Source organism: Mesorhizobium prunaredense (assembly GCF_900156895.1).
Lineage (GTDB): Bacteria > Pseudomonadota > Alphaproteobacteria > Rhizobiales > Rhizobiaceae > Mesorhizobium > Mesorhizobium prunaredense.
Genome location: NZ_FTPD01000034.1, coordinates 135103 through 246339 on the forward strand (window position 1 = coordinate 135103; position 111237 = coordinate 246339).

Consider the following 111237-nt stretch of genomic DNA (forward strand, 5'->3'; position numbering starts at 1 on the left):
CCGCCGCTCGCCGACCGATTTGGCATCCCTGTGGCGATCTGGGCGTGAGGCGAGCGCCATCGCACCCCCTCTCCCCCGTTTCGTGGTTGGGAATAGGTTTATGTCGAAGTCGGTGATCCTTCGCGCCCCCTCTGTCCCTCCGACGTGTCGATCGTTCGCAGCCAGCCATCGCGATTCAGCATTGCTCGCGACCGGCTTTTGCCGCTAGAGCCTTCCTGACCTAAAAGAGCTGCCGCCTAACCCGGAAAGGCTCCAGACATCACCGATGCCTCATCTCCCTGACCATCTGCTCACCGGCTACCGCAATTTCATGAACGGCCGCTATCTCGCCGAAAGCGGACGCTATCGCTCGCTTGCTCGCGAGGGCCAGGCCCCCGAAACGATGATCATTGCTTGCTGCGACTCGCGCGCGGCTCCCGAGGCGATCTTTGACGCAGGCCCCGGCGAACTGTTCGTGCTGCGCAATGTCGGCAATCTGGTGCCGCCCTATGCGCCCGACGACCAGTTCCACTCGACCTCGGCGGCGCTTGAGTTCGCCGTGCAAAGCCTCAAGGTGAAGAACATCGTGGTGATGGGCCATGGCCGCTGCGGCGGCATCCGCGCGGCACTCGACAGTACGGCCGCGCCCTTGTCGCCCGGCGACTTCATCGGCAAGTGGATGAGCCTGATCGCGCCGGCGGCCGAGACCGTGTCGTCCAGCACCTTCATGACGGCGACCGAGCGGCAGACCGCGCTCGAGCGCATTTCGATCCGCTATTCAATCGCCAATCTCAGGACCTTTCCCTGCGTCTCGATCCTGGAAGGCAAGGGACGGCTGTCGCTGCACGGCGCCTGGTTCGACATCTCGACCGGCGAGCTCTGGGTGATGAACAAGGACACCGGTGACTTCGAGCGGCCGGAGATGACGTAGGAGGGTTGCATGGCATGCCGTTCGATCGCTTTGGCCGCAGCGGCGCTGCTGTTTTCAGTCATATCCGCCCGCGCCGACGACGGCGCGCTCATCGGCCGTTGGTATGCGGCGCTGCTGGTCGCCGATCGCACGGAACTGTCGGACCTGCTTGCCGACGACGTCCGGATAAAACTCGACGATCTCGGTGTCGTCCAGACCAAGCAGGAATTCATCGCCTCCATCGACGACTGGGAGGGCGCAGTCGCCGGGGCTGAAATCCGGCATCGCATCGAGAAGACCGAAAGCGGCGTCACCACGGTGATCGCCTGTTATGATTTCCCCAACAACGACGTGCTGATGCAGGAAACCTTCGCGATCGCCGAAAACCGCATCACCGCCAGTTCGCAGGCGGCGATCGCCGAAAACTGCGACAGCTACTGACCAGCCGCGATATTGCGTGCGGCAAGCCGGCGCCTTACATCGGTGACGCTCCGCCTCATCCCGCACTTAGCGAAAGCCCCTCACTTAGCGAAAGATTGCCCATGCCGTCCACGAAAGCCGTCGACCTCGCCGCCCATCCGCTGACCACCTGGCAAGGGCCGCTCGGCCTGCCCGATTTCTCCCGCATCGGCGACGGCGATTTTTCCGAGGTTTTCGATGCGGCATTGACGGCGCACGAGGCCGAGATCGAGGCGATATCAGGCAATGCCGAGACCCCGACCATCGAGAATACGCTTGCGGCACTCGAGCTCGGCGGCGAAGCGCTCGACCATGTCTCGTCGATCTTCTGGTGCCGGGTCGGCGCCCACACCAACGAGGCGATCCAGGCGCTGGAGCGCGACATCTCGCCAAAGATGTCGCGGCATTTCTCGGCGATCTCGATGAACGAGCGGCTGTTTGCCCGCATCGACGATCTCTACCAGCGCCGCCACGCGCTGAAGCTCGATGCCGAAACGCTGCGGGTGCTGGAAAAGACCTGGAAAAATTTCGTCCGTTCCGGCGCCAAGCTCGACGCCGAGGGCAAGAAACGGCTGGCGGCGATCAATGAGGAGCTGTCGTCGCTCGGCACGAATTTCGGCCAGAACCTGCTTGCCGACGAGCGCGACTGGGCGCTGTTCCTCGACGCGGCCGACCTTGCCGGCCTGCCGGAATTCCTGAAAAGCGCGATGGCCGAGGCCGCCGAGATGCGCGGCCAGAAGGGCCGCTATGCCGTCACCCTGTCGCGCTCGATCTACGAGCCGTTCTCGACCTTCTCCGAGCGCCGTGACCTGCGCGAGATCGCCTTCCGCGCCTTCACCATGCGCGGCCAGAACGGCGGCGCCACCGACAACACCGCCGTGGTGCGCGATATGCTGCGTCTGCGAGCCGAAAAGGCGAAGCTGCTCGGCTACGCTTCCTACGCCGCGCTGAAGCTCGACGACACCATGGCAAAGACGCCGGAGGCGGTGCATAAGCTGCTCGACCCGGTCTGGGAAAAGGCGGTGGAAAAGGCCGCAAGCGATCAGATCGAATTGCAGCGGCTGGCGGCCGAGGCCGGCAGCAACGAAGAATTCGCCGCCTGGGACTGGCGCTTCTATCAGGAGAAACTGCGCGCCGAGAAATTCGCCTTCGACGAGGCCGAGCTGAAGCCCTATCTGCAGCTCGACCGCATCATCGACGCCTGTTTCGACGTGGCGACAAAATTGTTCGGCATCAGCTTCGAGGAGAAGCAAGGCATTGCCACCTGGCACCCGGACGCGCGCGTTTTCGTCGTCAGGAGTGCCGACGGCAGCGAGCGCGGGCTGTTCCTGGCCGACTATTTCGCGCGGCCCTCAAAGCGCTCCGGCGCCTGGATGAGCGCGCTGAAATCCGGCTACAAGCTTGGCGATGGCTCCAAGCCGGTCATCTACAACATCATGAATTTCGCCAAGCCGCCGGAGGGCGAGGCAGCACTTTTGTCGGTCGATGAGGCCAAAACCCTGTTCCACGAATTCGGTCATGCGCTGCATGGCATGCTGACCGAAGTCACCTGGCCATCGGTCGCGGGCACCTCGGTCAGCCGCGATTTCGTCGAACTGCCCTCGCAGCTCTACGAGCACTGGCTGACGGTGCCGACGGTGCTGGAAAAGCATGCGCTGCACGTGAAGACCGGCAAACCGATGCCGAAGGCGCTGGTCGACAAGATGCTGGCGGCGCGCACCTTCGGCGCCGGCTTCGCCACTGTCGAGTTCACTGCCTCAGCACTGGTCGACATGGCCTACCACGCGCGGTCGGATGCGCCGGACGAGCCGCTTCGTTTCGAAGCCGAAACGCTCGAGAAGCTCAACATGCCCGACACCATCGCCATGCGCCACCGCACCCCGCATTTCGGCCACATCTTTGCCGGCGACGGCTATTCGGCCGGCTACTATTCCTACATGTGGTCGGAGGTGCTCGACGCCGACGCCTTCGCCGCCTTCGAGGAGACGGGCGACCCGTTCAATCCGGCGCTGGCCGAGCGGCTCAGAAAAAACATCTATGCCGCCGGCGGTTCGAAAGACCCGGAAGAACTCTACACCGCCTTCCGCGGCAAGATGCCGTCGCCCGAAGCGATGATGATCAAGCGCGGGCTGGTCTAGAGCGAGGGCCAACGGACCAAATCGCCAACCTCGGCGGACCGACGAAGTCTGATCAAAGCACCCCGCAGCAGGCCACCTTAACGCGGCGCGCTTGGGCCGCCACCCAACGCCTCGATGCATCTCGCCAGCGCCGCCGGATCGCCTGATATGCGCAGCGTCTTCAGCCGGGCCGTGCCGCCGGCGACGACCGAGACGGCCGATCGCGGCACTTCGAGCGCCTTGGCGACTAGCCGTTCGAGCGCTTGATTGGCGGCGCCGTTTTCCGGCACGGCGCGGACGCGCGCCTTCAGGTGGCTTCGCCCGTCTGCCGAGATCTCGATGCCTTCGAGCCTGTCCATCGCCGCTTTCGGCGTCAGCCGGACGAACAGGTCGACGCCGTCGTTACGCGGGCGAAACGGCCCGGTCATGGAACCGCCGTCAGACGACCAGCGGCGCCACCGTGGTGAGCAGGAACTGCCGCAGGAAGAACAGGATCAGAAGCAGGATGATCGGCGAAATGTCGATCCCGCCGAGGTCGGGCAAGAAGCGGCGGATAGGCCGCAGAGCCGGCTCGGTCAGCCGGAAGAGCATGTTGCTGACGCTATCGACGAACTGGTTGCGCGAGTTGACGACGTTGAAGGCGTAGAGCCATGAGAAAATCGCCGAAGCGATGATGATCCACCAATAAATGTCAAGCGCCAGGACAATGGTCTGAATGAGGGCTATCATGCCGGTCTCCGATTGTTGCCGACATGTAGCCATTGCAGGCGAACGCGGCAAGAGCCAGCTTCCGCGGCACGCTCGGCCGGGTGACTGGCCCCGCGCGGTTTTTGGGCAAAACGCAGTCTTGACAGGAAACCGCAGCGCCCGATAAATGCGCCCATTCCGCTGGACGGGGCTGTAGCTCAGCTGGGAGAGCGCGTCGTTCGCAATGACGAGGTCAGGAGTTCGATCCTCCTCAGCTCCACCAGCGGAAATTTACCCCAGTAAAATCAATAAGATAGCTGTACCGCGCACCCCGAACGCGCTCTGGCGGCTTTGAGCTTGGGGCTTTAAACCTGACCATCAAGCCATTCCCGCAGATCGGGGTCTTCGTGACCTTCAGGGATAGGCGGTCTCGTTCTGACGTACCAGATCACGCCAAATCCAACTGCCGCCCACGCGCCAGCAACCACGAATGTGATGATGTCCGTCACTTCAAACCCCTAAGCCCAACCCACATTTAGCTCGACCGAAATCGCCCCACAAGAGCTAAATCAGGGCGTTGCCGGAGTGGGCTGGCGCCCCGCCTGGGAGAGTCATGCTGTTGTCAGATGCCCAAATCAGCCGCATCTTTGCAGCGGCCCAACGCCAGTCTGCATTTTCTCAATGGCATGGTCGGCGCCTCGCAGGCCTCGCTCGGCCGCATCGACAATGGCCTCGACATCGCTTCGAGCGCATGGTTGATCTGCTGGCGTCCATATCTGTGAAAATGGAAACTCCGGGAGGAGGAATGGAGCTTCGGTTGGAAGGCAAGGTGGTGCTGGTCACCGGTGCGACGCAAGGCATCGGCCGGGCGATCGCCGAGACGCTGGCGCGTTCCGGTGCCGGCGGCCTGCTGGTCACCGGCCGCGAGCCGGCGCGTGGCAACGAAGTGGCGACGTCGCTCTCCCGGGCCGGCGCGCCAACCGCATTCGTCGCCGCCGATCTGGCGGATACCACGGCGCCGGCGCGGCTGGTTGACGAATGTATCAGTCGCTTCGGCCGTATCGACGCGCTGGTCAACGCCGCCGGCCTGACCAATCGCGCCTCGTTCCTCGATGCCGATTTTGACGACTGGGCGGCGCTGTTCGCCGTCAACGCGCGGGCGCCGTTCTTCCTCATGCAGGCGGCCATCACGCAGATGCGCAAGCAGGGTCAGGGCGGCGCCATCGTCAACATCCTGTCGATCAACGCGCATTGCGGCTCGCCGGAACTCGCCGTCTATTCGGCCACCAAGGGCGCACTCGCGACGCTGACCCGCAACGCCGCCAACGCGCACCGTTTCGACCGCATCCGCGTCAACGGCATCAATGTCGGCTGGACCGACACGCCGGCCGAACGCATCATGCAGGCCGAGACGCTGGGGCATGGCCCGGGCTGGATCGACGCCGCCAACGCGTCGCAGCCTTTCGGGCGCCTGCTGGCGGCTGACGAGGTCGCCAACCTCGCTGTCTTCCTGCTCTCCGACGCCTCCGGGCCGATGACCGGCGCGCTGATCGACCAGGAGCAATGGGTCGTAGGGGCGAACCGGTGACAGCTTCCGCATCGCCCCACACGGTTGAAGCGGCCCGCACAATCGGCATAGTAGGTCGCCACGACCACGAGAGGGCAACATGAAGCTCGGACTGCTCACCGCACCGTTTGCCGATACCCCGCTCGGCGAGGTCGCCGACTGGGCAAGTTCTGCCGGCTTCGAGGCGCTCGAGATCGCCTGCTGGCCGAAATCCTCAGGCGCTGCCCGGCGCTATGCCGGCACCAGCCATATCGACGCCGCCGCGACCTTGGCCTCGCAGGCCAAGGAAATCGCCGCCGCACTGGCGGAAGAGAACCTGTCGATCTCGGGCCTCGGCTTTTATCCCAATCCGCTGCATCCCGATGCCGCCCACCGCAAGGCCGTCATCGATCATTTGAAGAAGGTGATCGTGCTGGCGAGCCATATGGGCGTGCCGCTGGTCAACACCTTCTGCGGCGGCGACGCTGCAAAAACCATCGACGCCAACTGGCAAGAGGCACTCAAACTGTGGCCTGATATCATCGCCCATGCGCGCGACAACGGCGTCAAGCTGGCGTTCGAAAACTGCCCGATGATCTTCAGCTATGACGAGTGGCCGGGCGGCCACAACATCGCCTATTCGCCTTATATCTGGCGCCGCATCCTCGAGGCCTGGGGCGGCGATGTCGGCATGAATTTCGACCCGTCGCACCTGGTCTGGCAGATGATCGACCAGGCCCGCTTCATCAGGGAGTTTGGTCCGTACATGCTGCATGTTCATGCCAAGGACCTGATGATCGATCATGATGGACTTTACGAGCGCGGTATCCTCTCGGCCGGCATGGGCTGGCAGGTGCCGCGCATGCCGGGGCTTGGCGATGTCGACTGGAATGTGATCTTCTCCGGCCTCTATCGCGTCGGTTACGACGGAGCCATCATCATCGAACACGAGGACCGACGCTTTGAGGGCAGCGACGACGAGGTCAAGCGCGGCTTTCTGCTCGCCCGCGACGTGCTGCGCCCCTTCGTGAAATGAGGCCCCTTTTCGAACTGAACTGAAAAGTCCCTTTTTCGTACTGAACTGAAAACAATGTGGAGGACGACTGAAATGAAAAAATTTTTGGCAATGGTCCCGCTGCTTGCCGGCGCGGCGTTTCTGGCTTCGGTGGGCGTCTCGTCGGCTGAAGCCAAATACACGATCGGCGTCTCCAACACGGTGCAGGGCAATGGCTGGCGCGAGGAGATGATCTGCGCCATCAAGGCGCAGGCGCTCGCCTCCGGCGAGGTCACCAAGCTCAACATCGCCCATCGCAACACCGACGCCGCCGGCCAGCTCGAGGACATCCGCAACCTGATCAGCGCCAAGGTCAACGCCATCGTCGTCAACCCGGCCGATCCCGCCGGCATCAAGTCAGCGCTCGAGGAAGCCACCAAGGCCGGCATCGTCGTCGTCGCCGTCGACCAGGCGGTCACCGAGCCTTCGGCCTACATCATCTCCAACAACCAGGAGCAGTACGCCTATCTCGGCGCCAAATGGCTGTTCCAGCAGATCGGCGGCAAGGGCGACGTCGTCTACATGCGCGGCGCTGCCGGCGCCTCGGCCGACAGCGACCGCGACAAGGGTTTCAAGAAGGCGCTTGCCGAATTCCCCGACGTCAAGGTCGTGCATGAGGTCTTCACCGGCTGGCAGCAGGACCAGGGCAAGCAGCAGATCCTCGATTTCATCGCCACCGGAGCGCCGTTCAACGGCATCTGGACCTCGGGCATCGACAATGTGATCGTCGATGCACTGGTCGAGTCGCAGACGCCGCTGGTGCCGGTGGTCGGCGCCGACAATGCCGGCTTCGTCGGCCAGCTGAACTCGGTCGAGGGCCTTGTCGGCGCGGCGGTGACCAACCCCGGTTCGATCGGCGGTGCCGGCGTGACCCTGGCTGTGCAGATCCTGAACGGCAAGAAGCCGGCGGAGCAGACCGTGCTGGTCGAGCCGCAGCTGTGGGAGAACGCCACCGAAGAGGGCAAGGCCAAGCTGAAAAGCGTAGCCGATCCGTCGCTGAGCCCGGAATGGCCGGTCTCGATCTCCATTCCGGAGTGGACCACCTACACCAAGGAGCAGATCATCGCCTGCAAGGGCCCGGGCGAGTAAAGATGGCTTCGAGCCGTAGCGCGAGGACGGCGAACTGCCGTCCTCGCGCTACAAAGAGTTGATAGACTGGCGCTCTACGGCGCCCCCCTCTGTCCTGCCGGACATTTCCCCCACGAGGGGGGAGATCAGCCGTCACCGATGCTTTGGCCAATCTTCGGCGTTGAAAGAAGAGAGCCGGCGTCAAAGCTGCCAATCTCCCCCCTTGTGGGGGAGATGTCCGGCAGGACAGAGGGGGGCGCCGTAGAGCGCCAGCAAGAGAGTTTCTGAATCGAGAGCAACGCGATTTGACCACCAGCCCCCTCCTGGACGCCACCGGCGTCGTGAAAACCTACGGCGCCGTGGTGGCGTTGCGCAATGCGTCGCTGTCGGTTCTGCCGGGCGAGGTGCACGCCCTGATGGGCGCCAATGGCGCCGGCAAATCGACGCTGGTCAAAATCCTGACCGGCGCCATCCGCGCCGATGCCGGGCATATCCTGATCCGCGGCGAAGCCCGCGACGTGCGCTCGCCTGCCGATGCGCGCCGCGCCGGCCTGCTTCCCGTCTACCAGGAACCGTCGCTGATCCCCGATCTCGACGTCGCCTCCAACCTTCGCCTGACCGACACGCCGGTCGAGCCGTTCCGCGCCTGGGTGCGCGAACTCGGCATTCCCGACCTCGACATCCGCGACACCGCGCGCGACATCCCGCTGGCCGTGCTGCGCGTGCTCGATCTGGCGCGCGCGCTGGCGGTCGAGCCCGACGTTCTGCTGCTCGACGAGATGACCGCGGCACTGCCGGCGAACCTTGCCGAAAAGGTGCTTGAGGTCATTCGCCGCCAGGGCGACAGCGGTCGTTCGGTGATCTTCATTTCCCACCGTTTCGTCGAGATATCGGCGCTTTGCGACCGCGCCACTGTGCTTCGCGACGGAGAGACCGTCGGCGTCGTCGACATCGAGCCGGGCGTCGAGGAGCGCATCGTCGAGATGATGCTCGGCGCCAAGGTCGAGAAGACGCGCGTGGCGGCGTGCCAGGCGAGCCAGGCCGCTTCGCCTGGGGATAGCCGTCCGCGCCTCGGCGTGGCGAACCTTCGTGTCGGCAGCAAGCTCAACGACGTGTCGTTCGATCTGGTGAACGGCGAAGTCGCGGGCGTGATCGCGCTCGAGGGGCAAGGCCAGGACGAGCTGTTCGCTGCGCTTGCCGGCTCCATCCGGCCGTCCGGCGGCACCATCGAAGTCGACGGGAAGCCGGTGAAATTCGCTCATCCGGCGGATGCGATCCGCGCCGGCATTGCCTATGTGCCCGGCGACCGCACCGAAGCGCTGACCATGCAGCGCTCGGTGCGCGAAAACATCGCGCTCCCGTTCAGCGCCGCCTTGCGCAACTGGGGACCGATCAACATGGCACAGGAACGCTCGACGGTCGTCAGCGCGATCGAGCGTCTGCAGATCGACACCCGTGCCCAGCGCGAGGTACAGCGCCTGTCCGGCGGCAACCAGCAGAAGGTGACGATCGCCCGCTGGATCGCCGCCGAGGCACAGACCATCCTCTGCTTCGACCCGACGCGCGGTATCGATGTCGGCACCAAGCAGGAGATTTACAAGCTGCTGCGCGAACTCGCCGACCAGGGCAAGTCGGTGCTGTTCTATACATCCGAGCTCGAGGAGGTGCAGCGTGTCTGCGATCGCGTCATCGTCATCTTTGGGGGACGCGTCGTCGATGTCTTCCCCGTCGAACTCGCCGACGAGCCGGCACTGATGCGCGCCGCCTATGGCTTGCCGCGCGGCGCCAAGGCTGACGTCGGCATTCTTGCCGATATCCACTCGAGCCCGGTGGCGAAACCTTGACCCGCCTCGTCCGCCGTCAGGGCTGGGTCGCCGGCCTGCTCGTCCTGTTCGTGGTCCTGTTGGTGATCACCAGGCTCATCCAGCCGGGCTATGGCAGCGGCGATTTCGGCTCGCTGGTGCGCGCGGTGCTGCCTTACGCCTTTGCCGTCGCCGCCCAGACGATTGTCGTCATCGCCGGCGGCATCGATCTTTCCGTCGGCGCCATGATGGCGCTGACCAGCGTCACCGCCGCCTCGATGATGGACGGCGCCAGCGAGGAATACGCGCTTTTCGTCGTGCCGTTCGTGCTGGCGATGGGGCTGGTGCTGGGCGCCGTCAACGGCATGCTGATCGTCGTCACCCGCGTGCCCGATATCGTCGTCACGCTGGCCACCCTCTTCGTCCTGCAGGGCGCGGCGCTGCTGGTCCTCGGTGCGCCCGGCGGCGCGGTGGCTGAATGGCTAAGGGCGACCATCGTCGGCACCGTCTCGATCCCGGGCTTGCCAGAACTCTCTGCCTGGATACCGAAGGCGCTGGTGCTGCTGGTCGTCTGCCTTTGCATCATCTGGATACCGCTCAAACGCTCAAAACTCGGCCTGTCAATCTATGCCATCGGCAGCAGCGAGCTCGCCGCGTTTCGCAGCGGCGTGCCGGTCGCGCGCACCAGGATCATCGCCTATGCCCTGTCGGGGCTTTTCGCTGCCATGGGCGGGCTGGCGCTGACCATGAGCACAGGCATCGGCGCCCCCATTCCCGGCCCCTATCTTCTGGCCAGCGTGGCGGCGGTCGTGCTCGGCGGCGTCGCACTAGGCGGCGGCAAGGGCGGATTGCTCGGCCCGATCGTCGCCGTCTTCGTGCTGCGGCTGGTGCGCACCGACCTGACGCTGCTCGCCATCGATCCCAACGTCACCGCAATCATCGAGGGCGCCATCATGGTCGCCGTCGTCATGTTCGGCGCCTTCATCACCATGCGGAGCCGGCAATCATGAGCAATGACGAGAGGCTGGTTTACGGAGTCGGCGATCCACGGCGCCCCCCTCTGTCCTGCCGGACATCTCCCCCACTTGGGGGGAGATCGGCCGTCGCCACGCTTTTCGCCAACTGTCGGCATTCCAAGAATGAACGAGGCGCCGAAACTGCCAATCTCCCCACCCGTGGGGGAGATGTCCGGCAGGACAGAGGGGGGCGCCGTAGAACACCATCCTCTCCCGGCATCGCGCCACCCCAATCGCGAGCAATCCCATGAGCACGACCGCGATCCAACCCGTCCCCTTCGGCCGCCGCCTCAAGCGCTTCATGGCCGACCGGCCGCTGATCCCGCTGATCATCCTGCTGGTCATCCTGGTGCTGGTGCTGCAGATCCTGCGCCCCGGCATCGTCAACGAGCGCTGGCTCGCCAACACCGTCAAGTTCGCCATCCCGCTGGCAATCCTGGCCGGTTGCCAGACGATGACCATGCTGACCGGCGGCATCGACCTGTCGGTCGGAACCGTGGCGACGATGAGCGCCTTCATCATGGCGACGCAGGTCGTCAATCATGACCCGGCGGTGGCGATCCTCATCGCCTTGGTGCCGGCGGTGCTGATCGGCCTGGTCAACGGCATCGGCGTTGGCGTGTTTCGCGTGCACCCACTGATCATGACGCTCGGCACCAGCCTGATCGGCACCGGCTGCCTGCAGGTCTATCAGCGTACCGTCATCGCGTCGGGCGCCAAGATTCCGCCCTTCCTGGCCTGGCTGGGCACCGGCCTCACCTATGGCGTGCCCAACGCGCTGCTGCTGTTCGTGCCCATCGCGGTCCTCATCGTCTTCACCTTGAACCGCACCGGCTTTGGCCGCCTGCTTTACGCAGTCGGCGACAATGAAGGCGCAGCACGCCTGTCCGGCGTCCGCTACTGGCAGGTAATCACCGCGCTCTACGTCATCTCCAGCGTGCTCGCCGGCATCACCGGGCTGCTCTATATCGGCCTGATCAAGGCGCCGTCGCTGTCGCTCGCCGAGCCGCTGGTGCTGCCTTCGGTGGCCGCCGCGGTGATCGGCGGCACCTCGATCTTCGGCGGCCGCGGCGGCTACACCGGCACCATCATCGGGGCGCTGATCCTCACCGTGCTGACGACGCTGCTGACTATCCTGCAAATGCCGGAAGGCGCGCGGCGGATATTGTTTGGGCTGATCGTGCTGTTCGTGACGGCGGCGTATTTGCGGATTATTGAGGATCGGTAGGGGGCCGCGCTGAGGCGAATGGCTGCGGGGTGGAAAGGGGACGTCGAAGCCCTCGCCGCTTCCGGACCTCGGATTATGACTTAGCCCGCGTGGTCTCTCATGGACGGCCCCGGCAAGCAGCACCTCTGACGGTGGACAGTAAATCCGTTACTGCTCCTTCTTGAACAGGTCCTGGAAGATCAGCTGGCCCCAAGTGCGGCCGCGTGCGTGCACCAGCGCGCCATCCTCGTTGAGTTTTCCCAGCTTGATGGGTGCGAACCCGAGTTGTTTGGCCAAATCCGCCACGGGAGCGATCGCGTCCTCGTCGTCGCTCGACAGAAAGACGACCCGATGGCCCCCCTCGACTATCGGATTGGCAGCCAGGGTGGCCGCAAGCAGGTGATTGAAACCTTTCACGAACTTAGCGCCGGTGAACGACTTCGCAACGAAGGCGGAGGACGGGAGGCCGTCCAACTTCTCAAGGGGAACTAACGCGTTCATCGCGTCGATGACCGTCTTGCCTTTCCAGCTCGGCAGGGCCTTCGCAACCTCGCGATGTTCCCCGAACGGGACCGCCAAGATGATTGTGTCGGCCTCGAGTGCATCCCGCAGCGACTTGGCGACGACCGTGGGTCCAATCGCCCGAGCCTGCGGCGCCAACGCCTCGGGCGGCCGGCGGCTAGCGACGGTCACGTCGATGTTTTTACGGGCGAAGGCGTGGGCGAGGGCCTGGCCTATCTTACCGAATCCTACAATCGCATAGCGCATAATACTTCTCCAATCCGTGTTAAAACTAAAGTTCGCGAAGCGAACGTTGGCTAGGTTGCTCGCCCAATCGATCACGTTCTGTGTGCACGCCTGGGAACGAGCAGCGTCAGCGCTCTAGGCTCCGCGCCTGGTGATCCCGCGATTGGAGGGCCAACCGCGGGACGGCGTCGGGGTCAGACCTGCGACATGCCCCCGTCGACAACGAGATCGATGGCCGTCGTGAAACGACTGTCGTCCGAGGCGAGATAGAGGACCGCAGCCGCGATCTCCTTAGAAAGCCCGAAGCGTCCCAACGGAACCAGCGAGACGAAGAAGTCCGTCAACTCCTGAGAAATTTGGGCGAAGGCCGCCGTGTCACCGATCGCTCCCGGACTAATGCTGTTCACCCGGATCTTTCGGTCCTTCAGGTCGTTCGTCCAGCTTCGCGCGAACGACCTGACCGCCGCCTTGGCAGCCGCGTACAAGCTTGCCCCAGCATATCCCTTGAGGTGCGCGTTCGAGGCGTTGAGGATGATCGAGCCGCCCTCGCGCATCAGGGGTAGCGCCTTTTGGACGGTGAACAGCGTACCGCGGACGTTGAGATTGAGCGTATCGTCGACCAACTGGTCTGAGATCAACCCTATCGGCTTGTCGACTTCTCCGCCGCCGGCGCTGGCGAAGACGATGTCGATGTGGCCCTTTACGGATTTCACCTTCTCGTAGAGCCGGTCGAGGTCCGCCAGGTTGGCCGAGTCGGCGCGCACGCCGGTCACGTTGCGGCCAATCGCCTTCACCGCCTCGTCGAGGACCTCCTGCCGCCGGCCGGTGATGAACACATGGGCCCCTTCTTCGACGAATAGTTTCGCCGTCTCAAGCGCCATACCGGAGGTACCACCCGTGATGACTGCAACCTTACCTTCAAGCTTTCCCATACCTTCTCCTGTCGTGGCGTCGGGACAGCATCTGGCCCCGAGACCCTCGAAATGGGTCCGCCGGCATCAGTTGTTGAGTGCGGAAGCGCGCACATCGGTGGTGCAAAATCGATCCGGCTGGACGACTGGCGCCAGCCGCGACGATCGGTGTCCGCCGTTCGGAATTGGGCCGCGCTCGCGACATAGGCTATGATGACCGCCCGTACTGCTGTTCGATGTGTTAGATACGGGCTTTGGAAGGCGCACCCCGCGGTGCGGGATTGCACCATGATCGACTGGGACGACGTTCGCTACTTTCTTGCCGTCGCGCGTGGGGCTCGGTCCGAGCCGCCGCCGAGCGCCTCGGCGTGAACCACACCACAGTGCTGCGGCGCATTGCCCAACTGGAGGAGCGGCTGGGGGTGCAGATGTTCGAGAAGCTGCCCTCGGGCTACCGCCTGACGGCTGCGGGCGAGGAGGTCCTCGAGTTCGCGGACCAGATGGAAGCGTCGTCGCACCAGCTAGAGACGCGCGTCTTCGGGCGCGACCAGAGCGTGCGCGGGCGTCTGCGGGTGACGCTGGCGCCGACCCTCGCGACGCACTTACTCATGCCCGACTTCGCGGAGTTTGCGCTTCTGCATCCGGACATCGAGATGGAAATCTTGTCGTCCGGCGAGCTGGCAAATCTGACCAACCGAGAGGCCGATGTCGCGATCCGCGTCGTTTACGATCGCAAGACCCTGCCGCTTAATCTCCATGCCCTGAAGGGGCCGGACTTGTTCGGCGGCGTCTACATGTCCCACGATCGGCTAGCCGCGTGGCGTGCGGGCGCGCCTGATCCCATCCGGTGGATCGTCATAAGCCTTCATGGCATCCCGGATTGGGCAAGCGAGGGTGAGGTTCGCACCACGGGGGTTCCATTCAGGACCACGGACGGCGAGGCGCAGATCATTGCTGTACGGCAAGGGCTCGGGATCACGACACTGCCGTGCTTCGTCGGAGATGCCGATCCCCTACTGGTGAGGGTACCGGGCACCGACCTGCACATGTACGGAACGGTCTGGCTTCTCACACAGGGGGAGACACGCAAGACGAAGCGCGTGCGGCTCTTCACGGAGTTCGTGTCCCGCAGGCTCGCCGCGTACGCTCCGCTTCTCGCGGGGCTGTCTGTATCGGGCGACTGATGCGCAGCAGGTCGCCGGCGACGCTTGCAGTGGACAAGTGCCTGCAAGCGGACATGCCCGGAACCTCGAAGCGCTTTGGTTGATGCGCCGGCTGGCCCCGGACTACCGCACCATTGCCGCGTTCCGGCACGACAATCCGGAGGCGATCATGACGCTGTTCCCAGCGCCTCATCATCGAGCTTGGTATCGGACAGAATCCGCTTAAGCCGTGCGTCCTCGTCCTCCAGCGCCTTCAGGTGTCTAGCCTCGGAGACATCCACCCCGCCGAAGGGCCTCTACACTGGCGCTTTATCCCAAGTCGCCCCCGAAAGCCGTCGTTCCGTACCGGCCTCAATGTAGCCGTTCAACACGCATCATTGGAACGTCTGCTCCTGGCGCTACCTGTGCATTCCGGGAACGAGAAATTCGAAGGCTGGCCACTGACATCCACTGAGCGACTCGTGGCCGGAAAGCCGCATTAGATGCAGTGTCGAACCTTACGAATGTCGCACGGTTTTGGCGGTCGCCTAAGCGCGGAAAGCAGGGCGGCAGGTGGCACAAACCGCCGAAACCTCCGGCGGAAGTCCGTCACCCGAAATCATAGCCACCACGGCCTTGGCCGCAGGGATACCCTACGCCGCCTGAACGATCTCGACCAGTTCAACGTCGAACACCAGATCCTTTCCGGCCAACGGATGATTGCCGTCGAGCTTGACGCTGGCGTCGTCGACGCCGACGACCGTCACCTGCATGGGGCGCCCTTCGGGGGTTCTGGCCTGCAATCGAGTACCGATATCGACGTTGATGTTGTCCGGCACCCTGGCGCGGTCGACGGTCATGACCGCTTCCGGGCGGTGGGGACCATAGGCGGCGTCGGCGGGAACGGTGACAGTGCTTTTCGCGCCGACCTCCATGCCCTCGACATGGGTCTCAAGGCCGGGGATCACTTGCCCTTCACCGAGCTTGAATTGCAGCGGTTCGCTGCCGGAAGAATCGAATTGAGTGCCGTCGGCTAGACGTCCAGTATAATTGATGCGCACGGTGTCGCCATTCTTGGCCTGTGTCATGGCAGTCATCCTTTGGGAGTTTTTGAGGGACCGGCCAGAGTTCACGGTCCCGTTTTCGATCATCCACGCACTAAGGTGCGCGGCGCGAAACTCTAAAACTAGGGGCTTGGCTGCCGATGTAAACCCACAATGCCGATTGAGCCACCTTCGTAAAGACAGGTCGCGGAGGTGGACTGGGATCTGTTCGCCAAGGATCTGGGGCGCGCATTTTTCGAGCATGTCGTGGCGACAGAGATTGCGAAGACTCTGATCGGCCACCCACCCCGGCGGCTCTTGGCGCTTTGCTGATGCTGAGCGACGTCAGTTTTCGCCCAAATCGCATCAGCCTTCACACAGCCAAACTGCCCTGCTCCGCCTCCTCGGCGTTGGGGTCGCCCGGTGCCGTCGCCCAGGCCAGTTCGACCAGGGCGCGGCGCAGCGAGTGCGAGCCGTAGGCGCGGGCGATGGCTGCGTCGCTCGGGCAGGGCCAGCCCTCCTTCGCTCCTAGCTGGCCCAGGCGTAGAAGACGGCGAACAGCAGAAGCCACACCGCATCGACAAAATGCCAGTACCAGGATGCCGCCGTCGTGATGAAGCCGGCGCCGCCGGCTGAGCGCGCGCGGATCACCCGATATGCGGCGATCGACAGCAACAAGATGCCGATAACGACGTGCAGGCCGTGGAAGCCAGTCGTAAGGAAGAAGATCGAGGGATAGACACCGTCGCGGAATCCCACCGAGGCGAGGCTGAATTCCCGAAGCTGAAGGCCGACGAACACGCCGCCGAGCGCGATCGCCACGGTAAGCCCGATAGCCGAAAGCTGCCATCGCTCTTTCAGAAGCCAGTCATGCGCCGCTGCGACGCAGACCCCCGACGCGACGAGGATCACTGTGTTGAGAAGCGGGCCGCCCCAAGGGTCGTCGGGGCGCATCGGCGTAGGTGGCCATGAGCTGAACCCCGCGATCTCCGGATAGATCGCGTATCGTAGGTAGACGGCGAACAAGGCGGCGAAGAACGCTACCTCGGACGCGATTAAGGCGATGATCGCGATCCTCGGACCAAAGGTGTTTTGCGGACCAATCGCACGCTCACCACTCGTCGCCCGCGACCACGCTGTCAGAGCGATGAACAATGGCAGAAGCCCCGCCGCGATCACGAGCGGACCGAGTACCGCGATGCTGCCGGCCAGCGTGCCGAACAGCGACGGGTGGAAGAGCGCGAGACCGGCGCACGCTAGCAGGAACAGCGAGACAGCAATCGCGACAGGCCATCGGCCATCCGTGCCGCCGACCTCGGTGACAGTCTTGCTCACGCGCCTGCCTCCGCGCCCGCCGTGCCACGCGGACGCGCCATCTCGGGATCGTCATCCCATTCATGCGTGAAAGCCGGACCCCAAACGTCGCGCGGGGCCGACGCGCCACGCCGCAGCGAGACCGCAAGCATCACCAGGAACAGCAGCGTGGAGGCGAGCGCGAGCACAGCGCCGAGCGACGCAATCATATTCCAGCCCAAGAAACCGTCCGGATAATCCGCGATGCGCCGTGGCATTCCTGCCAGTCCGAGGAAATGCATCGGGAAAAACAGAACGTTGGTGCCGATGAAGAAGCACCAGAAATGCCACCGTCCAACCCACTCCGGGAACATGCGTCCGGTCATGCGCGGGAACCAGTAATAGAAGCCGGCGAAGATCGCATAGGTCGCGCCGAGGCTCAGCACATAGTGGAAATGCGCGACGACGTAGTAGGTGTTGTGCAGCACTTGATCCGCGCCGGCATTGGCAAGCACGATCCCCGTCGTGCCGCCGACCGTGAACATGATGATGAAGCCCAGCGCCCACAGCATCGGCACGGTGAGGCGGATCGACCCGCCCCACATAGTGGCAATCCAGGCGAACACCTTGATGCCGGTCGGCACCGCGATCACCATCGAGGCCAGCGTGAAGAAGGCACGCGGCGCGAAGCCGACACCGACGGTGAACATATGGTGCGCCCAGACGATGAAACCCAGCGCCGCAATTGATGCCATCGCCAGCACCATGCCGGGATAACCGAAAATCGGGCGACCTGAGAACCGCGAGACGATCTGGCTGATGATGCCGAAGGCTGGCAGGATCATGATGTAGACCTCCGGATGGCCGAAGAACCAGAAGAGGTTCATGAACAGCATCGGGTCTCCGCCGCCGGCTGGATCGAAAAAGGCGCCGCCGAAATTGCGGTCGGCAAGCAGCATCGCCAGCGCGGCCGCCAGCACCGGCATGGCGAGAAGCAGCATGAGCGACGAAATCAGGATCGACCACACGAACAGCGGCATGCCGAACAGCGGCAAGCGATCCTCGCGCATGTTAAGGATGGTAGTGACGAAATTGATCGCGCTGATCACAGAAGAAATGCCGGCCAAGTGCAGCGCGAGGATCGTCATGTCGACCGACGGTCCGGGCTGGCCGTCTATGCCCGACAGCGGCGGATAGAGGCTCCAGCCGGTACCCGTTCCGTCGCCGACCAGCAGCGACCCGATCAGCATGATCAAGGACAGCGGCAGCAACCAGAAGCCGAGACTGTTCAGTCCCGGAAAGGCCATGTCGCGCGCACCGATCATCAGCGGGACGAACCAGTTGCCGAAGCCGCCGATCAACGCCGGCATCACCATGTAGAAGATCATGATTAGGCCATGCGCGGTGATCAGCGCGTTCCAGGACTGGCCGTTGACGACATAGTCCATGCCCGGTTGCGCCAGTTCGAGCCGCATGTAGCCCGAGATCGCGCCGCCCAGCGTCCCCGCCATGATCGCGAATCCGAGATAAAGCGTGCCGATCGCCTTATGGTCGGTGGTGAACAGCCAGGCCGCAATCGACCGGCACTCGGGCCTATGTTCGGTGGCGCTCATTTCGCCACCTGCGCTGATATAGTCGCGGCGCTGACGACCGGATATCGCGTTGCAGCGTCCCGCACCCAGGCGTCGAAATCAGGCTGCGCCATGGCCTCGATCGCGATCGGCATGAAGGAATGGTTCAGACCGCAGATCTGGTTGCACTGCCCGTAATAGACACCCGGCTTCTCGACGCGTGTCCAGGTTTCGTTGAGGCGCCCGGGCATGGCGTAAATCTGTAGGCCCAGTGCCGGCATGAAGAAGGAGTGCACGACGTCCGACGATGTCACCTGTATGTGCACGACAGCGCCGACCGGGACAACCATGCGATTGTCGACCGCTAGCAGACGCGGTTCACCGGCCGGAACGGAGGCCGGCGGCAACATGATGGAATCGTATGCGAAGCCGCCATTGTCGGGATAGGAATAACGCCAGAACCACTGATGGCCGCTGGCCTTTATCGTCAACTGTGCGTCGGGAATATCGCTCTCATAGGCGAGCAACTGGAGCGACGGCGCGGCGATCGCGCCCAGCACCAGCACCGGCGCGATCGTCCAGCCGAATTCCAGCCAGGGCATGCGCGTGACTTTTGACGCCGTGGGGTGCCGGCTCGCCCGGAAGCGCAAGAGCGCGAAACCGATCAGCATGGCGACGAGCGCGACGATGCAGACGCCGATCAGCAATATGTGGTCGTGCAGCGCAACGATCCGCTCCTTCGTCTCCGAGGCCGAGACGCCGAAACTTGTCTGCCAGTTCGCCGGCGCCTGCGCCAAGCCGTGCCGTGCGTCGAGCATCATTGCGGAGACAAAACCGAGGAAAACAGTGCCCCGCCCGCGCATGACATTTACGCCTTCAGCACGGAGATGAGATGCGCGCCGAGGCGCGCACTTAGCGCCGCAATGGTGAGCGTGGGCGCATTCGCCGTGATGGACGGGAAGACGGACGAGCCGACGATGTAGAGGTTTGGATGGTCGTGGCTCTTCAGGTCCCTGTCGACGACCGAGGTGAGCGGGTCATCTCCCATGCGTGTCGTGCCGCCCATGATCGCGCTGTCGGCGATCGGGCCGAGCTGCTTGATCTGCGTGGCGCCGAGTGCAGCCATGAGCTTGTTCTGCACATCGCGCGCGACCGCCAGCCCGCGCGCCGTGTAGTCGTCAGACTTGAAGGCGATGTTCGGCCGCGGAATGCCGATCCCGTCCATCTGATCGCTCAGCGTCACGCGATTGTCCGGATTGGGAAGCATTTCGGCAGAGCTGCCAATGATCAGCTCCCGCGCGACGTGCGAACGGACTGCCGCCTTCAGCGCATCGCCGCGCAGGCCCTGTTTGATGAAGGTCGTCGCAGCCTGGAACGGACCGACCGCCCGCGCCCAGCCCTCATTGGAAGGCGAGATGCCGATGGCCGCACGCTCGTTGCGGAAATCGCCGTCCCGAAGCTCGGCAATGCCACCGGTCGAGACCGGTCCGCGATAGGTGAACACGGGATCCTTGGTCAGTCCCTGAATGCCGACATCGATCTGCGACAGCAGATTGCGGCCGACCTGGTCGGAACTGTTCGCCACGCCCGTCGGCGCATTGTCTCCCGTCGAAAGCAGTAGCAGCTTTGGCGTCTCAATGGTATGCGCCGCGATGACCACAATTTTTCCGGTCGCGCTGCCCTCGCTGCGATTCGGGCGACGGTAACGCACTTCGGCAATGCGTTTGTCCGGACCGACGACTAGCTCGTGCACCACGGCCTGCGGCTCGACATGCGCGCTGGCGCGCTCCGCGATGGCGAGATGATGCGTCGCGTCGTACTTCGCCTGGATGGGGCAGATCGGCACGCAGCTCGCATTGCCGCAGCATTGCGGGCGGCCATCCCGCCACACCGAATTGCGCGCCTGTGGAAATGGCAACACCGAGTAGCCGAGCGCCTTGGCAGCGATGCCGACCTGCTTGTCGGCATAGGTCATGGGGATCGGTGGCATCGGAAACGATTTTGAGCGCGGCGCGCCGAAATCGGCGGTGTCGTCGCCCGCGACGCCGATCTCTTCCTCGGCGGCCTGATACCACGGCTCCATGTCGCCATAGGCGATAGGCCAATCGACGCCGACGCCGAACTTCGAGTGCATCTTGAAATCGTTTGGCCGGAACCGCGCGGCGAGCCCGCCCCAGTGCCACGTGGTGCCGCCGACGATCCTCGCCTGCTGTCCCCTAAAGGTGTCCGGCCCAGCCTCGACATAGTAGGCGGAGAAGTCGGATTCTTCCGGCTGCGGCGCATAGGGCTGGTCGGGGTAAGGCGAGTTCTGGCCCTTCGCGGACGAGTACTGGAATCGTGTCACAGCGGTGCCGCGATCGACGCGCGGTCCCGCCTCGAGGAACAGCACGCTGAAGCCTGCTTTCGCGATAGCCGCGCCGGCAAGCGCCGCGGCTACGCCTGAACCGACAAACACGACATCGGCGGACGCCGGCGCGGTCATTCGGAAAACCGTCCGGGCGGCGGTGCGTTCGCCCACGCGCCAAAATTCGTGTCGCATCGCGTCGGCGGCTTGGTGTAACCGCAGGCATGCCAGACGAACGCATCGAGATAGGTAAGGACGCGTTCTTCCGAGCCGTGCATGGTGCTACCCGTATACCAGGCTTGGATGAGCGATTCCGACAGCGGTTTCAGCCCCGCCGACGCAATCGCGCTGTCCCATTCTGTCTCGGGCTGTTCCGTCACGATCGCATGCAGTTTTCCGAGATCGGCGGCGTCAGCGGAGAATGCCTGCAGGAACAATTCCGGCAGCGTGGCGTCGCTCGGCGACATGCCCGTCAGTATGCCTGTCAATTCGCGAAACGCGCCGGGGTCGATCGCGCTGCTCAAGGCGACCTGGCTACGGGCCGCGGCGGGCAATCCGAAGAATGCGGCGAGCGTCGAGACGGCAATGAGAAGCTCGCGTCGCCGCACTGTTGCCGGCGCAGAATGATGCGGCGCCGGCTCACCTACCTGCTTGGGCAGACGCGCATCGTCACTGCCAGCCATCGGTACCCTCAAGGCGAGCCTCTGCTGAAACAACGAGGCCGCACGCTTATCTGAAGCTACGGCTCAATCTGAGCTTGGTCAATCGACCCTTTCAAGCTCAGAACAGGCGAGCCAGAGAGCTCGACATTTGAGATCAAAAGCGCCGCTTGGGCCTGACCTTGCACGCGGCGACCTATCCATGCGGTGGTCGTCCTCAGGAGGGGATAGCTAAGCCGTCGGCCGGAAATAGCCGATGTCGAGCTTGCCTTGCCACCAAACATGCGGTCCGTCAGGCCCCTCCACACGTTAACCATCGCGCACGTTCCCCCTGATCAGCGCGAAAATCAGCGTGGAGCGATCTCTGCGACGAGATCGTTCGTCGTCTTGACCCCCGCCATGAAGCCGGCGGCATTGAATTCGTTCATGACGAAGAAAGCGCCGACGCCGCGTGTCGGTGCAATCGCAACATAGAGAAACATCCCTTGCAGGCCGCCGCTCTTCTGGAGGATGAGCGGGCGATGCTCGTCGGGGAGCATGATGACCCATCCGAGACCCATGGCGTCCATAGGGCCGCCGTCATCCAGCCCCACCACCGACGCGAGCCCGTCCCGGTACAAAAAAGCCGCGTGGTTCAAAAGGCGGAACTCGGCGTCGGCCGCGGAAGGCTTGTTGTCGACATGCCAGTTCATCCAGCGCAGCAGGTCGTCCGCGGTCGAGTACAATCCACCAGCGCACTCCATGGCTGTGCTCGTCGGCACGATTGGCATGGCGCTGCCGTCGAAGTCATGGCCCTGCATCAGGCGCGGCTCGTCCTCCGGTCTTGGATTGAAAACCGTGTCTTTCATGCCGAGAGGATCGAGGACGCGCTCTCGAACGACCTCGGCATAGGGCTTTCCCGAGACATTCGCGAGCGCCGCTCCAAGGAGGTCGTATCCGAAGTTCGAATAGAGAAAGGCGGTGCCCGGCGCGAACAGCAGCGGATTGTCCTTGAGGGCGGCAATCTGCGCCTCTTTGGTGTTCGTCGAGAAGGGGTCGGAGGGGGGCGCCTCGGCCACTGGCACCTCCCGCGGAAGGCCGGAAGCTTGCGCGACGAGATCGATCAGGCGGAGGGCGCGGCCATCCTTCTCAGGGAGCGTGACGTCCCAGCCAAGGCGATCCTGCAGCCGGTCGGTAAGCTGTACCTTACCGTCGATCGCCAGCGAGGAAAGCACACTGCCGCAGAACACTTTGCTCACGGACGCAATGCGGAACATTGTATCGCCGTCGGGCACTTTTTCACTCCCGTCGGCAATCTTGCCGAAACCGGCCAAGGCCGTCTCGCCGTTGCGCACGGCGCCGAAGATCAGGCCAGGCACCTTGGTGGAGAGATACAGGATCGTACCGTTGAACTGCACCGCTTCCGTCAGCAGCTTGTCCTCGGCATGTCCATAAGAGGGAACGGTTGCGATTGCCGTCAAAGCGATGGCCATAAGTCGGCGCGATCGAGACAAACGCATTGCCAAATCCTTTGATAAAGCTGCAGAATAAAATCTTCGTAAAACGGGCCGCCGCGTAGTATCTTACCATCTCTCCAGAAGCAGGAGATGTCAACAGAACGAACCGAAGGGGTAATCGGCTGCGGTAGCGTAGGTTCGGCGGCTATTTGCGCTACAGTCCTGCCGTATTTCTTGTCCTTCTTCAGTTGATCGTGGCTGATCTCTTCATTGGCAAACTGACCCGCTGGTAATTTATAAAATATGTAAAGCGCCGTCGGTATGAGGGAGTGCTGTAGCGTCGAACAACTTATAATAGCGGATCTGCGTCGCGCCAATCGTGGTCGTATGATGAAGACCGGCTGGCTTGCCGGTCACACAAACACGATAGGGTTTTTCTCGCGCCGTGCCATGCGGATCAATTCCGATAGTCCATCGGCAAATTCCCGAACCCATGCGTCGGTGCTGGATTCGAGCAGCCGCAATTCGCGCTCGAGCTCGACAAAGCTCGGCTCCCCGATGACGTCTCCGACACTGCAGGCTGAAAAAAGGACAATCCGTTCCAAGGCCGAGCCTTCGCCGAGAAGGCCGGCAATCGCCTCTCCAAGCGCGGCGACGTGGGCGATGTTTCCGACACGCCAGTCGCACACCGTGACAGCGTCCCAGGTGAGATTTACGCCCTCGGGATGAATCACCTCGCATTCGCCCGTTGTCGGTTCCCGCTGAAAGCGATAGCCGGGGAATTCCCGCTCCATGGTCGAAGCGCTTTTGAAAACTGCCACGTCGAGACCCATTCCGATCCTCCGGCTAGCCCACCAAAACAGGCGCGCAGCACTACTCCGGCAGCTCCACCAGCCGCGTGGTCGGTCACGATTCCTTGCGGGTGCTGCCGCCGCGAATCGATCATAAATGGCCTCGCGCCATCAGGCGAAACACATCTAGTTTAGCGCCCACCAAGAAAACACTTGGCGTAAGCGGACTTAGCGAATCGCCAAGATCAGCATAGCGTACAGCGCAGCCAATGCACCGAGCAGCGTGGCGCCAGTCTCAGACAGCCAGCCTCCCCTGCTCCAACTCCTCGGCATTGGGATCCCCCGGTGCCGTCGCCCAGGCCAGCTCCACCAGCGTCACGACCCGCCGGCCGAGACCGTCAAGCTGGCAGACGATCAGCCCCTGCTCCTCGATATAGGTCAGCAGGCGCCGTGCGCGGCGCAGCGAGTGCGAGCCATAGGCGCGGGCAATCGCCGCGTCGCTAGGGCAGGGCCAGCCCTCCTTCGCCGCGCGGGCGATCATCATGAACACACCCTGCATATCCTCGGGCAGAAGCGAGGCGCGCGCCGAGACATCCTGCCAGGCGTCATCGCCTGCCATGTCGGAGCCGAGGCCGGCACGGGCGCGCGTCAGCATGCGACGGAATTCGGGCAGGTCCGGCATCACCGCGGCGAGGCCCTCGATCCGGCAGCGGACCACGAACTCCTGATAGAGCACGCCGTTGACCCGGAACCCCGCATCGGGCTGCGCCAGCACGGCGCGCAAGACACGGTCGACGCGCTCACGCCGCTCCGCCAAATCCTCGGCGCTGATCGGCTGCTCCACTGGTTCGGGTCGGATTTCCAGTGCCGCCGATTTTGCCGCCATCAGCTGATCGAGCAGGTCCGGCGACGACCGGCGCTGCGGCCGGACAGTTTCCGGCGGCGGGGCTGCCAGGATGATCGCGCGGGCGTCCTCAAGGGCTGCTTCCGGCAGCGGCATCAGCCGCGGGGTGCCGTTGCGCGGACTTGTATCGGTGGGGCCGATGCGCAAGCCCAGCGGGCGGCGCGACAGCGCCGGGCCCAGCGCCATGAATTGCCCGCGCTCCAGGTCGCGAAAAGCCTCCGCCTGCCGCCGCTCCATGCCTAAAAGGTCGGCGGCGCGCGCCATGTCGATATCGAGAAAGGTCCGGCCCATGAGGAAATTGGAAGCCTCGGCGGCGACGTTCTTGGCAAGCTTGGCCAGTCGCTGGGTAGCGATGATCCCGGCAAGCCCGCGTTTGCGGCCTCGGCACATGAGGTTCGTCATGGCGCCAAGCGAGAGCTTGCGCGCCTCGTCCGAAACCTCGCCGGCCACTGCCGGCGCGAACAGCTGCGCCTCGTCGACTATCACCAGCATCGGGTACCAGTGGTCGCGGGCGACCTCAAAAAGCCCGCCGAGAAAGGCGGCGGCGCGCCGCATCTGGTTCTCGGCGTCGAGCCCCTCGAGATTGAGCACCGTGGAGACGCGATGGATGCGCGCCCGCTCGCCGGCGCTCTGCAGGCCGCGCTCGGTATGCTCCTCGGCATCGATCACCAAATGGCCGAAACGGTCGCCCAGCGAGACGAAGTCGCCTTCGGGGTCGATGATGGTCTGCTGCACCCAGGGCGCACTATGCTCCAGCAGCCGGCGCAGCAGATGCGATTTGCCGGAGCCCGAATTGCCTTGCACCAAAAGGCGCGTCGCCAGCAGCTCCTCAAGATCCAGTGCCGCCGGGGCGCCTGCGGTCGTGTGGCCCATCTCGATCGCAACGGTCATGTCTCGACTCTCCTTGGGGAGAGGGCTTATCAACCGCATCACAGCCCGTCGAGCGCCGATGGCCGGCGGCTCGCTGTTGCGCACAACTGGACGCTGCGCGCGGTGTCAGTTCGCTGATGTAAGCATCACGGGCGCAAGAGGCTGCCGCTTGATCAGGATGATTGCCGAGAAAGCCAGTATGCCGAGCATGCCGACCGCAGCGGTCAGCCAGAGCGATGGCTGGACGCCGATGCCTGCCATCGCTATGGCAAGGGCAAACGGTGCAAGTGCTGAAGAAAACTGACGCGCGGCCGTCACCCAGCCGAGCCGGGTGCCGTAGCGCTCCCGTCCGAACAGTTCCAGCGGCAAAGTGCCGCCGACAATGCTGGCGAGGCCCGAGCCCAATCCAAACAGGATGACGAAGGCGATGGCTCCAGGCAGCGATGGTGTCGTCTCCAGCAGGGCGACAAGGCCGAGCGGCAGCAAGGTCGCGCCGATGACAGCGAGCCAGGTCTGTGCCAGCCGGCCGCCGAACAGCATGTTGATCAACCGGCTTGCCACCTGCGACGGGCCAAACAGCGTCGTGACGACAAGCCCGGCGGAGCCGAGCCCGAGCGCCGTCGTCAGCGGCACCATGTGAACGAGGATCGAGGACAGCACGAACCCCTCGATCGCAAAGCCGCCCAGCATGAGCAGAAACACTCTGCTGCGGTCGCGCGCGGTGAAGGCAACCGGCCGACCGACCGAGTCGATGGCCGCAGGCGTCGCCGAAGCGTTTTTGTCCACCCGACGCGACAGCCGCGCCAGCCAGGCATGGATGGGAAGGCAGACAGCGACATTGATGACGGCAAAGACCAGATAGACCTCGCGCCAGCTCAGGTATTCGTGCAGTGCCGCCGTCAGCGGCCAGAACAGGGTGGAGGCGAAGCCGGCGATCAGCGTCAGATGGGTGATGCTGCGCTGCGCCCTCGCGCCGCCGATCTGGACGATCGCGACGAAAGCGGCGCTGTAGAGCACGAAGGCGGACGCCAGCTCCATCGCCATCAGCGCCAAAACGAAGCTCACCCGGCCGGGGGCTATCGCGCAAGCGACAAGCGCTGCCGCGGCCGCAGCCGAGCCAAAGGTCATCACCCGGCCGGCGCCGAAACGATCGGCCCAGCGCCCGGCTGTGGGTGCAAACAGGCCACCGACCAGCAGCGACGCCGACAGGGCGCCGAAAACCCATTGTTCCGGCCAGGCGAGCTCAAGCGCGATGGACGGCACCAGGATGCTAAAACTGTAATAGAGCGTGCCGTAGCCGATGATCTGCGTCAGCCCCAACGCCCAGAGTGCGGCAGCCGGGATTTTCCGGTCGCTCATTGAGCGGCGATCTCGAGATCGTCGCTGCGCATCGCTGCGATCGCTTGCGTGCTGCCGCAGCCGCAGCCCGACTTGCCGCTCGCCTTTGCCTTGGCGTCGTCGACGCAACAGGCGTCTACAGCAGCCGGCGCCGGTCCGCCGCAGCAACCCTGTGACGACGCGCCTGAAAGTGATACCGGCACCGTGCAGACGCCGGTTTTGGGCAACACCAGCTGCACGGCATCGGCGGCAGCCATGTCGCCGGCGAGCGCCGCGGCGACCGAACGGACCTGCTCATAGCCGGTCAGCAGCAAAAACGTCGGCGCCCGGCCATAGCTTTTGACGCCGACCGTGTAGAAATCGGGCTCGGGGTGGCTGAGCTCGCGATGACCATGCGGCGGGACATCGCCGCAGGAGTGCTCGTTGGGATCGATGAGCGGCCCGAGCGCCTTGACGCCTTCGAGCCACGGATCGAGGTCCAGCCGAAGCTCGCGTGTCAAGGTGAGATCGGGGCGCTGCCCCGTCGCGGCGATGATCCTGTCGACGGGTCCGAGCGTGCGCAACCCATCCATTGCCTGGCCTTCGACCACGAGCCGGCCGTCGACCTCGCGAATGGCAACAATGGCAAAGCCGGTCACCAACCGCACACGGCCGCTCTCGGCGAGCTGCCGAACATCGGAGCCAAGCTCGCCGCGCACCGGCAGGGCGTCGGCATCCCCGCCGCCGTAGATGCGGACAAGGTCGGTGCTGCGCGTCACCCATAGTGCCGAGGTGCCCGGCTCGGTTTGCGCAAGCTCCGCCAGTTCCAGCAAGGCGTTGGCGGCGGAATGGCCGGCGCCGACCACCAATGTCGTGCGGCCTGCATAGAGATGACGGTCGCGGCCGAGAACATTTGGGATGCCGTAGGCGATGCGATCGCCAAATTCCATCTCACCTGCGGCCGGCAAGCCGCCCGCGCCGAGCGGGTTCGGCGTCTGCCAGGTGCCGGATGCATCGATCACGGCACGGGCGCTGTCCCGGCGCGTGCCTTTCGCCGTTTCGACCAGAAGCATGAACGGCCGCGTCTCCCGCGCCTTGCTCAGAACCTTGTCGGCTCCCCAGCGGGAAATGGCGACAACACGGGCATTGGTCTCGATCGACGGCGCCAGTTCGGAAAGCTTTGCCAGCGGCGCGAGATAGTGGTCGACGATCTCATCGGCGGTGGGGAACGCCTCGGGCTCCGGCATTTGCCAGCCATGGCTCTCGAGAAGTTCTCGGGCGACCGCATCGACGCAATAGCGCCATGGCGTGAAAACCCGGACGTGACCCCAATCCAGAAGGTTCGAGGCGACCGCCGATCCGACCTCGTAGACCTTGACCGAAAGGCCGCGGCTGACAAGTTGGGCGGCAGCTGCCAGGCCGACAGGTCCGCCGCCGATGATGGCGACCGGGAGATCTTTTTCAAAAACCATGGCACACCTTCTATTTTTCTGGGACTATGGAAATACCAGTCAAAAAAGAGTTACGCAGCCGTCTCGCCGACAGCCGGGCCGCATGCGGCATCGGCACAACATTCATCGGCAAGAAAGCCGAGGAGATCGTTCATGACAGGGTAATTCGCACGGCAGATCAGCGTCGTTGCCTGGCGTTCCTGGGTGACCAGGCCGGTCAGGATAAGCCGGTGCAGATGATGCGACAGCGTCGACGCAGCGATGCCGAGGGCCTCCTGCAGATAACCGACCGGTCGCCCGGCATCACCTGCCCTCACCAGCGTGCGATAGAGCTTGAGCCGCGTCGGATTGCCGAGCGCCTCGAGCTGCTTTGCTGCTTGTTCGAGTTTCATGGCAAATAAGGTAGCTTTCGCCGGCGTATGCCGTCAAGCACTATTTCCAAGATTCTAGAAATACCAGATTGCCGTCAGACGATGCGTCGCCCCGATGCATCGATGACGACTTCGCCGTCTTCCTTGGTGAGCGGACCGATTTCCGGATTGGGCAGGATGTCGAGAACCGCTTCGGACGGCCGAGCAAGCATGGTGCCAATCGGCGTCACCACGATCGGCCGGTTCATCAGGATCGGATGCGCCAGCATGAAATCGACGATCTCGTAGTCGGTCCATTTGGGGTCGCCGAGATTGAGCTCGGCGTAAGGCGTACCCTTCTCGCGCAGCAATTGGCGCGGCGTCATCCCCATCGCCTTGATCAACTCGACCAGCCGTTCGCGCGACGGCGGGTTTTTCAGATATTCGGTCACATCAGGCTCTTCGCCGGACTGCCGGATGATGGCGAGTGTGTTGCGCGAGGTGCCGCAGTCGGGGTTGTGATGGTGATGGTCATTTCGCGGCCCTCATCTGTCTGATTGGTTTAGGCTCGGTGAGCAGCCAGCCTGCCAAGGCCATGGCAAGCAGCGCACCCAGGAGTTCAGCGACGACAAACCCCGGCAGGTCTATCGGCCGGATGCCCGCGAATGTGTTGGAAACCGCCCGCGCAATGGCGACCGCCGGATTGGCAAACGAGGTCGAGGCCGTGAACCAGTAGGCCGCGGTGATGTAGAGGCCGACCAGCCAGGGAATCGCATCCGAACGGAAGCGAAGTCCGGCCAGAATGGTAAAGACCAGACCGAAGGCGGCCACCAACTCCGCAATCCATTGTCCGTTTCCGGTCCGCACGGTTTGGGAGATCTGTAGAAGAGGCAGTTCGAACATGGCGTGCGCCAGCAACGTCCCGGCGACGCCGCCGACAATCTGGGCGATGACATAGGCCAACGCCGCGGTCGCATCGATTTCGCGCCTGAGCGCGAAGACCAGCGTCACCGCCGGATTGAAATGTGCCCCGGAAATCGGCCCGAGTATGGTGATCAGCACCACCAGGATCGCTCCAGTCGGCAGCGTGTTGCCAAGCAGGGAAACAGCGACATCATCCGTCAGACGATCCGCCATGATGCCGGACCCGACGACCGTCGCGACCAGCATTGCCGTGCCGAACGCTTCCGCGACGATGCGACGGGACAGGTCAGCCGCCATGAGGTTAGCCGGCCTTCGGCAGATCGCGGCCGATTTCATCCAGCCGTTTCTGTAGCGCGAGCTTGTCGATGGTGTTCATCGGCAGGCTGACGAAGATCGAGATCCGGTTGTTGAGCATGCGATAGGCTTCGGCAAAGGCCAGATGCTTTTCGGCGTCCGTGCCGTCCACGGCGGCCGGGTCGGGCACGCCCCAATGTGCGGTCATCGGCTGTCCCGGCCAGACCGGGCAGGATTCATTGGCCGCGTTGTCGCAGACGGTGAAAACGAAATTCATCTCCGGGGCGCCGGCAGCCGCGAATTCCTGCCAGTCTTTTGAGCGGGCGAAGGACGTGTCGTGGTTGAGGGTTTTCAACAGCTGGAGCGCGTAGGGATGGACCTCTCCCTTCGGGTGCGATCCGGCCGAATAGGCCCTGAACTTGCCGGCGCCGCCACGGTTCAAGATCGCTTCGGCAAGGATCGACCGCGCCGAATTGCCGGTGCAGAGGAAAAGCACGTTGTACGGGTCATTCATGGGGTGGTCCTCCCTTCTAGCAGTTGCAAGTCACGGCCTGAATGACCGGCTGACAGAGTTCTGGCGCGCCGTTGCAGCAATCCTCCATGAGATAGGCAAGCAGATCGCGAAAACCGGTCATGTCGGCGACGTAGCGGATCGTCCGGCCGTCACGCTCAGCGCGGACCAGGCCGGCATGGTCGAGGACCTTCAGATGCGCCGACATGGTGTTCTGCACTGCACCGAGGCGCGCGGCGATCTCGCCGGCAGGCACACCGTCTGCGCCCGCCCGCACCAGCAGGCGAAACACTTCGAGCCTGGTGTCCTGGCCAAGCGCTGCCAATGCGAGAAGGGCGGTGTTCTTATCCATATATCCTGGAATCCGGAATTATGGATGTATATGGCCGACATGTGACAGACGGATGACGGAGGCAAAAGGCTGGCAACCGCGTCCGGATTGCAGATATATTTTCCGAACCACCACGGCTTCGTCATCCAGCGCGGAGCAGGAGCGAAGCGACGTCGCGAAGACCCTGGGATCCCTATGTGGACGGCGCCCTTAGTCGAAGAATGCAGCGGCTCAGAATATAAGCGCTCTGTAGCGATCCTTCGCGCCCCCCTCTGTCCTGCCGGACATCTTCCCCACTTGGGGGGAGATCGGCAGCTTCGCGGATAGCGTCCATTTTGCAAGGTTGGCGGTTGGCGAAATCAGTGATGAAGGCCAATCTCCCTCCTTGTGGGGGAGATGTCCGGCAGGACAGAGGGGGGCGCGAAGGATCACCACGCTTCAAGACGGCCCGCCCAACCGCGGCGGCGGCAATCCGTCGTCGAAGGGGAGCGAGCGTGCTTCCGAAGGCAGCATGATCGGGATGCCGTCACGCACCGGATAGGCAAGCCGTGCGACCCTCGAGATGAGCTCGCTGCGCTCCGGATCCCAGGCAAGCGGACCCCTGGTCAGCGGGCAGGCCAGTAATTCCAGCAGCTTGGGGTCGACATTGGCCTTCTTTCCATCACGCCCATCCACCATTTTTGTCAGTCCTCTCGTTCGTCCTCAGTCTTCGTGCCTCGACGCTGCCCCTCACCTGCCTGCCGGCATCCTCTCCACGTATAGTGACGGGGAGAGGGACACTCTCATCGATGGTTTCGCCAATCACCCGCGTTGCAGAATGCCCGCCAAGGCTGCCGACAGCCCCTTCTCCCCGTCCCTATACGGGGAGAAGCGCCCGGCAAGGCGATGAGGGGCGGCGCCGACTTCCGCAATTGGCTTCTGTTTTCCACCCACCTACTGCAAACTCGAGCCGAAATCCTCGTTCTCGCGTGCCAGCGCCATTTCGGTGATGGCGATCAGCCTTTCGGCGCGTGTCTTCAGGTCCGCCGCTTCGAGCAGCGCCTGTTTCTCGGCCGGCCCGTAGGGCGCCATCATCGACAGCGCATTGACCAGCATGGCGTTTCGGCGCGGCTGACGCTTTCCCAGTCGGCTTCAAGATCGTTGGCCTGCAGATAGGCGCGAAATGCCTTGAGCAGCGCCGGCCGGTCGATCTCGGCCTCGGCAATTTCGGGCACGACTTCCTTGAGCGGCGGCTGGTCGACCCGTTCCGCCAGGGTCGGCGGGGTCGGCTCGACTGTGTCGACCGGAGCGACTTCCGACGGCTCGGTGACCGGCTCTGCCTGCTCGACGGGCGGTTCGGGCGGAGGCTCCGTTTCGGCTACCGGCTCCTCGGCCGGATCCGGCTGATCGGGCGCGATCTCATTCGATACCGGGGCCGGCTCGGCCGGCGTGAGCGCCATCGGCGACAGCTCGATCACCTGCGCCTGCGGCGGCCCGCCATCGGGCTCGGCCGGGCGCCAGCTCTGCATCGCATAGCCGATCGCGGCATGCGCCACCAGGACCAGCGCAGCCGCGCCCGCCCACCAGGCGATCTCGCGCGCGCCGAAGCGCCGCTGATCGGCCATCGGCAGGGCGGCCGACGGCGACATTATTGGCCCGTCCCGACTTGCGGTACCGCGGCATCGCCGGGCGCCGCCTCAAGGCCGACCAGCGCGATCTTCAGATAGCCGGCGCCGCGCAAAAGGTTCATCACCTCCATCAGTTCGCCATAGCCGACCGCCTTGTCGGCGCGCAGGAAGATGCGCGTCTGCCTGTCGCCTTTTGTCCTGCCGACCAGCGCGCCGGCGAAGGCTGCGCGCGGCACGCTGTCGTTGCCGATCGCCAGGCTGAGATCGTTCTTCAGCGTCAGAAACAGCGGCGTCTCCGGTCGAGGCGCAGGCGTTGCGGTCGAGCCCGGCAGGTCGACATTGACATCCACCGTCGCCAGAGGCGCCGCGACCATGAAGATGATCAGCAGGACCAGGATCACGTCGATGAACGGCGTGACGTTGATCTCGTGGTTTTCCTCGAGATCGCCGTCGATGTGCTCTCGAATTCTAGCCGCCATGGCGTCGCTCCGTGTTCATTCCGCGGCCATCTGCTTTGCCGGCGCGACGGTGCGGAAATCCAGATCCCGGCTGACCAGCCGCTCGACCCCTGCCGACGCGTCGGCGAGGATCTGCCTGTAGCCGGCTATCGATCGAGCGAAGATGTTGTAGATGACCACCGCCGGGACCGCCGCGACGAGGCCCATCGCGGTGGCCAGCAAGGCTTCCGCAATGCCCGGGGCAACGACGGCGAGATTGGTGGTCTGCGCCTGCGAGATGCCGATGAAGGCGTTCATGATACCCCAGACCGTGCCGAACAGGCCGACGAAGGGCGCGGTCGAGCCGATCGTCGCCAAGACGCCGGTGCCGCGCGACATGCGCCGCGCCGCCGCCGCCTCGATGCGCGACAGGCGCGACGTCACCCGCTCCTTCAGCCCGTCGCCGGACACATGCTCGAGCGAGCCGGCCGAAAGTGCGGTCTCTTCTTCGGCTGCCCGCACCAGCAGGGCGCCAGGACCGCTATTGTGGCCAAGCGCGCGCCCGGCCTGGTTCAGCGTCGCGGCATTGCCGATCGCCTGTGCGGCGCGGCGGGCGCGCAGCTTGCCGCCAAGGATCTCAAGTGATTTGGCCAGCCATATCGTCCAGGTGACGAAGGACGCAAAAGCCAGCCCGATCATCACCGCTTTCACGACGGCGTCGGCTGCGATGAACATGCCCCATGGCGACAGATCGTGCGGCAGGGTGAGGGAGGTTGCCGTCGAAGGGCCAGTCTCGGTAGGCGTGGTCTCGGTGGGCGTGGTCACAGCTGGCTGCGTCGCCGGTGGCACGGCCGCGTCCGGCGCAGCCTGCCCAGGCACTGGCGCCGGCGCCTCGATCGCCGGGGTCGCGCCCGGTTGCTCCTGGGCGGCTGCGCCCGGTTGCTCCTGGGCGGCTGCGCCGCCGGCCGACAGGACGACGGATGCGAGCAACGCCGCGAACAAACCATGTCTGGACAAGGGCTTCTTCCTTATTCTCACAGTGGCCTCATTGCACATAGCCGATGGGCTGGCCGGTGACGGGGTGCGCAAACACGCCCATCTCGACACCGAAACTCCCTTTGAGCACGTCGCCCTGCATGATCTGGTCCGGCGTGCCGCGCGTCAGCAGCCTGCCGTCCTTCAGCGCCATCAATTCGTCGCCGACGCCACGATCTGGCCTCTCTTTGGCTTCGCGCGCGCATTTCCATAGTCGGTTCGGCAATCCGGTTTTAGGTGCCGCTGTCCGGTTGACTATGAAACATGACATACTTGTCAACAATGAAGATGACTTTTTGAGTCAACAATGTCGTGACGCGCCGGATTTGCGTCGAAATTCGAAGAAAGTGGAGCGTGCCGGGATGGTGCTGTTTGGTCGCGGAAGAATTCGAGATGAAATGACTGCGCGCCGAAACCTGCTGATCGCGGCGATGTCGCTGCCTGTGCTGCTTGGCAGCGGCCACGCCGTGATCCGGAAGTCAGAACGCAATTCACGAAACCGGTTTAGTAAAGCGGTTTACAAACTTAGTTTCCCGTGCTGAACTCTCGGCTGTTGGGAAAGTCGGTGTGACAAACGACGGACTTGTCGCCCCCGACGTCGAATGGGATTGTCGCCTTGCCAGGCGGATCTTCGTGTGAGGGCCGCTGACGTTTGCGCTGCTGAAGGAATGTGGCCGAGCCGCCGATGAAAAAGCCCGCTGCATCGACGATCAGGAATGTGGCGCACGCGGCCGGCGTCTCGGTCACCACCGTGTCACGTCACCTGAACGGCCGTATCAAGCTGCCTGCGGAAACCAGCGAGCGCATCAGGGCGGCCGTGGCGAAGCTGGAGTATCGCCCGAACGCTATTGCGCGACGGCTGAGCAAGGGCCGCAGCGAAACCATCGGCCTGATCGTTTCCGACATCTCCTACCCATTTTTCGCCGCCATCGCGAGTTCGGCGGAAGAGGAAGCGAGCCGTCTCGGCTACAGCCTGGTGATGTTCAACAGCCGCAACATCGCGGCCAAGGAACTGGCCTTCCTGTCACGCATCGACGACGCGCAGGTGGACGGCATCCTGCTGATGACCAACCATCCGGACGATGGCGCGCTGGTCGAGAAGATCAATGCCTGCAGCAATGTCGTCCTGGTCGACGAGGACGTTCCGGGCGCCGTGGCACCGCGCCTGTTTGCCGATAACCGTCTCGGCGCCCAGCTTGCCACCGACCATCTTCTGGCGCACGGGCACGAGGCGATCGCCTTCGTCGGCGGTCCGCCGGCGCTGCTCAGCAGCAAGGAACGGTTCGGGGCCTTCAAGGACAGTCTTGGACGTAGCGGCCTGAGGATGAATCCCGATCACGTCTTCTTCGGCGACTACGACGAACAGTCAGGCCTGCGCGCCATCCTGCAGTTCGCCACCCTCGACAATCCGCCGACCGCCATCTTCGCCTCCGCCGACATGCTGGCGCTGGGGATTTTGCAAGGATGCCGCAGGCTCGGCATCACCGTGCCGGCCGATCTGTCGCTGGTCGGTTTCGACGACATCCGCAATGTCGATCTTCTCGATCCGCCGCTGACGGCCATCCACCAGTCCGCCGAGGAATTCGGGCGCCGGGCGGTCGGCTTGCTGATCGACCACATCAACGGCGCCGAGATTCCGGACGCAGCGCCGGTCGCGGTGAAGCTTGTCGTGCGCCACTCCGTGGCCGCGCCGCGCACAAGACAGTGGGAACCGGCTGGAAACGCCTCATCAGAAAACCGAACGCCGATAAGAGCGTAACCTTGAGAAAGACGGATCAACTCCGCGAAAGCCTGTCATCGACATCAACAATGGGAGCATGAAAATGACAATCTCGCATTTTGCACAAGACGCGGCGCAGATCGCGCTGGAGAAGTTCAACCGCGGTGAGATCGATCGCCGCTCTTTCCTCTTTGCGCTCAGCGGCCTCGGACTTGCGGCCGCGTTCAAGCCCGGCGCTGCCTTGGCCGACGCCTCCGAAATCGTCGTCTGCAACTGGGGCGGTGCCGCGGTGGATGCCTTCGCCAAGGCCTATGGCGACCCCTTCACCAAAAAGAGCGGCATGAAGGTGGTGATCGATGGGGCGGGGCCTGCGGTCGGCACCATCCGGGCCATGGTCGAGTCCGGCAAGGTCATCTGGGACGCCACCGACGGCGGCATGATCGACTCGCTGACGCTGGGCAAGGGCAATCTGGTCGAGAAGATCGACTACACGATCGTCGACAAGTCGCAGGTGCCGGAGAATTTCGCCGGCGAGTTCGGCGTCTCGAACTATGTCTATTCGAACGTGCTCGCCTATGACGCCGAGGCCACCAAGGGGGTCGCGCCGACCGGTTGGGCCGACTTCTTCGACACGGCGAAATTCCCGGGCAAGCGCACCATGTGCAAATGGATCCAGGGCCAGCTCGAATTCGTCCTCATGGCGGACGGCGTCGCGCCCGCCGACCTCTATCCGCTCGATGTCGACCGGGCGTTCAAGAAGCTCAAGCCGATGCTCGCCGACATCATCTTCTGGGAGGGCGGCGCGCAGACCCAGCAATTGTTCCGCGAAGGCGAAGTCGTGATGGGCAATATCTGGCACACCCGCGCCAACCTGCTCAACAAGGAGACGCCCGACAAGTTCAAGTGGATCTGGGAGCAGAACATCCTCTCGGCAAGCGCCTGGTCGGTTCCCAAGGGCAATCCAGCCGGCAAGAAAGTGTTCGAATTCATCAATTCGACGCTCGATCCGGCCGGCCAGCTTGTGCTGCTGCAACTGATGGGCAATGGGCCTTCCAACCCCAAGACCCTGGCTTTGATCACGCCGGCAGACGCGTTGGTGAACCCGACGACAAAGGAGAACGCTGCCTCGCAGATCATGCTCAATCCCACCTATTACGCGGAACATGAGACCGAGCTCCAGAACAAATATCTGGATTTCATCTCGAGCTGACGGAGACGAGCCGACACAGGGAAGGGCTGCCGCCAGCAAAGCGGCGGCGGCCCGAATCCGATGCGAAATTTCAAGACAACAGCTCTGTTGCTGACGGTTCCCGCCAGCCTGGTGGCGATCGGGCTCTATGCGGCGCCGATCCTGCAGGTTCTGGCGTTGAGCCTGACCGAGCCGAAGCTCGGCTTCGCCAACTACCAGAGCCTGTTCGCCAACGCGGCGGTCGGCCGCGTCGTCATGACGACGCTCAAAGTGTCTGTGATGACGACGGTGCTGACCGTGCTGGCGAGCTACATCGTCGCCTTCGCCATCATCCATATGTCGGCCGGCTGGCGCCGCATCTCGCTCTTCCTGGTGCTGGTGCCGTTCTGGATATCGGTACTGGTCAGGGCGTTTTCCTGGATCACCATCCTGCGCCGCCGCGGCGTCCTCAACAGCGCCTTGATGGAGGCCGGCGTCATCTCGACGCCGCTCGACCTTGTCTACAATCTGCTCGGCGTCACCATCGGCATGGTGCATTACATGATGCCGTTCGCCATCCTGCTGCTCTATGCCAACCTGTCCGACATCGACCGCCGCATCATGCAGGCGGCGCGCTCGCTGGGCGCGCGCCCAGCCACGATCTTCTGGCGCGTCTGGCTGCCGCTCAGCCTGCCCGGCATCGCGCTGGCGACTTTGTTCGTCTTCGTCTTCTCGCTCGGCTTCCTGGTCACGCCTGCTCTGCTCGGCGCCGGCAAAACCTTGATGATCGCCGAATACATCTCGGTGCAGATATCGAGCACCTCGCGCTGGGATCTGGCGACATCGCTGTCGACGATGCTGCTTCTCGTGGTTGGCATCATAGTCTTTGCCGCCATGCGCAGCCCGGCACTGCGCGCCGCTTTCGTTGCGAGGCCGCAGCAATGAGGCTCCGGCGCATCATCGAGGTCGGCCTGCCGCGCTTTGTGGCCTGGTGCCTGCTCGGCTTCCTGTTCGTTCCGATCCTGGTGGTGATACCGGTCGCGCTCACCGACCGCGATTATTTGTCCCTGCCGCAGGATGGCATCTCGATGGAGCATTTCGCCGCACTGGCCGACTGGAGCAAGGGCTGGCTGCCCAGCATGCTGACCAGCGCCGGCATCGCACTCGCCTGCGCCGCGATCGCGACGGCGCTCGGCGTCGCCTTCGCCGTCGGCGCCTGGGCGGCGGGCGGCTGGTGGCCGTCCTTCATGCGCATACTCCTGTTGTCGCCGATGATCGTTCCGCCGATCATCTACGCTGTCGGCATGGTCAAGCTGTGGGCCCGCTTGTCGCTGCTCGACAGCTACACCGGCGTCGTCCTGGTGCATGTCGTGCTGGCCTTGCCGCTGACCGTGCTGGCGATCGGAGCGTCGCTGTCCAATCTCGACCAGAGGCTGGTGCAGGCGGCCAGGAGCCTCGGCGCCAGGCCGATGACGGTCTTCGGCAAGGTGATCTTGCCGAACATCGTTCCGGGCGTTGCCGCCGGCGCGCTGCTGGCCTTCGTCGCCTCCTGGGACGAGATCACGGTGACGCTTTTCATCACCGGACGCGCTGTCGTCACGCTGCCGCGCCGCATCTGGACAAGCATCCAGGATGCGGTCGATCCGGCGCTGGCGGCAATCGCCACCGTCCTGCTCGTCGTCACTGTTGTGGCGCTGGTAGCACGCGCGCTGATCGAACGCCGGCAACGGCAACAGAAACTCTAATGCATGTCGCCCAAAAGTGCGCAGCGGTTTTGGGATGACGACAAGCATCAAGATAAAGACTTCAACACCCCGAGTGTCGGGACCAATCGAAAGGAAAGGAAAATCCATGAGCACCGCGATGAGCGACAACGAGTACAGGGAGAACAAGTTCTTCAGCATCTTCGGCTCCGTTCCGGAACCGGGCTTCGACACGGCTGAGGAACAGATCCCGGTATGGGGCCGCCATTGGGGCTGCTCGAACGATGTCGGCCGTCTGCGCGCCGTCCTGATGCACCGGCCCGACGACGAATTGTCCGTCGTCGAGAACAAGCCGATGCCTGAGGTCGGCGGTTTCGGCGATCCGGAAAAGGGCTGGTACTGGATGGGCCGGACGATGCCCGACCTGCCCGCCATGCAGCGCGCCCATGATGAATTCACCAACCTGCTGCGGTCGGAAGGCGTCGACGTCATTCTCGTCGACAAGGCCGCTCCCGGGGCGATGAAGCAGATTTACACGCGCGACAGCGTCATCGGCATACCGGGCGGCGCCATCGTTACCCGTCTGGCGCGGCGGGTGCGCCGTGGCGAGGAACTGCCGGTGACCCGGGCGCTGGCCAAGGCCGGATGCCCGATCCTCGGCACCATCCACGGCACGGCCGTCTTCGAAGGCGGCGGCTTTGCCTTCATCGATGCCAAGACCGCCGTCTGCACGGTCTCGATCGCCTGCAACCCGGAAGGGGTGCGGCAGGTCGAAAGCATTCTCGCCGGCCTAGGCGTGACGCTGATCAAGGTACCGATGCCGGGATACCGTATTCACATCGACGGCGCTTTCATTATGGTCGACGTCGAGACGGCGATCGTCAATGTCAATGAACTGCCCTACCCGTTCATCGAATATCTGGAGAAGCGCGGCATCAAGATGATCGAACTGCCTCCCGAAGACAGCGCCATGTCGCTCAACTGTCTGGCCGTCGCGCCCGGACGCGTGATCATGCATGGCAGCCGCTCGAAGCGCCTGGCCGACAGGCTCGATGCCGCGGGGATCACCGTGCTGACCTGCAATTACGAGACGGTCGAGCTTGGCGGCGGCGGCCTGCATTGCTCGACGGCGCCGCTGATCAGGGACCCGATCTGACATGGTCCTGACCTGACATGGCCCGAAACTGATATGGCATTGCTGGTTATCGACGATCTGGCGAAGACCTATGACAAGGTCACTGCCTTGACCGGGATCAACCTCTCGGTCGAGGCGGGAGAGTTCGTCACCTTGCTCGGACCCTCGGGGTCCGGCAAGACCACCTTGCTGATGTCGCTGGCCGGCTTCACCACGCCGAGCAAGGGCACGATCCGCCTCGACGGCAAGGACATCACCCATGTCGATCCGGAGGACCGCAATTTCGGCTTCGTCTTCCAGGGTTATGCGCTGTTCCCGCATCTGAGCGTCGCCAACAACATCGCCTTCTCGCTGCGCGTCCGCAAATGGGAGAAGGCGAGGATCGCCGCGCGGGTGGCCGAGATGCTGTCGCTCGTCGGCCTCGACAATCTGGCCGAGCGCAAGCCGCGCGAATTGTCCGGCGGCCAGCAGCAGCGCGTCGCCATCGCCCGAGCGCTCGCCTTCGGGCCGCGCATCCTGCTTCTCGACGAGCCGCTTTCGGCCCTCGACCGCATGCTGCGCGAAACGATGCAGAAGGAGCTGAGGCGGCTGCATCGCGAAACCGGGGTGACATTCGTCTACGTCACCCATGACCAGGAGGAGGCGATTGCGATGTCCGACCGCATCGCGGTGTTCAACCACGGCCGGATCATCGAAATCGGACCACCGCGCGGCCTCTACAAGAAACCGTCGACGCGCTTCGTCGCCGGTTTTCTCGGCGAGAACAATTTCCTGTCCGGCCAGCGTGCCGACGATGACGAGACGATGGTCGAAGCGTTCGGCACGCGCTTTGGCTCTACCTACGTCAAGGGCCGCCGCGAGCGGCCCGGCGACAGCTTGACCGTGTGGGTGCGCCCCGAGGACATCCGCATCGGGCAGGCGACGGGCGACGAAATCGGCTTTCGCGCGACGGTCGTCGAGAACTCCTTTGTCGGCGCGCTCGAGCGCATCCTGCTCAGGACGGCGACCGGCGAAGAGATGGTTGCGACGCTGCGTTCGGAAGTAGCAGTCGCGGCCGGACAGGTCGTCGACTGCCGGATAGATCCCTCCGCCATCGGCGTTCTGCCCAACGAAGAGAGCCACCCATGATCAAGGCGACACCTTTCGATTTCCCCTATGATGGCAGGCTGGTGCCTGGAAACACCGCGCTCATCGTCATCGACCTGCAGGAGGACTTCCTGTCGACGACAGGCTATTTCGCCAGGCAGGGCTACGATCCAAGCCCGCTGCGGGCCATCCTGCCGACGGTGAACCGCCTGATCGCGGCCGCACGTGCCGCCGGGCTCACCATTATCCATACACGGCAGGGTTATCGGGGCGATATGGCCGACATGACGCCCTACGAGAAATGGCGTCGCAAGCGGGCCGGCCTCGAGGGAACCGACATCCTCCTGCGTTCGAGCCCCGGCTTCCAGATCGTTCCGGAGATCGACGTCGCGCCACAGGACATCATCGTCGACAAGACCTGCAACGGTGCCTTCACCTACACGGATTTCGAGCATGTGCTGCGCGCCCAAGGCATCACGCATCTCCTGTTCTCGGGATGCACGACGGATGTCTGCGTGCACACGACCTTGCGCGAAGCCTGCGACCGAAATTTCCAGTGCCTGACGATCTCCGACGCCTGCGCCAGCGGCGACCAGAGGGCGCATGAGGCCGCGCTCCACATGGTAACGGTCGAGAACGGCATCTTCGGCGCGCTGACCGACTCAGGCGCCGTCATCGCGGCGATGTCGCAACTCTCCGGCGAGGCGCACTGAAATGCCACCTCATGAGACTGCCGACACGCCGGCCGCAACCACGACCAGCCGGCTTTACATCTCCCTGATGCGATTGACGGACAAGGGCCTGGCCGAGCTGGCCGGCAGCCCGGAGCGCCGGAAAATCAGCGAGGAGCGGGTTGCAGCACTCGGCGGCAGATCCATCGCCTTCTATGCCACGCTCGGCGCCTATGACTTCGTCCAGGTTTTCGAAATGCCCGATAACGAGGCCATGATGCAATATGTGCTCACGGCCCGGCGCGATGGCTTCGTCGAGCCTCTCATCCTGCCGGCATTCGACCCGCAAATCTTCGGCGCTATTGTCGAACGGGTCTTGAAATGACGAGCGCTCTCAGCCGGCGCGCACTTCCCCTGTCACGCGAGACGGAAACGCGCCGGGCTGAGGGACATCGGCCTCGCGGCGGGCCAGAGTGTGGCGCAGCAGCGCGATCGTTTCACGGCCCGCCATTGCGATCTCGCCTGGCCTGTCGATACCGACGATCATGAACTCCTCTATACCCAAGGCCGCATAAGGGAGTAGCGACACCGCGTTCTGCGCCGGCGGCCCAGCAATTTCGACCGCCTTCCGGCAGGAAGCGTTGCCGGCCGAACGGATCCGGACGGGAAGCGCGAAGCGCAGCTTGCCGGCCCGGCCGTGTTCGGCGGCGGCATTGCGCACCCGCTCCATCAGTTGCCGGATCTCGTCGAGCGAACCCGGCGTCAGCTCGAAGACATCGGCATGCCGCCCGGCGACCCTGAGCGCCGTTCCGGACCTTCCGCCCATGCGGACGCTCACGCCGGCGCTAAGCGGCCCCTTGCGCGGCACATAGCCGCCGCTGACGCTGTAGAAGGCGCCTTCATGGTCGAACGGCCTGTCGTTCGACCACAACCGTTTCAGCAGCACCAGATATTCATCGACGCGCTGCCAGACGACCGCATGACCGACCGGACGCGTTTCGGCATCGTCGTCGTTCAGCGGCTCGCTGAGCATCCTGAGCGACAGCCGACCGCCGCTTTTCGCGTCGAGGGCCGCCAATTGCCGAGCCGCCACCGTCGGCTCGATCACACCAGCCCAATGCGTGAGAACGATCTCGAGCGAAGACGTGCGGTCCAGCGCCCGGGCGGCAATATCCATATTGGTCAGCAGCCCGGCCGGATCGTCGACGACGATTTTCTGGAAACCGATGTCCTCGATCAGCGACAGCCTTGTCGCGGTTTCCGCGAAATCGTAGAAAAACGGCGCGGTTGGGTCGGCCGGGTGAGTTTTACCGGGAACATGCGTGAACTCGATCGGCATTGCCATCTCCTCCATCACGTTGGGGCAAGGGGCGCGCGAAAGCGCACCGGCATGCGGTTCATTCAACTCCGATATTGCGAAACGGCAGATCACTATCCCTGTAAGTCAGGACCCGATGACTCGCTGGCTCAATGATCAGGGAATAAGACCCAGAACGACTGCCCCGGTGAACACGAACGCAAGGGCAAAGACGAGATAGGCAAAGGCTCCCGCATAGGCCGGCCGCCAAGTCTGCTCAGAACCGAGTGCTTGGCCTTTGCGGGCAGTCCGGGCGTTCTGGAAATAGGACATGTCGACCTCCGTCTCGGCGGTTAATCTATAAAATCAGTAGACTTTGTCGAGTGCTATTTTCCAGCGATCCTTGGAATTTTTTTCTCAAACCGGATCACAATTTGGTTTGTTTGCTGCTTAGCGCGGCACTTCCGAGGCCGATCGGCCCGATGCCAAAACGCCTGGCTCATGCGGGCGGAGGGGCGGGAATGGGCCAGCGGCCGCTTATTTGGCGGGCGGCCTGTAAGCTTCCAGACCGAACAGCATCAGCACGATCGACACCAGGAAGAACCCAACCGCCACGCCGAGCGCGATCCGGGCGTAGAGTTTATAAACGTCGCCCATGATGGTGCCGAACACCCGTCGCGCCGAGGCATCGGCTGGGCGCGATTTCTCGTCGAGGTAGAGCCAGACTTCCGTGTGCTTGGGATTCTTGCCGGCTGCGGTCGTGGCTTTCCACATCAGCGCCAGAACCATGGTCAGCGTGAGGAACGCGCCGGAGCGAAATGCAGACACCGGGTTAAAGGAGAAGCCAACCATGACGCAGCCGATGGCAAGCGAGCCGAACATGACGGCGCGCCCAATGCACCCCACAGCAACCCGCCTGATCTCGTCCATCGGCGCCTCGGCAACAAACTCGCCGACAATGTGCGAGCGCTGCGACCGTATCAAATCACTTTAAGGCGAATGTGCCGCCAGGACGGGTATACCTCTGGGGATTCAGCATCGTCGTGCAGGCGCGCAACTCCCCGCGCAACTTTGCGAACGCAACAGCCTGAAATACGGCCATCGACGCGGCCCGCCGGCGCGCTCTATGTTTGCATGGCAAGCCGGATCGAACCTTTCCGGCATCGACAAGCGCTGTCTCAGACAGCTGTCTCGGCAAGACATCCGGCAGAGGAAGGCTATCGGCCATGCCGAAGGAGACGAAATTGAAGCCGGCGAGCGGCGCCACACTGCTGATAGCAATTGCGGCTGTCGCCGTCGACACCGAAACAACCGGGCCCGACGCCACCAAAGCACGCGTGGTCCAGATTGGCGCGATCGGTATCGCGCATGGCAAGGTCGTCCGGGAAACTCAACTCGATCTGCTCATCGATCCCAGTGAAGCAATCCCGTCCGAGGCTTCGCTCGTCCACGGCATCACCGATGCCGATGTTGACGGAGCCGGCAGCTTCCCGGATGCATGGGCGCAATTCCAGGAGTTCGTCGGCGACCGCATCCTCGTCGGCCACTCGATCGGCTTCGACCTGGCGGTATTGGAGCGCGAATGCCGACGCGCCCGTTTGCCCTGGAAAAAGCCTCGGGCGCTGTGCGTCCGGCTTCTTGCAACAATAGCGAATCCCAATCTGGCAGACTATTCACTGGAAACGATCGCCGGATGGCTTCGCCTGGGGATAGAAGGCCGCCATTCGGCTCTGGGCGATGCGATTGCGGCCGGAGACATCTTTGCCACTCTGATTCCGGAGTTGCGCAAGCGCAACATCCGAACACTTGGAGAGGCCGAGGTCGCCTGCCTTGCCCTTTCGGACGCTCTCGAAGCCGGCCATCGCGCCGGCTGGGCCGAGCCGGTGTCGCGACCCCAGGCTCCGGCGTTTCAGCCGGTTGATCCCTATGCCTATCGCCACCGCGTCGGCAGCCTGATGAGCAGCCCGCCAGTGGTGGTGAAGTCGACCGAACCGACAAGGCAGGTCATCGACCTCATGGTCAAGCGCAAGATCAGCTCGGTCCTCGTGTCCGAGTGCGGAACGCCGGATCAAGCGATCGAGGCGTATGGCATCGTTACCGAGCGTGACCTGCTGCGCCGCATATCGTCAGACGCCGAGCGGGCTTTTGACATGCCGGTCGGAACCTTGCAACGCGACCGCTGATAAGCATCCGCGCCGCCGCTTTTGCGTATCGGGCGATCGGCCGCATGGATCGGCTGAAAGTCCGCCACCTCGCCGTCCGCGACGACGACGGCATGCTGGTCGGCGTGCTTTCGGCGCGCGACCTGCTGAGGCTTCGCGCCGCCGCTGCCATCGATCTCGACGACACGATCGAACATGCCAGGGACGCCGCCGAACTGGCGGCCAGCTGGTCGATGCTGGCGGGCGTGGTACGATCGCTCCTCGGCGAAGCAATCGACCCGCGCGTGGTGGCGGAAATCATCAGCGACGAACTTTGCTCGCTTACCCGCCGCGCCGCGGTGCTTGCCGAACAGCAGATGCAGATCGAAGGTCACGGCCCGCCGCCCTGCGCCTACGCCGTGCTCGTGCTCGGCTCAGGCGGCCGTGGCGAAAGCCTGATGGCCCCCGACCAGGACAACGCCATCGTCTTTGCAGATGGCGAGCCGGATGGGCCCGAAGACAGCTGGTTCAAGAATCTCGGCGCCAGGCTCGCCGACATGCTCGACATCTCAGGCGTGCCGTATTGCAAAGGCGGTGTAATGGCCGCGAATGCCGCATTCCGCGGAAGCCTCGGCACCTGGAAGCGGCGCGTCGAGGATTGGGTTCGCCGCCTGCGGCCTCAGGACCTGCTCAACGTCGATATCGTCTACGACCTTCGACCGGTGCATGGCGACACCACGCTGGCCGCGCAGTTCATCGAATATGCGTATGACCGTGCCCACGCCGAGCCGGTGTTCGCGAAGCTGCTCGGCGAGCAGATGACGACCGGCAATCCCTTTACGGTCTTTGGCGGCTTTCAGCTTGAAAATGGCCGGCTGGACATCAAGAAGCATGGTCTCTTTGCAATCGTCGCAACCGCACGCACGCTTGCAATTCGCCACGGCATCCGCGAGCGGAGCACGCGTGCCCGGCTCGAGCAACTGATCGCGCTGGATATTGGCGGCGAGCCCGACATGAAGGCGATGCTGGCCGGCCACGCCATGCTGGTCGGCCTGCTGCTCGCTCAGCAGACGCGTGACATCTACGCCGGTATACCGGTATCCAACCGCGTCGAGATCAATGCCCTGGCGCGCGAGCAGCAGGCGCAGCTCAAGAGCCTCATCAAGCGCCTTCAGTCGGCACCCGACCTGGTGCGGGACCTGATGTTCACATCGCCGGCGACGCTCGGACAGTAAACTCAGCTGCGCGCGGCGCCAAGCAGTTGGTCGACGAGGGCGCTGCGGTCGGCCTGCACCAGGAAATCCTCATGCGCGCGCAGCAGATTCATTCTCAGGAAGTTGAAGATATAGTCGTAATCGTTGGTCAGCAGATTGGGGTGGATCGGGACCATCTCGAAAACCGTTCGCGCCAGCGGCTCGGGGATCTCGCGCACCGGGCGCGGCGGGCCGATCTGGGTGGCGGCGAGGCGCTGACGTGTGAGTTCGGCGGCGTCCTCCCAGAAAGTGGTGGGCGAGCCCTCCGGAACGGCATATTTGGAGAAGCTTGCCAAAGCGACTTTTTCCAGCGCCGCTGGCAGGCCTCGCTGGCGCAAGCCGGCGGGTTCGCGCAGCGCACCCTCCACCATTTCCGCCATCATGGCGTAGCACGCAGGGTAGGCGCGCCAGCGTGAATGGTTGAGCGCCGCCTGGAACTCCTTCTCGCTGAACAGCTTCTGCCAGTAGACCCCTGCCCTGACCCGGCAGAACTCGACGATGCTTTTCTGGGCCAGGAAGGCGGCGCGCGAATCCATGAAGTCAGCCAGTTCGTCGACGCTGACGATCGGCTGCGGCTTGCGCAGGAACTCGGGCAACAGGTCGTTCAGCAGGCCCATGGCGCTCTCCCTTCGGTTTTGTTCCCAACCGATGTTGACCGTGTAACCTCCGCCACGCCGCACCGCCAGTCCTCTTGGCGATTCTCCAGTCCTCTCACCGATTCTAAAGTCGTATGAACAGACGCGACAAGAAGTGTTACTCCTACAAAGTTACGGTCGGCTGATTCTATACCTGGCCGCAACATGTGCCGGAGGGCTTCCGCGTCAGCGGAAGAGGCAAGCTTTAAACGGCGCCTTGCGGTCGAGACGGTTCGCAAGCTGCCAACCAAGGGAGGGTTCAAGCTATGGCGACGCCAGACCGCGTAAGTTATTGGAACAAGACCAAGAGCCTCATGTTCGTCATGCTGGGCCTGTGGGTGTTCTTCGGTTACGTCATCCACATGTTCGTGGAGCAACTCAACAGCATCGTCATTTTTGGTTTTCCGCTCGGCTTCTACATGGCCGCTCAGGGTTCGCTCATCGCCTTCGTCGTCATGCTGTTCTGGTTCGCACGGCGCCAGAACGCGATCGACGAAGAGCATGGCGTCCATGAAGATTGATCGGGGGAACGTCAATGGCTAATACGACATCTACCACCGCAGGCGGAGGCGACTTCACCTCCAATCTCGGCCGCATCTACGGCATCTACACCGGCGGCTTCATAGCCTTCATCATTCTGATGGCTGTCTTGAGCGCCATGGGCGTCGAAAATGTTGTAATCGGCTACCTGTTCATGGGCTTTACCATTGTCATCTACGCGGTGATCGGCGTCCTGAGCCGCACCATGCACGTCGGCGAATACTACGTCGCCGGGCGTCGCGTACCGGCGCTCTACAACGGCATGGCGACCGGCGCCGACTGGATGTCGGCGGCTTCCTTCATCGGCATGGCCGGCTCGCTCTATCTGCTCGGCTATGATGGTCTCGGCTTCGTGCTCGGCTGGACCGGCGGCTACGTGCTCGTGGCCATCCTCGTTGCGCCCTATCTGCGCAAGTTCGGCGCCTACACGGTTCCCGACTTCCTGTCGGCGCGCTACGGCGGCAATCTTGCCCGCTTCATCGGCGTGATCGTTCTGTTCTCCTGCTCGTTTACCTATGTAGTCGCGCAGATTTTCGGCACCGGGCTGATCTCGGCGCGCTTCCTTGGCATCGATTTCAACGTAGCGGTCTATGTCGGCCTCGCCGGCATTCTCGTCTGCTCGATGCTCGGCGGCATGCGCGCCGTCACCTGGACGCAGGTCGCCCAGTACATCGTGCTGATCATCGCCTACCTGATCCCCGCCATCTGGATGTCGACGGTGAAAACCGGCATTCCTATCCCGCAATTGATGCAGGGCCAGGCGCTGGCGAACATCACCGCGCTTGAGACGGCTCAGGGCATCACCTTGCATCACATCACGCCATTCGCGCATGGCGGCTACGATGCCAAGAACTTCTTCCTGCTCATCCTCTGCCTGATGGTCGGAACGGCGTCACTGCCGCATGTCCTGATGCGCTACTTTACCACCCCGTCGGTGCGTGAAGCGCGTGTCTCGGTGGCCTGGTCGCTACTGTTCATCTTCATCCTCTACTTCACGGCGCCTGCCTATGCGGCGTTCGCCAAGTGGACGATGCTCGACCTGGTGGCGTCGGGCCTGACGCCTGAAAACATCGGCGAGAAAGCCGGATGGATGATGCGCTGGGCCGCAGCCGACAATACGCTCGTGCAGATCTGCGGCAAGGCGGCGACAGACACTGCGGCGATCGTCGCTGCCTGCGCCGAAAAGGGCGTGACGGCACTTTCGTTTGCCGACATCAACCTCAACGCCGACATGATCGTGCTGGCCACGCCGGAAATGGCCGGCATGCCCTACGTCATCTCGGGCCTCGTCGCCGCCGGCGGCCTTGCCGCCGCGCTATCGACGGCGGACGGCCTGCTGCTGGCCATCGCCAACGCGCTCAGCCACGACATCTACTACAAGATGATCGACCAGAATGCGCCGACGTCGCGGCGCCTGATCGTGTCCCGCATCTTGCTGGTTCTGGTGGCGGTGCTGGCCGCCTACGTCGCGTCAACCAAGCCGTCCGACATCCTGTCGATGGTGTCATGGGCGTTCTCGCTTGCCGCCGGCGGGCTGTTCCCGGCGCTGGTGCTCGGCGTCTGGTGGAAGCGCGCCAACTCGGCGGGCGCTGTCGCCGGCATGATCGCAGGCTTCGGCATCACCCTGTTCTATCTGGTGATGACCCAGTACGGCGCCGATTTCGACAAGGCTACGCCGAACATGGAACTGTGGTGGGGGGTGAAGAACATCTCGTCGGCGACTTTCGGACTGCCGGTGGGCTTCGCCGTGATGATCATCGTCAGCCTTCTCACCAGGGCGCCGTCCCAGGCTATGCAGGATTTCATCGAGGAAATCCGTGTGCCGCGCGGCAAGCAGATGATGGAAGAAAAGATCGCCTGATCTCGTATAGCGATCGGCGCTCGAGGCGGGGTCCGGCGACGGACCCCGCTTTCATTTCCGGGACGCCGCTGGCATAACGCGGCGGCGCCGCTCCTTGGAAAATCCACATGAATGATTTCTGGGCCTACTGGTATTTCCACATACCGAATTTCATTCTTGCCGCGGTGATGTACACGCTGATGGGGCGTCTCCTGCTCGGCCTCTTCGTGCCCGAAAGCTGGGACAACTACATCTGGCGCTTCTTCAAGTCGGTCACGGACCCGTTCCTGCGGATCGTGCGGACCATCACGCCATCGATCCTGACCCAGCCGGTGGTGATCGTCTTCAGCGTGCTCTGGCTCATGGCCTTGCGCATCGGCTATCTCGTCTTGCTGATCAATTTCGGCATTGCTCCGATGGCTTCACAAGGGGGTTGAGGCAATGGACAGAAACGCTCTTGTGCCGGTCATGGCGGTCGCCATCGTCAACGGTATCTTTTCGCCATGGGTGCTGATGGTCTTCCTGCTCTATCCGATCTGGTATCCGGGCTGGGCGCCGCCTTTAAGCCAGATCGTTTACATGGCAAGTGCGCTGATCCTGTCGACGGTGACCATCATGCTCGCCGGCGTGCCGGCCGCGCTCTATGAGCGCTGGTCGGCGCACCCCAGAAGCATAGTCGTCTCGTCAATCTGGCTTGCCGGCACGGTTTTGTTGACGCTGCCGGCGCTGCCGAATGTGGTGCGGGCGCTAAGCGGCGGCTAAGAATTCCCTTCGGCTCGTGCTTTGATCAACCGGCTTTCAACCAGCGCGCAGCGGCCGTATCCTGTGGGCGCGTGTTGAACGCTGAAGGGGAAGCGGGGTTCCGGCCACGGCCATATTGCCGTGGTGTACAGTCCATGACCCTCTTGAAGGCCGTGCTGAAGGCGCTTTCAGACTCGTAGCCGAGCGACAGGGCGATAATGGAAATTGGCTCGCTGGAATTCGCCAGCCTGTCCCCCGCCAGCAGCATTCGCCAGTTCGTCAGATACTCTATCGGTGACGTCCCAACCATCTCCTTGAATTTCAGGGCAAAGGTCGATCGCGACATGCCGGCACGCTCCGCTAGCTCCTGCAACGTCCAGCGATGCGCCGGATCGTCGTGCATGGCGTTGATCGCAGCAGCCATCTGTCTGTCCGCCAGGGCGAAGAACCATCCAACGCCACCTCCCAGCCCTTCCGCCAGATGCAGGCGCAAGGCCTGGACCAGCATCATATGGGCGAGGTGTTGCGCGACCAGAAAACCGCCCGGCTGCGGCTCATGCAGTTCTTGCATCATCCGCTCCACCGACCAGCGCAGCGCCGCCTGATCGGTCTCTTTCCGGATATGCACGATGGGCGGCAGCATCCCCAACAGGATGCCGGCATGATTGCCGCTGACAGCGAAGCGGCTACCGACAAGAAAGAAATCACCGCCGCCATTATACGTCACGACGCCGCCAGCGCGCGCGGGAGGAAAAATCGTGCTGACTTCGACAGGGGTCAAAGTCATGTCGCTTGCGAGGCGGAAAGGCCGCCCGCTCGGCAGCACGAAGCAGTCCCCCCTCTCCAGGCGCACCGCGTCGGCAACGCCTTCCACGGAAAGCCAGCACCCGCCTGAAACCACAGCGTAGCATTTGATGCGCTCATGCTGGTCGGAGAACTGGATCGACCAGTTTCCTCCTGCGTCGAAGCCGGCGGACACATAACTGCGTGGCTTCAGCAGCGACAGGACATCTGAGAGCGGATCCATGGGCGTTCCGGACGATTGCGAAGATAATACGGACTTTACAGCATAGACCGGATTTTCTCAATTGGTTATTTAATAACAACGTCTCCGCCAATGTGGCAGTTTCTGGAGTAATAATCAGTATTATTGAAAGATGTAGATGTTACCGCCGTGGATAACACAGGAAAGTTCTATGGATAACGCGGATAAAGCCGCCATCATCACGGCATGATACCAGATGATTGCGCCAGATAAGGGAACAAGAGTCATGACAGCGTTCACGATCAATGGACGGGCGGTGGATCTCGCCGCCGAGCCAGATACCCCACTTCTATGGGTGATACGGGAGCATCTGAAACTCACCGGCACCAAATTCGGCTGCGGCATCGCGCAATGTGGCGCCTGCACCGTTCACGTCGACGGCGAGCCGACGCGCTCCTGCATAACCCTGCTTCAGGACGTGGCCGGAATGGAGGTGACAACGATCGAAGGCCTGTCGCCGGACGCCGGCCATCCGCTGCAGCAGGCCTGGATTACCGAGCAGGTGCCGCAATGCGGCTATTGCCAGTCCGGGCAGATCATGCAGGCGGCGGCGCTCCTCAAGAGCAACCCCAACCCCACCCGCGAGCAGATCGTCGAACACATGGACGGCAACATCTGCCGCTGCGGGACCTATGTGCGAATCATCAGCGCCATTCAACGCGCCGCACGGGAGGCCTGAGCCATGACCGAGACATTGCAGCTTCATACCAGAGCGCTCTCGCGGCGCAGCTTCCTCATCACCGTCGGCGTCACCGGCATCGCGGTTGCGTTCGGCGGCCTGCTCCAGGATGCCTCGGGCGCCAGCATTGCGCCGATGGTCGAGGGCAGTTACCGGCCGAACGCCTGGCTGACCATCGCGGCCGACGGCACCGTGACCATCATGTCACCCGCATCCGAGATGGGGCAGGGTATCATGACGACGCTGCCGCTGCTCATCGCCGAGGACATGGACGCCGATTGGGACAAGGTTCGCGTCGTCCAGGCTCCGTCTGACGCGGAGAAATACGGCAACCCTGGCTTTTACGGCGTACAGCTCACCGGCGGCAGCGAATCCACGCGGGGCTACTACAATATGCTGCGCCTGGTCGGCGCCCAGACCCGCAAGATCATCCTGGCGAGTGCTGCCGCCATGCTGAACGTTCCGGTGAGCGAACTCACCACGGAGCCCAACCGGGTCGTGCACGCGCAGTCGGGCCGCTCGCTCGACTACGGCGAGGTCGCCGCGGGCGGCACGCTTCCGGATCCGCTGCCGCAGGCGACCGATGCCGATCTGAAGCCGAGCGATCAGTGGCGCTACATCGGAAATCTGACGATACCGCGTGTCGACATACCCTCGAAGGTCGATGGCACCGCGATCTTCGGCATCGACGTGCAGCTTCCGGACATGCTGTACGGAGCGGTGCTGCGGGCGCCCGTTCAGGGCGAGCAGCCGGAAACCATCGACGATGCCGAAGCCAGGGCCGTGCCGGGCATCAGTCACATCGTTCCGCTTCCCTACGGCGTCGGCATCATCGGCGAAACGGTCGAGGCGACGAAGCGGGCCAAGGATCTGCTCAAAATTGTGTGGACCACGTCGTCGCGGATCCGCAGTTACACCAGCGATCGGCTGTTGGAAGAGTATCGCCGCATTGGCCGCGACCTCGCCCAAACTGGCGTCGGCGCTGCCACGCAAGGCGACGCAGAGGCCGCGATCTCAAAGGCCGCAACGGTCATCGCGGTCGATTACATGAGCGACCATGTTCACCATGCGACCATGGAGCCGATGAACGCCACGGCGCTGGTGACCGGCGATACGGTTGAAGTGTGGGCTCCGACGCAAGGCCCAACAGGCACCCAGGGCTTTGCCGCGGAGGTGGCCGGCACCACCCCTGACAAGGTCGAGGTGAACACCACCCTGCTCGGTGGCGGCTTTGGCCGCAAAGCCGAGGCCGACTTCATCATCGATGCAGTGTCGCTGGCCAAGGCGGTGCAGGGCCGACCGGTCAAGGTCATCTGGAGCCGCGAAGACGACGTCCAGCATGGCAAGTACCGGCCGCTCGAGGCACAACATGTGCAGGTCGGGCTCGACGGCGACGGCAACATTATCGGCTGGCGGCACCGGATCGTGGCGGATTCCATTTTTGCCCGCACGATGCCTCAACTGTTCGTGAGCGAAGGCGGCCACGACAGTGTGGTGACCGAGGGCGCGCAATTCAACTATGCCGTCCCTGCGCATCTGATCGAATATATCCGTAGGGATAACGGCCTGGATATAGGCTTCTGGTTCGGGGTCGGGGTTGGCTACACCAGGTTCGGCATCGAATGTGTCATCGACGAAATAGCGACCGCCAAGGGGGTCGATCCTGTGGCGCTTCGGCTGGAGCTCCTGAAGGACCAGCCGCGGGCGCGCAAGGTCATCGAGACCGTCGCCCAGATGGCGGAATGGGACCGCCAACGCGACGGGCGGGCGCTGGGCGTCGCCTATTCCGATGCCTTTGGCTCCCACTGCGCTGAGATCGCCGAGGTTTCGCTTGACCGGGAGACCGGCGAGATCCGCGTGCACACCGTGTGGTGCGCTGTCGATCCGGGGACAGCGGTACAGCCGCGCAACATCGAAGCGCTGATGATTACCGGGATCACAGGCGGTGCCAGCCATGCGTTGCTCGAGCAGATCAACATCGTCAATGGCGAGGTGCAGGAATCGAACTTCGACACCTATCGGGTGATACGCATGTCCGAGGCGCCCGATATCAAGGTCACCGTGATTCCAACGCCCGAGAATCCGATCGGGGGCATCGGTCAGGTCGGCCTGCCGCCGATCGGTCCCGCGATTGCCAACGCGGTGGCGCGGCTCACCGGCGGCGTGCGGCTGCGGCACTATCCGTTCCTGCCGGCGCGTGTGCTGGAGGCGCTCAACGCCTGAATTTGGAGGTGCTGCTCCTCCTCGGTCTCGTCCTGGTGACTCAGGCGACCGCCATCGGCTGGGGAACGCGAGATCTGCTTACGCCCGGTCGTCGGCAAGGCACGGCTTGGCCAGCCGATCCATAAGGAATAGCATTGCTGCTCGATCGGAGGCCACGACCTCACAACAAAGTAGCGCAGGGAGCAACCCATGGGCACAAGGCTGGCTGGCAAGATCGCCATCGTCTCAGGCGGCGCAACGGGAATGGGCAGTGCGGCCTCGGAGCTTTTCGCGGCGGAAGGCGCCAAGGTGGCGATCATCGACCGCAACGGCGAGGCGGCCGCCGCCACCGCTGCAGGAATCAGGGAACGCGGCCATGTCGCCGAGCACTGGGTAGCCGACGTATCGGACGAGGCGCAGGTCGAGGCCGCAGTTAAGGGCGTGAAGGAACAATTCGGCCCGGTCACCACGTTGTTCAATCATGCCGGCACCATTGTCATCAAACCCTTCTTGGAGACCACGCTGCAGGAGTGGGACTGGCTGCATGCCGTCAACGTGCGCTCGATGTTCCTGATGACGCGCGCCGTGCTGCCCGGCATGATCGCCGCCGGCGGTGGTTCCATCGTCTGCACCTCGTCGATCTCGGCGGTGGCGGCGACGCCGATGGAGGTGCTTTACGACACCACCAAGGGCGCCTGCCACATGTTCGCGCGCGCCATCGCGGTCGAGTTCCGCGACCGCAACATCCGCTGCAATGCGGTCTGCCCCGGCTTCATCAGGACACCGCATGGCCTGCGCGAAGTCGCCGACCTCGGCAAGCTCGGTGTCGATGTCTCCGACGCAGCAATGGCCGCGCAGCAAGGGCGGATCGGCGAGCCGGAAGAGGTGGCGAAGGCAGCCCTGTTCCTGGCCAGCGACGAATCCAGCTTCGTCAACGGCGCCCATCTGTTCGTCGACAACGGCTTTACCGCGGTGTGAAAGGCGGAGCGCCGTTACCGTTCTTCGCGGCGAAACGGCTTGAGCAACGCCGAAGGCGCGACCGCGTTGCGCGACATCACCGCCATGGCGACGATGGTGAAGATGAAGGGCAGCATCAGGAACGCCTCATAGGGGATATGGCCGAGCCCGCTCGCCTGCATGCGCAGTTGCAGGGCATCGACGAAGGCGAACAGCAGGGCAGCCCCTGCCGAGCGCCAGGGATCCCAGCGGCCGAAGACGACCAGCGCGATCGCCACCCAGCCACGCCCCGAAACAAGTCCGAAGGTGAAGGCGTTGAACTGCACCATCGACAGGAAAGCCCCGGCCAGCCCCATCAGGGCACCGCCAAGGATCACCGCCTGGAAGCGCGTCGCGATGACGCCGACGCCGGCCGAGTCGGCGGCGCGCGGATTTTCGCCGACCATGCGCACCGACAGGCCCCATGGTGTGCGGTAGAGCACGAAGGCGGCGAGCGGAACGGCTGCCATCGCCATGTAGACCAGCGAAAACTGGTTGAACACCGCCGGTCCGACCACCGGGATGTCGGAGAGAACAGGGATCGGCAGCGTTTCGAAACTCTTGATGCTGGGCGGCACCGATTGCTGGCCGAAGATCAGCCGGTAAAGGAAATAGGCCAGGCCCGACGAGAACAGCGTCACACCGATGCCGCAGACATGCTGGCTGAGGCCGAGAGCCACCGTGAACAGCGCATGCACGGCACCCATCAGCGCACCGGTCAGCACCGCCGCAAGCACGCCGAGCCACAGGCTGCCGCTGAGGCTGGTCGCGGTGAAGCCGGTCATCGCCGACAACAGCATGATGCCTTCGATGCCGAGATTGAGCACGCCGGCCCGCTCGGAGAACATCTCGCCCAGTGTCGCAAAAGCCAAAGGCGTTGCGATGCGGATGATCGCGGCCAGGAAACCGACCTGAAAAATCTGTTCGAGCACGACGCTCATCGTGCGGCTCCGACGCGGCGGATGCGATAGGCCGTGAACAGCAGCGCCACCAGCATGGCGAGCAGCGCGGTGCCCTGGATGACGTCGCTAAGGAAGGCCGGAACGCCGGTGGCCCGCGACATCGCCTCGGCGCCGGTCATGACGGCGGCGAGGAACAGCGCTGCCGGCATCACGCCGAGCGGATTGAGCCTCGCCAACATGGCGACGACGATGCCGGAATAGCCATAGCCCGGCGAGATGTCGCTCATCACCTGGAAATGCACGCCGCCGACCTCGCTGACGCCGGCAAGCCCGGCGAGGGCGCCGGACAGCAGCGCCGTCGAGATCAGCACCCGCTCGACATGGATGCCGCCATAGCGCGCGGCCTCGGGATTTTCGCCGATGACCCTGATCCTGAAGCCGAGCGTCGTGCGCGCAATCAGGAACCAGATGACCGGCGCGGCCAGGAACGCCGCCACGACGCCGAGATGCAGCCGCGTGCCTTCGAGCAGCACCGGAAAATTGGCTGAATCCTCGATCGGCGGCGAGATCGGGTAGCCGCTAAAGCTGTCTTTCCACGGGCCTTCGATCAGCGCCATCAGGGCGTAGAAGATGACCGAGTTGAGCAGCAGTGAGCTGACGACATCATCGACTTTGAATTTCACCCGCAGCGTCGCCGGGACCAGGGCGACCGCAGCGCCGGCGGCGGCGCCGGCGAGCGCCATCAGCAGCATGGCAAGCGGCCCCGGCATCGGAATGGCGCCGACGGCGCAGCTCGCCACCGCACCGGCAAGCAACTGCCCCTCGGCGCCGATGTTCCAGAATTTGGCGCGGAAGGCGACCGCCACGGCAAGGCCGGTGAGGATCATCGGTGTTGCGCGCACCAGCGTTTCGGTGATGGCGTAGCTGTCGCCCAGCGACGCCGAGAACATCACGCCATAGGCGTCGATCACCCCGGCACCGGCCAGCGCGATGAGGCCGCTGCACAGCACCAATGTCGCGCCGATAGCCAGCAACGGCAGAGCCAGGTTGAACCAGGCGGGCGTTGAGGTGCGGGCTTCGAGGCGGAACATCAACTATGGCCCTCCGCCCCGGTCATCATCAGTCCGAGCCGCGCGATCGTGGCGTCGGCGCTGTCCAGCGTGCCGACAATGCGCCCCTCATACATCACCGCAATACGGTCGCAGAGCATCAGCAGCTCTTCGAGATCTTCGCCGATGACGACGATGCCGCAGCCCCTGGCGCGCATGTCGAGGAACTTTTCGTGGATGAAGCGCGCCGCGCCAATGTCGAGGCCGCGCGTCGGCTGCGACACGATCAGCACCTTTGGATCGAAGGCGAGCTCGCGCGCCAGCAGCGCCTTTTGCAGATTGCCGCCGGAAAGCGCTCCGGCCCGCGTCATCGGCCCGGGGCAGCGTATGTCATAGGCCTTGATCTGCGCCTCGGCGAAGGCGCGGATCGCATCTGGCCTGAGCAGGCCGTTGCGGCTGAACGCCGCCGTGCCGATGCGCGGCAGCACCATCGAATCCGCCAGCGGCAGATTGGTGACGAGGCCGGTCGTCATGCGGTCTTCCGGGATGCGCCCGAGACCGAGCGCCTGCACCTCGCGCGACGAGAACCGCGAGACAGCTTTGCCGGCTATCGTCATCCGGCCGGCATCGGGCGCGGTCACGCCGGAGATCACCTCGGCAAGCGCTCGTTGGCCATTGCCCGAGACACCGGCAATGCCAAGGATCTCGCCGGCACGCACAGAGATCGACACGTCGCGCAGCGCCATGCCGGAATGGCGCGACGTCGAGATGGCGTCCAGGGTCAGCACCGCGGCACCCGGTGTCGACGGTCCCCTGGCCGGCGGAACGATCTCGTGGCCGCACATCAGCCGCGCCATCTCCGATGAGGTGGTGCTGGCAGGTGCGTCGACGCGCCCGGTCACGCGGCCGTGCCGCAGCACCACGCAGCGATGGGTCAACGCCCTGACCTCGTTAAGCTTGTGCGAGATGAAGATGATGCCGAGACCCTGGGCCGCCATCGACCGCAGCGCCGAAAACAGCCCGTCGACCTCTGTCGGCGCCAGCACCGCCGTCGGCTCGTCGAGGATCAGCAGCCTTGCACCGCGAAACAGCGCCTTGACGATTTCGAGCCGTTGCTGCTCGCCGATCGAAAGCGCCGAGACGGGACGATTCGGATCGAGCGTGAGCCCATGCTGGCGGCCGATCTCCGCCAGTCGCGCCAGCCCGCCGGCGCGGTCGATCCGGCCCGATTTGCCGGGAATGCCGATCAGCAGGTTTTCCAGCACCGAAAGCCGCGGCGCCAGATGGAAATGCTGGTGCACCATGCCGATACCGGCGGCGAGCGCATCGGCCGAGCTGTTGATCGTCACCGGCCGGCCCTGAACCAGGATCTCGCCGGCGTCGGGCGCATAGGCGCCGAACAGCACGTTCATCAGCGTCGTCTTGCCGGCGCCATTTTCACCGAGCAGCCCGAGAATCTCGCCTTGTGCGACGCTAAGATCGACGCCTTCGTTCGCCATGACGGCGCCGAAGCCCTTGGAGATGCCGCGCATTTCGATGAGAGGGGCGGGCGTTGACAAGAGTGCTCCTGGTGGGAAATGGCGCGGATACCCCTCCCCCTTGAGGGGAGGGTGCCGAGCGAAGCGAGGTGGGAGGGGTCACCTCAACTGCCTCGAATTTTAGACCGACAAGGATGGAGCGCGTCACAGCGGACCCCACCCGGCCCTTCGGGCCACCCTCCCCCTCAAGGGGGAGGGGTAGGTCGCTCAATCCGAAACCGGCGTGTTCTCGTCGACGACGACACGGAAATTGCCGTCGAGGATTTCGGCCTTTTTCTTCTCGACCAGCTCCTTGACGTCGGCGGGCAGCGTCTTGTCGAATTTGTGATAGGGCGCCAGAAAGGAGCCGCCCTTGGCCATGCGCGAGAAATCGCCGTAATCCTGCGCGGTGAAGACGCCGGCCTTGACCAGTTTGATGGCATGCTCGACCGTCGGATACATGTCCCAGACCGGGCCGGTGATCACCGTGTCCGGGCCGAGGTTGGACTGGTCGGACATGTTGGAGATGGCGAGGATCTTCCTCTCGACCGCCGCTTCGATGACGCCGAAACGTTCGGCATAGATCACGTCGACGCCGGCGTCGATCTGGGCGATAGCCGCTTCCTTGGCCTTTGGCGGGTCGAAGAAAGAGCCGATGAAAGCGACCTTCCTCTTGATGTCAGGATTGACCTCGCGGGCGCCGGCAAAGAAGGCATTGACCAGCCGGTTCACTTCCGGAATGCCCATCGCCGCGACGGCGCCGATCATGCCTGATTTCGACATCTTTCCCGCGATCAGGCCGGAGAGATAGGCGGGCTCGTGGATCCAATTGTCGAAGACAGCGAAATTCGGCTCGGCCGGCCCGGCGCCGGAGCCGAACAGGAAGGCGACCTTCGGAAATTGCTTGGCGGTGCGGCGGGATTCGCGTTCGGCAGCGAACGCGTCGCCCAGCACCAGCTCATAGCCGCCTTGCGCATATTCGCGCATCACACGGCTGAAATCGGCCGTCTGCACCTTCTCCGACCATTTGTACTCGATGCCGAGTTCCTTTTCGGCCCTCTGCAGGGCGACATGGATCTGGTGGACCCATGGCTCCTCGGTCGGCGTGGCGAAGATCGCCGCCACCTTGAGCTTCTTGTCCTGCGCCAAGACCTGGCCCGTCAGCATGGCCGCCGCCAGGCCGAGCGCGCCGAGTTCCAGCAAATCGCGTCGCGAAAGCCCTTCGCGTTTTGATTGGATTTTGCTCTTTCCGTTTTCCATTGCATGCCCCTCTGATTGGCGCCATGTCGAGCCGGCTGTTTCTTTGAATTGTTAGGCGAGGGAACTATGGATCGGCGTCCGACCTTTGTCCACATGGTCAAATTTGTCGGGAAGCTGCAGCCGGCTGCCCTCCGTCGCAAAACCACGGCGGCAGTGGATCGCTTGCTCAATGCTTGATGCGATCGCGCATGGCGTACCAGAGCATGCCGAGCACATAGAGCGGGCCGCGCAGGGCGGTACCGCCGGGAAACGGCATTGGCCTCAGCGTCGAAAACAGATCGAGCCGCGACGCATCGCCGGTGATCGCCTCGGCAAGCAGCTTTCCCGACAGCGTCGACAGGACCACGCCCTTGCCGGAATAGCCATGCGCAAAATAGACCTCGCCATAGTGGCCGACATCCGGCAGGCGCGATGTCGTCACCGAGACCAGCCCACCCCAGGCATGATCGATGCGGCGGCCGCGCAATTGCGGAAAGGTCTTTTCCATATGCGGCCGCACGAAGCCGGCAATGTCTGCGGGCGGCGACGGCGTGTAGCGCTCGCCGCCGCCGAACAGCAGGCGGCCGTCCGCCGACAGCCGGTAGTAGTTGACGACGAAGCGTGTGTCGGAAACGGCGGCATTGCTTGGGATGACGTCGCTGGTGTCGTCCAGCGGCTCGGTGGCGATGATGTAGTTGCCGACCGGCATGATGCGGCTGTTGACGCGCGGTTCGAGCCCCTGGAGCAGGGCGTCGCCGGCCAGCACGACATGCCTGGCCCGGACCGAGCCCTTGGTCGTGGAAATCCGGATGGATGGTTCCCGCTCCAGCCGCAGCGCCACCGAATTCTCGTGGATGGTGACGCCTGCCGCTGCCGCGGCGCGGGCAAGACCCAGCGTGTAGTTCAGCGGATGCATATGGCCGCCGAGCTTCTCGTACATCGCGCCGTGATAGGGCGTGTTCACCATTTCACGCGCCTGCGCCGCCGACAGCATCTCGACGTCATGAAAGTCCATCACGCTGGCAAGGCACTCGGCCTCTTCCTCGAGATCGCGCAGGTCGGAGCCGTTGACCGCACCGGCCAGATGGCCGGTGAGCCGGAGGTCGCAATCGATGGCATGGCGCTCGATCAGGTCGAGCACCAGCCCGCGCGCCTTGAGGGCGAGATCGAAAAGCGCCCGCGCCCGTTCGGGCCCATAAAGCTTGACCAGGCCCCTGGCGCCCTTGCGCAGGCCGGGGATGATCTGGCCGCCATTGCGCCCCGACGCCCCCCAGCCGATCTTGCCGCCTTCGAGGAGAACCACCTTCAGCCCGCGCTCGGCGGCATGAAGGGCTGCGGACAGGCCGGTGCAGCCGCCGCCGACCACCACCAGATCGGCGTCGACATCGCCCTGCAGCGCCGGATGATCAGGGGCCGGATTGGCTGTTGCAACATAGTAGGATCTGCCGATATCCAGGCCGGAGTTGAAGCCCATCATCAGACCTTGAGCAACAGGTGGTCGCGTTCCCAGCTGGTGACGACGCTCTGGAACAGGTCGAGCTCGACGCTCTTGACGCGCAGATAGGTCTGGACGAAATCCTCGCCGAGCAAGTCCCGAACCGGACTGCAGGCGGCGAAACGGTCGAGCGCCTCCTCCATGGTTTTGGGCAGCGTGCTCTTGCTGCGATAGGCGTTGCCCGACGCCTCGGGCGAACGCGACAGCTTTTCCTCGACGCCGAGATAGCCGCAGAGCAGCGAGCCGGCCATCGCCAGATAGGGGTTGGCGTCGGCGCCGGGCAGCCGGTTTTCCACCCGCCGCGCGGCCCGCCCGCCGGCCGGCACGCGCAGCCCGCAGGAGCGGTTGTCGTGCGACCACTCGATGTTGGCGGGCGCGCTGTGGTTTGGCCGGATACGGCGGAACGAATTTACGTTCGGCGCAAACAGCGGCATCACCTCGGGAATGTATTTTTGCAGGCCGCCGATGAAATGCCCGAACATCTCGGTGTCGGCATCGTCACGCCCGGCAAACAGCGTATTCCCGGCCTCGTCGACGACCGACATGTGGAGATGCATGGAGCTGCCGGCTTGTGCGGCGATCGGCTTGGCCATGAAGGTCGCATGCATGCCACCTTCCTGCGCGGCCTGGCGCGTCAACCGCTTGAACAGCAGCACCTTGTCGGCCAGCGGCAGCGCCTCGCCATGCAGGAAATTGATCTCGAGCTGCGCCGTGCCCGATTCGTGGATCAGCGTGTCGAGCGGCAGCCCGGCCGCAGCGGCATAGTCGTAGAGCCGCCGGATCACCGGCTCGAATTCCTCCAGCGCCGCCATGTCATAGGGGTGCTGCACGCTTTCTGAGCGGCCATTGCGCCCGACCGGCGCGATCAGCGGCCGATCCGGATCGGGATTGGGCGCGGTCAGATAGAATTCGAGCTCCGGCGCCACCACTGCCCGCCAGCCGCGCTGGCGATAGAGATCGAGCACGGCGCTCAAGACATGACGCGGCGAGGCCATCCACGGCCGGTCGTCCATATGAAACGCATCGGCGAAGACATAGGCTTTTCCCGCTTCGGCGCCCGGCGCAAGGCACAGCGTCGCAACATCCGGCACCATCCGCATGTCGGGGTCCTGATAGCCGAAGCCCTCGTCGTTGGAACCGGAATAACGGCCGTCGATGCAGACCAGGAAGGCGCTGCTCGGCAGATAGAGCGCGCGGTCTTCGAGCGACTTCAGGAACTTGGCCGTCGGCAGGGTCTTACCGCGCAAGACGCCGTTCACATCCGGCACCAGGCACTCGACTTCCCTGATCGCCTGCTGCTCCAGCCATCGCTTCGGATCGTCCGTCGGGGTCATTTGCGGTGCATCGGTTGTCGTGGTGTTGAGCATCAGGTCACGTCCTTACGAGGGCGAGAATGGCTTCGGCGGCGGCGTCCGTTCCCGGCGCCCGCGCCATGGTGGCCGCATTCTCCTTGAGACGAAAGCGCATCTCACCGTCGGCCATTAGGCCAAGGATAGCCTGTTCCAGTTCGTCGTCGCTCCAGCCATCGCGGCTGAGGTGGCGGCCGACGCCGGTTTCCTCGGCGCGTTGCGCATTGTCGTGCCCGTCCCAGCAATAGGGCATGATCAGCGACGGAACGCCGAAACGCAGCGCTTCGCAAAAGCTGTTGTTGCCGCCGTGATGGATGAAGAGATCGGATTTCGCGACAACCGACGGCTGCGGAAACCAGGCGTCGAGATAGACATTGTCCGGAACCGCGCGATAGCTGTCGCGCAGACCGCCGACATTGACGATGAAGCGGGCCGGAAGCCGGTCGAACACGGCGAGCATGCGCTCGATCAGGCCGACATCCATCGCGCCCAGACTGCCGAAGCTGAGATAGACCAGCGGCCCGTCATTGCGTGGAAAGACCGGCACGTCGAACGGCCCTTCCGAACGGACGCAGCCTTCGAGATAGACGAAGCGGGCCGGGTCGAGCGGCTCGGCGCGCTGCCTGCGCACGATGGCTGGGGTCAGCAGCAGATTGAGATCGGGCGAAGCTTCGAGAAAAAGCCCCTTCGGCAAGGGTGCAAGACCGGCGTCGGTCCGAAGCCGGTTGAACCGGTCATGAGCCGGAGCGACGGCTGCCAGATAGCGCGCCTCGAAGGCCGCGCGACTGGGGTCGTCGGCGGCGAGACCGGACAGATAGGGCGGTACATTCGCGTCGGGCAGCTCGGTCTCGGCGCAGGAGACGACGCGCACCCATGGGCAACCGGCGGCAGCCAGCCCCGGAAACATGATGACGTTGTCGAGCACCACGGCGTCCGGCTTCAACCGGGTCAGCAATTGGCGCAGCGGCGCCTCGGCATTGACCGCGGTATCGACGATCGCTTCCCAGGTCGGGGCGACGTAGGTTTCGAGCTGGTCGATCGGGCTCAGCCTGAAATGCGGCAGATGCCGGCGCACGAAAGCCTGCCAATAGCTCTGGCGTTCGCTGTCGGTCAGCGGATCGTCGGTCGGCAGCTGGTATTCCTGAAACCCGTAGTCGGCGAACACGCCGGAAAAGCCGGCGTGACAGATGAACACCGGCCGCGCGCCGCTTGCGCGCAAGGCCTGCGCGATGCCGACGCAATTGAGCGCGGCGCCGAAGCTCGCTTCGGGAAACAACGCGATGGTCGGGCTGGCTTTGCGCGTCACTGTTCTCGTGGTCCTCGTCAATCCGGCCGGCTGATCATGCCGAACAATGCGGGGGCGCCGCGACTGGCCGCCTGCGGTCGCTGGCTGCGGGACATTCGCAGGTGGACGCGAACCAGATCGGCTGCAACCTCATACTGCCGGCTTTCCAACTGGTCGAGTATGGTCAGGTGCTCGCGCAGCGATTGCTTCAGCCGGAAGACGTTGACGCCGGCATAAGTCCCCGGCAGCCGGCGCAGCCTGAGATGGTCCGACAGCGCGTCGGTGACGAAGCGGTTGCTGGAGCCGTCGGCGATCATGCCGTGAAAGTCGATGTCCAGCCGCTGGAACTCTCTGATATCGAATGCGGCGTCGGGCAGCGCCAGCAGCGCCTCCATGCCCTGGCGCAAGACTGCCGCCCGCGTCCCGTCCAGCCGAAAGCCAGGCGCCAGAATGGCGGCGGGTTCCAGCATCAGGCGGAACTCATAGCTTTCCCCTTGTGCCTCCGGATCGTCAGGCGCTCGCCTGAACAGCCACGACTGTCCCGGTGCGCGATCCAGAAGATTTTCGTCTGTCAGTTTCTTTAGCGCTTTTAGTACCGTCTTTCGTTCGGCGCCATAGCGCCGCATCAGCGCGCCGATGGTCACCGTCTGATCCAGTCGGCGCGCCGACCGATCGCGCAGGATCATCTCCGCGAGTTCGTCCTCCTCGGCGCTTGGCAGGTCAGTGGCAAGGGTCGCCTGCTTGGTGAGGTCGACGGCCAACCGATAGCCGGATTCAGCTTCCCAGCGCACGACGCCTTTTTCGGTGAGCAGGCGCAGCGCGGCCCGCACCGGGGTCCGCGAGACGTTGCAGAGCGAGGCGATCTGCTGTTCCGGAAGATGGGCGCCGGCCGCGAAGCCGCGCTGCCGGGCCACATCGAGAATGCGCTGCGCGAGATCAAGATGATTGGTGCGCGGGCGTCTGGCAACGGCTTGCATGGCGTTTCTCGTGAACGGGCTCGACCGCTGCGGTTTGACCGATTGCCCTTGCGGGCGCGATCGGCTGGATTTCGCGGCGATTTTGACAAATTATGGATTGACGTACTTTTTTCTGCAATAGTACTGTGACGTCAATCGGCAACAAAAAAGACCGGGGAACAGGATCGAAGCGGCGGCATGATCGCAAGCGCTGGTCCGACGATTTATTGAATTCGACGATCAACCAGAATGGGAGTCTGTCATGACCGCCACCACCCTGCGGGGCCGTTCGTTAAAAACTTCCGCGATCGCGCTGGGCCTCGCCTTGGCGCTGTCGGCGCCGGCGGCCGCCGCCGACCTTGTCATTTCGAACTGGGACGGCTACATGGCGCCGGACGCCATGGCCGCCTTCAAAGCAGCGACCGGCGTTTCCGGCGAGGTCGTCGTTCACGCCACCAATGAGGAGATCATGGGCAAGCTCGTCGCTTCGGGCGGCAAGGGCTATGACGTGGTCTTCGTTTCCTCGCCCTTCGCCGAAGTGCTGAACAATCTCGGCCTGATCGAGACGATCGACCACGCCAAGGTGCCCAACCTCGCCAATCTCTATCCTGAGGCGGCCAAGCTGCCGCACGACGTCGGCAACAATTTTTCCGTGCCTTACACCTGGGGCACCACTGGCCTCTGCTACCGCTCGGATCTGGTGAAGACGGAGCCGGCCAGCTGGAACGATCTTCTCGCCCCGTCCGATGCACTCAAAGGCAAGACCACGATGCTGGCAACCGACCGCTGGCTGCTTGCCGCCGGGCAGCTCGCCAAGGGCTATTCGGTCAACGAGACCGATCCGGCCAAGCTCGCCGAGGTCAAGGACCTGCTGATCTCGGCCAAGAAGACCTTGCTCGCCTATGACGACACCACCTTCTACTCGAAGCTGGTCTCGGGCGAGGCGCTGATGGTGCAGGCATGGGATGGCTGGTGCAACTATGGCATCGCCGAGAATCCAGAGATTAAGTACGTCATCCCCAAGGAAGGCTCGGACCTGTGGGTCGATACTATGGTGGTGATGAAGGCATCGGCCAACAAGGACGCCGCCTTCCAGTTCATCAACTTCATGCTGGACGCCAAGAACCACGCCTGGGCGGCTCAGAACATCGACTACAAGGTGCCGAACAAGCCGGCTATGGAAAGCCTGCCTGCCGATTTCCTCGCCAAATTCCCAAATATGAGCATGCCTGTGGCCGAGCTGGTCAAGTTCGAGCAGTTGCGCGACGTCGGCGACGCCCAGCGCGACTATTCGAAGATCGTCAGCGAGATCAAGGCGGCGCAGTAGTTTCGGCATCTGGAATCAGGCTTGCGTTCCTTCACGCCCCCCTCTGGCCTGCCGGCCATCTCCCCCTCAAGGGGGGAGATTGGCAGTACCGCCCGCATTCCAACCATTCGAGGCGCTGGAGATTGGCCGCAGGCCGTGGTCCTGCCGATCTCCCCCCTTGAGGGGGAGATGGCCGCCAGGCCAGAGGGGGGTACTCCTCAATGAACTCTTACAGACCCTCTCGCTCCTCCTTGCTGATGGCGCCGGCGCTGGCCTGGCTCACTGCCTTGATGGTGGTGCCATGCGCGCTGGTTCTGGCGCTCGCCTTCTTCCGGCGCGGCATTTATGGCGGCATCGAATACAGCTTCACGCTGGAGAATTTCGGGCTGGTGCTCGACCCGCTCTATGCCGGCATCTTCCTCAATTCGGCGCGCATCGCCGGCACGGCAACGCTGATCGCGGTGGTGATCGGCTATGCCGCCGCCTATGCGATCGCGGCAGCACCGCGCCGGTGGCAGCCGGTGTTCCTGTTCTTCGCCGTCTTGCCTTTCTGGTCCAATTACCTGATCCGCACCTATGCATGGATCGTTCTGCTCAACCGCGAAGGCCTGATCACCCAGCTCTTGCGCTGGTTCGGCTACACCGGCGAGCCGCCGTCGATGCTCTATACCGAAGGCGCCGTCATCGCCGGTCTGGTCTACAATTACCTGCCTTTCGTCATCCTCGCCTGCTACGCGCCGCTATCGCGGCTCAATCCGGAGCTCGCCGAGGCATCGCGCGATCTCGGCGCTTCGGCCATGACCACATTTCGCCGGGTCATCCTGCCACTGACGGTGCCGGGCATCGCCGCCGGGGCGGTGTTCGTCTTCGTGCTGTCGATCGGCAATTTCGTCACGCCGGCACTGCTCGGCGGCGGTCGTTTCCAGATGATCGGCAATCTTGTCTACGACCAGTTCCTGACCGCCAATGACTGGCCGTTCGGCGCAGCGCTGGCGATGGCGCTGATCGCCATCATGCTTTTGGTGCTGACGGCGCAGGCCTTGGCCGCCGATCGCGCCGCGGGCCGTATCGCCCAAGCGAAAGGAGGCGCCGATGACTGAGCGCTCCCCCGCTACACGGCGCACGCTCTGGCTCGTGCTTTCGCTGGTCTTTGCCTTCCTCTACATTCCGATCGCCGTGCTGGTGGCGCTGTCCTTCAACCAAGGCGGGCTGCCGACCGTCTGGTCGGGCTTTTCGCTGAAATGGTATGCCTCGCTCGCCGGAAACGCCGCGATCCTTTCCGCCGCCCTCAACACGCTGATCGTGGCGCTGGTCTCGACAGCCATCGCCACGCTGCTTGGCACCTTGCTGGCCATCGGCGTCGAAATGCGCCGGCAGTACGGAAGCGGCCTCGAGGCGCTGATCTTTGCGCCGATGATCATTCCCGACATCGTGCTGGCGGTCGCGCTGCTCAGCTTCTTTTCCATGCTCGATTTCACGTTGGGCCTGCATACCATCATCCTCGCCCATGTCGTCTTCAACCTCGCCTTCGTCTGCTCGGTGGTGCGCGCGCGGCTGAAGAGCTTCGACTGGTCGATCGTCGAGGCCTCCGCCGATCTCGGCGCCTCGGCCGTCACCACCTTCAGGCGGGTGACATTGCCGGTCATCCTGCCGGCGGTCGTCGCCGGCGCGCTGCTCGCCTTCACCCTTTCGGTCGACGAGTTCATCATCGCGTTCTTCACGGCCGGTGCCGGCCGCGCCTCGACCACGCTGCCGATGCAGATCTATTCGATGATCCGCTTCGGCATCACGCCGGAGATCAATGCATTGGCGACCATCGTCATGGCGGTCTCAATCACCGCGCTGACCCTGTCGCAGCGGCTCAATCGCGGAGTCATCGGCCAATGAGCGAGCCCCGCACGCTGCTGGCGATCGACAAGGTGTCGAAGAACTTTGGCCGGGTGACGGCCGTGGACGGCATCTCGCTCGATATCCGCGAGAACGAGTTTTTCGCTTTGCTCGGACCTTCGGGCTGCGGCAAGACCACGCTGCTGCGCATGCTGGCCGGCTTCGAGACGCCCAATCACGGTCGTATCCTGCTCGACGGCCGCGACATCGCCAAAACCCCGCCCAACAGGCGGCCGGTCAACCTGATGTTCCAGTCCTACGCGCTGTTTCCGCATATGAGCGTCCGCGCCAATGTTTCCTACGGCCTTGAAATGGAACGCCTGCCGGCGAAGGAAATCCGTTCCCGCGTCGACGCCATCCTGGCGACGACCGAGCTCGTCGCCTTCGCCGACCGCAAGCCGGAGCAATTGTCGGGCGGCCAGAAGCAGCGCGTCGCGCTTGCCCGGGCGCTGGTCAAGAGGCCGCGTCTGCTGCTGCTCGACGAGCCGCTCGGTGCGCTCGACAAGAAGTTGCGCGGCGCCATGCAACTGGAGCTGAAGCGCCTGCAGCACGAAGTCGGCATCACCTTCGTCATCGTCACCCATGACCAGGAGGAATCGCTCGTCATGGCCGACCGCATGGCGGTGCTGAGGGACGGCAAGCTGCTGCAATGCGACACGCCGCATGCGGTCTATGAGCGTCCGGCCGACCGTTTCGTCGCCGACTTCATCGGCGTCATGAATTTCGTGCCGGGCAAAGCCGCCGCCGACGGGGTGCTGGCAGCCAATGGTGCGCGGATATCAGGCACGGTTCCCGCAATACTTTCGCCCGGCGCTGCGGCGGTCGCTTCGGTACGGCCCGAGCGTATCCGGCTGTTCCCGCCGCCAGAGACGGCCAACCGTGTTGCCGGCATCGTCGAGGCGCTCGCCTATCACGGGCTCGACCTGCAGCTGCATGTCCGCACCGCTCTGTCACAAAAACCGTTCCTGGTGCGCGTCACCGCCGACGCCGCCGACCGCCGCCCGGTCGCGTCGGGCGATGCGGTCGAGCTCGGCTGGGATGCCGCCGACGTCAGAATTTTCGCAGATTGATTGAAGGAGAACTTTCATGGCGCAGAAGACCATCGCGTTTTTTCCGGAAGCGGCCTACGGCCCGGCGCTCAATTCCGTCGGCATCGCCCAGGCGATCGAGGCGCGCGGCCACAGAGCGGTGTTCCTGTCGGACCCCGGCTTCGTCGACGTCTACAAGGGCTACGGCTTCGAGGCGCATCCGGTGAACCTGTCCGAGCCGATGCCGCCCGAGCAGATGGCAAAATTCTGGGAGGACTTCATCAACGGCCACATCCCGAATTTTCGCAAATCGCCCTACGACCAGATCGACAATTACGTGAAGGACTGCTGGACGGCGATCGTCGACAGCGCCAAATGGGCTGAGAAGGACCTGCCCGGCGTGCTTGCGACGATCAAGCCCGACGTCATCTGCGTCGACAACGTCATCCTGTTCCCGGCGATCAAGCAGTATGGCAAGCCGTGGGTGCGCGTCATCTCCTGCTCGGAAAACGAGATCGAGGACGAGGACATCCCGCCGCATCTGTCCGGCTGCGGCGAGAACGACCACGCCTGCCATCAGCGCTACCGCGACCATTTCAACGCGGTCATCAAGCCGATTCATGACGACTTCAATGCGTTTTTGAAAGCGAACAACGAAGCGCCGTATCCGATCGGCCAGTTCTTCGAGGCCTCGCCCTACCTCAACCTGCTGCTTTATCCCGAGGCGGCAAAGTTCAAGCGCCGCCATCCGCTCGACCCGGCAAAATTCCAGTATCTGGAAGGCTGCGTGCGGCAGGAGAAGCCCTACACCGTGCCGACCTTTGCTGAGAATAATGACGGGCCGCTGCTCTACGTCTCGTTCGGCAGCCTTGGCGCCGGCGATGTCGATCTCTTGAAGCGCATCATCGCGACGCTGGCCAAGACGCGCTACCGGGCGCTGGTCAATGTCGGCGGCTACAAGGACCAATACGCACAAGTGCCCGGCAACGTCATCGTCGAGAGCTGGTTTCCGCAGCCCTCGGTGATCCCGCAGGTCGATGCGGTGATCCACCATGGCGGCAACAACTCGTTCACGGAGTGTCTCTACTTCGGCAAGCCGGCGATCATCATGCCCTATGTCTGGGATGGCCACGACAACGCGACCCGGGTCGAGGAGACCGGCCACGGCTTCGGCATGCAGCGCTACGACTGGAGCGATGCCGAGCTGATCTCGAAAATTGAAGCTTGCCTTGCCGACCCGGCAATCAAGGCCAAGCTGGCGAAGACGTCGGCGCAGATGCAGGCGCAGAACGGCCCGGAGAAAGCGGCGGGGCTGCTGGAGAAGCTGCTGTGAGCGGACTGATGGGTATGGCGTTCCTTCGCGCCCCCCTCTGTCCTGCCGGACATCTCCCCCACTTGGGGGGAGATTGGCTGCGTTATTCGCCGCGCGCATTCTTCAACGCTGATGATTGGCGAAAGCCGACGCGACATCTGATCTCCCCCCAAGTGGGGGAGATGGCCGGTAGGCCAGAGGGGGGCGCCGTAGAGCGCGGGCACCTCAAGCACAAGCATGGCGGAGCTCCCACATGACCTCCTCCGCCCCACACCTCCGCCAAGCCTCGACCCGCACCGACTTCGTCGACTGGGGCGCACAGCCGGACGCGCTGGAAGGTGCTTCGCACTCGACCGGCAGGCTCGTCCACAAGGGGCCGGACAACCAGCCGGAATCCGGCATCTGGGTCTGCACCCCCGGCCGCTGGCGGCTGGCGATCCCGCGCGACGAATTGTGCCATTTCGTTGCCGGCCGCGCGACCTACCGATCGGACGACGGCGAGGTGATAGAAGTCTCCGCCGCCACGGTTGTCATGTTCCCGGCCGGCTGGACCGGCGAGTGCACCGTCCACGAGACCATCCGCAACATCTACATGCTGGCCTGAAGCCAGCCACTGGAGCTTCACGACATGCCGACACCGATCATGAAATCGCCGCTCGCCCTCACCGACCTCGTCGACTGGGGCGTCATCCCCACCATGATCGAGGGAGATTCTCGCACCTCCGGCAAATTGCTGCACAAGGGACCAGAAGGCCGCTCCGAATGTGGGCTCTGGGTCTGCACCCCGGGCAAATGGCACTGCCACGTCACCCGCGACGAATTCTGCCATTTCCTCGAGGGCCGCTGCACCTATGTCCACGAATCCGGCGAGGTGATCGAGATCGAACCGGACACGGCGGCGTTCTTTCCGCAGGACTGGAAGGGCGTTTGCACCGTCCATGAGACCATCAAGAAGGTCTACATGATCCGCTGAGCGAGGTTGAAAGGAAGACCATGGAATTCTCCGCTGACCGGCCGATCTTCTTCATCAATCCGGATTACCGGCCGATGACCGGTGCGGCAAAACCGGTGATCGATCCTGCGACGCTCGAGATCGTCGGCGCCATCGCTGCCGCAGCCGATGGCGAGATCGACGCCGTGCTCACTGCGGCGACCAAGGCGCAAGCGGCGTGGAAGCAGCTCGACACCAAGAGCCGAGCAAAGCACCTGCATGCAGTCGCCAACGCCATCGAGGCGGCCGATTTCACCCGCTGCGCCGAGCTGATGGTGCGCGAGATGGGCAAGCCCTATCCGGAAGCGATCGGCGAGATCGCCAATTGCGCGCCGATCTTCCGCTACTACGCCGAAATGGCGCGCGACGACGCCGGCAAGATCGCCGGCACGACGCAGGCCGGATCGTTCCAGTATGCGCGCTACGAGCCCTACGGCACGTCGGTGCACATCATGCCCTACAATTTCCCGATCCTGTTGATGTGCTGGACCGTTGCCGCCTCGCTTGCCGCCGGCAATGCCTGTGTGATCAAGCCCGCCGAAGCGACGACTTTGTCGACGCTGGATTACATGACCGTGTTCCACTCCCTGCCGGAGGGCCTGGTTTCCTGCCTGCCCGGCGCGGCGGCCACGGCGCAGGCTTTGATCGCCTCCGACCGCACCCATGCGGTTGCCTTCACCGGTTCGGTCGCCGCCGGCAAGGCTGTCGCCGTCGCCTGCGCCGAGCGCATGAAGCCTTGCGTCATCGAGGCCGGCGGCAGCGATCCGCTGATCATCAGCCGACACGCCCCGCTCGACGTGGCGGCCGCCGGCAGCGTCACCGCCGCGTTCCATCTCACCGGCCAGGTCTGCACCTCGGCCGAACGCTTTTTCGTCGTCGATGCCGTTCACGACCGGTTTGTCGAGCTGTTTGCAGAGAAGACACGGGCGCTGCGCATCGGCAACGGCCTCGACAAGACCGAGATCGGGCCGCTGGTCAGCGAGGCGGCGCGGGCAAAAGTCATGCGGCTGGTCGACGATGCGGTGCGCAATGGTGCCAAGGCGATCACCGGCGGGCGCATTCCGCCGGCGCACAATGTCGGCTGGTTCTACGAGCCGACGATCCTGACCGGCGTCACCCCCAACATGGCGATCGTGCGCGAAGAATGTTTCGGACCTGTCGCCGCGATTTGCCGGGTCAAGGATTTCGACGAGGCGATAGAACTTGCCAATGACAGCCCGTTCGGGCTCGGCGCCTCGGTGTTCACCACCGATCTCGCCGAGGCGCATGAGGCTGCGGAGCGGCTTGAAGCCGGCATGGTCTGGGTCAACAATCCGCTGATCGACAATGACGCGCTGCCGTTCGGCGGCTGGAAGGCGTCGGGCATCGGCCGCGAGCTTGGACGCCAGGGGCTGGATGCCTTCCGCCGCTCCAAGATGGTCATCATCGACCACAAGCCGGCGATTCAGGGCTGGTGGTATCCCTATCCCGACAGTTGGTTCCGCGAAGCCGGCGGCCGCAAGCACGTATGAGATGACACAGGGTCAGCGCCGCCAAGGGCCGCCACTTCAGCGCAGCGCTGTCTGCCCGCCAGCGGCGGTGATGACGCCGACGATGATCAGCCCGGTCAGCAACAGACGGACGCCGGCGCTGACGCCGAACGTGTTGAGCATGGTCAAAAGCAGCACTAGGAACAGGGCCGCGCCCCAGACACCCGGCACGTTGGCCTTGCCGCCGGCCACCGACGTGCCGCCGATGACGACGACGGCGATCGAGGCCAGCAGATATTCGTTGCCGATATCGACATTGGCGCCGCGGAAATAGCCGGCGAGCAACGCCCCGTCGAGGCCGCCGAGCGCGCCCGACAGCGTATAGGTGAGGAAACGGATGCGGCCGACATTGACGCCGGCCAGCCACGCTGCGCGGATGTTCTGGCCGATCGCCAACACCGAACGGCCATAGATCATGCGCTGCAGAGCGATTGCAGCACCGATGGAGAACAGCACGGTGAGGATCGCCAGCACCGGAATGCCAAGAATCTGCCAGTTGGTGAAACTGGCGAAGCCCGGCGGCGGCTTGATCTGCAAGCCGCGACCGTAGCTGATGTCGATCGACTGGATGATGAAGCTCGCCGACAGCGTGGCGATGATCGGTGGAATACGCAGCGCCCAGATCAAGAGATAATTGGCGGCGCCGATCGCCATGCCGCAGGCCAGCGCCGCCAGCAGCCCGACGGCGATCATTGAATCATTGCCGTCCATCACCTTCATGGCGACGGCGCTGGCGAGGCCGATATTGGCGGGCAGCGACAGGTCGACATTGCCGGGACCGAGCGTGATCACGAACATCTGGCCGACACCGACGATGACGGTGAAGACGGCGAGCGAAAGTGCTGCCGTGATCATACCGCCGCCGCCATAGCCACCGGTGAAGGTGATCGTCGCCAGCCACACCAGCAGCGCGCCGATGAAGGACCAGATCCAGGGTTTGGCGAGCAGCAGTCGCAACGATGCCATCGCTCACCTCTCCCTGCGGCTGATGAGCACCCGGGCCGCCAGCACGATGATGAGGATGGCGCCATTGGCGGCCACCTGCCAATCGGGCGGGATGTGCATGAAGGTCAGCAGCGGCGACGCGGCCAGCGCCAATGTCAGCGCGCCGATTACCGCACCGATCGGCGACACCCGGCCGCCGACGAATTCGCCGCCGCCAAGGATGACGCCGGCGATCGACAGCAGCGTGTAGCCATTGCCGATATTGGCGTCGGCCGAGGTGGTGATGCCGATCAAGGCCATACCGGACAGCACGCCGAACAGGCCGGCGAGTGCAAACAGCACGATCTTGGTCTTGAGCAGCGACCAGCCGGCGCGTTCGAGTACGGCGGCATTGCCGCCCGATCCGCGCAGGATCACGCCATAAGAAGTGCGCATCAGCCCGAAATAAACAACCGCAGCGATCAGCAACGCCGCAATGATCGGGAAGGGAACCAAAGGCGGCTTGAAAGCCATGAGCGACAGCAGCCAGTCCGGCGCCTTGCCGCCGGGCTTCGGCAGGATCAGGATGGCCAGCCCCTGCCAGACAAAACTCATGCCGAGCGTCACGACGATTGAAGGCAGATTGCGCAGATGGATCAGCGCGCCGAGCAGCGCATAGACGCCGATCGACCCGAGCAGGATCAAGACGCCGACCAGCGGCGTGTCCTTCAGCCACGTCGCCGTGACGCAGCCGACGAAACCGACGAACGTGCCGATCGACAGGTCCAGCTCGTTGCCGGCGATGACGAACATCTGCGCGATCGTCGCCAGGGCGATCGGGACCGCCAAATTGAGCATCAGGCTGAATCCGAAATAGCTGATGGCGCGCGGGTTGAGCCAGGCAATCGCCAGCAGCACCAGCACCAGCGACATCGCAGGCAGCAGCCCGCGCAGCAGGCGCGCCCGCGCCAGCGCGCCGCGCTCGGAAGAACTCTTGGGACCGGTCTCGACAGGTGCTGCCGTCATCTCAGGCCGCGTCGCCGAACGAGGACTGAATGATCTTTTCCTCGGTCAGTTCGTCGCGACCAAGCTTGGCGACGATCCGGCCGTTCTTGAAGACATAGATATGGTGGCAATTGTCGAGCTCTTCGGTTTCCGTGGTGTACCAGAGGAAGGTGCGGCCGCGGCCGGCCTCTTCGCGCACGAGGTCGTAGACTTCGAGCTTGGTGCCGATGTCGACGCCGCGCATCGGATCGTCCATCAGCACGATCTTGGCGTCGGAGCCGAGCGCCCGGGCAAACAGGACCTTCTGCTGGTTGCCGCCGGACAGCGAGAAGATGTTGTTGTTCATGTCGGGGGTGCGGATGCCGATTTTCTTTTGCCAGAAGTCGGCGAGCTCGGCTTCGCGCTGCGGCGAGATCAGCAGGCCGTTGCGCAATCGCGCCAGCGAGCGGATGCCGATGTTTTGCGCAATCGACCACTGCGGGAAAATCCCGTCAGACTGGCGGTCGCCGGCCACCAGCGCCACCGGCGCGGTGACTTCGATGCCGGTCTTGGCGCGAGCCGCAGCGGCGGCGAAGATCGCCAGCAGCAGGTCGGTCTGGCCGTGGCCGGCAAGCCCGGCAAGGCCGATGATCTCGCCGGCATGCGCCACAAGTTCGTTGCCATCCTGTTGCCGCGCCGGGCGGGCCCGGACCCGCAGCGGGCCGGTTTCCGGCTTTTGGATCGCGATTTCGGCCGCGATCTTCTCACGCGCTTCCGCTCCACCCATGGTCGTCACCAGCCTGTCGCGATCGAAAGCCTTAGCCGCATCCGACGCAACGACCTTGCCGTCGCGCATCACCACGATGCGGTCGGCATTCCCGAGCACCTCGCCCAGAACATGCGAGATCAGGATGCAGCTCTTGCCCCCGGCGACAAAACGCCGGACGAAGGCCAGCAACTGGCCGGCCGTGTGCGCGTCGAGCGAGGATGTCGGCTCGTCGAGGATGACCAGCTCGAGCGGATCCTGCGTCACCGTGAAGGCACGCGCCACCTCGACCATCTGCCGCTTGCCGATGGAAAGGTCGCTGGCGATATCGGCGGCGGAGATGCTGTGGTCCGGGAAGATCTCGTCGAGCTTGGCCGTGATGAGATCGGCAGCCTTGCGTCGCCAGCCGAGGCCGCGCAATGCCGGGTGGTTGATACGCGTGTTCTCGGCAACGCTGAGGTTCGGGCAGAGCGAGAGTTCCTGGAACACGCAGCGTATGCCGAGCTGCTGGGCGCGCGGCACCGAATAATTGTCTTCGACGCGGCTGCGCACCGCGATCTGACCGCTCTCGGGTATAAGCGTGCCGGCCACCATATGCATGAGCGTCGACTTGCCCGCGCCATTGTGGCCGACGAGCCCGACGCATTCACCGGAACCGACGTGGAAATCGACGCCGGCGAGCGCCCTGACGGCGCCGAAATGTTTTTCGGCTCCGTCCAGTCTGATGATGTCCATATTGGCGGCGCCGGAATGTTTTTCGGCGCCGTCCAGCCTGACGATGTCTGCGTTAGGCATCCCTAGCGATGTCCGGTTGGCGATGCAGCTGACAATGTGCCACGTTCACTTGATGTTGGCTTTGATGGCTGCGATGGCGTCTTCCTGTGTGTATTCGTGGCTGGCCACACCACCCTTGGGGATTTTCGGCAGCGCAGCCTCGAAATCATCCTGGGTGAACGCGAGGTATGGCACCAAGAGATCATGCGGGATGTCGGTGCGGCCGTCGAGCACCTGCTGCGCTACCCAGAAAGCCAGCGACGATACGCCCGGCGCGATGGAGGCCGACCAGGTCTGATAGCCGTCCTTGTCCTTCTGTTCCTTCCACCATTGCAGCTCGTCCTGGCGATTGCCCATGATGATGGTCGGGCGCGGTTTGCCGGCGGCGGCGAAAGCCTGTGCCGCGCCATAGCCGTCGCCGCCCTGATCGACGACGCCGACGATTTCCGGCAGCGACGGCAGGATCGTCGCGACCGCCTTCTGTGCTGTGGTCTGATCCCAGTCGCCGGTCACCGAACCGACGATCTTGAACTCGGGGTGAGCGGCGACGCCTTCCAGAATTCCGGCATGAATGGCGTCATCGATCGACGTGCCGGCAAGGCCGCGGATTTCCAGCAGATTGCCGCCCTTGGGCTGGAATTTGGCCATCTGCTCGACTTCCTGCTTGCCCATGTCCTTGAAGTCAACGACCACACGGTAGGCGCAGGGCTCGGTGACGATGCCATCAAAGGAAACGACGACGATGCCGGCGTCGCAGGCCTGCTTGATGGCGCCGTTGAGCGCGTCCGGCGAGGCGGCGTTGATGACGATCGCGTCATAGCCTTGGAGGATCAGGTTCTGGACCTGGGCTGCCTGGGTCGGCACTTCCTTGTCGGCCGTCGTGAAGATGTCCGCGGCGGCGACCACCTTGTCTTCGACCGCCTTCTTGGTGACGATGCCGTAGCTGTCGAGCATCGCCTGGCGCCATGAATTGCCGGCATAATTGTTGGAGAAGGCGATCTTCTTGTCGCTGGTATCGGCCAGTGCGGTGCCTGACGCGAGCATCGCCGCGAATGCCCCCAAAACGAGCATTTTCTTCATGTCATACTCCTCCCTGAGTTGCTGATCTTTTGTAGACTGCTGATGGTTGTTAAAATTCGCGTCCCTGTTTTTTATCTATTGTCAGACAAATTCAGATGGCTCGCAAGCTGTCAACTGCAATCCGCGCAGAGTTGGCGATCAACTTGCGGTGCAATGATTGAAAAGCCTTTGGCTCATGGGCTAGGGAAGGGTCTGGAGGCCGAAATCGAATGGCAGTGACGCCGACTGTTGCGCCGGGCGCACCCGGAATTCCGGCGCGCTGGACCTCGAGCGCCAAGAGCGGCGTCGGAACCGCGCTTTCGCCGGCATGTCCTGTCTGGTTCACGATCAGCCACGGCATCCTCAACGAGGTCTATTATCCCCGCCTCGACAGCGCCTGCACCCGAGACATGGGTCTGGTCGTCACCGGCCCCGGCGGCTGTTTCTCGGAAGAGAAGCGCGATGCCGTGCACAGCCTCGAGCCGTTCGAGGACGGCGTGCCCGCCTACAGGCTGGTCAACACCGCCGCCACCTACCGGATCGAAAAGCGTATCGTTACGGATTCGGAACATCCTGCTTTGCTGCAGGAAATCAGCTTCACGCCGCTGAGAGGCACACAGGCCGACCACCGCGTCTACGCGCTGCTGGCGCCGCATCTGGTCAACGCCGGCATGGCCAACACCGCCTGGGTCGGCGACCACGAGGGAACGCCTGTCCTGTTTGCATCGGGACGTGGCGTTTGCCTAGCGCTCGCCTCGTCGCTGCCCTGGGGAGCATGCTCGGCCGGCTATGTCGGCGTCTCCGACGGCTGGCAGCAACTCCGTCGCGACGGCCGGCTCGACCAGGCTTGCCGCAGGGCCGAGGACGGCAATGTCGCGCTGACCGGGGAGATCGGCTTTTCGGCCGCGAACACCCGGGCGCTGCTGGCGCTGGGTTTCGGAACGACGCCGCAAGAGGCGGCGGAAAATGCCTCGGCCAGCCTGAAGCGAGGCTTTGCGCCCGCCGCCGAATCGTATGTCGAAAAATGGCGGGAGTGGCAGGCTAGCTTGCTGCCGCTGGACCGGCATATAGCGGGGATCAACACCTATCGCCTCAGCACAGCGGTTCTGGCAACGCATCGCTCATCCACCGGAGCGGCCGTCGCCAGCCTGTCGATCCCGTGGGGCTTCAGCAAGGGCGATGACGATATCGGCGGCTATCATCTGGTCTGGCCGCGCGACCTGGTCGAAACCGCGGGCGGCTTCCTCGCCGCCGGCGATCCGGCGCAAGCGCTTGAGATCCTCGCCTATCTCCGCTCGATCCAGCAGCCGGATGGGCATTGGCCGCAGAACGCCTGGCTCGACGGATCAGCCTATTGGCCGGGCATCCAGATGGACGAATGCGCGTTTCCGCTGCTGCTCGCAGACGCGCTGCGCCGGGCTGGGCATCTGGCAGACGCCGCGTTGCGCTCCTTCATGCCAATGATCGAGCGCGCCGCTTCCTACGTCGTGCGCAACGGTCCGGTCACCGGCGAAGACCGCTGGGAAGAGGATGCCGGCTACAGCCCGTTCACGCTGGCCGTCGAGATCGCCGCCCTGCTGGCCGCGGCCGACATGTTCGAAACTTGCGGCAAAGCAAAGCCGGCAAACTATCTGCGGGAAACCGCCGATGTCTGGAACGACCAGATCGAGCCCTGGACCTATGTCACCGGCACTCCACTCGGCAAAGAGGTCGGCGTCGAGGGCTATTATGTCCGCATCGCGCCGCCCGACACCGCCGGCGCGGCGTCGCCGAAGGACGGCTATGTGCCGATAAAGAACCGGCCGCCGGGCGATAGCGACCGGCCGGCCGAGGCGATCGTCAGCCCGGATGCGCTGGCGCTCGTCCGCTTCGGCCTCAGGGCCGCCGACGATCCGCGCATCGTCGGCACGGTCAAGGTCATCGATGCGCAGCTGCGCTGCGACCTGCCGCAGGGGCCTGTCTGGTATCGCTATACCAGCGACGGCTATGGCGAGCACGCCAACGGCGCGCCCTTCGACGGGACCGGCCAGGGCCGGCCCTGGCCGCTGCTGGTCGGCGAGCGCGCCCATTACGAACTGGCGGCGGGACGCAAGGACAAAGCAGCGAGCCTGTTAAAGGCCCTGGAGGATTCTGCCGGGTCTGGCGCCCTGCTGCCGGAGCAGGTCTGGGATGGTCCCGACATGGCCGAACACGAACTGCGGCACGGCGGACCGTCGGGCAGCGCCATGCCTCTGGTCTGGGCGCATTCGGAGCATATCAAGCTGCTGCGCTCGCTCAATGACGGCGCCGTCTTCGACATGCCGCCGCAAGGCGTGAAACGCTACATCGAGGACAGGACCGTGGCGCCGCGCCGGACATGGCGCTTCAATCACAAGCTCCGCGCCATGCCCGCCGGCAAGCTGCTGCGCATCGAACTGCTGGCCCGGGCAGTGGTCCATTGGAGCAACGATAATTGGGCAATCGTCCATGACGCCGCGACGATCGAGAACGCCTTCGGCATCCATCTCACAGACCTGCCCGTTGCCGATGTTCCGCCGGGCGATATGATCGTCTTTACTTTTTTCTGGCCCGATGCCGGCCGTTGGGAGAATGTCGACTTTTCCGTCGGTATCGACAAGCCGGACTAGAGCATGATCCCGAACCGAGGTCCGCGTTAGCGAAAAATGGAAGCCGGTTTTGCTTCGCTGACCTTCGGTTCGGAAAAGATCATGCTCCAGCGATAGAGCAAGTAGATCTTCTATCCCTCAAGAAGCAGGACGAAAAACATGCAGATCGGAATGATGGGACTGGGCAGGATGGGCGCCAACATGGTGCGGCGCCTGCTGCGCGATGGCCACGAATGCGTGGTCTACGACATCAACCCGGCCAGCGTTGAAGCCCTTGTGACGGCTGGCGCGATCGGAGCCGCTTCGATGGAGGAGTTCGTCGGCAAGCTGACCAAGCCGCGCAGCGCCTGGCTGATGCTGCCGGCGGCGATCACCAGCCGGGTCGTCGACCAGGTGGCCGACCTGATGGAGCCGGGCGACATCATCGTCGACGGCGGCAATTCCTATTATCACGAGGCTGTCGACCATGCCGCGCGCCTGGCATCGAAAGGCTTGAACTATGTCGATGTCGGCACCAGCGGCGGCGTCTGGGGCCTCGAGCGCGGCTATTGCCTGATGATCGGCGGCCCCGACAGCGCGGTCCAGCATCTCGATCCGGTCTTCGCCACCCTGGCGCCGGGCGCCGATGCCGGAGTGCCCGCCCCCGGCAAGGATGCCGGAACCGCCCCCTTCGGCTATCTCCACTGCGGACCGAGCGGCGCCGGCCATTTCGTCAAGATGGTCCACAACGGCATCGAGTACGGCGTCATGGCCGCCTATGCCGAGGGCATGAACATCCTGAGGTCGGCGAATGCGGGCAAGAGACAGCGGACGGCCGACGCTGAAACCAGTCCATTGGAAAACCCGCAATATTACCAGTTCGACATCGATATCGCCGAGGTAGCCGAGGTCTGGCGGCATGGCAGCGTCATCGGCTCCTGGCTGCTCGACCTCACGGCAGGCGCGTTGAAGGCCGATTCGGGGCTGACGCAGTTCGGCGGACGGGTTTCGGATTCCGGCGAAGGCCGCTGGACGCTGAAGGCGGCGATCGACACCGGCGTGCCGGCGCCGGTTCTGTCCTCGGCCCTGTTCGACCGGTTCTCCTCGCAGGGCGAATCCGAATTCGCCGACAAGCTGCTGTCCGCCATGCGCTATGCCTTTGGCGGCCATGTCGAAAAGCCGAAGACTGGCTCGTGACGAGGAAGACACGCTCATGAACCAGGAACGGTCCGACACGCTGGTGCTTTTCGGGGCGACCGGCGACCTCGCCCACAAAAAGATCTTCCCGGCACTTTATGCCATGGTCGCCAAGGGAACGCTCACCGAGCCGGTGATCGGCGTCGCTTTCGACGCCTGGGACCTGAAGCAGTTGCAAGCGCGGGCCCGCGACGGCATCGTCAAGGCCATCGGCAAGGTCGACGAAAAGATCTTTGCGAAACTTGCCTCGCTGCTTCGCTATGTCAGCGGCGACTACCGCAGCGCCGCGACATTCGAGAAGCTGAAAAGCGCGCTCGGAACCGCACAGCACCCGCTGCACTACCTGGCGGTGCCGCCGACCATGTTCGAGACGGTCATCCAGGGGCTGGAACAGTCGGGCGCAGCCCAGGGCGCGCGTCTGATGGTGGAAAAGCCTTTCGGTCACGATCTGCAATCGGCGCGCTGGCTGAACCGGGTCCTGCACCTGGTCTTCGACGAGCAGTCGATCTTTCGCATCGACCATTATCTCGGCAAGGAGGCGATCCAGAACCTGCTCTATTTCCGCTTCGCCAATTCCTTTCTCGAGCCGATCTGGAACCGCAATTTCGTCGAGAGCGTGCAGATCACCATGGCCGAGGATTTCGGGGTCGAGGGCCGCGGCCGCTTCTACGACGAGGTCGGCTGCATCCGCGACGTCATCGAGAATCATCTGCTCAACATCCTGCTGCTGCTGGCCATGGAGCCGCCCGTTGGCCGCTCGGCTGACGATCTGATCGACGAGAAGGTGCAGGTGCTGCGGGCGATCCGGACGCTGACCAAGGACGATGTCGTGCGCGGCCAATTCAAAGGCTATCTCAGCGAGCCGGGCGTCGCGCCGAATTCGCCGGTCGAGACCTTCGCGGCGGTGCGTTTCTTCGTCGACACCTGGCGCTGGCGCGACGTGCCCTTCTTCATCCGCGCCGGCAAATGCATACCGGTGCACGCCACCGAGGTCATCGTGCGGCTGAAGCGGCCGCCGCTCGACGTCTTCGACCCGATCAAACCGGGCGACGCCAACTACGTGCGCTTCCGCATCGACCCGCAGGTGGCGATCTCGATCGGCGCCCAGCGCAAGGCCGCCGGCGACGACATGGTCGGCGAGCAGGTCGAACTCACTGCGCTTGACGACAGCAAGGGCGACATGCCGCCCTATGAGCGGCTGATCGGCGACGCCATGAACGGCAACGGCCAGTTGTTCACCCGCCAGGACGCCAGCGAACTCGCCTGGCGGATCGTCGGCCCGGTCCTTGGCGACACCACCCCGCCACACCTTTATGAGCCGGGGACATGGGGTCCCGCCGATGCGATGGCCGGGTTCGGACCGCCGAACGGCTGGATCAATCCGGCGAACTGAACTGGAGGGGCGACGCAATGGCCAAAGCGGCGAAAAAGCCAGCACCGGACAGCGAAAAGATCGTGCTTGCGATCGATATTGGCGGCTCCCATGTCAAGATCCTCACCAGCGCCGGCGGCGAGGAGCGCAGAGCCGATTCCGGACCCGGCCTGACGCCGCAGCAGATGATCACGGCTGTGCAGACGCTCGCCGATGGCTTGCCCTACGACGTCGTCTCGATCGGTTATCCCGGCCCGGTGCACCACAACAGGCCACTGGCCGACCCCGCCAATCTCGGCAAGGGCTGGGTCGGGTGTGACTTCGCAACGCAGTTCGGCAAGCCGGTGAAGGTGGTCAACGACGCGCTGATGCAGGCCGTCGGCAGCTATGAGGGCGGGCGCATGCTGTTCCTGGGTCTCGGAACCGGCCTCGGTGCTGCGATGATCCTCGACAACGTCGCCCAGCCGATGGAGCTCGCGCATCTGCCCTACAAGAAGGGCGGCAGCTTCGAGGACTATGTCGGCGAACGCGGCCTTGAGAAGCGCGGCAAGAAGAAATGGCGCAAGCACGTCTGCGACGTCGTCGAGCGGCTGCGCGCCGCCCTGCAGCCTGACTATGTGGTCATCGGCGGCGGCAATGTCGACAAACTCGACGAATTGCCTGCCGGTTGCAGGCGTGGCGACAACACACGCGCGTTCGAAGGGGGATTTCGACTGTGGCGCGACAAATCCCTGATTGTCTGATATTATAGCGGTTCGGGCCCAAACCTGTTGATCTGGCCCGGCCGTTAGTATTGTTATTCAAAATAATGTGTGGCGTGGTGCGGCGTCATTGCGTTATGCAGATTTGCCGACTAGGAATTCTGCGACCCCACTAACGGAGAAAATAGATTGACCGACGACAGCAACAAAGCCCGCAAGGACATCGACCTTCTCGAGCTGACCGCTCACATCGTGTCCGCTTACGTCGAGAAGAACCGCTTGCCCGCTTCCGGCCTCGGCGATCTCATCGCCAGCGTCAGCGCGTCGATAGGTGGGCTCGGCCAGCCCGCCGTTCCGGTCGCAGCACCGCTGATTCCGGCGGTCAATCCCAAGAAATCGGTGACGCCGGATTACATCATCTGCCTCGAAGACGGCAAGAAGTTCAAATCCCTGAAGCGCCATATCGGCGTTCATTTCGGACTGACGCCGGATGCCTACCGCGCCAAATGGGGCTTGCCGGCTGACTATCCGATGGTCGCCCCGACCTATGCGGCCTCGCGCTCGCAGTTGGCGAAAGCGATCGGCCTGGGCCGCAAGGCCGCCCCGCCGGCGCCGGTCAAGAAGACCAGGAAGCCCAAGGCCACGGTCTGACAGCGTCGTTCGAAGCCCGGCAAAACGGAAGCCTCGAAGATTGGCGAGAACAGCGCTCCCCTCTGTCCGGCAGGACAGGGGGGCGCGGGGGAACTCGACCTGCGCGCCAAAATAACTCTCCACCTCCGCCGAGCTGTGCAATTAGCATGGTAGCCGGAAATCCTTGATCCAGAGCCGATTTTTGCGCGCGCCTCGCACCTAACTGCGTTAAAAGCGCTGTGGTCGGACCAGCGCCCTCGTGGAAGTGCCCCGCCGGCCGACTTCCTTGCCACGGGGCCTGATTCATGACACCCGAACCTCACGCACCGCCCGACCGGCGCTATGCCGCCTTCCGGCACAAACCCTTCCTGAGCTATTGGGCGGCACGCTTCCTCGCCACATTCGCCACCCAGATCGTATCCGTCGCCGTCGGCTGGCAGGTGTACGACCTGACCCGCGATCCGTTCGATCTCGGCGTTGTCGGCATTGTCCAGTTCCTGCCTTCGCTGCTGCTGGTGCTGGTCACCGGGGTGGTCGCCGACCGTTTCGGCCGCCGGCTGATCATGGCGCTGATGGTGCTGCTGGAGGCGATCTGCGCGCTGGCCCTGCTGCTGCTGACGCTGCGCGGCCTTAGCGGACCGGGATTGATCTTCGGCGTGCTCGCCATGTTCGGCATCGCGCGCGCCTTCTTCGGACCGGCCGCGGCGTCGCTGTTCGCCAACCTTGTGCCGCCGGAGGATTTCGGCAACGCGATCGCCTGGAATTCGTCCGCCTGGCAGACGGCGACCATCGTCGGACCGGTCGCCGGCGGCCTGCTCTACGGGCTCTCGGCGCAAGCGGCATACGGCACCGCTGCCGTTCTGATGTTTGTCGCCGCGGTGCTGGTCTTCACCATCCCAAAGCCTGCCCAGCGCAGCGAGACCGACAAGCCGACGATGCAGACCCTGTTTGCCGGCTTCGGCTATATCTGGAGCGAGAAGATCGTGCTCGGCGCCATTTCGCTCGATTTGTTCGCCGTGCTTTTGTCCGGCGCCACGGCGCTGCTGCCGGTCTATGCGCGCGACATCCTCGAACTCGGCCCATGGGGCCTGGGACTGTTGCGTTCGGCGCCGGGGATCGGCGCCATCTGCGTTGCCATCTGGCTGGCCGGACATCCGATCCGCAACCATGCCGGCGTGGTCATGCTCGGCTTCGTCGCGCTGTTCGGCGCCTTCACGGTGCTGTTCGGCCTTTCCACCATCACCTGGTTGTCGATCGCAGCGCTCGCCTTGCTCGGCGCCGCCGATATGTTCAGCGTCTACATCAGAGAGACGCTGATCCAGCTGTGGACGCCGGACAAGGTTCGCGGCCGCGTCAACGCCGTCAATCAGGTTTTCGTCGGCGCCTCCAACGAGCTTGGCGAATTCCGCGCCGGCACCATGGCGGCATTGATCGGCACCGTGCCCGCGGTGGTGATCGGCGGCGTCGGGGCAGTCGTTGTCGCCGGGCTGTGGGCGGTGCTGTTCCCGCAGCTGCGCAAGGTCCGCCACCTCAACGGGCGAAACTGGCCCGGGGCGCGCTGATCCGGGCAAAACCAGATCACGACAGCGCCGGCTTGCCGAAGATCGTCTGCAGGAATTCGCCGAGCCAGCGCTTCAGATGCATGTCCCAGATCAGCCGGCCGCCGAGATGATCGCGACCGGGCTGCGCGCCGGGCAACTCGAAGCGATGTGCGCCGCGAACGACCCAGCGCTGCATCATCGCCCTGGTCAATTCGCCATGGAACTGGATGCCCCAGGCATTGTCGCCATAACGAAAGGCCTGGTTGGGATAGGTTTCGGCCGTCGCCAGCAGCGTCGCGTCCTTCGGCAGCGAAAAGCCCTCGCGGTGAAACTGATAGACCATCTCAGGCCAGCGCATCAGCTTCTTGCCGTCCTCGGTCGCTGTCAGCGGATACCAGCCGATCTCGACCAGCCCCTCGCCATGACCCTCGACCTTGCCGCCAAGATGGTTGACCAGCATCTGCGCGCCTAGGCAGATGCCGAGCAACGGCCGGTTCTCCCTGAGCGGAATTTTTAGCCAGTCGGTCTCGCGGCGGACGAAATCGTCCTCGTCATTGGCGCTCATCGGTCCGCCGAACACCACAGTTCCGGCATGACCGTCCAGTGTTTCCGGCAAGGCGTCGCCGAGCGGCGGGCAGCGGAGATCGAGGTCGAAGCCTTCTTCGATAAGCATGTGGCCGACGCGCCCGGGGCTCGAACTCTCCTGATGCAGCACGATCAGGATTTTTGGTCTCGGCCTTGGCGTGGGTGGCATCGGGGATCCCGTCTATTCGTCGCTCGACGTTCCAGCCGCGCCCGGCACTTTGGCGGCCGCCTTGCGGCGTGCCTCGACGCGGTCGTGGCGTTCGACATCCATCAGTTCGGCGACCCGCCAGACGATATTGTCCTCGAGTTCGTGCAATTCGCCATCGGCATAAACGATTTCCCACATCAGGCCAATGAAGGCTTTTCGCGCGTCCGGATCGAGCTGACGCTTCAAAACGCTGGTGAAGGCGTAGAGGTCGATCGCCTCGTTGTCGGCCCGCTCGCCGGCAGCGGCAAGCGCGTCGAGCTCGTCGCCGCTGATCGAATAGCTTTCCGCCAGCACCGCCTTGAACCGCTCCCATTCGGCATCCTGACGCACGCCGTCGGCACTCATCACATGGTAGAGAAGGGCGGATGCGGCAACGCGCGGATCATCGGCGTTGTTGCGGGCGCGGCCGGCTGCCGGCAGGTCCTTCAGAAACGACAGAACGCGTTCGAACATGTGATTCTTACTTCCCATCAGGCAAAACTATCAAGCGCAGCCAAATCAAAACAATCGAAACTTGCGTGGTGATTTTTGGTCTTCGTCGTCCGGATCGACGCCGGGATCGTCGGGCAGCCGGGCCATTTCCTCCACCGGTTCGACAGCGTCGCCATCCGGCGGCACCGCGGCAAACGCCGTGGCGGTGACCGGCGCAACATCGTCTTCGCCAGTTTCCGATGCCCCCGCGGTGGTCGGTCTTTCGGCTGAACCAGCGGGGTTCAACTCGATCACATTTTCCTTTGCCGGCTTCGTTGGCGCCGCGATTGTCGGCACCGCAGCGTCCGGCGCATCCTCGTCACTGTCGATGAGCTGGCCGAGCCGCTCCATCGGCGCACGCCACTCGAAGGCGTCGAGCTTGCCGGTGATCGGCGACACCGGCGCCCAGCGTTCGGAGACGACGCCGTCGGCGACCCAGGCCGGATCGCGCGGCGCACGCACCGCCTTGGACAAAAGCTGCCGCACCTTGCCCTGATCGCCGGTCTCGGCCTCCTCGATGTCGGCCAGAAGCAGATAGGCGCCTTCGCGGCGATCCATGCGGATGGCCGCCTCGGCCTCTTTGCGGGCGGTTGAAAAGTTCTGCGCGTCGAGCGCGGCGCGCGCCACCGCCAGCGACGATTCGGCGTGGTTCTTCTTCGTCTCCTGCAGCTTCTTCGCCCGGTTCAGCCGGTCGAGCACCGCATCGCCTGGCCGGGCGTGGGTGTAAAGCTCGGCGATCTCCGGATGCGGCTCGGCTTTCCACGCCGTTTCGAGGATCTTCGCGCCCTTGCGCACATCATTCTGTCTGAACAGCAGTTTGGCTGCGATCACCGCCGCCGGCGCGAAATCCGGCCGCAGCCGGTTGGCCTCCAGAGCAGCGGTTTTGGCGGCATTGGGATCGCTGTCGATCAGGGCCTGCGCCTTGGCGGTGAGCAGCACGGCGCGACGCCGGTTGGCGGCATCGCGCTCGATCTGCCGCGTCGATTTCTGCGCCTCGACCAGTTTCAGCGCGCCGTCCCAGTCGCCGCGACCGGTCAGGTCTTCCAGTGTCGATTCGGCGGCCCAGGCCAGCTGCGGCGCCATCGCCGCGGCGCGGCCGGCGTAGTGCCGCGCCGCGTTGCGGTCGCCGAGGCGTTCGGCCTCGAGATAAAGCCCGCGCAGGCCGAGCAGCCGCATTTCGGGATCGTCGAGCATGGTCTCGAATTTTTCGCGGGCACCCTCATGGTCGCCTTCAAGCAGCGAGGCTTGCGCCTCCAGCAATTGGATCAGCGGCTCCTGGTCGGAGCGGATCAACTTTGCCGCTTCCTTGGTCTTCTTGCGGGCGAGCGCTCCGTCACCGGCGCCGGCGGCAATCATGCCGGTCGACAGCGCCTGATAGCCGCGATCGCGACGGCGCACGCGGAAATAGCGCGAGATGGTGTAGGGGCTGTTCCACAGCGCCTTGAGCAGCCACCAGACGATCATCACCGCGGCAACCACGGCAACGACCGCCACCGCCGCCACCATCAGGCTGACCTGGTATTGATAGCCGCTGAAGGTGACGACCATCTCGCCCGGCCGGTCGGCCAGCCAGGCGAAACCCAGCCCGAGCGCGAAAACCACGGCGAGGAAAAGCAGAATGCGAATCATCGGGTTGCCCTCACGCCTTCATCGCACTGGCGATCAGCGCGTCGACCTGCTTCTCGACCTCGATTCGCGCCTTCAGTTTGCCGGCAAAATCGGCGCCGGCAGCCTTCACCGCCTCGGGCAGCGTATCGTATTCGCTGAGCGCCTTGGCGTAATCGCCCTGGGTGACCGCCACCTCCATGCGGGCGACGGCTTCCGGAGCGCCAGCGCCTTCGACGGCACCGATCGGCCTGACCTTGACCAGCGATTGCGCGCTCGACAGCAGGTTTTGCAGGAAGCCGGCATTCTGGTCGACGGGCTCGGAGGCAGCGACCATGGCATTGGCGGCGGCAGGCATTTCGGTTGCGATCTGCGACCGGGTCGGAACGCCCGTTTCGGCGTAGGCACGTAAGGCTGCGATCTCTGGAGCATCCGGCGCAATCGCCGCAAAGGTTTCGAGTTCGGCGGCGAATGGCGCGCCACGGTCGAGTGCCGCCTTCAGCGCCGATGCGGCGATGGCGAGCGCAACCTTCGGCTGCCCGGCCTGTGCCTCGACCTTGCCGGAAAGCTGCGACACCGACTGTTCCAGCGCCGCAAGCCGGCCGTCCTGTGCCTTCGCCGTCTCACCGGCGGATTTCACCGCCGCGTCGAGCCCGGCCAGCTTTTCGTTCAGCGGTCCGAGATCGACCGGCGCCGTGTTGCCGGTCTGGCCAAGCGCCGAAACCGCCGTCTCGATCTGCCTGACCTTATCGCCGAGGGCTGCAAGACCGGCAGTGTCGCCTGCTCCGCCCTGCTCGATCGCCGATCTCAGCGCCGCGACATCCGTCTTGACCTGATCCAGCGCCGACGACAGCCCGTCCACCTTGGTCGAGGCATCATTGTTGCCGGCTGTATCCTTGAGCCCGGCAATCTCGCTCTTCAGCGAAGCGATTTCGCTGTTGACGCCATCGAGCGACACGCCGCCCGGGGATGAATCGTCAGCCCCTGGCGCGCCGAGCAGGCCGGAAAACTGCAGCCCTGCGGCGGCAGCCAGCGCGATGACGCCGCCGATAATGCCGGCGGCGATGCCGTTGATGCCGCCACGCTTCGGCTGTGCTGCCATATCTTCAGTCCCTGTCTGGGTTTCCTTCGGCGCGTCTGCGGCGCTCGCCTTGGCCGATGCGTCGTCGAAACTGTAGTCGAAGGCCCGCTTCGCCGATGCCTCCGAGCCGGCCGGATAAGTTGGTTTGGGCCCTTCAGGACCTTTGGCGCCACCCTCTGCCGGCTGTTCAGAGCCGGCAGGCGGGGCCGCTTCGGCATGTTCCCACGGCTCGATGTCGGTCTGGTCGGCATGGACGGGTTCTTCAGGCGCTTCCGGCTGCGACGCGCTTGCCGCCTCCTCCGCCTTCGCCTCGTCGGTCCGCCCGTTGGCGGCATCCTCGTCGGCAACGCGCGAGACAGCGCCGGGCTCGAGCTCGATGGTCATCGGCTCGCGACGGCTTTTCGAATGCCGCATCTTCGGCGTCTTGACCATGCTTGGGCTCCGCAAATTCGCTTCGGGATGGTTCAGAAAGGGTCTAGCACATCACCAAGCGGTGAAAAGGGGCGGCGTGATGACACGGGGTCAAGGCGACGTCCGCAAAAGCTCCAGCAGCGCCTCCTCGCTGGGCTCCGGCGCAACGCGGAGCTTCTCTGAGGCAACAGTCTCCAAGGCTGCGGCGATACGTCCGGACAGGGCAAAAAAACATGTCCTTTTAAATGGCTCACGCAGCGCCGGCCGCCCGGCCAGTGCCTGCATCGCTGTGACCGCCTTGACCGAATAGAGCAGCACCACCTCGACCGGCAGGCCGGACAAGCGCGCAAGAACGGCCTCGTCGGAATAATCCAGCGCGACCGTGTCATAGGTCTCGACGGCGCGAACCTGAACGCCTGCCGACTGCAGCCGCTGCTCGAAACCCGAATAACGCACCCGCCCGCACAAATAGACGATGGTTTGTCCGGCGTAATCGCCGGCAAGCGCATCCGCCAGCGCCTCGGCATCGCCCGGCCCTTCGCTGACGGACAGAAACCCGGCCGCACGGGCGGCCTGCGCTGTCCATCTGCCGACGGCATGGCAAGGCAAACCGGCGAGCGCCGTGCTGATTTCCTTCGGCGCATGGCGCACGGCATTGGCGCTGGTGACAGCAACGGCCGCGGCATTGGTTGCGACCCTGTCCGCATCGACCGGCAGCGCCACCGTTTCGGTCAGCGGCAGCAGGATCGGCTTAAAACCCAGGTCCTCGAGCCGCTGTGCCGTGCGCGAGGCGCCCGGCTCCGGCCTCGTCACCAGGACGCGACGCATGTCAGGCCCAGCCGTCGAAGAATTTTTCGCCGGCCTTGGCCCGCACGGTCCTGGCGGCTTCATCGCCGATGCGCGCGCCATCTTGCGCCGGGCCTTCCGCCTTGACCTCATGGGATTGCGCGCCGTCCGGCGAGATGATCAGCCCGCCGAAGAAGACCGTTTCGCCCGATATCGTCGCATGGCCGGCAATCGGCGTGCGGCAGGAACCGTCGAGCGCCGCCAGGAAAGCGCGTTCGCAGGCCAGCGCCTGCCCGGTCGGCACGTCGTGGACTGCCGTCAGCATCCTTTCCACACCAAGGTCGCCGATGCGGCTTTCGATGCAGATCGCGCCTTGCCCCGGCGCCGGCGGAAAGCTGTCGAGCGGCATCAGGTCGGTGATGACATCTTCGAGCCCGAGCCGCTTCAGCCCGGCATAGGCAAGGATGGTGCCGTCGGCGACGCCCTCGTCGAGCTTGCGCAGCCGCGTCTGCACATTGCCGCGGAACATCACCACATTGAGATCCGGCCGCATCCGCCGGATCAGCGCCTGACGCCTGAGCGACGACGAACCGACCTTCGCGCCGTGCGGCAATCCGGCGATCGTTTTGGCCGCCTTGCCGACGAAAGCGTCGCGGGCATCCTCGCGCGGCAGGAAGGCAGACAGTTCCAGCCCGTCGGGCAACACGGTCGGCATGTCCTTCGACGAATGCACGGCGATGTCGATGCGGCGCGCCAGCAGCGCCTCCTCGATTTCCTTGGTGAACAGCCCCTTGCCGCCGGCTTCCGACAGCGGCCGGTCCTGGATGCGATCGCCGCTGGTCGAGATGACGACCACTTCGAATGCCTCAACCGGCATGCCGTGAGCGGCCATCAGCCGCGCCTGCGTTTCATGCGCCTGCGCCAGCGCCAGCGGGCTGCCGCGTGTTCCGATTTTCAAGGTTGTTTGCATGGCGCGCTGTCCGTGATAACCCCCGGCAGATCGAGGCCGTTTCCGGGCTTTCTCCTAACGGGGAAAGGCTGGTTGCACAATCTCCAGGGATGGCAACGAATTGATCCGCGTTCTGGGCATTGAGACGAGTTGCGACGAGACCGCCGCCAGCGTGGTAGCGCTGGACGGCGGCGGCGCGCCGAAAATCCTGTCCGATATCGTGCTCAGCCAGATCGAAGAGCATGCCGCCTTCGGCGGCGTCGTCCCCGAAATCGCCGCGCGCGCCCATGTCGAGGCGCTGGACGGCATCATCGTGGCCGCGCTTGCCGATTCGGGAGTCGATCTCGCCGATATCGACGCGATCGCTGCGACCGCCGGCCCCGGCCTGGTCGGCGGTCTGATCGTCGGTCTGATGACGGCCAAGGCGATCGCAGCCGCGGCGAACAAGCCGCTGATCGCCATCAACCACCTCGAGGGCCATGCGCTGACCGCGCGGCTGACCGACGGGCTCGACTTTCCCTATCTGTTGTTGCTGGTGTCCGGCGGCCACACGCAGATCGTCGCGGTGCGTGGCGTTGGCGACTACCAGCGCTGGGCGACGACCATCGACGATGCGCTCGGCGAAGCTTTTGACAAGACGGCCAAGATGCTCGGCTTGCCCTATCCAGGCGGGCCGAATGTCGAGAAGGCGGCGGCGACCGGCGACGCCGCGCGCTTCGCCTTCCCGCGGCCGATGAAGGGCTCGGCGCAGCCCGATTTTTCCTTTTCCGGGCTGAAGACCGCCGTGCGACAGGCAGCAACGGCCATCGCCCCGTTGAGCGACCAGGACGTCGCCGACATCTGCGCCTCGTTCCAGGCGGCGGTGGCGGATGCGCTGGATGATCGTGTTTCGAGAGCGCTGAACCGTTTCCGCCAGGAGTTTCCGAGCGAGCTGAAGCCTGCGCTCGTCGTTGCCGGCGGTGTCGCCGCCAACCGGACGATCAAGACGACACTCGAAGCCCTGTGCGAAAAAGCCGGCTTTGCCTTCGTCGCGCCGCCGCTCAAACTCTGCACCGACAATGCAGCGATGATCGCCTGGGCCGGCATCGAGCGGCTGCGCGCCGGCATATCGGGTGAAAACAGCGCCGACTTCGTGCCGCGTTCGCGCTGGCCGCTGGACAGCATCTCCGCTCCGATGGTCGGCTCGGGCCGGCGCGGAGCCAAGGCATGAGCGGTAGCGGGCACACGGCGCCAAGCGGCTGGCGCATTGCCGTGCTCGGCGGCGGTGCCTGGGGCACGGCGCTGGCGCTGGCCATGCTGCGCGCCGGTCATTTCGTCCGCCTTTATGCGCGCGACCCGGAGACCGTCACCGCGATCGACCGTGGCGAAAATCCTCGCTATCTGCCGGGCATCGTGCTCCAGGCCGGCATCGTGGCAACGAGCGACATCGAGGCTGCGCTCGACGGCGCCGACTGCGTGCTGGCGGTGGCGCCGGCGCAGTCGCTGCGCGCCATGCTGGCCACCGCGAAAGCCCATATGCCGAAAGACGTCCCGCTGGTCCTCTGCGCCAAGGGCATCGAGCGCGACACCGGCGCGCTGCTGTCGGCGATCGCTGGAGAGATCCTGCCTGAAAATCCGGTCGCCGCCCTGTCCGGCCCGAGCTTCGCCACTGACGTCGCCAGGGGGCTGCCGACGGCCGTGGTGGTCGCCGCCGGCAATGAGGGTCTGGCGGCCGACCTGGCCGCGCGCTTTTCGGCGCAGAATCTGCGCTGCTATTCGAGCGACGACGTTATCGGCGTCGAGATCGGCGGCGCGCTGAAGAACGTCTTCGCCATTGCCGCCGGCGCCGTCACCGGCGCCGAACTCGGCGCCAGCGCCCAGGCCGCCATGGTGACGCGCGGCTTTGTCGAATTGCGCCGCATCGGCGCTGCTTTCGGCGCCAGGCCGGAGACGCTGATGGGACTTTCCGGCCTAGGCGACCTGTTGCTCACCTGCTCGTCCGCCCAGTCGCGCAATTTCGCCTACGGGCTGGCGCTGGGGCAAGGCAAGCCACTTGCCGGGCTGCCCTTGGCCGAAGGGGTGCCGACGGCGGCGATCGCCGCCCGCATCGTCACCGAGCGCAACATCGACGCGCCGATCATCACCGCCGTCGCCGCCATACTGGACGGCACGATCACCATCCGCCAGGCTGTGTCGGCGCTGATGACAAGGCCGCTGAAGACCGAAACCGACGTGTAATGTTGAACAATCCGGAGATGGAAAGATGCTGTTTGCGCTGATTTGCAAGGACAAGCCTGGAAGCATGCAGGTGCGGCTCGATACGCGGCCCGAGCATGTCGCCTTCCTGGAAGGATTGAACGGCGAGGAGAAGCTGACTTTCGCCGGTCCGTTCCTCGACACCGACGGCAAGCCGAACGGCAGCCTCGTCGTGGTCGAGGCGCCCGATCTGGCCGCGGCAGAGGCGCTGTCGGCGGCAGACCCTTATGCCAAGGCAGGGCTGTTCGAGAGCGTCGAAATCCGGCAATGGAATTGGACCTTCAACAAGCCTGTAAGTGCATGACCGTTCGTTTGCGCCGCCCCTCATCCGCCTGCCGGCACCTTCTCCCGTGAAGAACGGGGAGAAGGGACAAGTTCCAGCGCTGGCGATCCCCCTCTCCCCGTCCTTACGGGGAGAGGGTAAGGGTGAGGGGCGGCGCCGACTTCAACAATGATGAAATGACAAACGGCAACAGGACAACTGTGATGAACTACTGGCTGTTCAAATCCGAACCCTCGGTCTTCTCCTTCGAGGACCTCAAGGCGAAGGGCAAGGCGGGCACGCAATGGGACGGCGTGCGCAACTATGCGGCGCGCAACAACATGAAGGCCATGCAGATCGGCGATCTCGGCTTCTTCTACCATTCCAACGACGGGCTCGATGTGGTCGGCATCGTCGAGGTCTGCGCGCTGGCCCATCAGGACACCACCACAGACGATCCGCGCTGGGAATGCGTCGATATCCGCGCCGTCAAGGATGTACCGAAGCCGGTGACGCTGGAACAGGTCAAGGCCAATCCCAAGCTTGCCGAGATGGCGCTGGTCCGGCTCGGACGGCTTTCCGTGCAGCCGGTGACGCCGGCCGAATGGAAAGAGGTCTGCCGCATGGCGGCCTGACGCCGGCGCCGTGACGGCGCTGACGCCAAACAGCGCGAGAAACTTCATCCTCGACAACACGACGCTGATGGCGCCGCCGCATGTGCCGGAGATCCTGCTGCATCTGGCCGACGAGGCGCATGATCTGTGGCAGCGGACAGAGGACGAACTGGCCGAAATCGGTCTGCCGCCGCCTTTCTGGGCCTTCGCCTGGGCCGGCGGCCAGGGCCTTGCCCGCTACATCCTCGACAATCCGTCTGATGTGCACGGCAAGCGCGTGCTCGACTTTGCCTCCGGTTCCGGCCTTGTCGCCATTGCGGCAGTGAAGGCCGGCGCGGCAGAGGTGATCGCCGCCGACATCGACCCGTTCTGCGCGACCGCGATCCGCCTCAACGCCGAGGCCAATGGCGTCGGGATAAAGTTCCTTGGCACCGACTGCATCGGAACCGATGCGGGCTGGGACGTGGTCCTGGCCGGTGACGTCTTCTACGACCAGTTGCTCGCCGACAGGCTGAAGCCATGGTTCGCGACGCTCAAGGCGCGTGGCGCTGACATCATCGTTGGCGATCCCGGCCGCTCCTATTTGCCGAAAGCTGGACTGGAGCCGCTCGCCGTCTACGAGGTGGCGGTAACCCGGGCGCTGGAAGATGCCCTGGTCAAACGCACGACCGTCTGGCGGTTTGCTTGACGGCATCGCCGAACAGGCGTTTCCATCACGCTTTGTTTTTGAGAATACGCATGTCGTTGTCCCAAAACCGCTGGACACCCCCGGTTCGGCCCGGGGGCATGCTTTTGGGCGACATGCTTCCGCGGAGGAAAACCATGGATTTTTCAGCAGTGAACTGGCTGGCGGTGATCGTCGCCGCGGTGGTGACGTGGTTGTTCGGCGCTGCCTGGTACATGGGCCTGAGCAAGCCGTGGCTCAAGGCCGCCAGGCTTGATCCGGCGACCATGAGTAAATCGCCGCTGCCCTTCGTCATCAGCTTCATCGCGGAACTTGTCATGGCGCTCGTCATGTCTCTGATCGTCGGAGCGATGACCGGTGGCGAACCGAGCCTCGTTGCCGGGCTCGTCTTCGGCTTCGTTCTCTGGCTGGGATTCGTCGCCACGACGCTATCCGTCAATCATCGCTACCAAGGTTTCGGCTGGGACCTGACCATCATCGACTGCGGCCACTGGCTCGGCGTGCTGCTTATCATCGGCGCGGTGATCGGCTGGTTCGGCGCGGCGGGTGTCGCGGGCTGATGCTGCCACCATGAAAAATAGGTCGACGACTGCCGGCTGATCACTCAGGGCGACCTGAAGCTCATCCAAGCGTCGGCTCCGGCTGCGGGTTGTGAACTTCGTTGAGGAGCCAATCCCTGAACGCCACGATCCTGGGATCGTTGGCGGATGCGATGGGATAGACCAGGAAGTAGGCGAATTCGGGCGGAACCTTGATGCCAAGTTCGAAGGGCCGGATCAGCCGGCCCTCGGAAAGGTCGTTCGCCACCATGGCAAAATCGGCGAGCGCAACGGCATTGCCGTCGAGCGCGGCCTGAACGGCGTCGGTCGAGGTGCCGAACACGATCGTCCGGCTGTCGTCGAAATCGTCGACGCCGGCCGCCGCCATCCACATCCGCCAGTTTGGCCAGGTCACGCCTTGTCGCGCCCACTCGATCGCGTGGCTCGCGCAGCGGCGGGCCGGAGGCCAGCAGGCTGGGGCTGCACACAGGGATGATGATGTTGTCGAACAGCCGGTGGGTGCAAAGTCCCGGATATTTTCCCGCGCCGAAACGGATGCCGACATCGACGTCGTCCAGGTCGAAATCGCGCAATTCAGAGGCAATGTCGAAGCGGAGCTCGATGCCCGGTCGCTGCTTGCGAAAATCGTCGACGCGTCGCATCAGCCATTTTGTCGCGAACTGGGCGTCTAGTGTTACTTTCAGCAACGCCGTTCCACGCGCCAGCTTGTGCGCCCGTGAGACGGCGCGGCCAAGCAGGTCGAGCGCGTCGGTCGCGGCCTCGAACAGCACCGCGCCCGCCTCGGTCAGCCGGATGGTGCGGCTGGTGCGCGTGAACAGCACGATGCCGAGCTGATCCTCGATTTCCTTGATCTGGTGGCTCACCGCAGCCGGCGTCAGGCCGAGTTCGTCTGCGGCGCGGGTGAAATTGAGGTGCCGGGCGGCTGCTTCCAGCGTCCTCAACGCACGGGTTCCAGGCAGCAGGCGCGCAATCACAGTAGGGCGAGGAGAGGTAGGTCGAGCATTTCCAATCCTCAAAGAAAACTTGAAGATGCTGAGAAAACTACTCGTTTCTCGTTTTAATTTCAATCTGGCATGATGAGACCATCGAAATAACATCAAACCGGATTTGATGTCCGGAGAAGCGGATTGCACCATGTCCCACATTGTCTTGAGCTCTGCAACCGTCCGCCCCGTCTGGCTGCGCGCGGTGTTTGATTGGTTCCGCCATGCAAAAATCGCGGTCAACCTTCCGCAGGAGAACATCGAGGATCTGCCGGACCGCCAATTGCGCGACATCGGCGCCGAACGTAAGGATGTCGCACGTGTGATGGATAGGGAACTCGGCCGACTGGGTCTTCTCGACGTCGGCTGGCAGAGGCCGGGAAAGCGAGTAGGGCAGTAGGGCAGTAGGGCAGTAGGGCAGTAGGGCAGTAGGGCAGTAGGAAATCGCCAATAGATATGCGCCGGACTGCGCCACCCTTACTTTCGCTAATCCCCCTATTCCCTTCCCTTCCCATCTACCTCACCACCCTCATCACCGTGCGGTCCGACAGCAGCGGCAACAGCCGGGCCATCGTGCGTGCCGTCACCGCGACGCAGCCTTGCGTCGGCGTGAAGTCAGGGCGCGCCAAATGAAAGAAGATGGCGCTGCCGCGTCCGCGGCGACGCGGCGCAATGTTCCAGGCGAGCACCAGGCAGGCGTCATAAAGGCGGTCGGCGCGCAGCATCCGCTCGTGGCTGGCGCCATAGGGAATCTTGACCGGACGGTTGTAGTTGCGGTCCTCAGGCACTTCGCACCAGCCGAGATCGCGACCGATCGGCGCCATCGCCAGCCGGGTTTTGCGGCCGCCGGGAAAATGATCGTTACGGAAATATCCCGACAGTATCCGCATCGACCCAAGCGGCGTGGCGCCATCGCCTTCGCGCTTGCCGGCCGATATGCCGCCGCGCCCCAGCGCACAGGAAAACACAAGTTTGCCAGCCTGCAGAAGTCCCTGGCTGGGGTGGCCGGGCCTGGCGCGCACGGTGAGAACACGAAGCCCTTTTCGCAAAAATGCGCTCGCCTCATTGCACGCGCGTTTTTTCTTGTATGATCGTGCCACGGAACAAATCATTGTGATCGGCTGTTGTGCCGGTCAGCTTCCGCATAAACAGGCAGCGGTCAACTGAATTTTCTTTTCAAAACAACGGATTGATCCATGACTTCACGCACCATTCTGATCGTCGATGACGATGACGACCTGCGCGGCACGCTCGTCGAGCAATTGTCTCTCTATGAAGAATTCGACGTCCTGCAGGAATCAACCGCCGCCAAAGGCATCGCCACGGCCCGCGGCGGCATCATCGATCTGCTCATCATGGATGTCGGCCTCCCCGACATGGATGGCCGCGAGGCGGTGAAGATGCTGCGCAAGGGCGGCTACAAGTCGCCCATCATCATGCTGACGGGACACGACACCGATTCCGACACGATTCTCGGCCTCGAAGCCGGCGCCAACGACTATGTGGTCAAGCCGTTCCGCTTCGCGGTTCTCCTGGCCCGCATCCGGGCTCAGCTTCGCCAGCATGAGCAGAGCGAAGACGCCACCTTTTCGGTCGGCCCCTACACGTTCAAGCCTAGCCAGAAGCTTCTGATCGACCAGCGCGGCGCCAAGGTGCGGCTGACCGAAAAGGAAGCCTCGATCATCAAGTATCTCTATCGCGCCGACCAGAAGGTGGTGACGCGCGACGTGCTGCTCGAGGAAGTGTGGGGCTACAATTCCGGCGTCACCACGCACACGCTGGAAACCCATGTCTATCGGCTGCGCCAGAAGATCGAGCGCGATCCTTCCAACGCAGAAATTCTTGTGACAGAAAGTGGTGGCTACAAGCTGGTTCCTTAAACATTTAATCATTCAATCAGCGGTTAGGGGAGGCGCCGCTTTCGGGTACGATCCTGAGACTGGAGGTGGTTCTGGATCGAGCTCGCTGACGCAACGGCCCAAAAATCGGATTCGTTTTTTGGAAAGCCCGGTGCGTCGATTTCAAAGCGTTTAGAGCGTCCTTTGCCGCGTCCAAAGGAACGCTCGGCGCTCCAATGGAGGGATTGGACTGGCCGTTCGGGGACACAGCTAGATGGCGTTGGATGACGACATCCGCATCCTGTCCGCCGTGAGGCTCTTCGAGAGCTTCACGGAGGAACAGCTGCGTCTGCTCGCCTTTGGCGCGGAAACCACCAGCCTGCAGGCCGACCACAAGCTCTACCGCGAGGACGACCAGGCCGATTGCGCCTATATCGTGGTCAGCGGGCGCATCGTGCTGTATCGCGAGCAGGATGGCGCCCGCGTCCCGATAGGCACGGCCGGCCCCGGTACGATGTTGAGTGAACTGGCGCTGATCGCCGACACCAACCGGCTGACCAGCGCATCCGCCGAGATCGATTCGGAAGTGCTGCGGCTCAGCCGCAAGATGTTCCACCGCATCCTGGAGGAATATCCCGACATTGCGGTCCACCTGCACCAGCGCATCTCCGAGGATTTTCTGGCAATGATCCGCCGCATCGAGGAACTGGCGCCGCGTTTCGACGACTGAACGGGGATGCTTTCAACTCGCTCTCACACTGACCGTGAAAGCCAATCGGATCAGGGCGGCAAGGGCTGAGGTGTGTCGAGATTCAGATCAGGCCGAGCCGGAGTCGAAGACGGGCGCGAAGCGACCAGAATGGTGGGATCCGAGAACCGGAGCGGAGCGTACTTTTGGGTACGTGAGCACCGGAAGCGCAGGAGACCGTCATTCGCAGGCCGGCCTCATCTGAATATCGATACACCTAATCCAGGTCGAACCGAGCGACCACCGGCACATGGTCCGACGGCCGTTGCCAGCCGCGCGCCGGCCGCAGGATCTCGTAGCCGGCAAAGCTCGGCACCAGGTTTGGCGACGACCAGACATGATCGAGCCGCCGGCCGCGATCCGACGCTTCCCAATCCTGCGCGCGATAGCTCCACCAGGTGTAGAGCTTCTGCTCGTAAGGCACGTTGAGCCGCATCAGGTCGACCCAGTCGCCGGCGAGCCGCATCGCCTCGAAATTTTCCGTCTCGACCGGCGTATGGCTGACCACTTTCAGGAGCTGCTTGTGCGACCAGACATCGTGCTCGAGCGGCGCGATGTTGAGGTCGCCGACCAGGATCGAGCCGGACACTTCGTCGTGCTCGGCCCGGATGGTGTTCATTTCGGCGACGAAATCCAGCTTGTGCTTGAACTTGCGGTTGATGATCGGGTCGGGCTCGTCGCCGCCGGCCGGAACGTAGAAATTGTGCAGCAGGATCACCTTGCCGCCGGCCCGCACGGTGACCGACAGATGCCGGCAGTCCTCGATCTCGCAGAAGCGGCGCTTTTCGACAATCGCGATCGGCCGGCGCGCCACCGTCGCCACGCCGTGATAGCCCTTCTGGCCGTGGAAGGCGATGTGCTGATAGCCGAGCTTGCGAAACGCCTTCTCGGGAAACAGTTCGTCCGGAACTTTGGTTTCCTGCAGGCAGAGCACGTCCGGTGCCTGTTCGACAAGCAGGCGTTCGACGAGCGGCATGCGCAGACGGACGGAATTGATGTTCCAGGTCGCGATCGAAAAGGGCATGTTTGGGATTCCGGGACAGCGCAAGGTTCGCCAGATGGCTCCGACGGAAAGTCAATCCCGGAAACTACTGACAGCCGCGCACCGCAAAAACAAGCCGGCCGCGCCTGGTAAGGCACGGCCCATGACTTCGCACAACTATCGAAACGAGGCCGATTCCAAGGTGTGTTGAGATTCAGGTCAGGCCGCGCCGAAAATGGTGGGTTCCGAGAACTGGAGCGGAGCGTACTTTTGGTACGTGAGCACCGGAAGCGCAGGAACCCGCCATTTGCAGGCCGGCATCACCTGAATATCAACATACCTTAACGCGACTTGGTGTTCAGTTCCCGGTTGGCCGTATAGTCGATGGCAAAGGTGTCGGGGGCGAAGCTTACGCCTTCCCTGACGTTGAAGATCATCACCGTCGTGTCCTTGCCTTGCGCGTCGGTGATCGTCCACTGGCGCAATTCGTAGGTTTTCGGATCGAACATCATGGTGATCTTCGAACTGCCGAACACCGATTTGTCGGCGAGTTGGATGGTGGTGACGTCGTTCTCTTCCTTGACGCTTTTGACGCGGCCGCCCGAGAGGTCGATCCTGGTGTCGAGCAGCAGTTTGAGCGGCGTTTTCGACAGTGGGTAGAGATCGGACGTTTTCAGCCGCTTGTTGAGGATGACCACCGACTTGCCGTCGGAAATCACCCGGAAATTCGACGTCCCATCATAGTTGAAGCGTATCTTGCCCGGCCGTTCCAGAAAGAACTTGCCGCCGGTCTGCTCGCCCTTGGGTCCGAACTGCACGAATTCGCCGGCCATCGATTTGACTGAGGAAAAATGGTCGGCGATCTTCTGCGCGGTGGCTGGCACCGCCGCTTGCGCCGACGCCAGCAATTGGACCCCGGGCACGACATTGATGGCCGCGGCACCTGCCAGGACCAGGCCGAGGCCAAGCAGTTGGCGGCGGGTCGGGGCAAAATCGCTGATCGTGGCGAAAGAAGAGTTTTTCATGCCGGTTACTCTCGTCTGGTTTATCTGTTGTTGCAGTGTTTGGCCCCCCAGTTGGGCTTAAGTTTGGCGGCCGAACAGCGCTTGGTCGTTGCAAACGCGCCAGAAGGTTCAAAGTTGCTGCCGTCAGGTTGCAGCCGCAAAAATCCTGTCGGTTGGTGCCGGGCGGATCAGAACTTGTCGTCCTCCGTCGGCACCAGAATCTCGCGTTTTCCGGCATGGTTGGCCGGGCCGACAATGCCTTCCTTCTCCATCTTCTCGATGATCGAGGCGGCGCGGTTGTAGCCGATGCCGAGCCGGCGCTGGATGTAGCTGGTCGAGGCTTTGCCGTCACGCAGCACCACCGCAACCGCCTGGTCGTAGGGATCGTCGGAATCCTCGAAATTGCCGCCGCCACCGCCCGAGCCACCCTTGCCCGACGGCTCGTCGTCGTCCTCGTCGTCATCCTCGGTAATGGCATCGAGATATTCCGGCACGCCCTGCAGCTTCAGATGCGCGACAATCTTCTCGACCTCGTCATCGGAAACGAAGGGACCGTGCACGCGCTGGATGCGGCCGCCGCCGGCCATGTAGAGCATGTCGCCCATGCCGAGCAGCTGTTCGGCGCCCTGCTCGCCCAGAATGGTGCGGCTGTCGATCTTCGACGTCACCTGGAAGGAGATGCGGGTCGGGAAGTTGGCCTTGATCGTGCCGGTGATGACGTCGACCGACGGCCGCTGCGTCGCCATGATGACGTGGATGCCGGCAGCGCGCGCCATCTGCGCCAGGCGCTGCACCGCGCCTTCGATGTCCTTGCCGGCGACCATCATCAAATCGGCCATCTCGTCGATGATGACGACGATGTAGGGCATCGGCTCGAGATCGAGGTTTTCCGTCTCATAGACCGCTTCGCCGGTCTGCCGGTCGAAGCCGGTCTGCACGGTGCGCGAGATTTTTTCGCCCTTCTTCTCGGCCTGCTGCACCCGCGCGTTGAAACCGTCGATGTTGCGGACGCCGACCTTCGACATTTTGCGGTAGCGGTCCTCCATCTCGCGCACGGTCCATTTCAGCGCCACCACCGCCTTCTTCGGATCGGTGACGACAGGCGTCAAAAGATGCGGGATGCCGTCATAGACCGAGAGCTCGAGCATTTTCGGGTCGATCATGATCAGCCGGCAGTCCTGCGGCGTCAGTCGATAGAGCAGCGACAGGATCATGGTGTTGATGGCGACCGACTTGCCCGAGCCGGTGGTGCCGGCGACCAGCACGTGCGGCATCTTGGCGATGTCGACGATGACCGCCTCGCCATTGATGGTCTTGCCGAGCGCCAGCGCCAGCTTGGCCTTGGTGGTCTCGAAATCGCGGCTGGCCATGATTTCCCTGAGATAGACGGTCTCGCGCTTGGCGTTCGGCAACTCGATACCAATGGCGTTGCGGCCGGGCACCACGGCGACGCGGCAGGCGATCGCGCTCATCGAGCGGGCGATGTCGTCAGACAGGCCGATGACCCGCGACGATTTGATGCCGGGCGCCGGCTCCAGCTCATAGAGCGTGACGACCGGGCCAGGGCGGACATGGATGATCTCGCCCTTGACGCCGAAATCCTCCAGCACGCCTTCGAGCAGGCGGGCATTCTGCTCCAGCGCGTCCTTGGACAGGCTGGCGTCGCGCACGACGTTCTTCGGCTCGGACAGGAAATGCAGCGACGGCATTTCGAATTGCTCGGAGCCGATCAGCGAGGACTGCGCTTCGCGCTGGACACGCGCGCCCGGAACCGGCCGCGGCGCCGGCGCCGCGACGCGGGTGGCCGCATCGGAACGGAACGGTTGCACCTTCGCATTGGGCGCTGCGCTGCGCGCGGGCTCCGGCACAAAATCCATGTCATCGTCAAAAACATCGGCGTCGTCGGGATCGAGCGAGGCGCTGCGGTCGTTGACCATGGCGGCGAAGAATTCCGGCTCGACGCGGGCCCGGCCATCGGCACTCATCCGCGATTCGGCGAATTCGGCCGATTCGACCCGTTCGGCAGCGCGCCGCCAGGCGCTGGCGCGCGGCTCCATCTCCGGTTCGAAATCGTCGCGCTCGCGGCGGCGGGCGGCGCGGCGGCGGAGATAGGCGCGCAACGATAGCCACCAATGCGTGATCGCGCCTAGTGCCAGAATGCCCTCGTCGCCCTCATCCTCGTCATTGTCGAAAAGCAGGTCGTCCTGGTCGCTCGGATCGGCTGCGGCCGGTTGCTCCAGGACGGCGAAACCGTTCTTGCGTGCAATCAGCGCCGAGCCGTAGGCAAACAGCCACAGTGCCGGCGCGGCCAGAAGCACGGCGAGCACGCTGGCAATGGGACCGGTCGGATAGCCGCCGACGACGAGGCCGGGAATTTTGAGCACCATGTCGCCGAACACGCCGCCGAGACCGGTCGGCAGCGGCCAGGTCTTGGGCGGCACCACGCAGCCGGCCATGGCCGCGGCAAGCACCGCGTAGCCGAACCAGGCGAGCCCGCGCTTCGGCAGCCTGTCGACGCCGCGCGCCGAAAACAGCAGAAATCCCCAGACCACCGCCGGCACCAGCGCCGCGACCGCGGCAAGGCCGAAGAACTGCATGGCCAGGTCGGAGAAGACAGCCCCCACATAGCCCATGGCGTTGGTGACGATGTTGTCGGTGGCGTGGGAGAAGCTTGGGTCGGCGACGTTCCAGGTGGCGAGGCTGGCGACGCCGAAGGCGACCAGCGCAAACAGGCCGGCGCCGACGAGCCGGCCGACCTGACGCCGCGCGAACGCCCGGATGCCGTGCCCCGTATCGGCCAGCGCAAGCGGTGCTGAAGCCCCTGAACGCATTCGTCGTTCCCCGTCTGTCATGGACTGGCCGGACGCATGACGCACTCCGGCAGATTCGGATGCCAGACTATCGGCGGGAAGGTTAAGGCCGCATTAACCATGGGTGCGTGCCGGCGCTCCCCGAGTGGAAACCAGTCACACAAATGGCGGGCACGCTGGCCCGGCCGATGTTTCATCGCCAAGATCGATCAAGCGCCCAATCAAGCGATTGTGACCGAACCTGGAATGCCACCGGCGCGGCGTCGCACGATCGGGATAGGGGGGAACCTTGCGGTTCCGCCCCTCCCACACCACCCTGCGTACGGGTCCGTACAGGGCGGTTCGGCTGATTATTCGGCCTTGGCGGGCACAACGGAAGCGAGGCCGATGCTTGCGAGGAAAGCGTTCGGCAGGGCAATGGCGAGCGCGGGGCTGTTGCTGATGCGCCATGGGCCGTGTGCACTGCCGGCTGTTTGTGCCGCCAGATCGTGACCGACACCACGGCGCCGCAATTCCGCAAAGCGGGTGCGCCCGCGCTTCCACTGTTTCCATGCGATGGATCGCAGCCTTCGCCTGATCCACTGGTCGAGGCTGCGCAACACCGACGGGGTTTCGCAAAAGCCGAAGTAGCCGCGCCACCCTTTCAGATGGAGCGACAGCTCCTTGGCTATCTGCGCGAGGCTCGCGCCCCGCGTCCGCATCGTCAGCACCCGCACGCGCTCCTTGAACCGGACCACAGCCTGCGGTGCGATCCGACGCCTTGGCGTCTTCTCGTTCGTGAAGCTGAAGCCGAGGAACTTGCGCCGGTGCGGCGGGGCGACCGCGCTCTTCTGCGTGTTGACCTTCAGCTTCAGACGCCTGTCGAGGAAGCGTTCGACACTTGCCATCACCCGTTCGCCCGCCCGCGCGCTGCGCACATAGATGCTGCAGTCGTCGGCGTAGCGCACGAAGCGATGGTTGCGTCGCTCCAATTCCTTGTCGAGTTCGTCCAGCATCAGGTTGGACAGCAGCGGCGAGAGCGGGCCGCCCTGCGGCGTTCCCTCGTCGATTGGACCGACCAGCCCGCCTTCGAGCACACCCGCGGTCAGAAAGCCACGGATCAGACGAAGGATACGCGGATCGGACACCCGCTTGGCCACCAGCCCATCAGGATGTCGTGGTTGACCCGGTCGAAGAACTTCTCCAGGTCGATGTCCACCACAATGCGATGACCCGACGCGATGAACGCCTGCGCCGCGGCAACCGCCTGATGAGCCGAGCGTGCGGGCCGGAACCCGTAGCTCGATGCGCTGAACCCGCCGTCCCATGCAGCCTGCAGCACCTGCATCACCGCCTGCTGGATGAAGCGGTCGAGCACCGTGGGGATGCCGAGCGGACCGGTGCCGCCGGACGCCTTCGGGATGTCGACACGCCGCACCGGCTGCGGCTGTAGGCGCCTTCGAGCAGCTGGGCGCGAAGTTCGGGCCAGTGGTCTTTCAGATGCAGCGCCAAGGCATCGACACTCATGCCGTCGATCCCCGGCGCTCCCTTGTTGCGCCGGACCTGCGCCAGCGCCCTCCTCAGATTGTCGTGATCGACAATCGCTTCCATGCACGGTCCGGCCATTGCCGCCAGACTTTCGGAGGCGGCGTTCGCCGCACAGGCTTCGGTCCCTGCCCCAAGGCGGTCGCGGGCTTCACCCGTTTCCGTCTCGGGGAAGGCCAGCTCGAGCTGGGTTTTCCGCCGCATGGCCAATGCGAGAACTCCGTCCTACTCGTCCTTCCAACCGTTCGGGCCTTCGTTCGGCAGACGCCTCCCTACTATGCCCTCTGCTGACTTCTGCACCGCGATCAGCGCGCCTCACGGCGGGCTCAGTCCGGATTTCCGGACACGGCACAGATCTCCCGAGGTAAGATCGACCGCCTTCCCCGCACACCCGCCGAATTTACCACCCCGGCCCTTGATGCTGTGGACTTCGCGGTCATCGGCCCGCTCGTCCGGCCGGGTAGGCCTCATATCCGGTTCTTGTCCATCGGGTCGCGGGTTTGCTCCGCGCTTCCTTCAGACCCCGCCTCGCGGCGACGCCCTTGCGCTTCGCTAACCCTTCGCCGCCATCAGGCTGGGTAAAGGACTTACACCTCCAAGCTGTCGATCATGCTCGGCACACAAAAAAGAGGCCCGGAACCGGTCCGGGCCTCAATGCGTGAGCCCTTTTCGGGAGCGTCACGACGGGAGGGAAGGTGCGGGGCGGCCGAGGCCGCCCCAGACCAGGCTTACGGGTGATAGGCCGCTTCGCCATGCGCGGTGAGGTCGAGCCCTTCGCGCTCTGCATCGGCTGTCGGGCGCAAGCCTACGATCATATCGACGATCTTGTAGAGGATGGCGCTGCCGATGCCCGACCACAGGACGGTTACCAGGACACCCTTGAACTGCGACCACAGCTGCGTCGCCGTGCCGGCATACACGGCGGCGAAGTCGGCCGTGGAATAGTCGACGATGCCGGCGCCGCCGAGGGCGGGATTGACCAGGATGCCGGTGCCGAGCGCGCCGATGATACCGCCGACGCAGTGGATGCCGAAGACATCGAGGCTGTCGTCGTAGCCGAACTTGTTCTTCACGACCGAGACGAAGAAGTAGCAGACGCAGCTGGCGACGATGCCGAGCACGATGACGCCCATCGGTCCGCCAAAGCCGGCGGCGGGCGTGACGGCGACAAGGCCGGTAACAGCGCCCGAAACCGCGCCAAGCATGGAGGCTTTGCCGCGCAGCAGCGTTTCAAGCACGATCCAGGTCACTGCCGCCGCGGCTGTGGCGACGAAGGTGTTGACCATGGCCAGCACCGCATAGGCGTTGGCTTCGAGGTTCGAACCGGCATTGAAGCCGAACCAGCCGACCCACAGCAGCGACGCGCCGACCATGGTCAGCGTCATCGAATGCGGCGCCATGACGTCCTTGTTGTAGCCGATGCGCTTGCCGATCATCAGCGCGCCGACAAGGCCGGCAATGCCCGCATTGATGTGAACGACGGTGCCGCCGGCGAAGTCGATGGCGCCGAAGCTGAAGATGAGCCCCGACGGGTCGCTGTAAGCGCTCGGGCCGCCCCAGAACCAGACCATATGGGCGATCGGGAAATAGACGAATGTGACCCACAGGATGGTGAAAAGGATCACGGCCGAAAACTTGACGCGTTCGGCGAAGGCGCCGACGATCAGGGCAGGTGTGATGCAGGCGAAGCTCATCTGGAAGATGACGAACACCAGCTCAGGAATGGCGACGCCCTTGGTAAAAGTTTCCGACACCGTCGTCACGTCGACGCCGGCGAGAAACATCTTGGAAAGGCCACCGACGAAGGCGTTGCCGGGGGTGAAGGCAAGGCTGTAGCCGTAGAAAACCCAGACGATCATGACCACGCTGGTGATGGTGAAGACCTGCATCAGCACCGACAGCATGTTCTTGGCGCGAACCAGGCCGCCGTAGAAAAGGGCAAGGCCGGGAATGGTCATCAGCAGCACCAGGATGGTGGAGATCATCATCCACGTCGTGTCGCCCTTGTCGACAGTAAAGGCCGGCGCCGCTGGCGCGGCCGGCGCCGCTTCCTGCGCGAATGCGGCGACCGTGCCCAGCGCTGCGATAGCGAGTGAGCCCAGCAGCGCGGTGCGCGCCGCCGACTTCAAAGTAGAAGGAATATTCATTGAACTCTCCATTGGAATACGTTTCCGCAGCTCAAAGCGCGTCGGTGTCTGTTTCGCCGGTGCGAATGCGCACCGCCTGGTCGATGCCGAAAACGAAGATCTTGCCGTCGCCGATCTGACCGGTCTTGGCCGCCGCAGTGATGGCTTCGACGGCCTTGTCGACCATGTCCAGGCCGACCGCGACTTCGATCTTGATCTTCGGCAGGAAGCTGACCGCGTATTCCGCCCCGCGATAGATTTCCGTGTGTCCCTTCTGACGCCCGTAGCCTTTGACTTCGGTGACGGTCAGGCCCTGGATGCCGACTGCGGTGAGCGCTTCGCGCACCTCGTCGAGCTTGAACGGCTTGATGATTGCCATCACGATTTTCATAAGGTTTCACCCTTTACTGTTGCGGGTCCCCCCGCGTTTGCACGACTTCGCCGATCCCCATGAGAGCCGGAGAGTGCCCGCTAGGATTCAAGCTCCGTGCCAGTTGCCGAAGCAGGGTGTTAAGCTGCTGTTAAATAAGGGCTTGGGGAAGGTTTGTCGGCTGACTGTTCATAGTCGCGGCAGCGCAGCTGATTAAAAAATAGGCAATTTTGCAAAATTGCCTATTCCGCGGGCGGCCGCTTCAGCCTGATCAGACCTTCCTGGGCAACCGAGGCGATCAACGTGCCGTCGCGGGCAAACAGCGACCCGCGTGTGAACCCCCGCGACCCTTGCGTCGACGGGCTGTCCTGCGTGTAGAGCATCCAGTCGTCGAGTGGATGGCTGCGATGGAACCACATCGCGTGATCGAGGCTCGCCGCCTGGATGTCGCTATCGAAGATGGCGCGGCCATGCGCAAAGGTCGAGGTATCGAGCAGCGTCATGTCGGAAAGATAGGCAAGCACGGCCGCCTGCGTGGCACGATCGGCCGGAACCGGGCCGGTGGTGCGAATCCAGATGTTCTGCTTCGGCTCCAGCTTCTCCCGACTGGTGTAATGCTCCAGCATCACCGGCTTCATCTCGATCGGCCGGTCGCGCTCCCAATAGCGCCTGATGCCGTCGGGCACGGCCTCGCCGAACTTGCCGATCAATTCGCGCTGCGACAGCAATGTGTCGGGCGCCGGCATGTCCAGCGGCATCGGCACCTGGTGCTCGAGACCGACCTCGTCCTGCTGGAACGAGGCTTCCAGCGAAAAGATCGCCTGACCGTGTTGGACCGCCACGACGCGCCGCGTGGTGAAGGAGCCGCCGTCGCGGATACGGTCGACCTGGTAGATGATCGGCACCTTGGTGTCGCCCGGCCGCATGAAATAGCCGTGCAGCGAATGCACGTGGCGTTCGGGCTCGACCGTTCGCTGGGCGGCGACCAGCGCTTGGGCGATGGTCTGGCCGCCGAAGACACGCTGCCAGTCGAGTTTGGGGCTGCGACCACGGTACAGGTTGTGTTCCAGCTGCTCGAGGTCGAGAATGCCGAGGAGCTCGTCCATGGCCGCCGTCATGTTTCGCGCCCTCGTGTCGATTTGATTCCGAAGTTCGCCTGATTTTGATATTTCACTCGAAGCGAACTTCAGGAGCCGCAAAATGTTATGGCGGTTTCCGACAGGAATGACGGGCAGTCAAGGCCGGAAAGGCATTTGGCCGGAAAGGAATTTGCCATGGTCGACAAGGCGGATGCAAAAAACCGAACCGCGCTCGACATTCTGGTCGCCGGCGCCGGCTATGTCGGCCTTGCCGCCGCCGTATCGCTGAAACAGGCGCGACCGAGCCTGGCGGTCGCTGTCGTCGACGCCGCGCCCGCCGGCATCTGGCAAAAGGACGGCCGCGCCTCGGCGATCGCCGCTGCCGCTTGCCGCATGCTCGACCAACTCGGCGTCTGGGCCGAAATCGCCCCCGAAGCGCAGGCGATCACCGAGATGATCGTCACCGATTCGCGCACTTCGGATCCGCTGCGCCCGGTGTTTCTCACTTTCGATGGCGAGGTCGCGCCTGGCGAAGCGTTTGCTCACATGGTCGCCAACAGGGATTTGAATGGCGCCTTGCGCCGGCGCGCTGAAACACTCGGCATCGACATCATCGAAGGCGTCGCCGTCAGTGCCTTCGACGTCAACGGCGCCGGCATCACCGTGCATCTTGCCGACGGCGCGACGCTGAAGGCGCGGCTGCTGATCGCCGCCGACGGCGTCAACTCGAAGCTGCGCGACATGGCCGGCATCAAGACGGTGAAATGGGACTACGGCCAGTCCGGCATCGTCTGCACCGTTGCGCATGAACGGCCGCATAATGGCCGCGCCGAAGAGCATTTTCTGCCAGCCGGCCCGTTCGCCACGCTGCCGCTCAAGTCGGACAAGGATGGCACCCACCGCTCGTCGATCGTCTGGGTCGAGCGATCGGAAGATGCCGAAAAACTGGTCGACGGCGACGACCTCGTCTTCGAGCACGAGTTGGAACAGCGGTTTGGCCTGAAGCTCGGCGAAATCCGCGTCGCCGACAGGCCGCGCGCCTGGCCGCTCGGCCTGACCATCGCCCGCGATTTCGTCGCGCCGCGCATTGCGCTCGCCGGCGACGCCGCCCACGGCATCCACCCGATCGCCGGCCAGGGCCTCAATCTCGGTTTCAAGGATGTCGCGGCATTGGCCGAAGTGGTGGTCGAGGCCGACCGGCTCGGCCAGGATGTCGGCGCGCTCGACGTGCTCGAACGCTACCAGCAGTGGCGGCGCTTCGACACGCTGCAGATGGGCATCACCACCGATGTCCTGAACCGGCTGTTTTCCAACGACATCGGCCCGTTGCGCGCCGTCCGCGACATCGGCCTCGGTCTCGTCGAACGCATGCCGCGGCTCAAGGATTTCTTCATTCGCCAGGCGTCCGGTCTGTCCGGCGACACGCCGAAACTGCTCAGGGGCGAGGCGATCTGAACCCGTCTGAGGGGCCGGCATCACCTGAATATAGCACACCCTAAAGCGCGTCGCGTTCGACCGACCTCACGCTACGCTCTTTAGGGTGTTGTTTTGTGCATGCCGTTATCGCAAAACCGCTGCACACACTCGGTTTAAGCCCGAGGGCATGCTTTTGCGCGACATGCATTAATTGACCTCAAAGCCGAGTTTCTGGCGCAGCCGCAGTATCCTCTGGTCAGATATTTTTAGGGGTTGCTCACCAGCCTGCGCCGCGCGGTTCACCATCTGCAGCAAATCGTTTCGCTCAGTCACATCCAGGCGTTCGCGCAGAAACGGCGCCAGTTTGTCGATGACGATCGTGGCATCGTCGATCTGTGACGCCGCCCATTTGGCGTAGACCACGGCCTCATCGGTCTTCTTGTCGTCCGCAATCTCCGAAATCACCGACCGAACCACGGCTTCGCGCTGCGGCAGGACAGGGCCGGTCTCGGCAATGATGGCGGTGATCAGCGTCGCGGCCGCCACGACCGGATCGTCGATCGCCGTCAGCGGTGAGAGCGCCGCCTGCTTGCGCAGTCTCTTGCGCCGAATGTTGCCTTGCACCCGCCCGACGACGTCCGCGACCTCGCGCGCCGCATCGTTCATGGCCTTCATCCGATACCACCAGAACGCCGCCACTCCCAGCAGCCCAATTGCAGCAATCAGTATATGCATGCTTAAAATCCCCCAACTGCAGCGACGATAGGAGAAGTGCTGTCTCGCTTCAACACGCAAAAGTTGCGCCCGCCGAAGAAATTGGTCCCGCCGGACGCCAACGGCATAATCTCTAGGATCCCGGCAC

Annotated in this window: 111 protein-coding genes, 1 tRNA gene and 5 pseudogenes (2 of these 117 cut by a window edge); 54 read left to right on the forward strand and 63 right to left on the reverse strand. The window is 63.9% G+C overall.

From position 1 onward, the window contains the following. From BQ8794_RS22200 to BQ8794_RS22215, 4 genes are all read left to right on the forward strand, one after another. Positions 1 to 48 carry the 3' portion of a DUF429 domain-containing protein gene (locus BQ8794_RS22200; protein ID WP_077380795.1) on the forward strand. Its footprint begins 708 nt before the window's first position, so 48 of the gene's 756 nt are visible here — the last part of the coding sequence; its start codon lies off the left edge, out of view; it ends in the stop codon at positions 46 to 48. 217 nt (positions 49 to 265) lie between these two features. Continuing rightward, complete coding sequence (locus BQ8794_RS22205) at positions 266 to 910, forward strand: carbonic anhydrase (RefSeq protein WP_027154606.1); 645 nt, start codon at positions 266 to 268, stop codon at positions 908 to 910. Between the two features lie 9 nt (positions 911 to 919). Beyond that, positions 920 to 1330, forward strand: a complete 411-nt coding sequence (locus BQ8794_RS22210) for a hypothetical protein (protein ID WP_077380796.1) — start codon at positions 920 to 922, stop codon at positions 1328 to 1330. A 101-nt stretch (positions 1331 to 1431) separates the two neighbouring features. Then, complete coding sequence (locus BQ8794_RS22215) at positions 1432 to 3486, forward strand: M3 family metallopeptidase (RefSeq protein ID WP_077380797.1); 2055 nt, start codon at positions 1432 to 1434, stop codon at positions 3484 to 3486. Between the two features lie 77 nt (positions 3487 to 3563). Here BQ8794_RS22215 and BQ8794_RS22220 read toward each other — a convergent pair whose 3' ends face one another. Together BQ8794_RS22220 and BQ8794_RS22225 are read right to left on the reverse strand one after the other, a co-directional pair. Further along, positions 3564 to 3893 carry a DUF167 family protein gene (locus BQ8794_RS22220; protein WP_077380798.1) on the reverse strand — a complete coding sequence of 110 codons (330 nt, stop codon included), beginning with the start codon at positions 3891 to 3893 and terminating at the stop codon, positions 3564 to 3566. Positions 3894 to 3903: 10 nt separating this feature from the next. Next, on the reverse strand, positions 3904 to 4194 hold the full coding sequence (locus tag BQ8794_RS22225) for a YggT family protein (RefSeq protein WP_023800489.1): 291 nt from the start codon (positions 4192 to 4194) through the stop codon (positions 3904 to 3906). A gap of 165 nt (positions 4195 to 4359) precedes the next feature. Between BQ8794_RS22225 and BQ8794_RS22230 the strand changes: the two genes are divergently transcribed. The 8 genes from BQ8794_RS22230 to BQ8794_RS22270 all read left to right on the forward strand — a co-directional run bounded on the left by BQ8794_RS22230 (position 4360) and on the right by BQ8794_RS22270 (position 11866). Further along, positions 4360 to 4435 (forward strand) — tRNA-Ala (locus BQ8794_RS22230). Positions 4436 to 4778: 343 nt separating this feature from the next. Continuing rightward, the gene (locus BQ8794_RS35010) at positions 4779 to 4934 is read left to right on the forward strand and encodes a hypothetical protein (protein ID WP_244555062.1); all 156 of its coding nucleotides are present in this window, start codon (positions 4779 to 4781) and stop codon (positions 4932 to 4934) included. 23 nt (positions 4935 to 4957) lie between these two features. Continuing rightward, complete coding sequence (locus tag BQ8794_RS22235) at positions 4958 to 5740, forward strand: SDR family oxidoreductase (protein ID WP_077381006.1); 783 nt, start codon at positions 4958 to 4960, stop codon at positions 5738 to 5740. 79 nt (positions 5741 to 5819) lie between these two features. After that, the gene (locus BQ8794_RS22240) at positions 5820 to 6734 is read left to right on the forward strand and encodes a sugar phosphate isomerase/epimerase family protein (protein WP_077380799.1); all 915 of its coding nucleotides are present in this window, start codon (positions 5820 to 5822) and stop codon (positions 6732 to 6734) included. A gap of 72 nt (positions 6735 to 6806) precedes the next feature. Then, entirely contained in the window at positions 6807 to 7841 is a 1035-nt protein-coding gene (locus BQ8794_RS22245; RefSeq protein ID WP_077380800.1) for an ABC transporter substrate-binding protein, read from the forward strand. Between the two features lie 284 nt (positions 7842 to 8125). Continuing rightward, positions 8126 to 9664, forward strand: coding sequence for a sugar ABC transporter ATP-binding protein (locus BQ8794_RS22255; protein ID WP_077380802.1), 1539 nt, complete (start codon positions 8126 to 8128; stop codon positions 9662 to 9664). Then, complete coding sequence (locus BQ8794_RS22260) at positions 9661 to 10632, forward strand: ABC transporter permease (RefSeq protein ID WP_077380803.1); 972 nt, start codon at positions 9661 to 9663, stop codon at positions 10630 to 10632. The genes BQ8794_RS22255 and BQ8794_RS22260 overlap by 4 nt, the downstream gene beginning before the upstream one ends. Before the next feature lie 253 nt (positions 10633 to 10885). Continuing rightward, the gene (locus tag BQ8794_RS22270) at positions 10886 to 11866 is read left to right on the forward strand and encodes an ABC transporter permease (RefSeq protein WP_077380804.1); all 981 of its coding nucleotides are present in this window, start codon (positions 10886 to 10888) and stop codon (positions 11864 to 11866) included. Positions 11867 to 12013: 147 nt separating this feature from the next. Here BQ8794_RS22270 and BQ8794_RS22275 read toward each other — a convergent pair whose 3' ends face one another. After that, complete coding sequence (locus tag BQ8794_RS22275) at positions 12014 to 12613, reverse strand: NADPH-dependent F420 reductase (RefSeq protein ID WP_077380805.1); 600 nt, start codon at positions 12611 to 12613, stop codon at positions 12014 to 12016. 173 nt (positions 12614 to 12786) lie between these two features. Next, positions 12787 to 13524: an SDR family NAD(P)-dependent oxidoreductase gene (locus BQ8794_RS22280; protein ID WP_077380806.1), complete on the reverse strand. Its 738-nt coding sequence runs from the start codon at positions 13522 to 13524 to the stop codon at positions 12787 to 12789. Between the two features lie 267 nt (positions 13525 to 13791). Between BQ8794_RS22280 and BQ8794_RS22285 the strand changes: the two are divergent. Beyond that, positions 13792 to 14687: pseudogene (locus BQ8794_RS22285) on the forward strand (LysR family transcriptional regulator). A 611-nt stretch (positions 14688 to 15298) separates the two neighbouring features. Here the strand turns inward: BQ8794_RS22285 and BQ8794_RS22290 are convergent. The 23 genes and pseudogenes from BQ8794_RS22290 to BQ8794_RS22415 all read right to left on the reverse strand — a co-directional run bounded on the left by BQ8794_RS22290 (position 15299) and on the right by BQ8794_RS22415 (position 34277). Then, the gene (locus BQ8794_RS22290) at positions 15299 to 15733 is read right to left on the reverse strand and encodes an FKBP-type peptidyl-prolyl cis-trans isomerase (protein ID WP_077381007.1); all 435 of its coding nucleotides are present in this window, start codon (positions 15731 to 15733) and stop codon (positions 15299 to 15301) included. Positions 15734 to 16061: 328 nt separating this feature from the next. Continuing rightward, positions 16062 to 16214: pseudogene (locus tag BQ8794_RS36660) on the reverse strand (ATP-binding protein); the annotation flags it as partial. A 2-nt stretch (positions 16215 to 16216) separates the two neighbouring features. Beyond that, positions 16217 to 17023 (reverse strand): cytochrome c oxidase subunit 3, encoded by an 807-nt coding sequence (locus BQ8794_RS22300; protein ID WP_077380808.1) that lies wholly within the window; start codon positions 17021 to 17023, stop codon positions 16217 to 16219. Beyond that, complete coding sequence (locus BQ8794_RS22305; RefSeq protein WP_077380809.1) at positions 17020 to 18594, reverse strand: cytochrome c oxidase subunit I; 1575 nt, start codon at positions 18592 to 18594, stop codon at positions 17020 to 17022. Before BQ8794_RS22305 ends, BQ8794_RS22300 begins: the two co-directional genes overlap by 4 nt. Further along, positions 18591 to 19415: a cytochrome c oxidase subunit II gene (gene coxB, locus BQ8794_RS22310; protein WP_077380810.1), complete on the reverse strand. Its 825-nt coding sequence runs from the start codon at positions 19413 to 19415 to the stop codon at positions 18591 to 18593. The genes BQ8794_RS22305 and coxB overlap by 4 nt, the downstream gene beginning before the upstream one ends. A 5-nt stretch (positions 19416 to 19420) precedes the next feature. Then, positions 19421 to 21034: a GMC family oxidoreductase gene (locus BQ8794_RS22315; protein ID WP_143744653.1), complete on the reverse strand. Its 1614-nt coding sequence runs from the start codon at positions 21032 to 21034 to the stop codon at positions 19421 to 19423. Beyond that, the gene (locus BQ8794_RS22320) at positions 21031 to 21579 is read right to left on the reverse strand and encodes a sugar dehydrogenase complex small subunit (protein ID WP_077380812.1); all 549 of its coding nucleotides are present in this window, start codon (positions 21577 to 21579) and stop codon (positions 21031 to 21033) included. The genes BQ8794_RS22315 and BQ8794_RS22320 overlap by 4 nt, the downstream gene beginning before the upstream one ends. 323 nt (positions 21580 to 21902) lie before the next feature. Beyond that, a complete protein-coding gene (gene ampH, locus BQ8794_RS22330; protein WP_077380814.1) occupies positions 21903 to 23054 on the reverse strand; it encodes a D-alanyl-D-alanine-carboxypeptidase/endopeptidase AmpH in 1152 nt (383 codons plus the stop codon). Positions 23055 to 23404: 350 nt separating this feature from the next. After that, a complete protein-coding gene (locus BQ8794_RS22335) occupies positions 23405 to 23824 on the reverse strand; it encodes a hypothetical protein (protein WP_077380815.1) in 420 nt (139 codons plus the stop codon). 253 nt (positions 23825 to 24077) lie between these two features. Further along, positions 24078 to 25577, reverse strand: coding sequence for a helicase HerA domain-containing protein (locus tag BQ8794_RS22340; RefSeq protein ID WP_077380816.1), 1500 nt, complete (start codon positions 25575 to 25577; stop codon positions 24078 to 24080). 105 nt (positions 25578 to 25682) lie between these two features. Then, positions 25683 to 26915: an arsenite efflux MFS transporter ArsK gene (gene arsK, locus BQ8794_RS22345; protein ID WP_077380817.1), complete on the reverse strand. Its 1233-nt coding sequence runs from the start codon at positions 26913 to 26915 to the stop codon at positions 25683 to 25685. After that, positions 26912 to 28345, reverse strand: a complete 1434-nt coding sequence (locus tag BQ8794_RS22350; protein ID WP_077380818.1) for an NAD(P)-binding domain-containing protein — start codon at positions 28343 to 28345, stop codon at positions 26912 to 26914. Before BQ8794_RS22350 ends, arsK begins: the two co-directional genes overlap by 4 nt. Before the next feature lie 50 nt (positions 28346 to 28395). After that, positions 28396 to 28716: an ArsR/SmtB family transcription factor gene (locus tag BQ8794_RS22355; RefSeq protein WP_077380819.1), complete on the reverse strand. Its 321-nt coding sequence runs from the start codon at positions 28714 to 28716 to the stop codon at positions 28396 to 28398. Between the two features lie 74 nt (positions 28717 to 28790). After that, a pseudogene (gene arsC, locus BQ8794_RS22360) lies at positions 28791 to 29198 on the reverse strand (arsenate reductase (glutaredoxin)); the annotation flags it as partial. Between the two features lie 7 nt (positions 29199 to 29205). Further along, a complete protein-coding gene (locus BQ8794_RS22365) occupies positions 29206 to 29895 on the reverse strand; it encodes an aquaporin (RefSeq protein ID WP_077380821.1) in 690 nt (229 codons plus the stop codon). A 4-nt stretch (positions 29896 to 29899) separates the two neighbouring features. Next, positions 29900 to 30406 (reverse strand): arsenate reductase ArsC, encoded by a 507-nt coding sequence (locus BQ8794_RS22370; protein ID WP_077380822.1) that lies wholly within the window; start codon positions 30404 to 30406, stop codon positions 29900 to 29902. A gap of 16 nt (positions 30407 to 30422) precedes the next feature. After that, positions 30423 to 30755, reverse strand: a complete 333-nt coding sequence (locus BQ8794_RS22375) for an ArsR/SmtB family transcription factor (protein WP_077380823.1) — start codon at positions 30753 to 30755, stop codon at positions 30423 to 30425. A 417-nt stretch (positions 30756 to 31172) separates the two neighbouring features. Beyond that, positions 31173 to 31412 carry a Trm112 family protein gene (locus tag BQ8794_RS22385; protein ID WP_077380824.1) on the reverse strand — a complete coding sequence of 80 codons (240 nt, stop codon included), beginning with the start codon at positions 31410 to 31412 and terminating at the stop codon, positions 31173 to 31175. 255 nt (positions 31413 to 31667) lie between these two features. Beyond that, positions 31668 to 31936 (reverse strand): annotated as a pseudogene (locus tag BQ8794_RS22395) (LON peptidase substrate-binding domain-containing protein); the annotation flags it as partial. 425 nt (positions 31937 to 32361) lie between these two features. Next, entirely contained in the window at positions 32362 to 32820 is a 459-nt protein-coding gene (gene exbD, locus BQ8794_RS22400; protein WP_077380825.1) for a TonB system transport protein ExbD, read from the reverse strand. A 15-nt stretch (positions 32821 to 32835) separates the two neighbouring features. Next, complete coding sequence (gene exbB / locus BQ8794_RS22405; RefSeq protein WP_077381009.1) at positions 32836 to 33795, reverse strand: tonB-system energizer ExbB; 960 nt, start codon at positions 33793 to 33795, stop codon at positions 32836 to 32838. A gap of 28 nt (positions 33796 to 33823) precedes the next feature. Further along, a complete protein-coding gene (locus tag BQ8794_RS22410) occupies positions 33824 to 33967 on the reverse strand; it encodes a hypothetical protein (RefSeq protein ID WP_244555063.1) in 144 nt (47 codons plus the stop codon). A 79-nt stretch (positions 33968 to 34046) separates the two neighbouring features. Further along, positions 34047 to 34277, reverse strand: coding sequence for a hypothetical protein (locus tag BQ8794_RS22415; RefSeq protein ID WP_077380826.1), 231 nt, complete (start codon positions 34275 to 34277; stop codon positions 34047 to 34049). Positions 34278 to 34498: 221 nt separating this feature from the next. Here BQ8794_RS22415 and BQ8794_RS22420 point away from each other — a divergent pair, with 221 nt between their 5' ends. From BQ8794_RS22420 to BQ8794_RS22455, 8 genes are all read left to right on the forward strand, one after another. Next, a complete protein-coding gene (locus BQ8794_RS22420) occupies positions 34499 to 35572 on the forward strand; it encodes a LacI family DNA-binding transcriptional regulator (RefSeq protein WP_077381010.1) in 1074 nt (357 codons plus the stop codon). 64 nt (positions 35573 to 35636) lie between these two features. Further along, the gene (locus BQ8794_RS22425; protein WP_077381011.1) at positions 35637 to 36743 is read left to right on the forward strand and encodes an ABC transporter substrate-binding protein; all 1107 of its coding nucleotides are present in this window, start codon (positions 35637 to 35639) and stop codon (positions 36741 to 36743) included. 60 nt (positions 36744 to 36803) lie between these two features. Then, a complete protein-coding gene (locus BQ8794_RS22430; protein ID WP_077380827.1) occupies positions 36804 to 37646 on the forward strand; it encodes an ABC transporter permease in 843 nt (280 codons plus the stop codon). Beyond that, the gene (locus tag BQ8794_RS22435; protein ID WP_077380828.1) at positions 37643 to 38446 is read left to right on the forward strand and encodes an ABC transporter permease; all 804 of its coding nucleotides are present in this window, start codon (positions 37643 to 37645) and stop codon (positions 38444 to 38446) included. The genes BQ8794_RS22430 and BQ8794_RS22435 overlap by 4 nt, the downstream gene beginning before the upstream one ends. Positions 38447 to 38552: 106 nt before the next feature. Continuing rightward, on the forward strand, positions 38553 to 39560 hold the full coding sequence (locus BQ8794_RS22440; RefSeq protein ID WP_077380829.1) for a dimethylarginine dimethylaminohydrolase family protein: 1008 nt from the start codon (positions 38553 to 38555) through the stop codon (positions 39558 to 39560). 33 nt (positions 39561 to 39593) lie between these two features. Continuing rightward, a complete protein-coding gene (locus BQ8794_RS22445) occupies positions 39594 to 40667 on the forward strand; it encodes an ABC transporter ATP-binding protein (RefSeq protein ID WP_077380830.1) in 1074 nt (357 codons plus the stop codon). Next, the gene (locus BQ8794_RS22450; protein ID WP_077380831.1) at positions 40664 to 41338 is read left to right on the forward strand and encodes a cysteine hydrolase family protein; all 675 of its coding nucleotides are present in this window, start codon (positions 40664 to 40666) and stop codon (positions 41336 to 41338) included. Before BQ8794_RS22445 ends, BQ8794_RS22450 begins: the two co-directional genes overlap by 4 nt. A gap of 1 nt (position 41339) precedes the next feature. Further along, the gene (locus BQ8794_RS22455) at positions 41340 to 41681 is read left to right on the forward strand and encodes a GYD domain-containing protein (protein WP_077380832.1); all 342 of its coding nucleotides are present in this window, start codon (positions 41340 to 41342) and stop codon (positions 41679 to 41681) included. Positions 41682 to 41690: 9 nt separating this feature from the next. On the opposite strand, the gene BQ8794_RS22460 is transcribed toward BQ8794_RS22455, so the two are convergent. The 3 genes from BQ8794_RS22460 to BQ8794_RS22470 form a co-directional block, all read right to left on the reverse strand. Beyond that, the gene (locus BQ8794_RS22460; protein WP_077381012.1) at positions 41691 to 42635 is read right to left on the reverse strand and encodes an LLM class flavin-dependent oxidoreductase; all 945 of its coding nucleotides are present in this window, start codon (positions 42633 to 42635) and stop codon (positions 41691 to 41693) included. Between the two features lie 135 nt (positions 42636 to 42770). Continuing rightward, positions 42771 to 42926 carry a hypothetical protein gene (locus BQ8794_RS22465; protein WP_077380833.1) on the reverse strand — a complete coding sequence of 52 codons (156 nt, stop codon included), beginning with the start codon at positions 42924 to 42926 and terminating at the stop codon, positions 42771 to 42773. 204 nt (positions 42927 to 43130) lie between these two features. Then, complete coding sequence (locus BQ8794_RS22470; RefSeq protein WP_077381013.1) at positions 43131 to 43523, reverse strand: hypothetical protein; 393 nt, start codon at positions 43521 to 43523, stop codon at positions 43131 to 43133. Between the two features lie 296 nt (positions 43524 to 43819). Here BQ8794_RS22470 and BQ8794_RS22480 point away from each other — a divergent pair, with 296 nt between their 5' ends. Continuing rightward, the gene (locus BQ8794_RS22480) at positions 43820 to 44776 is read left to right on the forward strand and encodes an exonuclease domain-containing protein (RefSeq protein ID WP_077380835.1); all 957 of its coding nucleotides are present in this window, start codon (positions 43820 to 43822) and stop codon (positions 44774 to 44776) included. Between the two features lie 35 nt (positions 44777 to 44811). After that, complete coding sequence (locus BQ8794_RS22485; RefSeq protein WP_244555070.1) at positions 44812 to 45969, forward strand: DUF294 nucleotidyltransferase-like domain-containing protein; 1158 nt, start codon at positions 44812 to 44814, stop codon at positions 45967 to 45969. Positions 45970 to 45971: 2 nt separating this feature from the next. Here the strand turns inward: BQ8794_RS22485 and BQ8794_RS22490 are convergent, their stop codons facing one another. Then, on the reverse strand, positions 45972 to 46604 hold the full coding sequence (locus BQ8794_RS22490; protein ID WP_077380837.1) for a hypothetical protein: 633 nt from the start codon (positions 46602 to 46604) through the stop codon (positions 45972 to 45974). Positions 46605 to 46888: 284 nt separating this feature from the next. Between BQ8794_RS22490 and BQ8794_RS22495 the strand changes: the two genes are divergently transcribed. From BQ8794_RS22495 to BQ8794_RS22510, 4 genes are all read left to right on the forward strand, one after another. Continuing rightward, positions 46889 to 47143, forward strand: a complete 255-nt coding sequence (locus BQ8794_RS22495) for a DUF4212 domain-containing protein (protein ID WP_077380838.1) — start codon at positions 46889 to 46891, stop codon at positions 47141 to 47143. Between the two features lie 14 nt (positions 47144 to 47157). Next, positions 47158 to 49023 (forward strand): sodium:solute symporter family protein, encoded by a 1866-nt coding sequence (locus BQ8794_RS22500; protein WP_077380839.1) that lies wholly within the window; start codon positions 47158 to 47160, stop codon positions 49021 to 49023. A 107-nt stretch (positions 49024 to 49130) separates the two neighbouring features. Then, positions 49131 to 49439, forward strand: coding sequence for a YggT family protein (locus BQ8794_RS22505; RefSeq protein WP_077380840.1), 309 nt, complete (start codon positions 49131 to 49133; stop codon positions 49437 to 49439). 4 nt (positions 49440 to 49443) lie between these two features. Further along, entirely contained in the window at positions 49444 to 49764 is a 321-nt protein-coding gene (locus BQ8794_RS22510; protein WP_077380841.1) for a hypothetical protein, read from the forward strand. A 25-nt stretch (positions 49765 to 49789) separates the two neighbouring features. Here the strand turns inward: BQ8794_RS22510 and BQ8794_RS22515 are convergent, their stop codons facing one another. After that, positions 49790 to 50770, reverse strand: coding sequence for an AraC family transcriptional regulator (locus BQ8794_RS22515; protein ID WP_077380842.1), 981 nt, complete (start codon positions 50768 to 50770; stop codon positions 49790 to 49792). A 244-nt stretch (positions 50771 to 51014) separates the two neighbouring features. Here BQ8794_RS22515 and BQ8794_RS22520 point away from each other — a divergent pair, with 244 nt between their 5' ends. The 3 genes from BQ8794_RS22520 (at position 51015) to BQ8794_RS22530 (ending at position 54647) form a co-directional block, all read left to right on the forward strand. Next, positions 51015 to 51467 (forward strand): (2Fe-2S)-binding protein, encoded by a 453-nt coding sequence (locus BQ8794_RS22520; protein ID WP_077380843.1) that lies wholly within the window; start codon positions 51015 to 51017, stop codon positions 51465 to 51467. Between the two features lie 3 nt (positions 51468 to 51470). After that, on the forward strand, positions 51471 to 53690 hold the full coding sequence (locus BQ8794_RS22525) for a xanthine dehydrogenase family protein molybdopterin-binding subunit (RefSeq protein ID WP_077380844.1): 2220 nt from the start codon (positions 51471 to 51473) through the stop codon (positions 53688 to 53690). A 189-nt stretch (positions 53691 to 53879) separates the two neighbouring features. Then, on the forward strand, positions 53880 to 54647 hold the full coding sequence (locus BQ8794_RS22530; RefSeq protein ID WP_077380845.1) for an SDR family NAD(P)-dependent oxidoreductase: 768 nt from the start codon (positions 53880 to 53882) through the stop codon (positions 54645 to 54647). A gap of 14 nt (positions 54648 to 54661) precedes the next feature. Here BQ8794_RS22530 and BQ8794_RS22535 read toward each other — a convergent pair whose 3' ends face one another. The 8 genes from BQ8794_RS22535 to BQ8794_RS22570 form a co-directional block, all read right to left on the reverse strand. Next, positions 54662 to 55606: an ABC transporter permease gene (locus tag BQ8794_RS22535; protein WP_077380846.1), complete on the reverse strand. Its 945-nt coding sequence runs from the start codon at positions 55604 to 55606 to the stop codon at positions 54662 to 54664. Further along, complete coding sequence (locus tag BQ8794_RS22540; protein ID WP_077380847.1) at positions 55603 to 56658, reverse strand: ABC transporter permease; 1056 nt, start codon at positions 56656 to 56658, stop codon at positions 55603 to 55605. Before BQ8794_RS22540 ends, BQ8794_RS22535 begins: the two co-directional genes overlap by 4 nt. Then, a complete protein-coding gene (locus tag BQ8794_RS22545) occupies positions 56658 to 58148 on the reverse strand; it encodes an ABC transporter ATP-binding protein (RefSeq protein ID WP_077380848.1) in 1491 nt (496 codons plus the stop codon). The genes BQ8794_RS22540 and BQ8794_RS22545 overlap by 1 nt, the downstream gene beginning before the upstream one ends. A gap of 213 nt (positions 58149 to 58361) precedes the next feature. After that, a complete protein-coding gene (locus tag BQ8794_RS22550; RefSeq protein ID WP_077380849.1) occupies positions 58362 to 59393 on the reverse strand; it encodes a BMP family protein in 1032 nt (343 codons plus the stop codon). 166 nt (positions 59394 to 59559) lie between these two features. Beyond that, positions 59560 to 60849 (reverse strand): NAD(P)/FAD-dependent oxidoreductase, encoded by a 1290-nt coding sequence (locus BQ8794_RS22555; RefSeq protein ID WP_077380850.1) that lies wholly within the window; start codon positions 60847 to 60849, stop codon positions 59560 to 59562. After that, on the reverse strand, positions 60849 to 62234 hold the full coding sequence (locus BQ8794_RS22560; RefSeq protein WP_077380851.1) for a glutamine synthetase family protein: 1386 nt from the start codon (positions 62232 to 62234) through the stop codon (positions 60849 to 60851). The genes BQ8794_RS22555 and BQ8794_RS22560 overlap by 1 nt, the downstream gene beginning before the upstream one ends. A gap of 4 nt (positions 62235 to 62238) precedes the next feature. Continuing rightward, on the reverse strand, positions 62239 to 63522 hold the full coding sequence (locus tag BQ8794_RS22565; RefSeq protein WP_077380852.1) for a nucleotide disphospho-sugar-binding domain-containing protein: 1284 nt from the start codon (positions 63520 to 63522) through the stop codon (positions 62239 to 62241). A gap of 17 nt (positions 63523 to 63539) precedes the next feature. Next, positions 63540 to 64478, reverse strand: a complete 939-nt coding sequence (locus BQ8794_RS22570) for a GntR family transcriptional regulator (RefSeq protein WP_077380853.1) — start codon at positions 64476 to 64478, stop codon at positions 63540 to 63542. A 241-nt stretch (positions 64479 to 64719) separates the two neighbouring features. Here BQ8794_RS22570 and BQ8794_RS22575 point away from each other — a divergent pair, with 241 nt between their 5' ends. The 8 genes from BQ8794_RS22575 (at position 64720) to BQ8794_RS22615 (ending at position 72492) form a co-directional block, all read left to right on the forward strand. Further along, a complete protein-coding gene (locus tag BQ8794_RS22575) occupies positions 64720 to 65784 on the forward strand; it encodes a polyamine ABC transporter substrate-binding protein (protein WP_077380854.1) in 1065 nt (354 codons plus the stop codon). Between the two features lie 236 nt (positions 65785 to 66020). Further along, positions 66021 to 66863 (forward strand): ABC transporter permease, encoded by an 843-nt coding sequence (locus BQ8794_RS22580; RefSeq protein ID WP_077380855.1) that lies wholly within the window; start codon positions 66021 to 66023, stop codon positions 66861 to 66863. Next, positions 66856 to 67650 (forward strand): ABC transporter permease, encoded by a 795-nt coding sequence (locus BQ8794_RS22585; RefSeq protein ID WP_077380856.1) that lies wholly within the window; start codon positions 66856 to 66858, stop codon positions 67648 to 67650. Before BQ8794_RS22580 ends, BQ8794_RS22585 begins: the two co-directional genes overlap by 8 nt. Continuing rightward, positions 67647 to 68720: an ABC transporter ATP-binding protein gene (locus tag BQ8794_RS22590; protein ID WP_077380857.1), complete on the forward strand. Its 1074-nt coding sequence runs from the start codon at positions 67647 to 67649 to the stop codon at positions 68718 to 68720. The genes BQ8794_RS22585 and BQ8794_RS22590 overlap by 4 nt, the downstream gene beginning before the upstream one ends. 16 nt (positions 68721 to 68736) lie before the next feature. Continuing rightward, positions 68737 to 70011, forward strand: coding sequence for a glycosyltransferase (locus tag BQ8794_RS22595; RefSeq protein WP_077380858.1), 1275 nt, complete (start codon positions 68737 to 68739; stop codon positions 70009 to 70011). 232 nt (positions 70012 to 70243) lie between these two features. Continuing rightward, a complete protein-coding gene (locus BQ8794_RS22605; RefSeq protein WP_077380860.1) occupies positions 70244 to 70594 on the forward strand; it encodes a cupin domain-containing protein in 351 nt (116 codons plus the stop codon). A 24-nt stretch (positions 70595 to 70618) separates the two neighbouring features. After that, complete coding sequence (locus tag BQ8794_RS22610) at positions 70619 to 70963, forward strand: cupin domain-containing protein (RefSeq protein ID WP_077380861.1); 345 nt, start codon at positions 70619 to 70621, stop codon at positions 70961 to 70963. A gap of 20 nt (positions 70964 to 70983) precedes the next feature. Next, positions 70984 to 72492, forward strand: a complete 1509-nt coding sequence (locus tag BQ8794_RS22615; RefSeq protein ID WP_077380862.1) for an aldehyde dehydrogenase family protein — start codon at positions 70984 to 70986, stop codon at positions 72490 to 72492. A gap of 36 nt (positions 72493 to 72528) precedes the next feature. On the opposite strand, the gene BQ8794_RS22620 is transcribed toward BQ8794_RS22615, so the two are convergent. Genes BQ8794_RS22620 through BQ8794_RS22635 form a run of 4 tightly spaced genes read right to left on the reverse strand, consistent with a single transcriptional unit; the run spans position 72529 to position 77038 of the window. Then, positions 72529 to 73476, reverse strand: a complete 948-nt coding sequence (locus BQ8794_RS22620) for an ABC transporter permease (protein WP_077380863.1) — start codon at positions 73474 to 73476, stop codon at positions 72529 to 72531. 3 nt (positions 73477 to 73479) lie between these two features. Next, complete coding sequence (locus BQ8794_RS22625; RefSeq protein ID WP_077380864.1) at positions 73480 to 74460, reverse strand: ABC transporter permease; 981 nt, start codon at positions 74458 to 74460, stop codon at positions 73480 to 73482. Position 74461: 1 nt separating this feature from the next. Beyond that, entirely contained in the window at positions 74462 to 75979 is a 1518-nt protein-coding gene (locus BQ8794_RS22630) for an ATP-binding cassette domain-containing protein (protein ID WP_077380865.1), read from the reverse strand. Positions 75980 to 76024: 45 nt separating this feature from the next. After that, complete coding sequence (locus BQ8794_RS22635) at positions 76025 to 77038, reverse strand: ABC transporter substrate-binding protein (RefSeq protein ID WP_077380866.1); 1014 nt, start codon at positions 77036 to 77038, stop codon at positions 76025 to 76027. Positions 77039 to 77247: 209 nt separating this feature from the next. On the opposite strand from BQ8794_RS22635, the gene BQ8794_RS22640 reads away from it, so the two are divergent. The 6 genes from BQ8794_RS22640 to BQ8794_RS22665 all read left to right on the forward strand — a co-directional run bounded on the left by BQ8794_RS22640 (position 77248) and on the right by BQ8794_RS22665 (position 85064). Then, complete coding sequence (locus tag BQ8794_RS22640) at positions 77248 to 79644, forward strand: glucan 1,4-alpha-glucosidase (RefSeq protein ID WP_077380867.1); 2397 nt, start codon at positions 77248 to 77250, stop codon at positions 79642 to 79644. Positions 79645 to 79782: 138 nt separating this feature from the next. Continuing rightward, positions 79783 to 80799 carry a phosphogluconate dehydrogenase (NAD(+)-dependent, decarboxylating) gene (gene gnd, locus BQ8794_RS22645; protein WP_077380868.1) on the forward strand — a complete coding sequence of 339 codons (1017 nt, stop codon included), beginning with the start codon at positions 79783 to 79785 and terminating at the stop codon, positions 80797 to 80799. 16 nt (positions 80800 to 80815) lie between these two features. After that, positions 80816 to 82192 (forward strand): glucose-6-phosphate dehydrogenase, encoded by a 1377-nt coding sequence (gene zwf / locus BQ8794_RS22650; RefSeq protein ID WP_077381014.1) that lies wholly within the window; start codon positions 80816 to 80818, stop codon positions 82190 to 82192. 17 nt (positions 82193 to 82209) lie between these two features. Continuing rightward, the gene (locus tag BQ8794_RS22655) at positions 82210 to 82914 is read left to right on the forward strand and encodes an ROK family protein (RefSeq protein WP_077380869.1); all 705 of its coding nucleotides are present in this window, start codon (positions 82210 to 82212) and stop codon (positions 82912 to 82914) included. A gap of 147 nt (positions 82915 to 83061) precedes the next feature. Continuing rightward, on the forward strand, positions 83062 to 83523 hold the full coding sequence (locus tag BQ8794_RS22660) for a Ros/MucR family transcriptional regulator (protein WP_023800548.1): 462 nt from the start codon (positions 83062 to 83064) through the stop codon (positions 83521 to 83523). Between the two features lie 284 nt (positions 83524 to 83807). Then, positions 83808 to 85064 carry an MFS transporter gene (locus tag BQ8794_RS22665; protein ID WP_077380870.1) on the forward strand — a complete coding sequence of 419 codons (1257 nt, stop codon included), beginning with the start codon at positions 83808 to 83810 and terminating at the stop codon, positions 85062 to 85064. A 16-nt stretch (positions 85065 to 85080) separates the two neighbouring features. Here BQ8794_RS22665 and BQ8794_RS22670 read toward each other — a convergent pair whose 3' ends face one another. The 6 genes from BQ8794_RS22670 to hemC all read right to left on the reverse strand — a co-directional run bounded on the left by BQ8794_RS22670 (position 85081) and on the right by hemC (position 91160). Then, complete coding sequence (locus BQ8794_RS22670; RefSeq protein ID WP_077380871.1) at positions 85081 to 85797, reverse strand: glutamine amidotransferase; 717 nt, start codon at positions 85795 to 85797, stop codon at positions 85081 to 85083. A 12-nt stretch (positions 85798 to 85809) separates the two neighbouring features. Further along, positions 85810 to 86289 (reverse strand): tellurite resistance TerB family protein, encoded by a 480-nt coding sequence (locus tag BQ8794_RS22675; protein ID WP_077380872.1) that lies wholly within the window; start codon positions 86287 to 86289, stop codon positions 85810 to 85812. A 45-nt stretch (positions 86290 to 86334) separates the two neighbouring features. Further along, a complete protein-coding gene (locus tag BQ8794_RS22680; RefSeq protein WP_077380873.1) occupies positions 86335 to 87936 on the reverse strand; it encodes a heme biosynthesis protein HemY in 1602 nt (533 codons plus the stop codon). Positions 87937 to 87946: 10 nt separating this feature from the next. Then, positions 87947 to 89425 carry a COG4223 family protein gene (locus BQ8794_RS22685; RefSeq protein WP_077380874.1) on the reverse strand — a complete coding sequence of 493 codons (1479 nt, stop codon included), beginning with the start codon at positions 89423 to 89425 and terminating at the stop codon, positions 87947 to 87949. Positions 89426 to 89515: 90 nt separating this feature from the next. Beyond that, entirely contained in the window at positions 89516 to 90232 is a 717-nt protein-coding gene (locus BQ8794_RS22690; protein WP_077380875.1) for a uroporphyrinogen-III synthase, read from the reverse strand. Position 90233: 1 nt separating this feature from the next. Then, entirely contained in the window at positions 90234 to 91160 is a 927-nt protein-coding gene (gene hemC, locus BQ8794_RS22695) for a hydroxymethylbilane synthase (RefSeq protein WP_077380876.1), read from the reverse strand. Positions 91161 to 91263: 103 nt separating this feature from the next. Between hemC and tsaD the strand changes: the two genes are divergently transcribed. The 6 genes from tsaD to BQ8794_RS22725 all read left to right on the forward strand — a co-directional run bounded on the left by tsaD (position 91264) and on the right by BQ8794_RS22725 (position 95495). Beyond that, positions 91264 to 92349 carry a tRNA (adenosine(37)-N6)-threonylcarbamoyltransferase complex transferase subunit TsaD gene (tsaD, locus tag BQ8794_RS22700; protein WP_174654509.1) on the forward strand — a complete coding sequence of 362 codons (1086 nt, stop codon included), beginning with the start codon at positions 91264 to 91266 and terminating at the stop codon, positions 92347 to 92349. After that, positions 92346 to 93356, forward strand: coding sequence for an NAD(P)H-dependent glycerol-3-phosphate dehydrogenase (locus tag BQ8794_RS22705; RefSeq protein WP_077380878.1), 1011 nt, complete (start codon positions 92346 to 92348; stop codon positions 93354 to 93356). The genes tsaD and BQ8794_RS22705 overlap by 4 nt, the downstream gene beginning before the upstream one ends. 25 nt (positions 93357 to 93381) lie before the next feature. After that, positions 93382 to 93678, forward strand: coding sequence for a YciI-like protein (locus tag BQ8794_RS22710; protein WP_077380879.1), 297 nt, complete (start codon positions 93382 to 93384; stop codon positions 93676 to 93678). Between the two features lie 182 nt (positions 93679 to 93860). Next, entirely contained in the window at positions 93861 to 94271 is a 411-nt protein-coding gene (locus tag BQ8794_RS22715; protein ID WP_143744654.1) for an EVE domain-containing protein, read from the forward strand. Between the two features lie 67 nt (positions 94272 to 94338). Next, positions 94339 to 94938, forward strand: a complete 600-nt coding sequence (locus BQ8794_RS22720; RefSeq protein ID WP_174654511.1) for a class I SAM-dependent methyltransferase — start codon at positions 94339 to 94341, stop codon at positions 94936 to 94938. Positions 94939 to 95072: 134 nt separating this feature from the next. Further along, positions 95073 to 95495, forward strand: coding sequence for a DUF1761 domain-containing protein (locus BQ8794_RS22725; protein ID WP_077381016.1), 423 nt, complete (start codon positions 95073 to 95075; stop codon positions 95493 to 95495). Between the two features lie 61 nt (positions 95496 to 95556). Here the strand turns inward: BQ8794_RS22725 and BQ8794_RS37075 are convergent. Next, positions 95557 to 96466: pseudogene (locus BQ8794_RS37075) on the reverse strand (LysR substrate-binding domain-containing protein). A 163-nt stretch (positions 96467 to 96629) separates the two neighbouring features. On the opposite strand from BQ8794_RS37075, the gene BQ8794_RS22735 reads away from it, so the two are divergent. Continuing rightward, positions 96630 to 96878 carry a hypothetical protein gene (locus BQ8794_RS22735; protein WP_077380880.1) on the forward strand — a complete coding sequence of 83 codons (249 nt, stop codon included), beginning with the start codon at positions 96630 to 96632 and terminating at the stop codon, positions 96876 to 96878. Positions 96879 to 96993: 115 nt separating this feature from the next. On the opposite strand, the gene BQ8794_RS22740 is transcribed toward BQ8794_RS22735, so the two are convergent. Next, a complete protein-coding gene (locus tag BQ8794_RS22740; protein WP_077380881.1) occupies positions 96994 to 97590 on the reverse strand; it encodes a L,D-transpeptidase family protein in 597 nt (198 codons plus the stop codon). A gap of 84 nt (positions 97591 to 97674) precedes the next feature. Here BQ8794_RS22740 and BQ8794_RS22745 point away from each other — a divergent pair, with 84 nt between their 5' ends. Together BQ8794_RS22745 and BQ8794_RS22750 are read left to right on the forward strand one after the other, a co-directional pair. Next, complete coding sequence (locus BQ8794_RS22745; protein WP_023800565.1) at positions 97675 to 98358, forward strand: response regulator transcription factor; 684 nt, start codon at positions 97675 to 97677, stop codon at positions 98356 to 98358. A gap of 232 nt (positions 98359 to 98590) precedes the next feature. Then, a complete protein-coding gene (locus BQ8794_RS22750) occupies positions 98591 to 99046 on the forward strand; it encodes a cyclic nucleotide-binding domain-containing protein (protein ID WP_077380882.1) in 456 nt (151 codons plus the stop codon). A 235-nt stretch (positions 99047 to 99281) separates the two neighbouring features. Here the strand turns inward: BQ8794_RS22750 and BQ8794_RS22755 are convergent, their stop codons facing one another. From BQ8794_RS22755 to tesB, 9 genes are all read right to left on the reverse strand, one after another. Continuing rightward, a complete protein-coding gene (locus BQ8794_RS22755; RefSeq protein WP_077380883.1) occupies positions 99282 to 100088 on the reverse strand; it encodes an exodeoxyribonuclease III in 807 nt (268 codons plus the stop codon). Between the two features lie 299 nt (positions 100089 to 100387). Then, entirely contained in the window at positions 100388 to 101071 is a 684-nt protein-coding gene (locus BQ8794_RS22760; RefSeq protein WP_027155917.1) for an outer-membrane lipoprotein carrier protein LolA, read from the reverse strand. 167 nt (positions 101072 to 101238) lie between these two features. Then, complete coding sequence (locus tag BQ8794_RS22765) at positions 101239 to 103881, reverse strand: FtsK/SpoIIIE family DNA translocase (protein ID WP_077380884.1); 2643 nt, start codon at positions 103879 to 103881, stop codon at positions 101239 to 101241. A 329-nt stretch (positions 103882 to 104210) separates the two neighbouring features. Further along, positions 104211 to 104999 (reverse strand): group II intron maturase-specific domain-containing protein, encoded by a 789-nt coding sequence (locus tag BQ8794_RS37080; protein WP_280174615.1) that lies wholly within the window; start codon positions 104997 to 104999, stop codon positions 104211 to 104213. Further along, complete coding sequence (locus BQ8794_RS37085) at positions 104960 to 105217, reverse strand: reverse transcriptase domain-containing protein (RefSeq protein WP_280174616.1); 258 nt, start codon at positions 105215 to 105217, stop codon at positions 104960 to 104962. The genes BQ8794_RS37080 and BQ8794_RS37085 overlap by 40 nt, the downstream gene beginning before the upstream one ends. Further along, entirely contained in the window at positions 105187 to 105594 is a 408-nt protein-coding gene (locus BQ8794_RS36685) for a hypothetical protein (protein WP_244555064.1), read from the reverse strand. Before BQ8794_RS36685 ends, BQ8794_RS37085 begins: the two co-directional genes overlap by 31 nt. A 518-nt stretch (positions 105595 to 106112) precedes the next feature. Beyond that, the gene (locus tag BQ8794_RS22775) at positions 106113 to 107531 is read right to left on the reverse strand and encodes an ammonium transporter (RefSeq protein WP_077380885.1); all 1419 of its coding nucleotides are present in this window, start codon (positions 107529 to 107531) and stop codon (positions 106113 to 106115) included. Between the two features lie 31 nt (positions 107532 to 107562). Beyond that, complete coding sequence (locus BQ8794_RS22780) at positions 107563 to 107901, reverse strand: P-II family nitrogen regulator (RefSeq protein ID WP_023800571.1); 339 nt, start codon at positions 107899 to 107901, stop codon at positions 107563 to 107565. Between the two features lie 221 nt (positions 107902 to 108122). Then, positions 108123 to 108998 carry an acyl-CoA thioesterase II gene (gene tesB / locus BQ8794_RS22785; protein WP_077380886.1) on the reverse strand — a complete coding sequence of 292 codons (876 nt, stop codon included), beginning with the start codon at positions 108996 to 108998 and terminating at the stop codon, positions 108123 to 108125. 156 nt (positions 108999 to 109154) lie between these two features. Between tesB and BQ8794_RS22790 the strand changes: the two genes are divergently transcribed. Continuing rightward, positions 109155 to 110414 (forward strand): ubiquinone biosynthesis hydroxylase, encoded by a 1260-nt coding sequence (locus BQ8794_RS22790; protein WP_077381017.1) that lies wholly within the window; start codon positions 109155 to 109157, stop codon positions 110412 to 110414. Positions 110415 to 110582: 168 nt separating this feature from the next. Here BQ8794_RS22790 and BQ8794_RS22795 read toward each other — a convergent pair whose 3' ends face one another. Further along, the gene (locus BQ8794_RS22795; protein ID WP_077380887.1) at positions 110583 to 111110 is read right to left on the reverse strand and encodes a hypothetical protein; all 528 of its coding nucleotides are present in this window, start codon (positions 111108 to 111110) and stop codon (positions 110583 to 110585) included. A 112-nt stretch (positions 111111 to 111222) separates the two neighbouring features. Further along, positions 111223 to 111237 carry the 3' portion of a YciI family protein gene (locus tag BQ8794_RS22800; RefSeq protein WP_077380888.1) on the reverse strand. Its footprint extends 342 nt past the window's final position, so only the last 15 of its 357 coding nucleotides appear in the window; its start codon lies beyond the right edge, outside the window; its stop codon occupies positions 111223 to 111225.

What these genes read in the sequence shown, in the direction of transcription:
- BQ8794_RS22525 (WP_077380844.1), top strand. Translation starts at nt 51,471, where the DNA reads ATGACCGAGACATTGCAGCTTCATACCAGAGCGCTCTCGCGGCGCAGC.
- BQ8794_RS22605 (WP_077380860.1), top strand. Translation starts at nt 70,244, where the DNA reads ATGACCTCCTCCGCCCCACACCTCCGCCAAGCCTCGACCCGCACCGAC.
- BQ8794_RS22610 (WP_077380861.1), top strand. Translation starts at nt 70,619, where the DNA reads ATGCCGACACCGATCATGAAATCGCCGCTCGCCCTCACCGACCTCGTC.
- BQ8794_RS22655 (WP_077380869.1), top strand. Translation starts at nt 82,210, where the DNA reads ATGGCCAAAGCGGCGAAAAAGCCAGCACCGGACAGCGAAAAGATCGTG.
- BQ8794_RS22490 (WP_077380837.1), bottom strand. Translation starts at nt 46,604, where the DNA reads ATGGGCCTGCTGAACGACCTGTTGCCCGAGTTCCTGCGCAAGCCGCAG.
- BQ8794_RS22440 (WP_077380829.1), top strand. Translation starts at nt 38,553, where the DNA reads ATGAGCACCGCGATGAGCGACAACGAGTACAGGGAGAACAAGTTCTTC.
- BQ8794_RS22375 (WP_077380823.1), bottom strand. Translation starts at nt 30,755, where the DNA reads ATGGATAAGAACACCGCCCTTCTCGCATTGGCAGCGCTTGGCCAGGAC.
- BQ8794_RS22240 (WP_077380799.1), top strand. Translation starts at nt 5,820, where the DNA reads ATGAAGCTCGGACTGCTCACCGCACCGTTTGCCGATACCCCGCTCGGC.
- BQ8794_RS22560 (WP_077380851.1), bottom strand. Translation starts at nt 62,234, where the DNA reads ATGCTCAACACCACGACAACCGATGCACCGCAAATGACCCCGACGGAC.
- arsK (WP_077380817.1), bottom strand. Translation starts at nt 26,915, where the DNA reads ATGAGCGACCGGAAAATCCCGGCTGCCGCACTCTGGGCGTTGGGGCTG.
- BQ8794_RS22335 (WP_077380815.1), bottom strand. Translation starts at nt 23,824, where the DNA reads ATGGGTCTCGACGTGGCAGTTTTCAAAAGCGCTTCGACCATGGAGCGG.
- BQ8794_RS22515 (WP_077380842.1), bottom strand. Translation starts at nt 50,770, where the DNA reads ATGGATCCGCTCTCAGATGTCCTGTCGCTGCTGAAGCCACGCAGTTAT.
- BQ8794_RS22545 (WP_077380848.1), bottom strand. Translation starts at nt 58,148, where the DNA reads ATGCGCGGCATCTCCAAGGGCTTCGGCGCCGTCATGGCGAACGAAGGC.
- BQ8794_RS22725 (WP_077381016.1), top strand. Translation starts at nt 95,073, where the DNA reads ATGGATTTTTCAGCAGTGAACTGGCTGGCGGTGATCGTCGCCGCGGTG.
- BQ8794_RS22370 (WP_077380822.1), bottom strand. Translation starts at nt 30,406, where the DNA reads ATGAATGACCCGTACAACGTGCTTTTCCTCTGCACCGGCAATTCGGCG.
- BQ8794_RS22625 (WP_077380864.1), bottom strand. Translation starts at nt 74,460, where the DNA reads ATGACGGCAGCACCTGTCGAGACCGGTCCCAAGAGTTCTTCCGAGCGC.
- BQ8794_RS22630 (WP_077380865.1), bottom strand. Translation starts at nt 75,979, where the DNA reads ATGCCTAACGCAGACATCGTCAGGCTGGACGGCGCCGAAAAACATTCC.
- BQ8794_RS22760 (WP_027155917.1), bottom strand. Translation starts at nt 101,071, where the DNA reads ATGAAAAACTCTTCTTTCGCCACGATCAGCGATTTTGCCCCGACCCGC.
- hemC (WP_077380876.1), bottom strand. Translation starts at nt 91,160, where the DNA reads ATGCAAACAACCTTGAAAATCGGAACACGCGGCAGCCCGCTGGCGCTG.
- BQ8794_RS22780 (WP_023800571.1), bottom strand. Translation starts at nt 107,901, where the DNA reads ATGAAAATCGTGATGGCAATCATCAAGCCGTTCAAGCTCGACGAGGTG.
- BQ8794_RS22460 (WP_077381012.1), bottom strand. Translation starts at nt 42,635, where the DNA reads ATGCCGATCGAGTTCACGCATGTTCCCGGTAAAACTCACCCGGCCGAC.
- BQ8794_RS22385 (WP_077380824.1), bottom strand. Translation starts at nt 31,412, where the DNA reads ATGGTGGATGGGCGTGATGGAAAGAAGGCCAATGTCGACCCCAAGCTG.
- BQ8794_RS35010 (WP_244555062.1), top strand. Translation starts at nt 4,779, where the DNA reads ATGCCCAAATCAGCCGCATCTTTGCAGCGGCCCAACGCCAGTCTGCAT.
- BQ8794_RS22570 (WP_077380853.1), bottom strand. Translation starts at nt 64,478, where the DNA reads ATGCAAGCCGTTGCCAGACGCCCGCGCACCAATCATCTTGATCTCGCG.
- BQ8794_RS22585 (WP_077380856.1), top strand. Translation starts at nt 66,856, where the DNA reads ATGACTGAGCGCTCCCCCGCTACACGGCGCACGCTCTGGCTCGTGCTT.
- BQ8794_RS22765 (WP_077380884.1), bottom strand. Translation starts at nt 103,881, where the DNA reads ATGCGTTCAGGGGCTTCAGCACCGCTTGCGCTGGCCGATACGGGGCAC.
- BQ8794_RS22735 (WP_077380880.1), top strand. Translation starts at nt 96,630, where the DNA reads ATGTCCCACATTGTCTTGAGCTCTGCAACCGTCCGCCCCGTCTGGCTG.
- BQ8794_RS22675 (WP_077380872.1), bottom strand. Translation starts at nt 86,289, where the DNA reads ATGTTCGAACGCGTTCTGTCGTTTCTGAAGGACCTGCCGGCAGCCGGC.
- BQ8794_RS22720 (WP_174654511.1), top strand. Translation starts at nt 94,339, where the DNA reads ATGGCGCCGCCGCATGTGCCGGAGATCCTGCTGCATCTGGCCGACGAG.
- BQ8794_RS22280 (WP_077380806.1), bottom strand. Translation starts at nt 13,524, where the DNA reads ATGGGAAAGCTTGAAGGTAAGGTTGCAGTCATCACGGGTGGTACCTCC.
- ampH (WP_077380814.1), bottom strand. Translation starts at nt 23,054, where the DNA reads ATGCGTTTGTCTCGATCGCGCCGACTTATGGCCATCGCTTTGACGGCA.
- BQ8794_RS22340 (WP_077380816.1), bottom strand. Translation starts at nt 25,577, where the DNA reads ATGACCGTTGCGATCGAGATGGGCCACACGACCGCAGGCGCCCCGGCG.
- BQ8794_RS22620 (WP_077380863.1), bottom strand. Translation starts at nt 73,476, where the DNA reads ATGGCATCGTTGCGACTGCTGCTCGCCAAACCCTGGATCTGGTCCTTC.
- BQ8794_RS22550 (WP_077380849.1), bottom strand. Translation starts at nt 59,393, where the DNA reads ATGGAAAACGGAAAGAGCAAAATCCAATCAAAACGCGAAGGGCTTTCG.
- BQ8794_RS22320 (WP_077380812.1), bottom strand. Translation starts at nt 21,579, where the DNA reads ATGGCTGGCAGTGACGATGCGCGTCTGCCCAAGCAGGTAGGTGAGCCG.
- BQ8794_RS22480 (WP_077380835.1), top strand. Translation starts at nt 43,820, where the DNA reads ATGCCGAAGGAGACGAAATTGAAGCCGGCGAGCGGCGCCACACTGCTG.
- BQ8794_RS22705 (WP_077380878.1), top strand. Translation starts at nt 92,346, where the DNA reads ATGAGCGGTAGCGGGCACACGGCGCCAAGCGGCTGGCGCATTGCCGTG.
- BQ8794_RS22530 (WP_077380845.1), top strand. Translation starts at nt 53,880, where the DNA reads ATGGGCACAAGGCTGGCTGGCAAGATCGCCATCGTCTCAGGCGGCGCA.
- BQ8794_RS22465 (WP_077380833.1), bottom strand. Translation starts at nt 42,926, where the DNA reads ATGTCCTATTTCCAGAACGCCCGGACTGCCCGCAAAGGCCAAGCACTC.
- BQ8794_RS22740 (WP_077380881.1), bottom strand. Translation starts at nt 97,590, where the DNA reads ATGATTTGTTCCGTGGCACGATCATACAAGAAAAAACGCGCGTGCAAT.
- BQ8794_RS22710 (WP_077380879.1), top strand. Translation starts at nt 93,382, where the DNA reads ATGCTGTTTGCGCTGATTTGCAAGGACAAGCCTGGAAGCATGCAGGTG.
- BQ8794_RS22665 (WP_077380870.1), top strand. Translation starts at nt 83,808, where the DNA reads ATGACACCCGAACCTCACGCACCGCCCGACCGGCGCTATGCCGCCTTC.
- BQ8794_RS22590 (WP_077380857.1), top strand. Translation starts at nt 67,647, where the DNA reads ATGAGCGAGCCCCGCACGCTGCTGGCGATCGACAAGGTGTCGAAGAAC.
- BQ8794_RS22410 (WP_244555063.1), bottom strand. Translation starts at nt 33,967, where the DNA reads ATGGCGCTGAAGGACGGCAGGCTGCTGACGCGCGGCACGCCGGACCAG.
- zwf (WP_077381014.1), top strand. Translation starts at nt 80,816, where the DNA reads ATGAACCAGGAACGGTCCGACACGCTGGTGCTTTTCGGGGCGACCGGC.
- BQ8794_RS22350 (WP_077380818.1), bottom strand. Translation starts at nt 28,345, where the DNA reads ATGGTTTTTGAAAAAGATCTCCCGGTCGCCATCATCGGCGGCGGACCT.
- BQ8794_RS22540 (WP_077380847.1), bottom strand. Translation starts at nt 56,658, where the DNA reads ATGTTCCGCCTCGAAGCCCGCACCTCAACGCCCGCCTGGTTCAACCTG.
- BQ8794_RS22755 (WP_077380883.1), bottom strand. Translation starts at nt 100,088, where the DNA reads ATGCCCTTTTCGATCGCGACCTGGAACATCAATTCCGTCCGTCTGCGC.
- BQ8794_RS22615 (WP_077380862.1), top strand. Translation starts at nt 70,984, where the DNA reads ATGGAATTCTCCGCTGACCGGCCGATCTTCTTCATCAATCCGGATTAC.
- BQ8794_RS22555 (WP_077380850.1), bottom strand. Translation starts at nt 60,849, where the DNA reads ATGATGGGCTTCAACTCCGGCCTGGATATCGGCAGATCCTACTATGTT.
- tesB (WP_077380886.1), bottom strand. Translation starts at nt 108,998, where the DNA reads ATGACGGCGGCCATGGACGAGCTCCTCGGCATTCTCGACCTCGAGCAG.
- BQ8794_RS22775 (WP_077380885.1), bottom strand. Translation starts at nt 107,531, where the DNA reads ATGAATATTCCTTCTACTTTGAAGTCGGCGGCGCGCACCGCGCTGCTG.
- BQ8794_RS22275 (WP_077380805.1), bottom strand. Translation starts at nt 12,613, where the DNA reads ATGCGCTATGCGATTGTAGGATTCGGTAAGATAGGCCAGGCCCTCGCC.
- BQ8794_RS22790 (WP_077381017.1), top strand. Translation starts at nt 109,155, where the DNA reads ATGGTCGACAAGGCGGATGCAAAAAACCGAACCGCGCTCGACATTCTG.
- BQ8794_RS22315 (WP_143744653.1), bottom strand. Translation starts at nt 21,034, where the DNA reads ATGACCGCGCCGGCGTCCGCCGATGTCGTGTTTGTCGGTTCAGGCGTA.
- BQ8794_RS22575 (WP_077380854.1), top strand. Translation starts at nt 64,720, where the DNA reads ATGACCGCCACCACCCTGCGGGGCCGTTCGTTAAAAACTTCCGCGATC.
- BQ8794_RS22450 (WP_077380831.1), top strand. Translation starts at nt 40,664, where the DNA reads ATGATCAAGGCGACACCTTTCGATTTCCCCTATGATGGCAGGCTGGTG.
- BQ8794_RS22305 (WP_077380809.1), bottom strand. Translation starts at nt 18,594, where the DNA reads ATGAGCGCCACCGAACATAGGCCCGAGTGCCGGTCGATTGCGGCCTGG.
- BQ8794_RS22420 (WP_077381010.1), top strand. Translation starts at nt 34,499, where the DNA reads ATGAAAAAGCCCGCTGCATCGACGATCAGGAATGTGGCGCACGCGGCC.
- BQ8794_RS22750 (WP_077380882.1), top strand. Translation starts at nt 98,591, where the DNA reads ATGGCGTTGGATGACGACATCCGCATCCTGTCCGCCGTGAGGCTCTTC.
- BQ8794_RS22715 (WP_143744654.1), top strand. Translation starts at nt 93,861, where the DNA reads ATGAACTACTGGCTGTTCAAATCCGAACCCTCGGTCTTCTCCTTCGAG.
- BQ8794_RS22470 (WP_077381013.1), bottom strand. Translation starts at nt 43,523, where the DNA reads ATGGACGAGATCAGGCGGGTTGCTGTGGGGTGCATTGGGCGCGCCGTC.
- BQ8794_RS22685 (WP_077380874.1), bottom strand. Translation starts at nt 89,425, where the DNA reads ATGGTCAAGACGCCGAAGATGCGGCATTCGAAAAGCCGTCGCGAGCCG.
- BQ8794_RS22445 (WP_077380830.1), top strand. Translation starts at nt 39,594, where the DNA reads ATGGCATTGCTGGTTATCGACGATCTGGCGAAGACCTATGACAAGGTC.
- BQ8794_RS22435 (WP_077380828.1), top strand. Translation starts at nt 37,643, where the DNA reads ATGAGGCTCCGGCGCATCATCGAGGTCGGCCTGCCGCGCTTTGTGGCC.
- BQ8794_RS22580 (WP_077380855.1), top strand. Translation starts at nt 66,021, where the DNA reads ATGGCGCCGGCGCTGGCCTGGCTCACTGCCTTGATGGTGGTGCCATGC.
- BQ8794_RS22270 (WP_077380804.1), top strand. Translation starts at nt 10,886, where the DNA reads ATGAGCACGACCGCGATCCAACCCGTCCCCTTCGGCCGCCGCCTCAAG.
- exbD (WP_077380825.1), bottom strand. Translation starts at nt 32,820, where the DNA reads ATGGCGGCTAGAATTCGAGAGCACATCGACGGCGATCTCGAGGAAAAC.
- BQ8794_RS22510 (WP_077380841.1), top strand. Translation starts at nt 49,444, where the DNA reads ATGGACAGAAACGCTCTTGTGCCGGTCATGGCGGTCGCCATCGTCAAC.
- BQ8794_RS22795 (WP_077380887.1), bottom strand. Translation starts at nt 111,110, where the DNA reads ATGCATATACTGATTGCTGCAATTGGGCTGCTGGGAGTGGCGGCGTTC.
- BQ8794_RS22670 (WP_077380871.1), bottom strand. Translation starts at nt 85,797, where the DNA reads ATGCCACCCACGCCAAGGCCGAGACCAAAAATCCTGATCGTGCTGCAT.
- gnd (WP_077380868.1), top strand. Translation starts at nt 79,783, where the DNA reads ATGCAGATCGGAATGATGGGACTGGGCAGGATGGGCGCCAACATGGTG.
- BQ8794_RS22425 (WP_077381011.1), top strand. Translation starts at nt 35,637, where the DNA reads ATGACAATCTCGCATTTTGCACAAGACGCGGCGCAGATCGCGCTGGAG.
- BQ8794_RS22535 (WP_077380846.1), bottom strand. Translation starts at nt 55,606, where the DNA reads ATGAGCGTCGTGCTCGAACAGATTTTTCAGGTCGGTTTCCTGGCCGCG.
- BQ8794_RS22215 (WP_077380797.1), top strand. Translation starts at nt 1,432, where the DNA reads ATGCCGTCCACGAAAGCCGTCGACCTCGCCGCCCATCCGCTGACCACC.
- coxB (WP_077380810.1), bottom strand. Translation starts at nt 19,415, where the DNA reads ATGCGCGGGCGGGGCACTGTTTTCCTCGGTTTTGTCTCCGCAATGATG.
- BQ8794_RS22430 (WP_077380827.1), top strand. Translation starts at nt 36,804, where the DNA reads ATGCGAAATTTCAAGACAACAGCTCTGTTGCTGACGGTTCCCGCCAGC.
- BQ8794_RS22225 (WP_023800489.1), bottom strand. Translation starts at nt 4,194, where the DNA reads ATGATAGCCCTCATTCAGACCATTGTCCTGGCGCTTGACATTTATTGG.
- BQ8794_RS22290 (WP_077381007.1), bottom strand. Translation starts at nt 15,733, where the DNA reads ATGACACAGGCCAAGAATGGCGACACCGTGCGCATCAATTATACTGGA.
- BQ8794_RS22690 (WP_077380875.1), bottom strand. Translation starts at nt 90,232, where the DNA reads ATGCGTCGCGTCCTGGTGACGAGGCCGGAGCCGGGCGCCTCGCGCACG.
- BQ8794_RS22205 (WP_027154606.1), top strand. Translation starts at nt 266, where the DNA reads ATGCCTCATCTCCCTGACCATCTGCTCACCGGCTACCGCAATTTCATG.
- BQ8794_RS22745 (WP_023800565.1), top strand. Translation starts at nt 97,675, where the DNA reads ATGACTTCACGCACCATTCTGATCGTCGATGACGATGACGACCTGCGC.
- BQ8794_RS22505 (WP_077380840.1), top strand. Translation starts at nt 49,131, where the DNA reads ATGAATGATTTCTGGGCCTACTGGTATTTCCACATACCGAATTTCATT.
- BQ8794_RS22455 (WP_077380832.1), top strand. Translation starts at nt 41,340, where the DNA reads ATGCCACCTCATGAGACTGCCGACACGCCGGCCGCAACCACGACCAGC.
- BQ8794_RS22220 (WP_077380798.1), bottom strand. Translation starts at nt 3,893, where the DNA reads ATGACCGGGCCGTTTCGCCCGCGTAACGACGGCGTCGACCTGTTCGTC.
- BQ8794_RS22500 (WP_077380839.1), top strand. Translation starts at nt 47,158, where the DNA reads ATGGCTAATACGACATCTACCACCGCAGGCGGAGGCGACTTCACCTCC.
- BQ8794_RS22210 (WP_077380796.1), top strand. Translation starts at nt 920, where the DNA reads ATGGCATGCCGTTCGATCGCTTTGGCCGCAGCGGCGCTGCTGTTTTCA.
- BQ8794_RS22520 (WP_077380843.1), top strand. Translation starts at nt 51,015, where the DNA reads ATGACAGCGTTCACGATCAATGGACGGGCGGTGGATCTCGCCGCCGAG.
- BQ8794_RS22595 (WP_077380858.1), top strand. Translation starts at nt 68,737, where the DNA reads ATGGCGCAGAAGACCATCGCGTTTTTTCCGGAAGCGGCCTACGGCCCG.
- BQ8794_RS22640 (WP_077380867.1), top strand. Translation starts at nt 77,248, where the DNA reads ATGGCAGTGACGCCGACTGTTGCGCCGGGCGCACCCGGAATTCCGGCG.
- BQ8794_RS22365 (WP_077380821.1), bottom strand. Translation starts at nt 29,895, where the DNA reads ATGGCGGCTGACCTGTCCCGTCGCATCGTCGCGGAAGCGTTCGGCACG.
- BQ8794_RS22635 (WP_077380866.1), bottom strand. Translation starts at nt 77,038, where the DNA reads ATGAAGAAAATGCTCGTTTTGGGGGCATTCGCGGCGATGCTCGCGTCA.
- BQ8794_RS22245 (WP_077380800.1), top strand. Translation starts at nt 6,807, where the DNA reads ATGAAAAAATTTTTGGCAATGGTCCCGCTGCTTGCCGGCGCGGCGTTT.
- BQ8794_RS22355 (WP_077380819.1), bottom strand. Translation starts at nt 28,716, where the DNA reads ATGAAACTCGAACAAGCAGCAAAGCAGCTCGAGGCGCTCGGCAATCCG.
- BQ8794_RS22235 (WP_077381006.1), top strand. Translation starts at nt 4,958, where the DNA reads ATGGAGCTTCGGTTGGAAGGCAAGGTGGTGCTGGTCACCGGTGCGACG.
- BQ8794_RS22680 (WP_077380873.1), bottom strand. Translation starts at nt 87,936, where the DNA reads ATGATTCGCATTCTGCTTTTCCTCGCCGTGGTTTTCGCGCTCGGGCTG.
- BQ8794_RS22495 (WP_077380838.1), top strand. Translation starts at nt 46,889, where the DNA reads ATGGCGACGCCAGACCGCGTAAGTTATTGGAACAAGACCAAGAGCCTC.